Origin of the sequence: Undibacterium sp. Ji42W (assembly GCF_049340405.1) — a bacterium.
Taxonomy (GTDB): Bacteria; Pseudomonadota; Gammaproteobacteria; order Burkholderiales; family Burkholderiaceae_D; genus Undibacterium.
The window spans coordinates 517296-632638 of sequence record NZ_JBMPOV010000002.1 but is presented as its reverse complement, the minus strand read 5'-3'; the positions used below and the strand labels follow the sequence as shown (position 1 = coordinate 632638).

90 protein-coding genes and 1 tRNA gene (2 of these 91 cut by a window edge) are annotated in these 115343 nt (G+C 51.3%); 45 read left to right on the top strand and 46 right to left on the bottom strand.

Annotated elements, in window-relative coordinates:
• The 3 genes from ACO0LG_RS06090 to ACO0LG_RS06080 form a co-directional block, all read left to right on the top strand.
• On the top strand, positions 1-18 hold the end of the coding sequence (locus ACO0LG_RS06090) for an SRPBCC family protein (protein ID WP_423024328.1). It extends 504 nt beyond the left edge of the window; the window shows 18 of its 522 coding nt (coding positions 505-522); its start codon lies off the left edge, out of view; the stop codon is at positions 16-18.
• 41 nt (positions 19-59) lie between these two features.
• Positions 60-350, top strand: a complete 291-nt coding sequence (locus tag ACO0LG_RS06085) for a hypothetical protein (protein ID WP_423024326.1) — start codon at positions 60-62, stop codon at positions 348-350.
• Positions 351-426: 76 nt separating this feature from the next.
• Positions 427-1356, top strand: coding sequence for an AraC family transcriptional regulator (locus ACO0LG_RS06080; protein ID WP_423024324.1), 930 nt, complete (start codon positions 427-429; stop codon positions 1354-1356).
• Between the two features lie 2 nt (positions 1357-1358).
• On the opposite strand, the gene ACO0LG_RS06075 is transcribed toward ACO0LG_RS06080, so the two are convergent.
• Positions 1359-2939, bottom strand: coding sequence for a 2Fe-2S iron-sulfur cluster-binding protein (locus ACO0LG_RS06075; RefSeq protein WP_423024322.1), 1581 nt, complete (start codon positions 2937-2939; stop codon positions 1359-1361).
• A gap of 47 nt (positions 2940-2986) precedes the next feature.
• Entirely contained in the window at positions 2987-3520 is a 534-nt protein-coding gene (locus tag ACO0LG_RS06070; RefSeq protein WP_423024320.1) for a carboxymuconolactone decarboxylase family protein, read from the bottom strand.
• Positions 3521-3827: 307 nt separating this feature from the next.
• On the opposite strand from ACO0LG_RS06070, the gene ACO0LG_RS06065 reads away from it, so the two are divergent.
• Both ACO0LG_RS06065 and ACO0LG_RS06060 read left to right on the top strand, forming a co-directional pair.
• Positions 3828-5963, top strand: a complete 2136-nt coding sequence (locus tag ACO0LG_RS06065) for a S46 family peptidase (RefSeq protein ID WP_423024318.1) — start codon at positions 3828-3830, stop codon at positions 5961-5963.
• 186 nt (positions 5964-6149) lie between these two features.
• Positions 6150-6596 (top strand): hypothetical protein, encoded by a 447-nt coding sequence (locus tag ACO0LG_RS06060; protein ID WP_423024316.1) that lies wholly within the window; start codon positions 6150-6152, stop codon positions 6594-6596.
• A 34-nt stretch (positions 6597-6630) separates the two neighbouring features.
• On the opposite strand, the gene ACO0LG_RS06055 is transcribed toward ACO0LG_RS06060, so the two are convergent.
• Together ACO0LG_RS06055 and ACO0LG_RS06050 are read right to left on the bottom strand one after the other, a co-directional pair.
• Positions 6631-7044: a GFA family protein gene (locus ACO0LG_RS06055; RefSeq protein WP_423024314.1), complete on the bottom strand. Its 414-nt coding sequence runs from the start codon at positions 7042-7044 to the stop codon at positions 6631-6633.
• 29 nt (positions 7045-7073) lie between these two features.
• A complete protein-coding gene (locus ACO0LG_RS06050) occupies positions 7074-9866 on the bottom strand; it encodes an EAL domain-containing protein (RefSeq protein ID WP_423024312.1) in 2793 nt (930 codons plus the stop codon).
• Positions 9867-10131: 265 nt separating this feature from the next.
• On the opposite strand from ACO0LG_RS06050, the gene ACO0LG_RS06045 reads away from it, so the two are divergent.
• The gene (locus tag ACO0LG_RS06045) at positions 10132-10329 is read left to right on the top strand and encodes a DUF1737 domain-containing protein (protein ID WP_423024310.1); all 198 of its coding nucleotides are present in this window, start codon (positions 10132-10134) and stop codon (positions 10327-10329) included.
• Positions 10330-10362: 33 nt separating this feature from the next.
• Positions 10363-11163 (top strand): lysostaphin resistance A-like protein, encoded by an 801-nt coding sequence (locus ACO0LG_RS06040; protein ID WP_423024308.1) that lies wholly within the window; start codon positions 10363-10365, stop codon positions 11161-11163.
• A 70-nt stretch (positions 11164-11233) separates the two neighbouring features.
• Here ACO0LG_RS06040 and ACO0LG_RS06035 read toward each other — a convergent pair whose 3' ends face one another.
• The 7 genes from ACO0LG_RS06035 to ACO0LG_RS06005 form a co-directional block, all read right to left on the bottom strand.
• Complete coding sequence (locus ACO0LG_RS06035; RefSeq protein WP_423024306.1) at positions 11234-11809, bottom strand: outer membrane beta-barrel protein; 576 nt, start codon at positions 11807-11809, stop codon at positions 11234-11236.
• A 231-nt stretch (positions 11810-12040) separates the two neighbouring features.
• Positions 12041-13135 carry a hypothetical protein gene (locus ACO0LG_RS06030; RefSeq protein ID WP_423024304.1) on the bottom strand — a complete coding sequence of 365 codons (1095 nt, stop codon included), beginning with the start codon at positions 13133-13135 and terminating at the stop codon, positions 12041-12043.
• A gap of 110 nt (positions 13136-13245) precedes the next feature.
• On the bottom strand, positions 13246-13728 hold the full coding sequence (locus ACO0LG_RS06025; RefSeq protein WP_423024302.1) for an SRPBCC family protein: 483 nt from the start codon (positions 13726-13728) through the stop codon (positions 13246-13248).
• An 82-nt stretch (positions 13729-13810) separates the two neighbouring features.
• Positions 13811-14176 (bottom strand): response regulator, encoded by a 366-nt coding sequence (locus ACO0LG_RS06020; protein ID WP_423024300.1) that lies wholly within the window; start codon positions 14174-14176, stop codon positions 13811-13813.
• A gap of 1 nt (position 14177) precedes the next feature.
• Positions 14178-17378: a response regulator gene (locus tag ACO0LG_RS06015; protein ID WP_423024298.1), complete on the bottom strand. Its 3201-nt coding sequence runs from the start codon at positions 17376-17378 to the stop codon at positions 14178-14180.
• 64 nt (positions 17379-17442) lie between these two features.
• Positions 17443-18240 (bottom strand): hypothetical protein, encoded by a 798-nt coding sequence (locus ACO0LG_RS06010; protein ID WP_423024296.1) that lies wholly within the window; start codon positions 18238-18240, stop codon positions 17443-17445.
• Positions 18233-19294, bottom strand: coding sequence for a response regulator (locus ACO0LG_RS06005; protein WP_423024294.1), 1062 nt, complete (start codon positions 19292-19294; stop codon positions 18233-18235). The genes ACO0LG_RS06010 and ACO0LG_RS06005 overlap by 8 nt, the downstream gene beginning before the upstream one ends.
• Before the next feature lie 239 nt (positions 19295-19533).
• Here ACO0LG_RS06005 and ACO0LG_RS06000 point away from each other — a divergent pair, with 239 nt between their 5' ends.
• From ACO0LG_RS06000 to ACO0LG_RS05970, 7 genes are all read left to right on the top strand, one after another.
• On the top strand, positions 19534-21564 hold the full coding sequence (locus tag ACO0LG_RS06000) for a UvrD-helicase domain-containing protein (RefSeq protein ID WP_423024292.1): 2031 nt from the start codon (positions 19534-19536) through the stop codon (positions 21562-21564).
• Between the two features lie 188 nt (positions 21565-21752).
• Positions 21753-22022: a substrate-binding periplasmic protein gene (locus tag ACO0LG_RS05995; RefSeq protein WP_423024290.1), complete on the top strand. Its 270-nt coding sequence runs from the start codon at positions 21753-21755 to the stop codon at positions 22020-22022.
• The gene (locus ACO0LG_RS05990) at positions 21955-22491 is read left to right on the top strand and encodes a substrate-binding periplasmic protein (protein ID WP_423024288.1); all 537 of its coding nucleotides are present in this window, start codon (positions 21955-21957) and stop codon (positions 22489-22491) included. The genes ACO0LG_RS05995 and ACO0LG_RS05990 overlap by 68 nt, the downstream gene beginning before the upstream one ends.
• Before the next feature lie 4 nt (positions 22492-22495).
• Positions 22496-23146 carry a pyridoxamine 5'-phosphate oxidase family protein gene (locus ACO0LG_RS05985; protein ID WP_423024286.1) on the top strand — a complete coding sequence of 217 codons (651 nt, stop codon included), beginning with the start codon at positions 22496-22498 and terminating at the stop codon, positions 23144-23146.
• Between the two features lie 326 nt (positions 23147-23472).
• Positions 23473-24378 carry a TraB/GumN family protein gene (locus ACO0LG_RS05980; RefSeq protein WP_423024284.1) on the top strand — a complete coding sequence of 302 codons (906 nt, stop codon included), beginning with the start codon at positions 23473-23475 and terminating at the stop codon, positions 24376-24378.
• A 520-nt stretch (positions 24379-24898) separates the two neighbouring features.
• A complete protein-coding gene (locus ACO0LG_RS05975; protein WP_423024282.1) occupies positions 24899-25237 on the top strand; it encodes a TonB family protein in 339 nt (112 codons plus the stop codon).
• Between the two features lie 139 nt (positions 25238-25376).
• Entirely contained in the window at positions 25377-25790 is a 414-nt protein-coding gene (locus ACO0LG_RS05970) for a hypothetical protein (protein WP_423024280.1), read from the top strand.
• A 43-nt stretch (positions 25791-25833) separates the two neighbouring features.
• On the opposite strand, the gene ACO0LG_RS05965 is transcribed toward ACO0LG_RS05970, so the two are convergent.
• Positions 25834-26619, bottom strand: coding sequence for a substrate-binding periplasmic protein (locus tag ACO0LG_RS05965; RefSeq protein ID WP_423024278.1), 786 nt, complete (start codon positions 26617-26619; stop codon positions 25834-25836).
• A 192-nt stretch (positions 26620-26811) separates the two neighbouring features.
• Complete coding sequence (locus tag ACO0LG_RS05960) at positions 26812-28011, bottom strand: GIN domain-containing protein (RefSeq protein ID WP_423024276.1); 1200 nt, start codon at positions 28009-28011, stop codon at positions 26812-26814.
• Between the two features lie 194 nt (positions 28012-28205).
• On the opposite strand from ACO0LG_RS05960, the gene ACO0LG_RS05955 reads away from it, so the two are divergent.
• Positions 28206-28859 (top strand): YcbK family protein, encoded by a 654-nt coding sequence (locus ACO0LG_RS05955; protein WP_423024275.1) that lies wholly within the window; start codon positions 28206-28208, stop codon positions 28857-28859.
• Between the two features lie 31 nt (positions 28860-28890).
• On the opposite strand, the gene ACO0LG_RS05950 is transcribed toward ACO0LG_RS05955, so the two are convergent.
• The 3 genes from ACO0LG_RS05950 to ACO0LG_RS05940 all read right to left on the bottom strand — a co-directional run bounded on the left by ACO0LG_RS05950 (position 28891) and on the right by ACO0LG_RS05940 (position 35467).
• Complete coding sequence (locus tag ACO0LG_RS05950; protein ID WP_423024273.1) at positions 28891-31608, bottom strand: M16 family metallopeptidase; 2718 nt, start codon at positions 31606-31608, stop codon at positions 28891-28893.
• A 67-nt stretch (positions 31609-31675) separates the two neighbouring features.
• A complete protein-coding gene (locus tag ACO0LG_RS05945; RefSeq protein WP_423024271.1) occupies positions 31676-34432 on the bottom strand; it encodes a M16 family metallopeptidase in 2757 nt (918 codons plus the stop codon).
• A 198-nt stretch (positions 34433-34630) separates the two neighbouring features.
• Entirely contained in the window at positions 34631-35467 is an 837-nt protein-coding gene (locus ACO0LG_RS05940) for a D-hexose-6-phosphate mutarotase (protein WP_423024269.1), read from the bottom strand.
• Between the two features lie 146 nt (positions 35468-35613).
• On the opposite strand from ACO0LG_RS05940, the gene ACO0LG_RS05935 reads away from it, so the two are divergent.
• Together ACO0LG_RS05935 and ACO0LG_RS05930 are read left to right on the top strand one after the other, a co-directional pair.
• On the top strand, positions 35614-35997 hold the full coding sequence (locus tag ACO0LG_RS05935) for a SirB2 family protein (RefSeq protein ID WP_423024267.1): 384 nt from the start codon (positions 35614-35616) through the stop codon (positions 35995-35997).
• 39 nt (positions 35998-36036) lie between these two features.
• Positions 36037-37599, top strand: a complete 1563-nt coding sequence (locus ACO0LG_RS05930; RefSeq protein ID WP_423024265.1) for an amidase — start codon at positions 36037-36039, stop codon at positions 37597-37599.
• A 14-nt stretch (positions 37600-37613) separates the two neighbouring features.
• Here ACO0LG_RS05930 and ACO0LG_RS05925 read toward each other — a convergent pair whose 3' ends face one another.
• Positions 37614-39209 (bottom strand): GMC family oxidoreductase, encoded by a 1596-nt coding sequence (locus ACO0LG_RS05925; protein WP_423024263.1) that lies wholly within the window; start codon positions 39207-39209, stop codon positions 37614-37616.
• Positions 39210-39338: 129 nt separating this feature from the next.
• Here ACO0LG_RS05925 and ACO0LG_RS05920 point away from each other — a divergent pair, with 129 nt between their 5' ends.
• Positions 39339-40358: a helix-turn-helix domain-containing protein gene (locus tag ACO0LG_RS05920; RefSeq protein ID WP_423024261.1), complete on the top strand. Its 1020-nt coding sequence runs from the start codon at positions 39339-39341 to the stop codon at positions 40356-40358.
• Between the two features lie 267 nt (positions 40359-40625).
• On the opposite strand, the gene ACO0LG_RS05915 is transcribed toward ACO0LG_RS05920, so the two are convergent.
• Together ACO0LG_RS05915 and ACO0LG_RS05910 are read right to left on the bottom strand one after the other, a co-directional pair.
• A complete protein-coding gene (locus tag ACO0LG_RS05915) occupies positions 40626-42941 on the bottom strand; it encodes a PAS domain-containing protein (protein WP_423024259.1) in 2316 nt (771 codons plus the stop codon).
• Between the two features lie 51 nt (positions 42942-42992).
• Entirely contained in the window at positions 42993-43460 is a 468-nt protein-coding gene (locus ACO0LG_RS05910; protein ID WP_423024257.1) for a thioredoxin family protein, read from the bottom strand.
• Between the two features lie 311 nt (positions 43461-43771).
• On the opposite strand from ACO0LG_RS05910, the gene ACO0LG_RS05905 reads away from it, so the two are divergent.
• Positions 43772-44929 carry a DNA polymerase Y family protein gene (locus tag ACO0LG_RS05905; protein WP_423024255.1) on the top strand — a complete coding sequence of 386 codons (1158 nt, stop codon included), beginning with the start codon at positions 43772-43774 and terminating at the stop codon, positions 44927-44929.
• A gap of 17 nt (positions 44930-44946) precedes the next feature.
• On the opposite strand, the gene ACO0LG_RS05900 is transcribed toward ACO0LG_RS05905, so the two are convergent.
• The 4 genes from ACO0LG_RS05900 to ACO0LG_RS05885 form a co-directional block, all read right to left on the bottom strand.
• Positions 44947-45720 carry a substrate-binding periplasmic protein gene (locus ACO0LG_RS05900; protein ID WP_423024253.1) on the bottom strand — a complete coding sequence of 258 codons (774 nt, stop codon included), beginning with the start codon at positions 45718-45720 and terminating at the stop codon, positions 44947-44949.
• A 56-nt stretch (positions 45721-45776) separates the two neighbouring features.
• Positions 45777-46310 (bottom strand): HD domain-containing protein, encoded by a 534-nt coding sequence (locus ACO0LG_RS05895; protein WP_423024251.1) that lies wholly within the window; start codon positions 46308-46310, stop codon positions 45777-45779.
• Between the two features lie 81 nt (positions 46311-46391).
• A complete protein-coding gene (locus tag ACO0LG_RS05890; RefSeq protein ID WP_423024249.1) occupies positions 46392-49166 on the bottom strand; it encodes a M16 family metallopeptidase in 2775 nt (924 codons plus the stop codon).
• Between the two features lie 211 nt (positions 49167-49377).
• A tRNA-Arg gene (locus ACO0LG_RS05885) sits at positions 49378-49454 on the bottom strand.
• A gap of 269 nt (positions 49455-49723) precedes the next feature.
• On the opposite strand from ACO0LG_RS05885, the gene ACO0LG_RS05880 reads away from it, so the two are divergent.
• From ACO0LG_RS05880 to ACO0LG_RS05850, 7 genes are all read left to right on the top strand, one after another.
• Positions 49724-50275, top strand: coding sequence for a c-type cytochrome (locus tag ACO0LG_RS05880; RefSeq protein WP_423024247.1), 552 nt, complete (start codon positions 49724-49726; stop codon positions 50273-50275).
• 575 nt (positions 50276-50850) lie between these two features.
• Entirely contained in the window at positions 50851-53631 is a 2781-nt protein-coding gene (locus ACO0LG_RS05875) for a TonB-dependent receptor (protein WP_423024245.1), read from the top strand.
• 321 nt (positions 53632-53952) lie between these two features.
• Positions 53953-55017, top strand: coding sequence for an NAD-dependent epimerase/dehydratase family protein (locus ACO0LG_RS05870; protein WP_423024243.1), 1065 nt, complete (start codon positions 53953-53955; stop codon positions 55015-55017).
• A gap of 31 nt (positions 55018-55048) precedes the next feature.
• Positions 55049-56056 carry an AraC family transcriptional regulator ligand-binding domain-containing protein gene (locus tag ACO0LG_RS05865; protein WP_423024241.1) on the top strand — a complete coding sequence of 336 codons (1008 nt, stop codon included), beginning with the start codon at positions 55049-55051 and terminating at the stop codon, positions 56054-56056.
• An 843-nt stretch (positions 56057-56899) separates the two neighbouring features.
• Positions 56900-59752, top strand: a complete 2853-nt coding sequence (locus ACO0LG_RS05860) for a TonB-dependent receptor domain-containing protein (protein ID WP_423024239.1) — start codon at positions 56900-56902, stop codon at positions 59750-59752.
• Between the two features lie 556 nt (positions 59753-60308).
• Positions 60309-62063: a methyl-accepting chemotaxis protein gene (locus tag ACO0LG_RS05855; protein ID WP_423024237.1), complete on the top strand. Its 1755-nt coding sequence runs from the start codon at positions 60309-60311 to the stop codon at positions 62061-62063.
• A 190-nt stretch (positions 62064-62253) separates the two neighbouring features.
• Positions 62254-62538 carry an energy transducer TonB gene (locus ACO0LG_RS05850; protein ID WP_422952604.1) on the top strand — a complete coding sequence of 95 codons (285 nt, stop codon included), beginning with the start codon at positions 62254-62256 and terminating at the stop codon, positions 62536-62538.
• Positions 62539-62782: 244 nt separating this feature from the next.
• Here the strand turns inward: ACO0LG_RS05850 and ACO0LG_RS05845 are convergent, their stop codons facing one another.
• A complete protein-coding gene (locus ACO0LG_RS05845) occupies positions 62783-64003 on the bottom strand; it encodes an MFS transporter (protein WP_423024235.1) in 1221 nt (406 codons plus the stop codon).
• Between the two features lie 150 nt (positions 64004-64153).
• Here ACO0LG_RS05845 and ACO0LG_RS05840 point away from each other — a divergent pair, with 150 nt between their 5' ends.
• Complete coding sequence (locus tag ACO0LG_RS05840) at positions 64154-64957, top strand: AraC family transcriptional regulator (RefSeq protein WP_423024233.1); 804 nt, start codon at positions 64154-64156, stop codon at positions 64955-64957.
• Between the two features lie 65 nt (positions 64958-65022).
• Here ACO0LG_RS05840 and ACO0LG_RS05835 read toward each other — a convergent pair whose 3' ends face one another.
• The 4 genes from ACO0LG_RS05835 to ACO0LG_RS05820 all read right to left on the bottom strand — a co-directional run bounded on the left by ACO0LG_RS05835 (position 65023) and on the right by ACO0LG_RS05820 (position 71703).
• Positions 65023-67191 carry a M3 family metallopeptidase gene (locus tag ACO0LG_RS05835; RefSeq protein WP_423024231.1) on the bottom strand — a complete coding sequence of 723 codons (2169 nt, stop codon included), beginning with the start codon at positions 67189-67191 and terminating at the stop codon, positions 65023-65025.
• Positions 67192-67319: 128 nt separating this feature from the next.
• Positions 67320-67457, bottom strand: coding sequence for a hypothetical protein (locus ACO0LG_RS05830; RefSeq protein WP_423024229.1), 138 nt, complete (start codon positions 67455-67457; stop codon positions 67320-67322).
• A gap of 17 nt (positions 67458-67474) precedes the next feature.
• Positions 67475-68689 (bottom strand): MFS transporter, encoded by a 1215-nt coding sequence (locus ACO0LG_RS05825; RefSeq protein ID WP_423024227.1) that lies wholly within the window; start codon positions 68687-68689, stop codon positions 67475-67477.
• A gap of 116 nt (positions 68690-68805) precedes the next feature.
• A complete protein-coding gene (locus ACO0LG_RS05820; protein ID WP_423024225.1) occupies positions 68806-71703 on the bottom strand; it encodes an ATP-binding protein in 2898 nt (965 codons plus the stop codon).
• Positions 71704-71869: 166 nt separating this feature from the next.
• On the opposite strand from ACO0LG_RS05820, the gene ACO0LG_RS05815 reads away from it, so the two are divergent.
• The 3 genes from ACO0LG_RS05815 to ACO0LG_RS05805 all read left to right on the top strand — a co-directional run bounded on the left by ACO0LG_RS05815 (position 71870) and on the right by ACO0LG_RS05805 (position 74742).
• Positions 71870-73411 carry a DNA-3-methyladenine glycosylase 2 family protein gene (locus tag ACO0LG_RS05815; RefSeq protein WP_423024223.1) on the top strand — a complete coding sequence of 514 codons (1542 nt, stop codon included), beginning with the start codon at positions 71870-71872 and terminating at the stop codon, positions 73409-73411.
• 31 nt (positions 73412-73442) lie between these two features.
• Complete coding sequence (locus ACO0LG_RS05810) at positions 73443-73925, top strand: methylated-DNA--[protein]-cysteine S-methyltransferase (RefSeq protein WP_423024221.1); 483 nt, start codon at positions 73443-73445, stop codon at positions 73923-73925.
• 253 nt (positions 73926-74178) lie between these two features.
• The gene (locus ACO0LG_RS05805; RefSeq protein ID WP_423024219.1) at positions 74179-74742 is read left to right on the top strand and encodes a phasin family protein; all 564 of its coding nucleotides are present in this window, start codon (positions 74179-74181) and stop codon (positions 74740-74742) included.
• A 186-nt stretch (positions 74743-74928) separates the two neighbouring features.
• On the opposite strand, the gene ACO0LG_RS05800 is transcribed toward ACO0LG_RS05805, so the two are convergent.
• Genes ACO0LG_RS05800 through ACO0LG_RS05790 form a run of 3 tightly spaced genes read right to left on the bottom strand, consistent with a single transcriptional unit; the run spans position 74929 to position 77597 of the window.
• Positions 74929-75372, bottom strand: a complete 444-nt coding sequence (locus tag ACO0LG_RS05800; protein WP_423024217.1) for a hypothetical protein — start codon at positions 75370-75372, stop codon at positions 74929-74931.
• 20 nt (positions 75373-75392) lie between these two features.
• Positions 75393-75776: a hypothetical protein gene (locus tag ACO0LG_RS05795; protein ID WP_423024215.1), complete on the bottom strand. Its 384-nt coding sequence runs from the start codon at positions 75774-75776 to the stop codon at positions 75393-75395.
• An 18-nt stretch (positions 75777-75794) separates the two neighbouring features.
• Positions 75795-77597, bottom strand: a complete 1803-nt coding sequence (locus tag ACO0LG_RS05790) for a sulfatase-like hydrolase/transferase (RefSeq protein WP_423024213.1) — start codon at positions 77595-77597, stop codon at positions 75795-75797.
• Between the two features lie 73 nt (positions 77598-77670).
• Between ACO0LG_RS05790 and ACO0LG_RS05785 the strand changes: the two genes are divergently transcribed.
• Positions 77671-78600 (top strand): LysR family transcriptional regulator, encoded by a 930-nt coding sequence (locus ACO0LG_RS05785; RefSeq protein WP_423024211.1) that lies wholly within the window; start codon positions 77671-77673, stop codon positions 78598-78600.
• A gap of 213 nt (positions 78601-78813) precedes the next feature.
• Entirely contained in the window at positions 78814-79989 is a 1176-nt protein-coding gene (locus tag ACO0LG_RS05780) for an acetyl-CoA C-acetyltransferase (RefSeq protein WP_423024209.1), read from the top strand.
• Between the two features lie 82 nt (positions 79990-80071).
• Here the strand turns inward: ACO0LG_RS05780 and ACO0LG_RS05775 are convergent, their stop codons facing one another.
• The 5 genes from ACO0LG_RS05775 to ACO0LG_RS05755 all read right to left on the bottom strand — a co-directional run bounded on the left by ACO0LG_RS05775 (position 80072) and on the right by ACO0LG_RS05755 (position 86870).
• Complete coding sequence (locus ACO0LG_RS05775) at positions 80072-82483, bottom strand: prolyl oligopeptidase family serine peptidase (protein WP_423024207.1); 2412 nt, start codon at positions 82481-82483, stop codon at positions 80072-80074.
• A gap of 159 nt (positions 82484-82642) precedes the next feature.
• Positions 82643-83788, bottom strand: a complete 1146-nt coding sequence (locus ACO0LG_RS05770; protein ID WP_423024205.1) for a HupE/UreJ family protein — start codon at positions 83786-83788, stop codon at positions 82643-82645.
• Positions 83785-84969 carry a tetratricopeptide repeat protein gene (locus tag ACO0LG_RS05765; protein WP_423024203.1) on the bottom strand — a complete coding sequence of 395 codons (1185 nt, stop codon included), beginning with the start codon at positions 84967-84969 and terminating at the stop codon, positions 83785-83787. Before ACO0LG_RS05765 ends, ACO0LG_RS05770 begins: the two co-directional genes overlap by 4 nt.
• 94 nt (positions 84970-85063) lie before the next feature.
• Entirely contained in the window at positions 85064-85327 is a 264-nt protein-coding gene (locus ACO0LG_RS05760) for a hypothetical protein (protein ID WP_423024201.1), read from the bottom strand.
• Between the two features lie 40 nt (positions 85328-85367).
• Complete coding sequence (locus ACO0LG_RS05755; RefSeq protein WP_423024199.1) at positions 85368-86870, bottom strand: DUF4331 domain-containing protein; 1503 nt, start codon at positions 86868-86870, stop codon at positions 85368-85370.
• 311 nt (positions 86871-87181) lie between these two features.
• On the opposite strand from ACO0LG_RS05755, the gene ACO0LG_RS05750 reads away from it, so the two are divergent.
• Complete coding sequence (locus ACO0LG_RS05750) at positions 87182-88603, top strand: RtcB family protein (protein ID WP_423024197.1); 1422 nt, start codon at positions 87182-87184, stop codon at positions 88601-88603.
• 70 nt (positions 88604-88673) lie between these two features.
• Here ACO0LG_RS05750 and ACO0LG_RS05745 read toward each other — a convergent pair whose 3' ends face one another.
• Positions 88674-90203, bottom strand: a complete 1530-nt coding sequence (locus ACO0LG_RS05745; RefSeq protein WP_423024195.1) for a peptide MFS transporter — start codon at positions 90201-90203, stop codon at positions 88674-88676.
• An 800-nt stretch (positions 90204-91003) separates the two neighbouring features.
• On the opposite strand from ACO0LG_RS05745, the gene ACO0LG_RS05740 reads away from it, so the two are divergent.
• On the top strand, positions 91004-91402 hold the full coding sequence (locus tag ACO0LG_RS05740; RefSeq protein ID WP_423024192.1) for a glutaredoxin family protein: 399 nt from the start codon (positions 91004-91006) through the stop codon (positions 91400-91402).
• Between the two features lie 95 nt (positions 91403-91497).
• On the opposite strand, the gene ACO0LG_RS05735 is transcribed toward ACO0LG_RS05740, so the two are convergent.
• Complete coding sequence (locus ACO0LG_RS05735; protein WP_423024190.1) at positions 91498-93456, bottom strand: methyl-accepting chemotaxis protein; 1959 nt, start codon at positions 93454-93456, stop codon at positions 91498-91500.
• Between the two features lie 273 nt (positions 93457-93729).
• Here ACO0LG_RS05735 and ACO0LG_RS05730 point away from each other — a divergent pair, with 273 nt between their 5' ends.
• The 7 genes from ACO0LG_RS05730 to ACO0LG_RS05700 all read left to right on the top strand — a co-directional run bounded on the left by ACO0LG_RS05730 (position 93730) and on the right by ACO0LG_RS05700 (position 103017).
• On the top strand, positions 93730-95052 hold the full coding sequence (locus ACO0LG_RS05730; RefSeq protein ID WP_423024188.1) for a M16 family metallopeptidase: 1323 nt from the start codon (positions 93730-93732) through the stop codon (positions 95050-95052).
• 22 nt (positions 95053-95074) lie between these two features.
• Positions 95075-96475, top strand: a complete 1401-nt coding sequence (locus tag ACO0LG_RS05725) for a M16 family metallopeptidase (protein ID WP_423024186.1) — start codon at positions 95075-95077, stop codon at positions 96473-96475.
• Positions 96476-96621: 146 nt separating this feature from the next.
• Positions 96622-99084 (top strand): prolyl oligopeptidase family serine peptidase, encoded by a 2463-nt coding sequence (locus ACO0LG_RS05720; RefSeq protein WP_423024184.1) that lies wholly within the window; start codon positions 96622-96624, stop codon positions 99082-99084.
• 112 nt (positions 99085-99196) lie between these two features.
• Positions 99197-99628 carry an ANTAR domain-containing response regulator gene (locus ACO0LG_RS05715; RefSeq protein ID WP_423024182.1) on the top strand — a complete coding sequence of 144 codons (432 nt, stop codon included), beginning with the start codon at positions 99197-99199 and terminating at the stop codon, positions 99626-99628.
• Between the two features lie 108 nt (positions 99629-99736).
• Positions 99737-101077, top strand: coding sequence for a sensor histidine kinase (locus tag ACO0LG_RS05710; RefSeq protein ID WP_423024180.1), 1341 nt, complete (start codon positions 99737-99739; stop codon positions 101075-101077).
• A gap of 22 nt (positions 101078-101099) precedes the next feature.
• Positions 101100-101855, top strand: a complete 756-nt coding sequence (locus tag ACO0LG_RS05705) for a LytR/AlgR family response regulator transcription factor (RefSeq protein ID WP_423024178.1) — start codon at positions 101100-101102, stop codon at positions 101853-101855.
• Between the two features lie 352 nt (positions 101856-102207).
• Positions 102208-103017 carry a TatD family hydrolase gene (locus ACO0LG_RS05700; protein WP_423024176.1) on the top strand — a complete coding sequence of 270 codons (810 nt, stop codon included), beginning with the start codon at positions 102208-102210 and terminating at the stop codon, positions 103015-103017.
• 9 nt (positions 103018-103026) lie between these two features.
• Here ACO0LG_RS05700 and ACO0LG_RS05695 read toward each other — a convergent pair whose 3' ends face one another.
• Positions 103027-103599 (bottom strand): hypothetical protein, encoded by a 573-nt coding sequence (locus ACO0LG_RS05695; RefSeq protein ID WP_423024174.1) that lies wholly within the window; start codon positions 103597-103599, stop codon positions 103027-103029.
• Between the two features lie 199 nt (positions 103600-103798).
• On the opposite strand from ACO0LG_RS05695, the gene ACO0LG_RS05690 reads away from it, so the two are divergent.
• A complete protein-coding gene (locus tag ACO0LG_RS05690; protein WP_423024172.1) occupies positions 103799-104671 on the top strand; it encodes a DMT family transporter in 873 nt (290 codons plus the stop codon).
• A 52-nt stretch (positions 104672-104723) separates the two neighbouring features.
• Here ACO0LG_RS05690 and ACO0LG_RS05685 read toward each other — a convergent pair whose 3' ends face one another.
• Together ACO0LG_RS05685 and ACO0LG_RS05680 are read right to left on the bottom strand one after the other, a co-directional pair.
• The gene (locus ACO0LG_RS05685; protein WP_423024170.1) at positions 104724-106688 is read right to left on the bottom strand and encodes a CocE/NonD family hydrolase; all 1965 of its coding nucleotides are present in this window, start codon (positions 106686-106688) and stop codon (positions 104724-104726) included.
• A gap of 111 nt (positions 106689-106799) precedes the next feature.
• Positions 106800-107462 (bottom strand): GGDEF domain-containing protein, encoded by a 663-nt coding sequence (locus ACO0LG_RS05680; protein WP_423024168.1) that lies wholly within the window; start codon positions 107460-107462, stop codon positions 106800-106802.
• A gap of 20 nt (positions 107463-107482) precedes the next feature.
• On the opposite strand from ACO0LG_RS05680, the gene ACO0LG_RS05675 reads away from it, so the two are divergent.
• From ACO0LG_RS05675 to ACO0LG_RS05665, 3 genes are read left to right on the top strand one after another with little or no spacing between them, the layout of a single operon-like run.
• Positions 107483-108448: a 1-aminocyclopropane-1-carboxylate deaminase/D-cysteine desulfhydrase gene (locus ACO0LG_RS05675; RefSeq protein WP_423024166.1), complete on the top strand. Its 966-nt coding sequence runs from the start codon at positions 107483-107485 to the stop codon at positions 108446-108448.
• A 39-nt stretch (positions 108449-108487) separates the two neighbouring features.
• Positions 108488-109309 (top strand): substrate-binding periplasmic protein, encoded by an 822-nt coding sequence (locus tag ACO0LG_RS05670; protein ID WP_423024164.1) that lies wholly within the window; start codon positions 108488-108490, stop codon positions 109307-109309.
• A 51-nt stretch (positions 109310-109360) separates the two neighbouring features.
• A complete protein-coding gene (locus ACO0LG_RS05665) occupies positions 109361-111130 on the top strand; it encodes an ABC transporter substrate-binding protein (protein ID WP_423024162.1) in 1770 nt (589 codons plus the stop codon).
• A 12-nt stretch (positions 111131-111142) separates the two neighbouring features.
• Here the strand turns inward: ACO0LG_RS05665 and ACO0LG_RS05660 are convergent, their stop codons facing one another.
• The 5 genes from ACO0LG_RS05660 to ACO0LG_RS05640 form a co-directional block, all read right to left on the bottom strand.
• On the bottom strand, positions 111143-111448 hold the full coding sequence (locus ACO0LG_RS05660) for an NIPSNAP family protein (RefSeq protein ID WP_423024160.1): 306 nt from the start codon (positions 111446-111448) through the stop codon (positions 111143-111145).
• A gap of 55 nt (positions 111449-111503) precedes the next feature.
• Complete coding sequence (locus tag ACO0LG_RS05655) at positions 111504-112271, bottom strand: SDR family NAD(P)-dependent oxidoreductase (protein WP_423024158.1); 768 nt, start codon at positions 112269-112271, stop codon at positions 111504-111506.
• Positions 112272-112943: 672 nt separating this feature from the next.
• A complete protein-coding gene (locus ACO0LG_RS05650; RefSeq protein ID WP_423024156.1) occupies positions 112944-114017 on the bottom strand; it encodes a TIGR00266 family protein in 1074 nt (357 codons plus the stop codon).
• 12 nt (positions 114018-114029) lie between these two features.
• Complete coding sequence (locus ACO0LG_RS05645; RefSeq protein WP_423024154.1) at positions 114030-114710, bottom strand: TIGR00266 family protein; 681 nt, start codon at positions 114708-114710, stop codon at positions 114030-114032.
• A gap of 9 nt (positions 114711-114719) precedes the next feature.
• Positions 114720-115343: the 3' portion of a TIGR00266 family protein gene (locus ACO0LG_RS05640; protein ID WP_423024152.1), read on the bottom strand. The gene runs 36 nt beyond the window's last position; 624 of the gene's 660 nt are visible here — the last part of the coding sequence; the start codon falls outside the window, past its right edge; it ends in the stop codon at positions 114720-114722.

The following is a 115343-nucleotide window of genomic DNA, read 5'->3' as shown; positions in this document are numbered from 1 at the left end:
ATCGTCGAGAAGACCTGAACGGGCTTGCTGCACGACCAGAACAACTGAAAGGACAGCATATGCCAAGACAGCGAAAATTCTATACCTGGTTATGCCAGCATAGTCTTGCCAGTTTTTTGTTGCTGACCCTGAGCTTCGTGGTATTCGGCAAGCTGTCTTTCGACATCGTCCACCTGTTCAGTGCCAATGCTGAATATCTGCTCGACAATGGCTGGATAGGCCTGGTCGAAGGTGGTTTGCAACAATTGCTTGAACTTATATTGTCAGCCTGTGCTGCCATGGCTGCCTACATACTGTTCAAACTCTGTGAACAGGCTTTGCTGGAACGCCTGCGTCACCGGCATGACTGACGCAGCAATACAGAACTGAGCAATATAGAGCTGAGCAAAACAGATTTGAGCAAGACAGAACTGAGCAAGAACTATCATGCGGCATCGCTGGAGGCTGGTTATTCTGCAGTCTGTCAGGGAGAAATCATTGAGTGAATCCAATTACCAAGAGCGCATGCTGCGTGTGTTGCAGTACATCGATACCCATCTGGATGAAGACTTGTCGGTGGAGCGTTTAAGTGCAGTCGCGGCTTTCTCAAAATTTCATTTCCACCGGCAGTTTTCTGAATATTTTGGTCTGGCGGCATTTCGTTATGTGCAGCTATTGAGACTTAAAAAGGCCATGTATGAACTGGCCTTTCGCAGCCATAAACAGGTGATCCATATCGCGCTGGATAATGGCTATGAAAGCAGTGAAGCTTTTTCCCGTGCTTTTAAAAAAAGCCTGGGATTGAGCCCTGCGCAATTCAGGAAACAGCCTCGGTGGGACAACTGGCAAGACAGCAATTCAACCTTGATCCAATTGAGAGAACAGCATATGCCCATGACTTATCAACACAGCGATGTACGCATCGTCAGCTTCCCTGAAACCCGTATCGCCGTGCTAGAACACCGCGGCGCGCCCGGCTTGCTGCCCAACAGCATCCAGCGCTTCATTGCGTGGCGCAAGCTCAACAAACTGCCACCCAGCGTCAGCGCGACTTTTAATCTTATCTATGATGATCCTGAGCAAACACCCGCTGCCGATTTTCGCTTTGACCTCGCAGCGGCAGTCACTGCGCCAGTAGCACAGAATGAGCACGGTATCATCGACAAGACTATCCCCGCTGGCGAATGTGCGGTCATAAGGCATACCGGCAGTGATGCTGAACTGGGAAATGTCGTGCGCTTTTTATATAACAGCTGGCTGCCACAAAGCGAGCGCAATTTGCGCGACTTTCCCCTGTTCTTCCAACGCATCAGCTTCTTCCCTGACGTGCCTGAACACCTGATGGTGACGGACATCTTCCTGCCCTTGCAGAAATAGGTTTACAGATCAAGCACCAGTTCACTGGCTTGCGCGCGTGAGACACAGATGCAGATGAGGTCTTTTTGCTCTGCTTCTGTCAACACTGCATCCCTGTGCAGTGCTTGTCCACCCAGCAGTTTCACGGCGCAAGTGCCACAATTGCCGGTTTCGCATTCAGCTTGCGCCTCTACACCATGGGCGCGCACTGCTTGCAGAATCGTCTGGTCAGCGCGGACATGGATGACTTTTTTACTGCGTGCCAGCTCCACCCGTATCTCTTCGTCATGGGTTGATTTTTGTACCGCAAATCTTTCATAGCGTACTCTTTGCGGGTCTATATCCAAAGCTGCTGCTGCACTCAGCGCAGCAGCGATCATGCTGGCTGGGCCGCAAATATAAAACAGGCTGTCCTGACCTGCGTCTTCCATGACGTTGTGTATATCCATGCGCTGCTGCTGATCTGCCGCATACAGATGCAAAGAGGCACCCAGTTGCATTTGCAACTCTGCGCGATAAGTCATCGCATTGAGCGTGCGGCCTGCATAGTGCACAGTGTATGGCCGCCCCTGCGCTGACAACTGTGTCGCCATGGGTTTGATGGCGGTGATACCTATGCCCCCGGCGATCAGCACGGCGGGGCCCGCATGCGCGTGCAGGGCAAAGTCATTACGTGGCAAATCACAACGCAGCTGCATGCCCAGCACATAAAGATCGTGCACTGCCATTGAACCACCACGGCCTTCTGGTTCAGCCAGCACGGCAATTTCATAACAGTCAGTTTGCCCGCCAGCCGAGCTGATGGAGTACTGTCGTGTGGCCGCATGCCCATCTGACAGCAAGACGGGTACTCGCAAATGTGCACCCGCGCTCACTGCAGGCAAGTCCTTGCCTGCAGGGTCACGCAATTCATAAGCGCGTATGCGCGGGCTGAGTTGGCGCACGCCTGTAATGCGCAACTCCAGTGGGCCATGACCAAGGCTGGTGGGTTTTGCCGGTGCAGTCTTTTGTGTTAACTGTTCTTCCAGTTGTTGTTTCTCGGCCAGCAGCTTCGCCAGCATGCCCTGCACTTCCTTTTCGCTAAACCTGGGCGTGATATGTTGCGGGCAATTCCACTCGACGGCTTCCACCGTGATGATAACAGCACGCTCGACACGGGCGCGGTAGCCAGGCATTTCCAGCCTGGCGATCAGGCGTACATCATCCTCTTCATGAACGATTTTGGCATGACCCCATATCTTCATGCGGCGGCGGCGGGCATAGTCCATGAGTATCAAGGATACCCTGTCGCTGGCAAACAGATTGCCTACGCTCAGGTATTGCGCATTACCAGAAAAATCTGCATAAGCGATGGTCTTGTTGTCGAGGATTTTAAGAAAACCGGCTGGGCCGCCACGGTGCTGCACATAGGGCCAGCCGTTTTCTGAAATCGTCGCCTGGTAAAAGCTGTCACGGGCAGCGATAAATTCCATGTCCTGCGCCAGCAGGGAATCGCGTTTTTCTTCCACCAGTTCAAAACCGCGATTGGCTTCGCGGCTGCCATACAGGCTTTGTGCGGCTTTGACGCTGGGGGTAAAACTGATATCGGCAAATGCGCGTGACATGATGGTTTCCTCGCTGTGATGGCTAAGGTGACAGGATTTTTCAGGTTTTACAGGCTGACTTTAGGGAAGTCGATTTCCAGGCGAGTGGCCTTGCCGAGGATATTCGTCAGGATATTCATGCCCACATGGGTGATGACTTCGATAATGTCGGCATCGCTGTATCCTTGGTCGCGCATGTCCAGAATGTCTGTCGTGCTCACTTCACCTGCATGTTCGACCAGCGAGCGGGCAAATTTCACGGCGACGGCAGCTTTTGCGTCCTGGCTGCTGCCCGCACGGTTGGCAGCCATCTCTTCGTTGTTCAAGCCAGTGCCACGGCCTATAGCGGTGTGTGCAGAGACGCAGTATTCACAGGAATTTTTTTGCGCTACTGCGAGGGCAATACGCTCGCGGGTTTGCAGGTCCAGGCTGCCTTCGCCGGCGATGCCATGCAAGCCCAGGAATGCGCGCAGGGCAGCAGGGGAATTGGCAAAGGCTTTCAAAAAATTTGGCACCATGCCCAGTTTTGTTTGTATTGCTTCCAGCAGGGCCAGTTGTTCAGCATTGGCAGTTTCTTTGGTGACGAGATTGATGCGGCTCATGATATTTCCATTCAATAGAGGTTGAAGTGAGGGTATTGATATGCAAATGCATGAACCACAGTTTGTACGTTTCACGAAAATATAGGAATAACCTAAATCCTGAATTCATTATTCCAATAAGTGGAATAATTTAAAGTTTGCGATCTTCCCGCAGAGAAATGCAGGAACTATTTCAACTAAGATATGTCTGTATTTGCGCCCAATTGCTTGTATTTCATGGCAATTAGTCAATTTGCTATAAATCAATTTGCTATCAATCTATTAGCAAATCATGCGCTTGCCCTAAGAATTTAATGTGGAGTGTACTTTGTTTAAAATCCTTGCTCTTCCGCTGGCCCTGGCTAGTGTTGTTTCCTCTGCGTATGCTGACGAAGGTCAGTGGCAACCTTACCAGTTGCCACAACTGAAATCTGAACTGAAGCGCATAGGCATCAATGTGCCTGCAGAAAAACTGGCGGATTTGCAAAAGCACCCGATGTCAGCGATGGTGTCGCTCGGCGGTTGCTCGGCTTCTTTTGTATCGAACACTGGCCTGGTGGTCACCAATCATCATTGTGCATATGGTGCCGTACAAAGAAATTCGACAGCAGAAAAAAATTATATTGCCAATGGTTTCCTGGCCAAGACACTGGCAGATGAATTACCCGCAGGCCCCGACTCGCGCATGTACATCACTGAAAAAGTAGAGAATGTCACTGAGCAGATCAATAAGGGTTTGACTGCCGCCATGTCTGGCCGCGTCAGGGCTGAGCATGTGGAAAACCGTATGAAGGCGCTGATTGCCGAATGTGAGCAAGACAAGGCTTACCGTTGCTCGGTACCGAGCTTCCATCGCGGTCTTGAGTATTACCGCATACGCCAGATCATGATACGTGACGTGCGCCTGGTGTATGCACCTTCAGACAAGATAGGCAATTTTGGTGGTGAAGTCGATAATTTTGAATGGCCGCGTCATACCGGCGACTATGCCTTCCTGCGTGCGTATGTAGGCAAAAATGGCCGCCCTGCTGATCTTTCTGTCGAGAACGTGCCGTATCAGTCAAAAGACTTTCTCGTCGTATCTGCCCAGGGCCTCAAGAATGGCGACCCTATCTTGCTGGCGGGTTATCCGGGCCGTACCAGCCGCTACAAACTGCCAGCAGAAATACGCTTTGCCCGTGATGTCAGTTACCCCGCCAAAGTGACAGAATCCAAAGCAGACCTGGCCGTGATTGCCGCTGCGACCTCTGGCAATGCAGGTGCAGAAGTGCGCTACGCCAGCGTCGTCAAAGGTATCAACAATGGTTTGAAAAAAACTGAGGGTTTGCTGGAAGGCTTTGCCCGCAAGGACATCGCTGCCATCAAGGATGGGCAAGATGCAGAATTCCGCCGCTGGTATGCCCAGCATGGCAGCAACAAGGATTTGTTGAAGGAACTTGATGCCGTCATCGCCGCTGACATGACCATGTCGGACGAAGAATTTGCCTGGAATGTTGCCAGCACCAGTGAAATGCTGAAGAGTGCACGCACCCTGTATCGTCTCGCGGTGGAAAGCACAAAACCGGATGCAGAGCGCCAGCCCGGTTACCAGCAGCGCGACATGAATATCATCGCTGGTAAACTCAGCCGACTGGAACAATCTTATCTGCAAAATGTGGATCAGGCCAGGTTCACTGCTGCGCTGCAAAGATATAGTAAATTGCCAGCTGCATCCCATCCAAAAGGTCTGGATGTATTGTTGCCTACACCGGAGAGTGTCGCCAGCCTGTATCAGCAAAGCGGCCTGGGTGAAACCTCCAAACGCCTGGCCTGGATGGGCAAGGACCGCAAGGCTTTCGAACAATCCGACGATGCTTTCGTACGCCTGGCCGTGAAGCTGCACGACACTGCCATGTCACTCGAAGACCGCCGCAAAGAGCTCGATGGCAATCTGGAACGGGTGATTCCACAATACATGCAAGCCGTCATAGAATGGAAAAAATCCCAGGGCAAGCCAGTCTATCCAGATGCGAATTCCACCTTGCGCGTGACCTATGGCACGGTAGCACCTTATTCACCGCGTGATGGCGTCATCAAGGGCCCGTTCACGACAGTCGAAGGCATAGTAGAAAAACACACGGGTAAAGCACCTTTCAACATGCAGGAAAATTTATTGACTGCCGTGAAGGAAAAACGCTACGGCGTGTACAAGGACAATGTCGTGCAAACCGTGCCTGTCAATTTCCTGTCCAGTGCTGATACGACGGGTGGCAATTCTGGTTCTGCTGTCTTGAATAAAAATGGTGAACTGGTGGGTTTGAATTTTGATTCGACCTATGAATCGATTACCAAAGACTGGTACTTCGACACCGCCATCACCCGCGCCATCCATGTCGATATACGCTATATGTTATGGGTCATGAAAGAAGTTGATCATGCCGATAATCTGTTGAAGGAAATGACGATCAAGTATCCGGCGAAGTAAGCAATGAGTTGCGATTTTTCAAAAAGATAAATTCGCGATTTAACTAAAAAGAGCCCAAAGCTGACTTTCAGCTTTGGGCTTTTCCACAAATAAAGTCAACTATCTTGTTTTCTATAAGTTGCTAAGAGAGCATATTTCCCAATGTGATATATATTCTGGAATACATTTATTTTAAGAATTATCGAGATGATAAACCTTGAACAATATAGAGAAGAATTTTTTGCCAGCATGGATCAAAATCTTTCGTTCCTGGAGATGCACGGCTACGTGTACAAGGGAGTTACGTTTGAATACTCTAATGCACTTGGTTCCCATCTGGCAGGCGCGTACAAAAATGTTTCTGCAAATCGGTTTTTGGAAATTTTGTTCTTCCCTCCTGGATTGGGAATTCGTGAATCTGCAGTCGCCCGAATTGGGCTAGTGAGTCCAGAGGCTTTAGATTCATTTGATTATATGAGCACAGGACACTTAAAAATACGCGGCTCTAATTTCTGTGATTTAAATGGCAGTTTTTCTGAGCGGTTGCTCGTATACTTGGTTGGAATTTCTGCTACTTTAAACAACGAGTATCTGGATGTTCTCAAAGGTGAAAGATGGGAGAGTGATCAATTTGATTGGCAAGATCTTAAGTAGAGATCTTCTATCATTTTCCAATGGTGTTTTTTTCTCAGGGTTTCCTTGGTGTCTGCTCAAAATGCCTGCTACTGTCCGCTGTGCTTAACCAGGACAGTTTATTCTCGCAATAAATATCCATGCGCGGTGCCAGGCTTTCATGTTGATTGACTGTGCCCAGATACAGCATGCTCAAGCCTGCATAGGTTTCCGGATTGGAGTTGTACAGGGGTGTGCCGCAGTCAGTGCAGAAATGGCGTTGGGTACGCGATGTGACGGTATAGCTTTTCAGCAGTTCCTGACCCTTTGTGAATACCAGCTCAGCTTCCTTGACCACGACATAAGATGATAATGCTGCGCCCGTCATGCGGCGGCACAAGCCGCAATGGCAGGCCACGATTTGCAATGCAGGCGCGGGGTAGTGATAGGCAATTTTTCCGCAACTGCATTGACCGCTGATTGTTTGCATAGTGTCTCCGTTATATTGCTAGTCAAAACTCAGGCACCTTCCCATTCCAGGCCTTTGCCACCACCCCACATAACAGGAGCGACGTAGCTGTCAGCCCATGCTTCGACTTGTCCGGCTGGCATGGGGCGGGCGACGCCGTAACCCTGTGCCAGTTCGCAGCCCAGGCGCATGAGGGCGACGCCATGTTCGGCACTTTCCACGCCTTCTGCGATCACGCCACGGTTGAAGGCGCGTGCCAGGCCGATGACGGCGCTGATAACGGCCAGGTCGTCCTTGTCTTCCAGCATATCACGGACAAAGCTCTGGTCGATTTTCAGGGTATCGGCGGGCAGGCGTTTCAAATACGATAGTGAAGAATAGCCAGTACCAAAATCATCAAGTGCAAAGCTGACGCCGATTTGCTGGCAGGCCAGCATGACTTCGCGCACATGCTGTATGTCCTTGATGGCGGCAGATTCGAGTATCTCTATTTCCAGACGTTCAGGGGCGACATCAGGGTAGGCTGCCAGCACGGCACGCAAGCGCTCGACAAAGTCCTTGCACTGGAAATGGCGGGCCGCGATATTCACACTGATAACCCAATCTACATGCACATGCGTCCATATACGCAATTGTTCCATGGCCTGTTGCAAGACAAAGTCACCAACATCGATAATCAGGTCAGTATGCTCTATCAGCGGCAAGAAATTCAGCGGGCCAACGATACCCTGCTCGGGATGTTGCCAGCGCAACAGCGCCTCCATACCGATGATGCGGCCCTGGCGCATATTCACCTTGGGCTGGAAATACAAACGCATCTCGCCCTGCTGCAGGGCCTGGCGCACACGGGCGCGCTGGTTGTGATGGGTGCGCAATTGCTGATCTTGCTCGGCGTCGAATAAATGGAATTGATTGCGGCCATTCAGCTTGGCCTGGTACATGGCCTGGTCGGCACAACGCAGCAGGGTGTCGGCATTGACATCATCGCGCGGATAAATTGCCACCCCTATGCTGGCTGACAGGCTGATACTTTGCTGTTCTATTTCATAGGTTTGCGCCAGTTCTGCCAGCAATAGTGCGAGGTTCAATTCCACACCGGCGATGTCGCGCTGGTTTTGCAACAGCACGACAAATTCATCACCACCCAGGCGTGCTACATGGTGCTCGCTACCTGCATTGTCTTCGAGGCGGCGTGCGACCTGCTGCAATAATTTGTTGGCAAATTCCTGCCCATGGCTTTCATTGATAGCCTGGAAGTGATCAAGGTCGAGCAGACAAACCGCCAGCCAGGTTTCCTGGTCATGGGCAGTTTGTATCGCTGTGCTGAATCGTTCTGCCAGCGCCGCACGGTTCTCCAGACCGGTCAGGATATCGTGCCCTGCCTGCCAGCTCAGTTGTTGCATCAATTGGCGTTTTTCACTGACATCGCGGAACACCAGCACACAGCCTGTGACCGTGCCATCTCTTTGCCTGATCGGCGCTGCCGTGTAATCAACTTCAAACTGTTGACCGCTACGTGCGGTCAATAATTGATTATTCGCTTGCAGGATTTCGCTGCTCTGGCAAATATGCTGCAAAAATTCTCTCAGCTTGTCGCGCTGCTGGACATCGCTTAAAGCAAACACATCGGCCAGCTCATGCGCCTGTGCTTCCTTGCGGCTCCATCCACAAATTTGCTGCGCTACCTTGTTGAGCATCAGTATGCGTCCATTGACATCGGTACTGATGACGGCATCACCGATAGATGCCAGGGTGGTTTCCACTCTTTCATTAGCTGCTGCCAGCGTGGCCTGTGCCTGGTTGCGTTCACTGATGTCGATCAGGGCACCTATGCTTCCTGTGGCTTCGCCATCGACATTGGTGAAACTGGCCTGGTAATAAATCACATCCAGAACCTGTCCGGCAGCCTGTATCTGGATTTCCCTGACCAGCTTGCCATGTTCATTTTGCAGGGATGGTGTGGCATCATTGCCCAGTGCCAGCACAGGCATGGGGCGGCCAACGACATCGGCAGCATTCAGGGCAAACAACTCTTCCCAGGCACGGTTGATGCGCTGGCAGATGCCGCGCTGGTCTTGAAAGAAGATAGGAATAGGCAGAGCGTGCAGTAACTGCCAGGTGAAATGCAATTGCTCGCTATTGGCCCGCTGGCTGCGTTGCAAGGTCATCAGCAGGGTCTGCACTTCATTGGCCATGCCGTTGAAGGTGGTCGCCAGCGCACGCGCTTCTGCGGTGCCAGTGACGGACATGCGTATTGAATGCTGGCCTTTCTTGAATTTGTCCGTAGCATCTGCCAGCCTGCGCAGGGTTTTGACATTCGAGCGCAGGATCAGGCCCAGCAAAAAATAAATGGTGAAAATAATCAGCAGTGAGATCTTGGCCTGACTCATGACTTTTTGCCAGATATGGGTATTTTCGCTGGCGATGCTGGTTTCCAGACTCAGTGTGCCGATGCCGCCATTTGCAAGCTGGATCTGCCTGGCCGTGTTCTCGGCATGCAGTGATAACAAACGGTTAAACCAGGCAGGTGAGCTGGCAGCTGGGGTAATCTGGTCCTGACCCTGAATCTTTCCCTGTATCTGCCCTTGCCTATATTGCCAGGTGATACGCCACAGTACCGGGCTGGCTTCAACTTCTTGTATCAGGAGCTGCTGTATGGCATCAGTATCACGGCGTTCTGACAGGCTGCTCAATGCAGGGATGAGGAAGTGGGCACTATGTCTGAGTTCGGTCGCTATCCTTTGCCTGGCATCGGCGACTTCGCTGTTGATCATCAGGTAGTAGCGCAGGGCGCTGACGGCGATGATCAGGAAAAAAAGGGGCAGGAATAAACGGGTATACACTCCTCGCTGTTGCCATCGCTGTAAAAATTTTTGTAATGTTTGCACAAATTCAACAAATTTCAGTGAAGTAAACCAGTTTGATTGAGGAGGCTTGCAGAAAGCTAATTGTGAGTAATTGTAACCTGAAGATTAATATTGCCGTATTGAAAAAAATTAATACATGGTAAATATGTGTTGCCGCTTTTTTGTGCAGGCCCTGCGAGACTGTCATCATCGAATATAATGTGCCCTCCCCTATGATCCTGCAGTTTGGAGTGCACTCATCATGAAACTCTACCGTTACCTGACTGGCCCCGACGACAAGATTTTTTGCCTGCGCGTCAGCGCCGCCCTGAACCAGGGCTGGACCTTGTATGGCGGGCCTACGCTGAGTTTTAATGGTCAGCAAACCATCGCCGGGCAAGCCATCATCAAGGAAGTCGAAGGTGAATTCTCACAAGACCTGGACTTGTCCAGCCTCTAGGCCCGGTCCAGCGCAGACTTATACGCCACAGCAATGAATCAAAAACATGAGAATTTTCCGACTGCCCTGGAAGCCTTCTTCCTGATCATTTTCCTGCTTGGGGCTGAGGTATTGATGAACATGCTGGTACACGACAGCATGTTCATCACAGGTGTCAGCATGGATGAAGTCGATGGTGTCATCATGGTATTGGCAAATGCCGTATTGTTTACGGCGGTGTTGCATTACAAGGGCATGAGCTACAGAGAGCTATTCCATTCCTCCGCAGCGGTCACGCCTGTCCGTCTCTGCCTGATCATGGTGCCGGTCATGCTACTGATACCGGGGCTGGAATTATCATTGAGTTTCATCGGCGGCGCGTTGGAAGAATGGCAACCTGTGCCTGCCGGCCAGCAAAGAATATTTGATGAGATGATGAGCAATGGTGTGCATTCCATCATCATTGCCTGCCTGGTTGCGCCTGTGCTGGAAGAGATGCTGTTCCGCGGCCTGGTCTTGCGCAGTTTTTTGCAACAATATTCGCGCAAGCTGGCTTTTCTGGCTTCGGCGTTACTGTTTGGCTTGGCCCACTTGAATATCTATCAATTCCTGTGTGCTTCGGTGCTGGGACTGGTTTGTGCCTGGCTATATGATAAAACGCGCTCCTTGTGGCCGGGCATCGCTTTGCATGCAGGTTCGAATGGCGTCGCGCTCTATGCCTACAGATGGACAGCGGCGCGAGGTATCAGCGGCAGTTGGCATCCATCGACAGCGCTTTGTATTACTGCCCTGGTATCCACCAGCATAGGTATTTACCTGTTGCGGCGCATGCTGGTGGTAAAAGACCTGGGCTAGAGCTTGCTACAAATACAGAAGCCATTCCGGCTTCTGTACAGGATTAGCAAAATCAGCAAGATCAACAAAATCAGTAGTAAAAACTACCAATCAGGCCGAAGTGGTTGCCGCTGAATTTTTGTTTGCCATAAGTCGTTTCAAACTCTTCCTTGACGGCGCGGACTTTGACTGACCATTGCGGGTTGAACAGATACTCTGCTTCCAGTATCGCACCGTTGGAATTATTAAAACTACGGTTGTATTGCGAACCAGCGCCGCTGCCGCTGAGTTTGACGTTCCTGTTAAAACGCGCACCTGCGCCTACGCGCCATTGCTCATTGATATGGTAGTAGCCGAGTAATTCGACAGGGATGCGGGAAAAAGTCGCATCGCCATTACTTGCTTCAGGCGTGAAGCGGGCGTGGTAGCCAATATTGGCCTGACCGGAGAAATACTGGTTGAAACGATAATCTGCACCAGCAGACAAAATCAGGCCAGTACCAGCCGAGACGTTAGAACGTGTGCCATCGGTGTAGCTGACGGTCGTGATCGTATCGCCACCAGCACTCAAGCCCATGCTCAGGGCGAGGCGCAATGGTTTTTGGTCAGCTTGGGCGCAAGCGATCATAGGCAGGCTGACTGCACAGGCGAGCAGAATTTTTTTCATAAATATTAGTAATTTGAATAAGAAGAAACTCCTTGCAAGCTGCCAGCATGCTTTTCACAACACACGAATGTGAAAGTTGTACTGCCAGATTGAACGAGGGGCGCAAGTATAGTAGCAAGCGTGAGGACAAGACAAGCCCTGATTGTTGCTCAGGCCTCATGTAGAGGAGTTGCGGGCCGCAGATGAGCCCTGCCTGCCACGGCGAGAATGCCGGGGCAGGTGATATGGAGATCAGACTGGCTGCATTTCACGCTTCAGTCGGCGTGGTACTTCCCAGTCGAGTTCGGTTTCACGCTTTTTTTCCAGCGCATCGATATGCTTGAGTTTTTTGCCTTCGACAAACTGGCCAGACAACAGCAGGCGCGGTTTGCTGGCAGCGGAGACGAAACCATGCGTGGCCCAGCGTGAGCGTGGCAGGCTGGTGGCAGCCAGGATGCCATAATCGGCACCGCAACTGATGCCTTTTTCAGCAACCAGGGATTCGCCAGTCTTGATGTATTTGGCGGCATAGATGTTGCCCTTGGTCGCAATCCAGCGGTCACTGTGGATTTCACCACGCAGGCTGCTGACTTCGCCAGTAGCGCGCAGATAGCCCCAGCAACTGATGTCGCCCTGGCTGTGAATGCTGGCCACATCGAGGTTGCCTTGGCAGATCAGGTTGGCTGCAAACAGCGCACCCTCAACCTGGATATCAGTTTCACTGAATAGCTCACCCTGGCAATTGCAATCACCGGCAACGTGGATGGCTGCTGCCGACAAATGGCCGCCAACAAACTGGATTTCACCAACTTCCAGCACATCATCCAGCTGCACATTGCCGTGGCAATCGAGATCAGCACAAGCGACATAACCAAGCGCCTGGATATCGCCAAAACCGCCAAAGGCATCATGATGATCATACCGTTTCAGGATGGCAGGGTGCACCAGAATATCCATATAGCTGCTGCCATCGGCGGCCGGTTTGCGCTGGTCCAGTTCCAGCATGCGCGCCATCCAGTCGGCACTGCAACCGGTTTTGATGAGGTATTCGACATCGATATTGCCACCGGCGTCCAGCGCATGGCCGACATACAGGGATTGCACGCGTATATCGCCAGTGACGGTGAGTTTGCCCAGGCAAAACACTTCTTCGGCCTCTAAATCGCCATCAATCAGGCAATCGCCTCCGACGATGAACTGCGTGGCAATCACGGCATCACCCTGAATGTGCACGTCGCCGTTGCTGGCAAATTGCTTGCGTTTCAAACGTGAGGTTTGTACCGGAGCAGGTAAGTCCAGAGCGGCCAGGACGGGCTTCTTGGTTGCAGGAGTAGTGCGCTTGATCATGGGAACCTTGGAATAGTTGATAGATGGGCTACATCAGGAATGAGATAAATGAGACTATAGAGCCGCATTATCCCCGAAATGCAAGCGGCTCAGCAATCCATCAAATGTTGTCAGGACGGCAGGGCATCCAGCCGCCCGCTTTCTGCCAGTTCGCGGATGATGCGCACGGTTTCCACATCTGCTTCCTGGTAAGCTGATTTGCGGTATTCGTTATACATTTTAGCTTCAGCATCTTCTGCTTCAGCGTTGCCACTGTCATAGGTGAAACGAACAAACAGCGCGTCTGGTTGTGGCTCTTCTATGCTCATGCGCAATGAAGACGGGGGAATGTCGTTTTGAGCTGCCACGTCGTAATGCACATGTTCGAGATGGACGAAGCTGACGCGGTCAGTGATTTCCAGCGCGCCGTATTTCAAAGTGCGCGTCATGCTGGCTTCATTGCGGTCCATGATGCTGGCGTCGTCAAGGTAAGAGACAAACAGCCTTGGCATTTCTGCCCGCAACACCAGGCCGCGCCATAATTGTTCGCGAGTGATCACCTCTACCGCAGGATTGCCGAGGTCATTGATTTCAACTAAATGTTCGAATTTCATGGAGCACCTTTTTTCTGATGCCGCCAGTTTACTCCAGCTTGCTCTCGCCTGCTCTTGCTTTCCCTGGTCCATGAACGTGGATTCAGGTCTTGAGTATGGAATCAACCAGAGTTAAAAATGCCTGGTAGCGTATCGGTTTTGCCATATAGGCATCACAGCCAGCAGCGCGGAAGCGCTCTTCATCACCACTCATGGCAAAGGCGGTGAGCGCAACAATCTTGATATGGGCAGTGCCAGCGGCAGCTTTTAGCTGCCGGGTGGCTGTCATCCCGTCGATGCCGGGCAATTGCATGTCCATCAGGATGAGGTCGGGTAGTTCCATTCTGGCAATTTGCAAGCCTGCCTCTGCATCGACGGCTTGCAACACTTCGTAGCCGGCATTCTGCAACAGGAATGCCGCCAGCTTCATATTGACCGGGTTGTCTTCAATGATCAGTACACTCGCCATCTTACTTGCCCCTGCCTGCCATAGCCCGCCTTACTTCACCGATGAAACGGCCGTGATTGAAATCAGATTTTTCTATGACTTTTTTAACATCGCCATTCAGGCGCATCCTGTCGTCGGTAGTTACCTGCTTGGCGGTCAGGATAATAATCGGGATACTTGCTGTGACTGTATCACTTTTCAGGGCCTCCACCACATCAAAGCCATTAATTTCAGGCATCATTAAATCCAGCACGATCAGGTCTGGCTTATGCTGATGTGCCATGTCTATACCTTCCTGCCCGCCCAGCGCGGCCAGGGTTTTATAGCCAAAGATATCAAGTTGTGTAGTCACCAGACGCACGGCTTTGGGATCATCATCCACCACCAGGGCAGTTTTTTGTGCAGCCGCAGAGTCTTTACAAAAGCCCATGGCACTCAGGGCGGCAGTCAAGTTTTCACGGGCGATGGGTTTTTGCATGACATGGGCTGCGCCTAAAGACAGGCCGCGGCCACGGTCGGCCACGATGGAGATGATGACTACCGGGGTTGAGGAAAATAAGGGATGCTGTTTGAAATTTTCAAGAAATTCCCAGCCATCCATGTCAGGCAATAAAATATCCAGGGTAATCAGGTCAGGGTGTTCGTGCTCTGCCATGGCCAGCGCTGCTTCTGCCGTGGTGGCGCGGACGATGCGGAAGCCTTCGCTTTCCAGTTGCACGCGCAAGACTTCGGCGGCCTGGTCGTCGTCTTCTATGACCAGTGCGAGCAACTCGCCCTGCGTATGAATCACGCTGTTACTGGCAGCTTTGCTGCTGATGGCATTGTTGGCAGTGCTACCGTCGTCATTGTCAACATTGGCATCGGCAGCGGTAGCTTGCGCTTTGGATTTGAGCGGCAAGTTGGCGGTACGCCATGGCAGCAAGACGGTGAAGGTTGAGCCCTTGTCGGCGATGCTGCTGAGCGTGACACTGCCTTCATGCAGTTCGGCCATGCGTTTTACCATGACCAGGCCCAGGCCGGTACCCTGATGTTTGCGCGACAGGCTATTGTCTATCTGGGTAAAAGGTTTGAACAAGAGTACCTGTGATTCTTCTGGTATGCCTATGCCGCTATCGCTGACCATGATTTCCAGATAATGTTCAAAGCGTCCGCCCGCAACCAGATAACCGTCAATCCGGCGGGCCGAGATATGCACACGGCCACCCTCAGGAGTGAACTTGACGGCATTTGACAAAAGGTTGTAAATGATTTGCTTGACCTTGACTTCATCGAGCCAGATATCGTGCAGGTTGTCCTGGATTTTGGCAGTGACCTGCAGATTCTGCAGACTGGCCTGCTCACGTACCACTTGCAAGCTCGATTGCACCAGGGAACCGATATCCGTAGGTTCCAGATTGATCTGCATCTTGCCGGCTTCTATTTTCGACAAATCGAGAATGTCATTGATCAGCGCCAGCAAGTGTTTACCACTATTGAAGATATCTGCGGAGGCATCTTTTTGCTGGGTGGACAAGCTACCCAGCAAGCCGTCCTTGAGTATTTCAGAAAAACCGACAATAGCATTCAGCGGGGTGCGCAATTCATGTGACATGTTCGCCAGAAATTCAGATTTCATGCGGCTGGCCTGTTCCAGTTGTTGGTTCTTGGCAGCGATTTCTTCACTACTGCTGCGTAACTGTTCTGCCAGTAGCTTGAGGTCATTGTATTGCCGCAGATTATGCAGGGCGACACCTAGCTGACTGGCCAGTCTTTCCAGAAACGCCTGTTCGCCAGCAATGATATCGTTGGTAGTTGCCAGCACCATGACGGCCAGACGATGATCCTGATACACCACAGGGACCATCAACACATGCCTGGGGCTGAAATTTCCCAGCCCGGTTTGCAGGCTCAGGCGACTAGCGTCTAGCGAATTGGTTTTACCGGTCAGGGCAACTTGGCCCAGCATGCCCTCGCCCAGCTCAAATTCACGCGGAATATCGCTGGCCAGGCCATAGCTGGCTTCACAGCGAAAGCGTGCATACCATTCGTCGAAACCATACAGTGCCGACATCAGGTAGCCATGCCTTTCAGCCAGTAGGTTCAACAGGCCATCAAAGATTTTACTTCGCTCAAAGCTGGCGGCAAACAGGTTCTGCGCCTTGACCTGGGTGTCGTCATAATGCGCCGCGGTGCGCAGTTTACGTTCGGTAAGTATGAAATCCGTCACGTCTACATTCACCGACAAACCACCGATCAGCTTGCCAGCATCATCGCGCAAGGGAGCAGTGCTGTTGGAAATGGTTTTACGGGTGCCGTCAAAGCAGCGAATGTCTGCCAGTTCATTGAGTATGGTCTCGCCCGTCCTCAGGGTGCGAGCCATGGCCCATTCATCAGACGCTATGCGCTTGCCCGTATCTGGCCACCAGCCAGCATATTCACCATACTGGTCTGCACTGACGAGGCGGCTGCCACCCCAGATGATCTTGGCGCCTGGATTGATGGTGTTCAGCATGCCTGTACGGTCAGAGATCAGGACACCGACCGGTAAAATATCCAGCACCTGTTTTAACAGAGACTCGCTATCGCGTACCGCTGCTTCTGCCAATACCCGCTGGTTGACATCGCGCTTGAACTGCCACCACAACAAGGCACCACCCGCCAGGGTGATGAGGAGTACCAGTATGCCTATATTGCGGGCCTGCAAATAATTGTTTTCGACTTGAGTCTTGCGTTGTTGCAGCAAGACTCGCTCTTCTTCTTCCATGCTGTTGATCTGCGCCAGCAGGGCTTCCATGATGATACGCGGTGTACCGCTGATCAGTTGCCTGCGCACCGCTGCATAGCCATCTATCTGATATACCTGCAAGGTATTGTCCAGTGCGTTCAGCCTTTCTTCGAGTTTTTGCATCAGATTTTTATACAGCAATTGCTGGCGTGGATTATCCGCAGTCAGGTCGGCGATGTTCTTGGCCGCCTCACGTACCTGCCTGGACTTGCTGTCGCGCTGACCCGTGAAGACATCATCACCAGTGATGAAATACAAGCGTTGTATGCTTTCCAGTTCCAGCACACCTGACCTGACGTCATTCAACTTGTCCAGCACTTGGTAGGTATGCGTAACCCATAAGGAATTTACACGATAGTCTTGCAGTGAGCGGTACATTTGCCAGCCAGCGGACAAAAGTAAGACCAGCCCGAACATAAGCCCTGCGAGCAGTCTGAATTCGGTACTGAGTTTTTTCATGATGCATTTTCCATGGTGAACACAGGTGAACTAGGACTTCATGTAAAACTTCTTGCAAATCATGCTAATGATCTGGCGGTCTGCCCAACCTGGGTTCAGGCGCAAATGCAATCAGGGTACCCACGCTGAGGTCCAGTACAAAATAGTCCAGCCTGTGTTGCCCTTCCAAGCGGGTCTGTACCCGCTGTTTGCGTTCAGCTGCATAGGCGTCTTGCAAGACTGCTGGCCACTCTTCAATCTGCGCGCCTATATTGATCTGTGTCTGATCAAGCTCCTTGAGCACGCGGATGGCAGCACTATTATATTTGCTGACGACGCCATCGACAATCAGGCATGCACCCATGGGCAGATGATCGATGGCATCTGCCGCCATGTCCTTGTGGATGGAGTACATGAGCGCATCCAGGGTACGGAAGGCGTGTGCAGTGCCTGCATTATCGAGAATACCGTTGTATTCTTTCAACAGGCGTTCACGTTCACGGTTTACTGCATATTGTTTCAATGCCAGATTCACCGTTGCCTGCAATTCTTCATCCTGCCAGGGTTTGGTCACCACCATGAATGGATGGGCCTGGTTAACGACTCTCAGCACACTGTCCAGATCGGGATAGGCGGTCAAAATCAAGCGCACGACATCCGGGTGCTTTTCTTTGCAGCAGATTAAAAAATCAGCCGCGGCCTTGTCGCGCGGTTCACAGATCAGTACGCCTACATGGTGTTCTGCCATGATGGCTTGCGCTTCCCGCGCATTGCTGGCGGCGAGCAGGGGATGTTGTAAAGAACTAAGCAATCGTAATAATGCTTGCAGCAAACCGGCATCGTCGTCAATCAGCAGGATAGTGGGAAGTTGGGTTTCAGGCATCGGCATGCAGTTCGTAAATAGCAGCAAAGCGGTCGGCCTCTGCGACAAAACAGGACAATACTGCCTGATCAAAATGCTCGGGTTCGGTACGGCCATCGCCTTCGATAATGATATTCATGCTGCGTTCATGATCCAGCGCAGGTTTGTAGGGGCGGCGGCTGCGCAAGGCATCATACACATCGCAAATCTGCATGACCCTGGCTGCAATCGGGATGGCTTCACCCCTGAGCCCGTTCGGGTAACCACTGCCATCCCAGCGTTCGTGATGGTTCAGGGCGATTTCTGCCCCCATTTCGGTATAGGGCGAAGTGCCTCTGGAGAGTATGCTGGCACCCAGGGCGCAATGGGTGCGCATGATATTCCACTCATCGTGGTTAAAGCTGCCGGGTTTTAACAAGACATGGTCAGGTATGCCTATCTTGCCTATGTCATGCATGGGGCTGGCCTGGAAAATCGCATCATGAAATTCATCAGGTAAATCCATTGCTTCTGACAGCGCACGGCAGTAGTAACTGATGCGGCGTACATGATGGCCGGTTTCTTCGTCCTTGTGCTCAGCCGCACGCACCAGCGTGAACACGGTATCGCGGTAAGCGTCTTGCAACTGGGCGGTGCGCTGTACCACCTGGCTTTCCAGAATACGATTATGGTCATTCAAAAAATCACCATATTCTTTAAGGCGCAAGAGATTGCGTACCCGTACGCTGAGGTCGGCACTGTCTATGGGCTTGGTCAAGAATTCTTCTGCACCAGCCTGCAGGGCGCGCAGTTTGGAGGCACGGTCATCCAGGGCAGTCAGCATGATGACGGGTACCGGCTGGGTCAGTGGATTGGCCTTGAGTTCGGCAACGGTGGCATAACCATCCATGCCCGGCATCATGATGTCAAGCAAGATCAGGTCAGGCTGGGAGAAGGCGGCAATTTTGAGCGCGTCAGCGCCATTGCCCGCACTCAGTGTAGAATAACCTTCAGCACGCAAGAGCACTTCCAGCAAGCGTATATTTCTTGCTTCGTCGTCAACCAAAAGGATACGGGCAGATCTCTGGTCTTTCATAAAAGCCATCCTCCTGAGTAAAAGAATAGTCTTAGCTTAATCAATTGTCTAGCCTTTATTTCTATCTTTTTGGCAACAATTTTCCTATTGTCAGTATGTGATTGTTGCTGGTGGCTTGCTGGTCGGTCTGTGCGCATGTTCACATAGCGCAAGCTAATCGTTCAAGCTCAAGGTTCCCTGGCTATTGCAGGCTACAATAGTGCCTGCAAGTTTTTTCGGATCAGCTCCGCTTTCCCTTTATGTCCCATGGTCTGAATACTCCCCAGCGTGATGCAGTGAATTATATGGAAGGCCCTTGCCTGGTGTTGGCAGGTGCAGGTTCGGGCAAGACGCGCGTGATTACCCAGAAAATCGTCAATCTGATAGAACTGCATGGTTATGATCCAAAACATATTGCTGCCCTGACCTTCACTAACAAGGCCGCGCTGGAAATGCAGGAACGTATCGCCAAACTATTGGCCGAGCCGCGCCAGGCCAGGCAGTTGACGGTTTCCACCTTCCACTCGTTGGGCGTAAAGATACTTAGGCAGGAAGCGCAGGCTTTGGGCTTGAAAGACCGTTTTTCCATCATGGACAGCGATGATTGCTTTTCGCTGGTACAGGATCTGGCGATCACCACCGACAAGCAATTGATACGCCGCATACAGACCGCCATGTCGCTATGGAAAAATGGTCTGGTTGATCCCGAACTGGCACTCAAACAGGCACAGGATGAAGATGAGGCGATTGCCGCCAGGGTCTATCGTAGCTATGTCGCCACCCTGTCTGCTTATCAGGCAGTCGATTTTGATGATTTGATACGTTTGCCGGTAGAACTGTTCCGTAGCAATGAACAGGTGCGCGACAAATGGCAGCGCCGCTTGCGTTACCTGCTCGTTGATGAGTACCAGGACACCAATACCTGCCAGTATGAACTGGTGAAATTATTGGTGAGCGGCATAGGCAAGAAACCCATGTTCACCGCCGTGGGTGATGATGACCAGGCCATCTATGCCTGGCGTGGTGCGACCATAGAAAACCTGAAGACCCTGCAAGTGGATTTCCCCAATCTGGAAATCATCAAGCTGGAACAAAATTACCGTTCGAGTACACGCATCTTGCAGGCGGCCAATTCTGTCATCGGCAATAATCCCAAGCTGTTTGAAAAGTCGCTGTGGTCTGAACATGGCCTGGGTGATCCGGTCAAGGTACTGGGCATGCAGGATGATGAGCAAGAGGCCGAGCAAGTTGCCATCATGATTTCTGCCCACCGCTTCGAGCGCCAGGCAAAATATTCTGATTATGCGATTTTGTATCGCGGCAATCACCAGGCGCGCGTGATAGAACAGGCGCTGCGGCGTGAGCGCATTCCTTACACTATCTCCGGTGGCCAGAGTTTTTTTGACCGTGCCGAGATCAAGGACATCATTGCCTATCTGCGCCTGATCGCCAATGAAGATGATGATCCCGCTTTCATCCGCGCCATCACCACCCCAAAACGTGGTGTAGGCCTGGCCACGCTGGAAGTACTGGGTGAATTTGCCGGACAATGGCAATGCTCACTGTTTGCCGCCGTCTTCAAAGGTGGCATAGAGGCCAAATTGCCTGAGAAGCAGCTAAGGCCTTTACGGAATTTCTGTACCTTCATCAACCAGGTCGAGGCCCATGCCCACAGGGAAAGTCATGCCAGCGAACTGCTGGATGACCTGATGAAGGAAATCAATTACGAAGGCTATCTCTACGACAGCTTTGAAGACCGTGCCGCTCAAAACAAATGGCAGAACGTACTTGACTTTACCCAGTGGCTGAAGACCAAGGGCAGCGGTGGCAAAGACGGTAACGATGATCACCGCAGCCTGCTGGATTTGACCCAGATGGTCGCCTTGATGACCATGATGGAAGGCAAGGATGAAGAACCGGACGCCGTGCGCATGTCCACCCTGCACGCTTCCAAGGGCCTGGAATATCCGCATGTGTTTCTGGTGGGCGTCGAAGAAGGCATTTTGCCGCACAAAGGCGACCCCGATGCGCCGATAGAGACTTATGCCGCACGCATAGAAGAAGAGCGCCGCCTGATGTATGTAGGCATCACCCGCGCCCAACGCAGCCTGCATATCACCTGGTGCAAGAAACGCAAACGTGCAGGTGTGCAGGTACATTGCGATCCTTCCCGCTTTATCAAGGAAATGAAACTTGATGAAGGCAATGCTGTGCCGACAGAAGGTGAAGTCATGACACCGAAGGAAAGGCTGGCTGGTTTAAAAGCCTTATTGAGCAAACCCAGGGAATAATGCGCTAATTTGGTGCGTCTTGAGCTACCGGTCAGGCAAAAATGTTAATATTGCCTAAGGCGTAAGGATAATTAGCTCAGACAGCGTAGGTAAAATAGCTGGCGTCTCAAAAGAGTAGTCATACTTTGCAAAAGGGATTTATGCGCCGTTTGCTCGCCTTGCTTATGATTATGTCCTGCAATTTGCTCATGCAGCCAGCACAGGCACGGGCGGGTTGTGAACGTGTGATCGTCTCGGCAGACCCTGCCTATCCCCCCTTGCACTGGCATGATGGCAAGCAGTTTCGCGGTGCCAGTATCGCTATCATTAGCCGTATCCTTGATGATCTCGGTTTGCCCTATGAACTGCGTTACCTGGGGCCGTGGAAGCGCGTATTGAATGCTGCCCAGAATGGCAACATCGACGTCATCGCCACCCTCAAAAATACCCCGGAGCGCCAGTTTTTTATTGTTCAGTGAGCTGGTGCTGAATAATCCCGTGGCTGCCTTTGTAAAAAAAGACCACCCCATGCCCTATGCAAAATGGGAAGATCTCGCAGGTTTGCGTGGTGGCATCGCGCGCGGCAACCGTTTTGGCTCTGCATTCGACGAGTACATGGACAACCGCCTGCACATCAATGAGACAGATAACCTGGAAACGGCCTTCAATATGTTGCTGGCAAACCGCTTTGATTATGTGATCACTGGTTACCATGTCGGTCAGGCTTATATGGCCTCAGCAAATATCGATGACAAGCTGGTTCCTCTGCAACCGTTTTTGATAGACTCACAAAACCTGTTTGGTTTTGTCGCACAGAGTCCCTGTGCTGTTCATCTGTCCGCTTTCAACAAGCAATTGGAGAAATTGCATAAAGAAGGTTTCATCGAACGTGCTTTGTTGCAAGCCCGTGCCGACTGGCGCAAAGCACCCGTCATAGGAAAAAACTGATTTCATGCCGAACTCAACATCTATACCACCGCTATTACCATCAACTTCTTGCCTGATTACCACAAGCGAACAACTGGAAGCCTTGTTTGATGCAGTTGGTGCAGCGTCCATCAAAAAGGAAGTGCCTTATGTCCATCACCATTACCGGGCCATGATAGAAGCCTCACCCTTTGCGGTGTTAGCGACACGCGGCCCTGATGGACTGGACGCTTCCCCCCGCGGCGATGCCCCTGGCTTCATCGTGGTTGAAGACGAAAAAACTTTGTTGTTGCCTGAGCGTCGCGGCAATAACCGCGTGGATAGCCTGCGCAATATTCTGTTTGACCCGCAGGTTGGGCTATTGTTTTTAATTCCTGGCGTGGGCGAGACTTTGCGGGTGAACGGCAAGGCCAGTATCTCTGTTGAGCCTGCTTTACTGGACAGGTTTGCCGTGGATGGCAAAGCACCTAAATGCATGCTGCGCATCGCAGTTGATACGGTTTATTTTCAATGTGCGCGCGCCATTATCCGTTCGCACTTATGGCAAACTGCTGGAGAAAAAGCGACCGGCTTACCCAGCCCAGGCACGATACTGGCTGCGCTGACCAATGCTGAAGTCGATGGCGACAAATACGATAGTGAGTTACCCGCAAGACAGCGTGCGACTTTGTATTAAGCCGGACTTACGCAAAACCGCCCCCAGCTGCGTTGCAGCTCCTCTCCTAGGAGCCGCGTACTAAAGTATTGTCTTCGTCGCTGACGGTGTAGTCGGGTTTCAGACAACATGGTTGTCTGCCGACGAAACGAACCTCCCCTGCAAGGGAGATTTCCTAAAAGTGACAACCTTGCCGGGACAATTTTGCGTAACTCCTCTCCAGTAATCGATTGAATCTAAAATCGTGTTTATTAGCGGTGCGCGCGCTTTCTGGTATCCTGTGCCGCCTGGTGCGATATCGGAACCAGATCAGGGCCAGACCAAATAATTACATGGAACTTATGATAATGAAATTCAAGCCTACGCTTACTCAGTTAATGCTCAAATGTCTGACCGCATTTGGTCTGGCCATTGCCACCAGCAGTGTTTTTGCCCAGGCAGAGACGCCTGCCAAAGGTGTTTTCTGGGAAGTCAAATCAGACAAAAATACTGCCTATCTGTTTGGTTCCATCCATCTCGCCAAAGCCAGTTTCTATCCCCTGCCTGAGGCCGTCGATGCAGCCTATAAACAGGCTGATACCCTGGTGGTGGAAGTCGATACGACCGATACCAAGGCAGCAGAAAAAGCCATGCCTTTCTTTACTTATGCAGCGCCAGACAAACTGGAAAACCATATCAGGAAGAGCACTTTTGAAAGTCTGCAATCCATGGTCGGCCCGGCGGCTGCCCAATTCCAGAGCCTCAAACCCACGATAGTCGCCACCGCACTCAGCATAGGCGTATTTAGGCAGCAAGGCTATGATGCTTCCAAAGGAGTCGATCTGCATTATGTCTTGCGCGCCAAACAGGACAAGAAAGATATCGTCGAACTCGAAAGCACGGCATTTCAAGCCAGCGTGCTGGGTGGCCTGGCCGACGAAGATGCTGACGCCATGCTGGCACAAACCCTGGATGGTTTAAAAAGTGGCGACACCCTGCGTGAAACCGCTGGCATGATCGCCGCCTGGAAAAGTGGCGATGCAGAAGGCCTCGCAAAAATCCTGCAAGATGCAGCCAGCAAGGATGTGGGGTCGAAAAAGCTCATGAAATTATTACTGGATGACCGTAATCAGGGTATGACAAAAAAAATCCAGGGCTTGCTTGGAGAAGGGAAAAAACTCTTCATCGTGGTTGGTGCAGGACATTTGTCGGGTGTCAATAGCATCATCGATTTGCTGGAAAAACAGGGTCTGGAAGTGAAGCAGATTAAATAAACTGCTATTTACAATTGACATCAAGGCGCAGGGCACGCAGCTCTGCGCCATTTTTTTGCCGCATTAATGCAGTCACAAAGTATATTCCAAGCCGTTTTATATGGAATCCAGCAACGAAGTCTTGTTTTCCACATCTGACCAGGCCCTGAAAAGACAAAGGGGCGTGCAAATGCACATCTGTTACAAAAAATATTTAACCGGTATCCGATAAATTTTTTTGCACCAGCATGAAGAGAGAACGCAATATTGGCGAGCTTTTCAATTGAATTTGCACAAGCGTAGAGAATTTTTCAGATAAATCAAATCAGCTGGCCGCACCAAATACATGCGCCAATAGCATTATGTATTTTGGAAATAATGCCTATATGAATTATTGATTTTTGAGCGAACTGCTGCTCACGTATATTGCATTCATCTGCCCGTGATCAGCTCAATTCAGCGATGCACAAACCCTGACGAATACCGTTGCAAATACCATGGCGCAGTTGCTCATTCATTGATACAACCTGAGGAGTTTATTATGTCCCCACATTTCCGCTTGTACGCCTTTGTCACCACGCTGGCGTTTGCCCTGGCCACCTTGCCTGCCTTTGCCATGGAAGCTGACCAGGCATTTGCTGCATCCGGTTGCGAAGCACCAAGTTATGATCAACGCACATTGAATGATGAAGAGCACGGCCTGGTCAAGCTCAACTACCTGCTCGATGACAAAGGCACGGTAATCGATGTAAAAATTATTGACTCCAGTGGCTCTCGCAAACTCGACAAGGCATCCTTGCGTGCCCTGAAAGCCTGCCGCTTCCAGGTCGGTGCGACGCCTGGCTGGAATACCCTGGCATTTGCCTGGACCTTGAAATAATTGCCGGTGAGCTTGCGCAAGACTTCATTGCTTAATTGCCTTGCGCAAGTGTCCCACTGCTGTTGATGAAATCAGTTGCGGGTATTTGTGTCAGAATGCTGTTTCAGCCTGAAGGCATGGAAACGAATACAGTAAAATGATGTTAAACGACAAGCAGCAATCTGACCTGGCGCAAACTTTGCCAGAGCATCCGTGGATATCTCTTGAAACTGCACTGGATGTTGAAGCCTGGATGGATTTGCAACACCGCGAATTACAACAAGCTCTGGGTGACAAGCCGACTACCGGACAAGGCATCTGCCTGACCTTGCTACATGGCGGCGAGCTTTACCTGCATACCAACTCCGATGGTGATGTCATGCTGGACCTGACAGAAGAAGCACAATGGGTCACACCTGTTCTGACAGCTGTGACCCGCAGTACGCCCCCCAAGGGCCAAGTCTGGGGTTTGCCAGGCCATGTACTGATACAACTGATACTCGGCCTGAATACCCTGATCTCCAGCAACCGGCTGGTATTGCGCCATCAATACAAGGGCGGCCGCATAGCCTGAACCCTCCTCGCCGCCGCACTGACTTCTGTGTTCGTTTCTGTACTCACCTCGGCGCATAGATGCGTGCCAATTCACCACTCTGGTGACCTTGCATGATCGCTTTGTCGATTTTCTGCAGCAGGCCAGGATCGCCATCAGTGCGCATGGCAATATGGATATCCACCGATGACACCGGTCTCGGCAATATGCAAAACAATTTGCTGCTTGCCTGTTGTTTCTCACCGGATTCTGCCGCGTATTGCTGGTTGATGTGGTTTTCCAGTCTGCGTATATTGCCACTTGAGCTATACAGCAAGAAAGCATCCATACGGCGCATGCTTAATTTCCTGAAGCGTCCCAGGTTATTGCCGGTGTCATCTTCGACCTTGAACAGGTCATTGCTGAGGCGGTCAAATTCTTCCCCATAGCTGGTGCCGCGTACTATGCCTATGGTCTTGCCTTTCAGGTCGTTGATAGAATTAAAAGTAAACCTGGCATTGCAGAGTGTCACCAGCACAGCCTGGTCGCTAAAGATGGGGGCGCTAAACTTGAAGCTGCGCAGGCGTTCACGGGTTTTCGACATCCCAAAAATCAGGCCTTCACCCATGGCTGCATTTTCCACTGCTCTTTTCCAGGGATAGCGCCGTACTTCAAACTTGAGTCTGGTATGTTGCTCAAGGTAGCGCAGCAATTCGACGACTTCAGCAGTCAGCGGAATGACATTGCCTTTGCCATCCAGTTCTTCGCTCATCAACAACACCACCCCGGGTTTTGTTTGTGCATGTGCCACACTGACCCAGCCAGCGCAAACCAGCAAGATGCAACACAATAAACGTGTATAACTTGGCATTATCGACAGGGTTTGAAAGCATACGCCTCATCTTATCGCAAATTATCTGCTTTGACTGTTGGCTGCTACCGGCAAAAGCTGGCCGGATGTGTAAAGCTTGTTAAATATGGCAAACCATTGTTGCGCTCCCCCAAAAAAAAGCAAAAAGGGTTCATGCAAGACATGAACCCTTTTGAACTCAGGTGAACTTGTTTAATTTGCTACGCCATTCCTGTCGATCTTGACAATGCGGGAACCACCCGCTTTCTTGACATTAACCTCTGCCTCACCCGGCCCAGTCACCTTGATACTGGCACTGTCGAGCAATAAATCGCGGGCATGCAGGTCACCACTGCCAGTCAGTTTGGCACTCAGGCTTTTGGCTGTGCCTTTCAGGCGGGTTTCACCTGGGCCATGCATCAGGACTTCCAGCGCGGCTTCAGATTGCAATTCCACGTCAAAATCACCAGAGCCAGAATTCTCCAGCTTGAATGCACCTGTAATGCCGCGGTAACTCTGGTTCGACGGGCCATTGTTGACGATCTGTAAATCCCTGATTTTCAAATGATCTGCATTGACATCGCCAGAGCCACTGCTGGTCAGGGTCAGGACAGTAATCTCGCCACTCAGGTCTAGCTCACCTGGGCCATTGCTGCGTATGCTGGCCTGTTCTGCCCTGATGTCCTGGATCTGGATATCGCCGGAGCCAGACATGTCCAGTTCCAGGGCCTTGATCGTTCCTCCCAGTTTTACGTCAGCAGAACCATGCTGCACCAGCTTGACGGGAACAGATTGCAAATTATCAACACTTAAGCCGCCACTGCCGTTGATGCTGGCATCCAGTGACTGGCTCACAATATTCATATGCGTATCACCAGAACCATGGATTTCGACCTCAGCCTTGCCGGTCTGCAGTTGTTGCAAATCCATGTCGCCACTGCCATTAGACATCAACTTCAGGGCATTCACCTTGCCGGTGATCTTTAGGTCACCAGAGCCATTCAGGTTCACCGCCAGGCTGTCTGCCTGGAGCTCACGTACCTCAACATCACCACTGCCATTATTATTGATACGGTTCAGGCCAGTGACCGTGACCCTGATCGTGCCGGGACGGTTATTCCAAGTGAAGCTATAGGATTTACGCTTGCTGCGTATGATCAGAACCTTGTTTTCCACCACGGTTTCAATTTCCGGCACCAGATTGTCGTCGCCACTGATTTCCAGTGCCGGGGCTGAGCCATTCGTGACTATCACATCAAAGAAGCCGGAATTTTCTATGGCACTGAATTCAGTCACCGCACGCTGCTGGGTAAGCAGTTTGCCACTACCCTTGATGGCATCGCCATTGACCCTGACTTCACAGCCACCGAGCAAGACTGCCAACAGCGCCAGACTTCCTAAAGATTTGATCATGATATCGTTTTGTAATAAGAGTTATTGGATGCTTCTAGTGTAATGTTGTTTTGTGCGGGGATGACAAGCCAAAAAGACAGAATGCAAATTCTGTGTGACCAAGCGTAAATTTGCCGGATAAAGCGTAATGCTTTGATTATCATGACGATATACACTAAGCTGGTTTTTATTTCATCTATCCCAAAAATCACAGAATGACATTGACGCGCCGCCAATTACTAAAAAAAGGGCTCTTGCTCGGTACCACTGCATTAGCCGGTCCGCATGCCATTCTGCATGCTGCTGATATTGCCAACGCTGTCACTGAAAAACATGCGCAACCAACTCCACCGCCTGACCTGTTTGACTCTCAGGCGCTGGACATAGAATTCTGGGTCAAACCCCGCACCATAGACCTGATACGCCCTGCCACTGGTGAGCGTAGCAAGATACTGTACTGGAAAGACGGCGAAGTGCTGGAATCCGCCTACCAGCAACTGTGCCACCTCCTGCGCGACGTTAATGGCAAGGAAACCGCAGCCATAGACCCCAAACTGCTGGAAACCCTGTGGGCCACCCAGGCCTATATCGCCCGTTTTGGCATGACCAAGCCGCTGGAAATTCTGTCCGGCTACCGTACCCAGGCTTCCAACACACGCCTGATAGAGCAAGGCGTGCCCGCAGCCCGCAAATCCCTGCATATGGAAGGCAAGGCCGCCGACATCCGTATCCCTCAACTACATGAAGAAATCCTGGGTGAACTGATACAAAGTTTCCGACAGGGCGGCGTCGGCTTTTATTATCGCCAGACTGCCCAGGGTGGCTGGATACATACGGACACTGGTTTGCAAAGAAGCTGGAAAGGCTGAGTCTGCCAGGCAGGCTCAGAATACCGGCTTGTTATAGGTCTTTCGGGATTTTGCTAGCGTCTCCAGTCATAACGATGCTCCATTGCTCAGGTTGCAGATATTTTTTTGCAGCTTTGTTCAATTGCTCCAGACTCAGGTTTTGCACAGATTGTTCTCTCCTGGCATACCAGGAATAGTCTTCATTCGTATGCATGACGCTATTCCATTGCTCGGTCAAAGACTTGTCATTATTGCGGGATTGCTGCCACTGTTGCAGCAATCCTGTTTTTGCCGTGGTTAACTCATCCTGGCTAAAGCCTTGGCTGACGACCCGCCGCAATTCTTCCAGCACGGCCTGTTTGAGTTTGTTTATGTTGGCTGAAGCAGCGCTGGCTTTGATTTCCCAAGTGCTGCAAGAATCAGTCTGAAATGGAGAAATATCTGAATGGATGCCATAACTCCATCCTTCCTTGACGCGCACGCGTTGCCCCAGTCTGGACCCAAAGGTATTACCACCGATCAGGTGATCGATGACTTGCAAGGCGATAAAATCTTCATCCTTGATGCCTACCGGCAAATTTAGCTGGGCAAGGAAAAAACCATTCTCTTTGCCAGGCGTATCGATGAATTTTTGCAAGGACGGACGCCCCACATAAGTTTTGTGGATTTCTGCATAAGGAGACTTACTTTCCCAGCCACTGAATTCCTGGTTGAGTACAGCCTTGACTTCTTCCACATCAAAATCGCCAATGATGGCCAGATGTCCACTGCTGGCACCATAAAAGTTCTTGTGGAAATCAATCAAGTCAGTCGGCTTGATGGCGCCAAGAGCGGCAACCACTTGTTCTGAAGTTTCATGGGCACGCATGTCGCCAGCAGGATAGGCATTAAAGTGCCTGGCCAGTTCATCCTGTATCAATTGCTGGGGATCAGCACGTAATTTCTGCCATTCCTGTTTGAACTCGCCAAGCTGACTGTATGCCTGGGCAAAGCTAGGCTGTTTCAGGTTTTCCACCATCAATTGCAAGGCCTGTTTCAAATGGCTGCGGTCGGTGGTGAATCTGGTCACGCCACCCCGTATTTGTGCGTTTTGACGTTCAGCTTGCAGGGTTTCCTTGCCATAGCGACTTGTGCCATTCAATAAACCCTGCATCGTCATGAATTCTACCCAGCGCTTGTTGAACAGTGTCTTTTCATCGCCCCAGTGCAGCAACAGATCTACCTCGACTGCCTGCCCCCGTGTGGGCTTGCTCAGCAAAGCGGTTTCTATATGTCCTATTTTTAGTCTTTGCGTATTTTTCTCGATGTTGCTGATCGTGCGATCGAATTCAGCAACTGCGGCATATTGATCGACATACGAAAAGTCTTTCATGACCTCTGCAAGCGATGGCGACTGAGGCATCTGGGTGTTCGTACTTTCATCCTCAGACAATAAGATACCAGCCGTCCGGTTTTCTTTGACGAAATAGCGTCTTGCCGCATCCTGTACCTGTGTTGCCGTCAGGCTGGCAACACGTTTTTTTTCCACAAACAGCAAGCGCCAGTCACCCGCGGCAATATAATCAGACAAGCGCAGGCTCAAGGTTTGTGGATTATTCATGGTGCTGACGAAGTTATTCACATACGCATTTTTGAACAAGTCCAGCTCTTGCTGACTCAGAGAATGCTGACCAAAAGTTTCGACTGCCTTGGTCAGCTCTTGCGGCCCTTCTCCCATGTCCTTGGAGGGGAAGCTATTGCTATAAAATACGGCCAGGCCATTTTCTACATTGCCGGCCATATTGAATCCTGGCCTGATATTACTAAGAAAAACGTCACCGGTTTGATTGCGCAGTTCGCGGCCAGAGGACAGGATGGCTCCTGCCATCTTCAAAGCAGCATAGTCAGGGTGCAATAATGAGGGCTTGTGATAAGCCAGCATCATGCGGTTTTCTTTCGATTTTTTTCTGACAAAAACCTGTCGCTCGCCTTGCTGGGCTGGTTCAACCGTGATTATTTTAGGCAGGGCAGATCTGGGTGCTGCGATACTGCCAAACTGGCGGGAAATGACAGGCAAGACTGCATCGGCATCAAATTTTCCGGCGACTACCAGTACCGCATTGTCCGGGCGATAATACGTGTGATAAAACTGCTTGAGCTGGTCAATATTAACGTTTTCTATATCGCTCTTTTCGCCTATCGTGCTATGACCATAGCCGTGCCAGTCAAAGGCAACAGCCTGTACACGCTTGAACAGCATGTCGTAAGAATTGTTTTCCCGCAGTTCCAGTTCATTGCGTACTACCGTCATTTCTGTATCAAGCTCAGACTTTAATACCTGAGCATTTTGCATGCGGTCTGCTTCCATACTCAAGACCCAGTTGAGTTCATTCTCACTGGCTTCGAATGTGGCGTAATACAAGGTGTAGTCCTGAAACGTAAATGCATTCGATTTCATGCCACGGTTGAGCAATTGCTGCAGGATTTGCGGGTAGTTCTTGCTACCCTTGCACATCATATGTTCCAGCAAATGGGCATATCCTGTTTGCCCTGCACTTTCATGCTTTGAACCCACCTGATAAATCATGCTGACTGTTGCCGTGGGTTTGGAGTTATCAGGTATCAACAAGATTTTCAACCCATTTGGCAAACGATATTCACTGATACCTTCGACGGTACTCAATTTCTCTACAGTTGTTGGCAAGGCCGTTGCCGCCTGTGTGTGGCTGTTGGTACACAGCAGGTGCATGGCAATGGCAATCGCTACAACCGGGGTTTTGATGTTGGGCATGATAACTAATAAACGGGCAATAAAAAACCGGAAATCCAGGATTTCCGGTTTGATGACAAACAATAATTTATTTCGCCACAACTGCCTTGGCCTTGGCTTCATCCGCAGCAATAAAGACACTCATTTTGGCTGGATCTATATAACGGCGGAAGGCATCGTTCACCTGCTCTACCGTCAGTGCCTGTATCTTGTCATCCATGGCTTGTGACCATTGCCATGTGCGTTTCAGGTACAGATTACTATTCCAGCCGCTGGCGACCGCACCATCGCTGCTGCGTCCTTGTACTCGCTGTTGCAAGAGCCCGGACTTAGCCTTGGCTAACTCGTCGGCTGTGAAGCCTTCCTTGAGGGCGCGTGTCAGTTCTTCCCTGACGGCGATTTCCAGTTTTTCCAGATTCTGCGGTGCTGCCGTGGCGCTGATGCTGAAACTACCTACCGGGTCGATTTCACCTGCAGTCAGGCTGGAGCCGCCGCCATAAGACAGGCCGTCTTTTTGACGTATGCGCTCCATCACGCGTGAATTCATACCGGCGCCACCACCAAAAATATAATTAGCCACACGCAGCGCAGGGAAGTCCGCATCATCTTCACGCAAGCTCAAATTCATGCGGCTGGAGTAAACGCCGTTTTCCTTGTCTGGTGTGTTGAATGTCTTGCGTACTGCCGGAATGTCTTCGCGTTTGCTGACCAGGCGGGTGTAAGGGGACTTGCTGGTCCAGCCATCAAATACTTTGGCGACGGTCTGTTTGGTGCTATCCACATCAAAGTCACCGACGATGGACAATTCACCTTTGGATACGCCATAGAAATCCTTATGGAAAGCCTTGATATCTTCAAGCTTGGCATTACGTATGGCTTCCAGTGTTTCATCCAGTGTCATGGAGGCACGTACATCGCCTTTTGGATAGGTATTGAAATGCTGTGCCATCGCACGGCTGGCAACGGCAGATGGTTCATTACGTGACGCTTCTGTGTTGACCAAGGCTCTTTCTTTCAATTGCTTGAATTCGCTTTCCGGGAAATTGGCTTCCTTCAAGACATGCGCCACTAGTTCCAGTGCTGCTGGCAAATTGGCTTTAGTGGTCTGGAATGAATACAGGCCGCCGCTCATTTTCAGCTTGGACATTTCATCTGCCAACTGCGCGCGTGAATATTTGCTGGTACCTGTGCTCAGCAAGCCGCCAGTAAAGCCCATGACTGTGGATTTGCCGAACAGGGTTTTTTCATCACCCCAGTGCAAATTCAGTGACACATTCACCGTTTCACCACGCGTTTTTTTAGGCAACAGCGCCACTTGCAGATTGCCGATATTGCTGACTTGTGTGCGCTTGTCGATGTTCGCTGGCGACGGGTCAAACACTTCGCCAGTCAGGGTTGCTGCCTTCGGTTTGAAGTCTTTCATTACTTCAGCAATGCTTGGTGCGGCAGGTATGTCAGCGCGTTGTGGATTGTCTTCTGGAATGAAGGTGCCAACGGTACGGTTGTCACGCACCAGATATTTTTTCACCGCGGCAGTGACTTCTTCAGAGCTGACTTTGTCTGCATCATCCCTGTCCTTGAACAAATAGCGCCAGTCACCCATGGCGATATATTCAGACATGCTGACACCGATGGATTCATGGTTATTCAGCAGCTTTTCATAGTAGTTGGCATTGTCGCGTTTCAGACGTTCCAGTTCTTCCTTGGTGGGTGGATTTTTCTTGAAGTCTTCTATGCCTGCCAGCAGCGCATCTCTCGCTGCATCGACAGATTCACCTTTCTTGACGACCGCACCAATGATGGTGAGACCGGGTTCAACTTGTCCCAGGCTGCTTGAAAACACTTGTACCAGTTTGCCACTTTCCACCAGTTGTTTATGCAAGCGGCCATGCGGTGCACTAGCCAGTATGCTGCCTGCATAGTTCAGTGCATCACGGTCATGGTGCAAGCCAGCCGGTACCTTATAGGCAATCATGACCATCTGCACATCACCCTTGCGGCGCACGACAAAGCTGCGTTCACCATCCTGCGTTGGTTCTGTGGTCCAGAACTGTGGCAGGCTACGTGTTGGTTTTGCGATCTTGCCAAAGGAGGCATTAATCCATTGCAAGGCTTTTTCAGCTTCGAATTTACCGGCTACCAGCAGCACTGCATTGTCTGGCTGGTAATAGTTACGATAAAAACCTTGCAGGTTTTCTATCTTGACGTTTTCTATATCGCTGCGGTTGCCTATGGTTGAATTGCCATAGTTATGCCAGTCAAAGGCCACGCTTTGCAGGCGTTTCATGAGTACTGCGCCGGGTGAGTTTTCACCACGTTCATATTCATTGCGCACCACCGTCATCTCGGTGTCGAGGTCTTTTCTGGCGATATTGGAATTGACCATGCGGTCAGCTTCCATCTCCAGCGCCCATTTCAGGTTTTCATCACTGGCCTGGAACAGTTCAAAATAATTGGTGCGGTCCAGCGAGGTGGTGCCATTGATGCGCATGCCACGTTTATTGAAATCTTCAGTGATTTTAGGATTGGTCGGTGTGCCCTTGAACATCAGATGTTCCAGCAAATGCGCCATGCCGGTTTCGCCATAGTTTTCATGGCGTGAGCCAACCAGGTAAGTGACATTCACCGTGACGGTAGGCTTGGATGCATCTGGCATCAGCAACACGCGCAGGCCATTGGACAGACGGTATTCCGTGATTCCCTCAACGCTGGTCACCTGGCTGACGCCTCTGGGCAGGGTGTCTGCCAGGGTGACGGGTGCGGTAAACAGAATAGCACCGCCCAGTACCAGAGCGCGCAAGACGGGTTTGAGAGTAAGCTGCATGCCAGAGCGTAGTTGTTGCATAAAATCCTTCTATGATGTCAGGGTACAAAAATAATAAATCCGCCGGGCAGATTACACCTGACGGATATGATTTATGAAAATAGTTAAAGTTGCAGCTATTTTGTAATAAAGATAGACGACATTTGCCGAACGGCACTAAATGGCTGTAGGGGCTGTGGGCCATTTCAATTGTAACTATGTGTTAAATATAGTCATTTGTCAATTGTGTGCCGGTTTGTGCGCGGACTTCACTTCCAGCGTTTGGCTGCCACTCCAGCTAGCACCGGGTGCCAGCATGATGGGGCGTAATATCGTCGCTGCCTCCACGCACAGCATATTGTTTTCACCACCAGCATGCAGGTCATTGATCTTGGCCGCGCCTGCACCGGGGTTCCAGATCACGGCATCGGCAAAACCGCTGCTGCGTATGAGAGTGCTTTGTTGTGGCTGGCGCAATTCCAACTGGGCCGGGACCTGGCCATAGATGCGGTCGGTTTCACCACTGATGCGCAGGCTGGGCTCCGCTTCCAGACAATGATCTGCCCCTGTAACGGTATCGAGGTAATGCAGACCCTGCAGGCCATACAGGCTGACATCTGCAATATCCTGCACCGCCAGATAAGTGTGCAGGGCTGTGCTGAAGCTGAAATTGGTGTCGCCAGTATTGAGTATCTCCAGCACGATTTGCAAGCTATTGCCGAGTATGCTGACGCGCAGTTCTGCGCGAAAGACATAAGGCCAGATAGTCAGGCGGGCAATGTTTTCTTTGAGTTCATAGATGGCCTGGGCCGCACCGCTTTCCAGCAAGTCAGACTGCAAGAGCTTCCATTCAGAAGTGCGGGCAAAACCATGCTTGGGTAAAGTACCTTGGTTGGAAAACTGCGGGAACACCACCGGCACACCACCACGGATGGCGATACCATCCTGAAAGGCCGAGGTCTGGCTCATGAATAATTGCTCAACCCCGCCCGCAGGTATCCAGGAACACAGATGCGCGCCCTGGCTGGCAATTTTTGCAGTGGCACCGTCTTGGGATGTGAGATTGAGGAAATTCATGCAGGCTTTCTTTCAGTAAATATTGATATGTATCAGTGTAATGGAAAGTTGCGCAAATGGTATGCGTTCGATCTCATGCACCGCGACAAAAAAAGCTGGCTTTCGGTTAGTATGACAGACACAAAAATGTCACGGAAGTAAAAGCCATGCCCATCAGCTATCTCGCCGTTAAACACCTGCACCTGACTTGTGTGGGTTTGAGTGGCAGCCTGTTCCTGTTACGTGGCATCTGGAAAATGCGTGGTTCTGCGATGCTGGGCCAGCTCTGGGTAAAAGTGTTGCCGCATCTCATAGACACACTCTTACTGGCCAGTGCATTGACACTGGCAGTATTGAGCGGGCAATATCCCTTCCAGCAAAACTGGCTGACCGCGAAATTATTTGCCCTGATACTGTATATCGTCCTTGGCACAGTAGCCTTGAAACGCGGCAAGACGCCAGCCATACGCACTGCTGCTTTCATCGCTGCCATCCTGGTTTTTACGTATATCATCAGTGTTGCCCTGAGCAAGCAAGTCATACCATTCTGATCAAATACAGAGTAGAGATATTTTTAAGAGATATTTTTCATGAACATCTATTTTTGCAAACCAAAGTTCCGTCTCAGCCTGCTTGCTGCCCTGCCCTTGTTATATGGTCAGCAGGTCTTTGCCAGCGAGACCCTGCATGAACTGGCGCAAGATTTGCAGACTGGTAAAACCACGGCACAGCAAATCTTTGATAGCTATGATGCGCGCATACAAATGTATAACCAGGTCATACAGGCGGTGACCACGCGTAATCCTCAAGCCAGGGCTGAAGCTTTGGCAGTGGATCAGCAAAAAACACCGCGTGGCAGACTGGCGGGTTTGCCCTTGCTGTTGAAAGACAATATCGCCGCCCGCGGCATGGTGACCACCGCTGGTTCACTGGCATTGGCAGATAACCTGGCAGTACAGGATGCGCCCGTGGTCGCCCGCTTGCGCGCTGCCGGTGCCATTATCCTCGGCAAGGCCAATCTCAGTGAATGGGCGAACCTGCGCTCATCCCAGTCCACCAGTGGCTGGAGTAGTGCGGGTGGACAAACCCGCAACCCCTATGCACCTGAGCGCAGCCCCTGTGGCTCCAGCTCTGGTTCAGGCGCTGCCGTGGCTGCGCGTTTGATCCCTGCTGCCATAGGTACAGAAACCGATGGTTCCATCGTCTGTCCGGCATCGGTGAATGGGCTAGTAGGTTTGAAGCCCACCGTAGGCCTGGTCAGCCGTACAGGCATCGTCCCGCTTAGCCATAGTCAGGATACGGCTGGCCCCATGACCCTGAATGTACGCGATGCCGCCATGTTATTGAATGTCATGGCTGGCAGCGATGCACAAGACCCGGCTACCCGCACAGCCAACCGCCACCGCAGCAAAGACTATACGGCAGGCTTGCAAACCACCGCCCTGCAAGGCAAGCGGCTGGGCATAGTACGCAAGCTGGTGGATGGTTATGATACAGCGACCAAAATACTGTTCGACCACAGCCTGGCTATCCTGATTGCGCAAGGCGCCACAGTTGTTGACCAGATAGACCTGCCTTATCTGGAAGAGCTGGACAAAGATGAATTGACGGTCTTGTTGTATGAATTCAAGACAGACCTGAATGCTTATCTGGCCAAGACGCCAGCCACAGTCAAAACCCGTACCATGGCAGACGTAATCGCCTTCAACAAGCAACATGCAGACACCGTCATGCCCTACTTTGCGCAGGAATTGATGGAGCAGGCGCAAGCCAAAGGCAAGCTCAGCGATGCCGCCTATCGCCAGGCCAGCGCCCGCATCAAACTGCGGGCAGGCAAGCAGGGTATCGATGCCGTGCTCAAGAAATACAAACTTGATGCCCTGATTACGCCAACGACAGGCACCGCCTGGCTCATCGACTATAAGGCAGGCGATGTGCTCGAAGGCAGTTCCAGCAGCCCGGCAGCAATAGCCGGTTACCCGCACCTGACCGTGCCCATGGGCCAGGTCAGGGGGTTGCCAGTTGGCTTGTCACTGTTTGCCGGTGCCTGGTCAGAGGCAAAATTGCTCAACATGGGTTATGCATTTGAGCAGGCCAGACCAGCCCTGCCTGGACCCAGCCTGGCAACCACAGCAACGGCGGAAGTCAAATAGCCAGCTTGTTTTGACTACAAGGCAGTGCTGATCATGTCCGCCGCCTTTTCCCCTATCATCATGGTAGGCGCATTGGTATTGCCACCGATCAGGGTGGGCATGATGGACGCATCGACGATCCGCAAACCGGTCATGCCATGCACGCGTAATTGCGGGTCAACCACGGCCATCGCATCCACGCCCATCTTGCAGGTACCTATGGGGTGATACACGGTATCGCTGGTCTGGCGCAGGACTGCACGTATCTCATCATCGCTATGTATATTCGCCGTCTGGAAGTCACTGGTGCGGGCTGCCACCAGCGCTGGCGCATCCATCAGTTTGCGCGTGAGTTTGAAACCTTTGACCATGCTTTCTATATCATCCGGGTGCTCCAGAAAGCGCGGGTTGATCAGAGGCGCAGCCATAGGGTCTTTGCTGGCCAGTGTCACTTCACCTATGCTCTTCGGGCGTAGCAAGCACATATGACAGGAATAACCATGACCCAGATGCAATTTGCGTGCATGGTCGTCCAGCATGGCGAGCACAAAATGCAGTTGTATGTCAGGTGCGCTCAGACTGGGATCAGTCTTTAGAAAACCGCCACCTTCAGCCCCGTTTGAAGTCAGCAAGCCGCGCCGCTGGCTTTGATAGCGCCGGAATTCCCTCACCATGCGCAGGCTGCCACCAGCGGATACACCGAGCAAGTCCAGGCTTTTGGCGCGGTATTTGAAGACGAAGTCAGGATGATCCTGCAAATTCTGACCCACGCCGGGCAGGTCATGTACCACCGGTATTCCCAGCGCTTGCAAGGCCTTGCTATCACCTACGCCAGACAGCATCAGCAATTGCGGGGTCTGGAAGGCGCCTGCTGCCAATAAGACTTCCTTACCTGCCTTCAGGGTCTTGGTCTGTCCGCCCTGCCGGTATTCCACACCAACGGCACGCTTGCCTTCAAACAGTATGCGCGTCACATGACAGCCGGTTTCCACTTGCAGATTATTGCGTTTGCCCATATGCGGATGCAGGTAGCCACGGGCTGCTGTCCAGCGTTCACCATTGTGCTGGGTGACCTGGTAGATGCCCACGCCTTCCTGCTCTTCACCATTGAAGTCGGTATTGATACTAAAGCCAGCCTGGCGAGCCGCTTCCAGATAGATTTGCTGATAAGGATTGTCGCTACGCAATTCACTGACATGCAGGGGGCCGGACTGACCATGATAGTGGCCGCCATGAGTTTCATTGTTTTCCGACTTCTTAAAGTAGGGCAAGACTTCATCAAAAGACCAGCCTGTGTTGCCGAGCGCTGCCCAATGATCATAATCCTGCTTATGGCCACGGATATACACCATGGCATTGATGCCCGACGAGCCACCCAGCATCTTGCCACGCGGCTGATAACCACGCCTGCCATTCAGGCCGGGTTGTGGCACGGTTTCAAAAGCCCAGTTATTCAGTTTGGTCGGTAACATGGCTACTACGCCCGCCGGGGTATTGACTACCCAGCTATCCCCCTTGCCACCGGATTCCAGTATGGTCACATGCAGATTCGGGTCTTCCGTCAGGCGGCTAGCCACGACGCAAGCGCCGGAACCGCCGCCGACGACGATGTAGTCGGGTGTAGTTGTCATATTGTCTCTTTAATATTTTTAGTTTTTTACAGTATTGCCGAATTTGATGTTCCGGTGTAGCTTAGGATATTAAATCTTCAGACTCCAGAACGTAAGGACAAATCCTGCCAGTTTGCAGCGAATGCGTAGATGAACAACAAAGTGCTCTCAGTACAGGATGCCGTATTTCCGGCTCACCCGTTTTCGGGTCTGCTGGCGATAGGCCGTGAGCGTGACTGGCATTTGCACGACATGTTCCCGGCACTGGGCCTGAATGCAGAAGGCCGCCCGCTGGTAGATGTACGTATCAGCTATGCACAAGCCAGGGAGAGTTTGTTGCAGGCACGGCATCATGGCGGCGCAGACCTGGGGATATTGTCCGGTGCGCGTAAATCTCTGCCTGCACTTGGTGCGATGGCGAGCGGCATGCTGGCCCAGGCCACATTGGCAGAGGCCATGCATTTTGGTCTGGAGTACCAGTTGATCGCCGGTGCCATGGTGCAATTGCAACTGGAGTCTGGCGAACACACATCGGTATTGACGGCCCGCCCCCTGTTTGATGATGGCGAGTTACAGGATTTCCTGGATGCAGACCACCTGGCAACCGCCATCAATGTTAGCCGTGCTTTGTGCGGTGCTGTCCTGCAAATCGAAAAAGTAGAATTGCGTGGTAATCGGCAAGCCAGCCGTTCTGTTGCCGAAGCTTTTTTTGGATGTCCCGTCGTTTACGGTGCCGATGTCAGCCGCGTCATCGTCAATAACAGCGCACTCAATACCGTATTGATCAATCCCGATCCCGATCTCGCCGCCAACAGTAAAATGCGCTGTGATGCAGAGCTGGCCGCAGTCGGCCTGACAGGCAGGCAAAGCCTCCTGCACAAACTGGTCAGCCTGCAATGTGACTACCGTAGTGTGCCGGAACTGGCGAGTGCACTGGGTATCAGCGAGCGTTCCCTGCATCGCCTGCTGGCGCGTGAAGGCTGCTCTTATTTCCAGATCGCAGAAAGCCTGCGTATGGAAAAAGCCAGGCATTATTTACGTAACACCGACATGAGCCTCGACGACATTGCCGCACAATTACACTATGCAGACAGCCGCAGTTTTCGCCGTGCATTCAAACGGGCTGTGAATCTGACGCCTTCAGAATTCAGGCTGCAAAATTTTTTCTAGAACTCATTGTATAAATAGGATGAGTGCGAACAAGGCGATTTGGGATGCAGTGCAAGGCGTGACCCGCAGCTAAGGCTTATGCCTTGGCAATGGGCGCAACGCTGCAATGCGCCCAAATCCTCAGTTCCCGGAGGGTTTGCCTTATAACGCGTGCTGGACTGCGTTGGACTCGTTATTAATAGGCAAAACTATTGACTGCCTCGTCCGTCTTGCCAACCCACGTTATGAGGCAAACGCATCTCACCCTATTTCTAAAATGAGTTCTAATCAACGATACACATCAAACTCAAACCAGAAAGTCGAACCTTGACCCGCTGTACTGGCAAAGCCGATTTGTCCATGCATTTTTTCCAGCATGGCTTTGGTGATGGACAGACCCAGCCCGGTGCCGCCTTTTTGCCGGGTGTCCGTGCCATCGGCCTGGGTGAAGGGTTCGAACAAGTGTTCTTGGAATTCCACGGCGATGCCTACGCCTCTGTCCCGCACTTCAACACGGTAACGCGGGCCTTTGCCAAACACACGCAATAACACGGTTTCGCCTTCACGCGAAAACTTGGCGGCATTCGAAATCAGGTTAGCCATGACTTGCATGAGCCTGTCATGGTCAGCCAGTATCCAGGCCTGTTGCGGGTGGTGATCAAGTACCAGGTTGACCTTGAGTGAACTGGCATATGATGTATGCAGTTCCAGCGCATTTTGTACCAATGCCACTAGGTCCAGTGCTTCTGAGCGGAAGATCATCTTGCCGCTGGCCAGTTTGTCCATGTCCAGGATGTCATTGACCAGGGTGATCAGGCGCTTGCTGTTATTGTGGGCGATGCGTATCAGGTGTTCGGCCTGTTTGGGCAAGACGCCGCTAACGCCTGACTCCAGCAAACTCAGGGATCCGCGTATTGAGGTGAGTGGTGTGCGCAATTCATGGCTGACGACGGAAATGAATTCTGTTTTCAAACGGTTCATGCGCAGCCTGTCGCTGATATCCATCGCAAAGGCGACCCAGCCGCGTTCAGAATTTTCCAGATGGCTGAGACCGACCAGAATGGGTACTCCTGTATTCCCGCTTTGCAACAGCATGATCTCGAAAGGGGCGGTGGTGCCAGTGTGTATCAGGTCTTTATAGGCTTGCTGGCAAATCTTCAAATCGTGCGGCGACAGCAAGGTTTCCCAGGCACTGTCCTGGGTCAGCAGGTAATCCCTGTCATAGCCGCTGAACTGGGTAAATACATCATTCACCTCCAGTATCTGACCTGCTTCATTGCCCTGGATAATGCCGATCAGGCTGGAATTCATCAACCTTTGCAGGCGCTGTTCGCTAGTGCGCAAGGCGTCCAGGGTTGCCCTTTGCTCGGTGACGTCTTCTATCATCCAGACGGCACCGCGCACATAGCTTTCAGTCGGCAAGGCACGTCCGGCCACGCGGCCAGTGAATGATTCGCCATTGAAGCGGCGCAAATGCCATTCAAGTTCCACCAGTTCATCAGCCAACAGTCCTGGCGTGACCTGGGCACTGAAGGCTTCATAATCCTCTCGCCCCTGATACAGGAAAGTGGTTTTGACTCCTATCATGGCCTGGGCATCAGGGAAGCGGCATAGTTCTGCCAGTGCCTTGTTGGCCCTGACAATCACGCCATCGCTGACAAACATGATGCCCACAGGGGCATTGGTGATGAGGATTTCCAGTTCCCTGGCCAGCTCTTTATAGCGGTTCTTGTTGGACTCGAGCAGCGCCTGGTTTTGCCTCAGCATTTCTTCGGTCTGCTTGCGCTCGGTGATATCGATGTGGGTGCCGACCATGCGCAAGGGCTTGCCCTTGCTGTCCCATTCAACAATGCTGCCTAGCGACATGATCCAGCGCCATTCGCCTGCCTTGTTTTTTTGCCGGAATTCTGCATGGTAATCAGCACCGCCTTGCGCCGCTGCATGGGCTTTATAGGCGCGTTTCAGATTCGCGACATCATCTGGATGGACACCCGTGCCCCAAAAATAATCCCAGAACTGCTGGGGGTGAGCAAAGTCGCCAGGATCGTAACCCAACATCTGCAAGTATTCAGGACTGAAGCTGCCTTCACCGGATTGCAGGTTGATATCATACAAACCCTGGTTTGAAGCTTTCATGACCAGGCTGCGCTGACGCTCTGCTGCCAGCAGTCTTTGCTCGGTCAGCTTGCGTTCGGTATTGTCACTTAAAAAGCCATGCCACAGCACACTTCCATCAGGCAAGCGTTCCGGGGTAGCATCGCCGACTACCCAGCGGTCCGGCTGGCCAGCTGCAACGATGCGGTATTCCTGATGCCACGGGCTGAGTTCGACAAAGGATTTGCGTACAGCCACGATCATTTTTGGCAAATCATCGGGATGCACTTTGGCAAACATGAAGCTGGCATCTTCACGCAATTGCTCTGCTTTGACGCCAAAAAAGGTTTCTACTGCCTCACTGGCATAGGGCAGGCAAAAGCGAGCGTCTGGATAACGGCGAAATTGATAAAACATGCCCGGCAGGCAGCGGGAAAAATGGGATAGCAGGGCGTGGCTGCGTTGCAATGCCGCCAGCTCGGTTTCTTCTGGCACAAGCTTGGCTGACATTGTAGGTAACTCAGACATGCCCGTTGATCTTTTCCATACCTGTCAAGGCTATCAGTGGTAGAGCGCCGTGATTTCGTCAAAAAAATCGTAGACGCCCTGTTCACTCATCTTGCGTGCATTCGACAATTCACCCCCCTTGGAGGCGAACAAGACGCTATTGTCAGGCCGCAGCAAGACAGCTGCAGGAATGCCTTTCTTGGTAGGATTGCCATAGAAATCCACCAGCTCCTTGTTTTTATCAAACTGGCCGACATTGACTTTAACAGTGATGAACTTGGTAGCCAGCAGCGGTTCGTTCTTGCCATGCATGGATTTGTCGAGTTCCAGGCAGTCTTTGCACCAGTTGGCACCAAAGACGACAAGAACTTTTTTATCTACCTTTTTGGCTTCTGCCAGCGCCTTGTTGATTGCTGCCTGCGCATCGGCTGTTTCGTCATAAGCCTGGGGCGGGGCCGCGCTGGCTGGAGTGACAGCTAATACCAGACTGAATGCAAAAATAAGGGAAAGCAATTTTTTCATCATAGCCTCATCTGAAAATTCAGGGGAATGTAACAAACGTGGTGCCAGAAACTAGCAAATATTGAGTGAGTCTATCTTAGCTTAAACAGCATGTTGCTGTAATTCCTTGTTTCAGGTAAATCTTATTTTGCTGTACGTATATTCAGTTATTTGCAGAATTCAGGATAAAATAAGACATTACCGTCTATGTCTGTCAGTCCTGCTTTGAAAAAGATTATTCAATATGTCTATGATTGTTTTTACGCATGGCTAACAATCACCCATGCTACCGCGTTTCAATGTGATGTATTTCAAGTCCATTATTGCTTGTGATGAATAACAAACCACGCCGGATTGCCCATCTGGACATGGATGCATTTTATGCATCTGTTGAATTGCTAAGATATCCAGAGCTCAAAGGGCAGGCCGTACTCATAGGTGGTGGCTCTTCACATCGCCCGATTCCCAAGGGCGATGGTACACATGAATTTTCGCGCATCAAAGATTATGTCGGGCGAGGAGTCGCTACCACCTCGACTTATGCAGCGCGGGCACTCGGCATATTTTCTGCGATGGGCATCATGAAGGCAGCGAAGCTGGCTCCCGATGTTTATTTACTTCCTACCGACTTTGATTCATATCGCCATTATTCCCGGCTTTTTAAAGAAGCGGTCGGCAAGATTGCGCCCAAAATTGAAAACCGCGGCATAGATGAAATCTATATCGACCTGAGCGACCATCCGCAAGAAACGCGCGAACTGGCGAGCAGCCTGAAGCGGGCCGTCTCCGAGGCAACCAGTCTTACCTGCTCAATTTGTGTCGCTCCCAATAAACTGCTGGCAAAAATTGGTTCTGATCTGGATAAACCTGATGGCCTGACCATCTTGAATATGGAGGACGTGCCAACGCGCATATGGCCGCTACCGGTGAAAAAAGTGAATGGGATAGGCCCAAAATCAACTGAGCGCCTGGCAAGCTTGGGCATCAATACCGTGGGCGAGCTATCAAATGCAGATTTGGGCTTGCTGCAAACGACCTTTGGCAGTAATTATGCTGGGTGGCTGTATAACGCCGCGCGCGGGATTGATGACAGGGAGATTTCGACAGAGTCAGAGCCCAAGGTCATCAGCAGGGAAACCACCTTTGACCGCGACTTGCATGCCGTACATGACAGGGCAGTATTGACCGAAATTTTCACTGATCTCTGCACCCGCCTGGCGATGGATTTAACAACAAAGGGTTACCGCTGCAAAACCGTGGGTATCAAGATCCGTTACACGGATTTTCGTATTTCTACACGCGACATCACCATTCCTGTCGCAACGGCTGACCCTGCCGTCATACGCAGGACGGCCGGGGAATGTTTGCGTAGAGTGGCACTGGAAAACCGCTTTCGCCTGTTAGGCGTCAGGGCTAGTGCCCTGGTGAGAGAGGCGGATGTCAGCAATGAGCGGCAAGTCAGCCAGGGCATGCTGTTTGATAATCTTTGATGCCGGGAACACCTGATTTACGGCTGGGCACTTTGCATTTGCTGGAAATACAGGTTTTCAATTTTCCTCAGATTAATTTTTTCCAGGTAAGGATTGATGAGTTGTTGATATTTTAATCCCCGCTCATTACGCTGGAAGCAGATGTGCAGTGAAAAATTGGTGACTTCCCTGGGATGAAAAACAATGCTGTCCTGGCCGTTTTTCAGGCTGGACTCGGTGATCAGCAACTGCCGCAAAACATCCCTGCTGATGACCACAAGATCGACCCGACCTGCCATCAGTTTGCGTAAATTGCTGATGTCTGATGGTGCCACATCAAGTCTTAACTGCTCTTTTTTGACCTGGGCGTCAAATTCTTCACCATTGGCATAGTCTTGCACCACGCCTATGGTCAGGCCTTTCAGGTCAGCATAATTTTTCCAGTCGAAATGCTTGTCTTTTAACGCAGCCAGGCCGACGATACTATTACCTAACGGGGCTGAAAAATAACAGGTCTTTTCTCTCTCCTTCAAATAAAAGGCAGGAAAATAACCAGCGTAAGCAGGATCATTGAGCCCCAGTTGCACAGCACGGCTCCAGGGAGTGTAACTGATATGGGTATCTATCCCCGCTTGCAAGGCGGCTGCCTTGACGATAACCGATGTCAGCCCTTCATCTGGCAGGTGTGAACCTACGTATGGCGCCCACTCCAGCGATGCCAGTTGCATGACAGGTCTGTCGGCAGCCAGAGACAACGCACCTGACAAACCGGCAGCGATGATAAAAAGAAAACGGAACAACCGTACACTCATGGCATAAAGCTAGCGCGGACAAAAACTGAGTGTAGCGCAAGTATGCCTGGACAACTTTAAGAGATAGTTACATACCTGCTGCGTTCCAGCCTGTCACTGCCGCTAGCGGCAATTGTTTCAAATGCATCATCCAGTGAGGTAAAGATATCCCAGTGCACAACTTGCTTTTGCAATACGATGGCCTGGATCAGTTTCATTTCCAGTTCCGCCTCGCGTTTGCCCTTCCATAACTTGTCTGCTGTAGCGACCGTTAACTCTTCCAGGCTCAGGCCATCCTCTTGCCATTGCGCGTGGCTGACACAACAGCGGGCGATGATACTCTGCACGCCTTGTTCCAGTAGCATTTTTTCACCAGCAGGCTCATGCAGGGAACCGGGTCCATCCAGTTCATTGGGATGCAGGATTTTTCCGGCATCGTGGATGGCGGCACCAAGACATATCAGGTTTGCATCGAACACCAAATCCATTTCTCCAAATTGGGCGACCAGCATATCCGCTGCTTCACCGACCAGTTTGACATGGGTGATCAGGCGTTCTGTTGCACCAAGTTGTGACACCAACTGGTAAGCGTCAGTGGTGGTGTTGAGCATAATAAGTAGTTATGTCAAGCAACAAAAAAGGCTTGCACAGAATGACGTGCAAGCCCACTTCTTAAAAATTACTAAAACTAATTACTTGAAATCGCCAGCGAATACGCGCACGGTTTTTTCATATCCCAGATGTCTGGCCATAGCTTCTTTTACCTGTGCCACGGTCAGTGCCTGTATTTTTTTCTCTACTTCGGCGCGGTATTGCATATTGCGGCCCAGGTAGAGATTGTTCGCCAGTGTTGGTGCCAGTGCGGCGTCCTGGCTGCGTTCAAGCTGGTATTGCTGGATCAGGCTCTTCTTGCCATCTTCCAGTTCTGTCTGTGTGAAACCTTCGGTCAGTACACGGTTGATTTCTTCACGTATGCCGGTTTCCAGCTTGGCACGGTTTTGCGGTGCATAAATAGCACCCATGGAAAAACTCGCGACTTCATCCAGGGCAGAGGCATTGAAACCAGAACCACCACCATAACTGACACCATCTTTTTGACGTATGCGATTCAGTATGCGTGAGTTGGCACTGCCACCCAGCAAGTAGTTGCCCAGTACCAGCGCAGGGTAATCAGGGTGCTTGATACCCAGTGGCAGTTGCATGCCGGCATAGAAGAAAGCGTTTGCCTTGTCCGGTGTGATGATTTGTTTATCATCTGCCTTGGTGGCCTGATAAGGTCTGGCGACGCGTGTGAATTTTTTCTGCGTATTCCAGTCGCCAAAGGCAGTTTGCAATTCCGTTTTTACTTTATTGGCATCAAACTCGCCCACTACGGCAATTTGCGCCTGGCCCGGATGATTGGCACCATAAAATTCTTTCCAGAATGCCTTGGCATCGGCCAGTTTGGCCGTTTTCAGGTAAGCAATTTGTTCATCAATGCTGCGGTAGTAGCGCGGGTCATCACTGGCGTAAATGTTTTGGGCTTTTTTGCCTGCATCAACAGCGACGGATTGAGGTTCCTTGCGGGACTCTTCGAGTTGTGCCAGCTGTGAATTCAGCAATTGCGTGAATTCAGCTTCATTGAAAGCCGGCTGGCGCAAGGAATCGCGCACCAGTTCCAAGACGCGTGGCAGATTGTCGCGTATGGTCTCTACCTGGATATTGACCATGGTTGCATTGCCATTGATTTGCAGCTTGGCCTTGAGCTTGTCGAGTTCTTCAGTAAATTGCTGATGACTGAGTTTTTCTGTACCACGGTTGAGCATGGCAGCAGCCAGCTCGGCGGCACCGGCTTTGCCCTTCAAACTGTTTTCATCACCCAGGTTGATATGCATGGACAGCACGACCGTATTGCCGCGTGTGGTCTTGGGCAACAGCGCATACTTCAAGCCATTGCTGAGTGCGCCTGTCACAGTACGTTTGTCGATATTGTCGGCAGAGGCGACAAAGTTTTCTGCCTGGGCGATTGCCACGCCGGGTTTGAATTGCTTGATCTGCTCGTCCACCGCGACCTTGGCAGGTGCTGGAGAGCGGTCAGGTTTTTCGGTAGGGATAAAACTGCCCGAAGTGCGGTTGCTGGATTTTAGCCAGGTGGTGGCGACACGTTGTACATCATCCACCTTGAGTGCCTTGACGCGGTCGCGGAACAGGAAGAACAAGCGCCAGTCGCCAGAGGCGATGTTTTCAGACAGGGACACGGCAAATTTTTCCGGATCATTGAAGATCTGGGCAATGTCTGAATCCAGTTTGGCTTTGGCCCTTGCCAGTTCTGCTTCAGTCACTGGTGACTTGTCAAAGCTTTCTATGGTGTCGAGCAAGATCTTTTTGGCTTCTGGCAGGTTTTGCTCGGTACGCAAGTTTGCACCAAGCATCAAAAAGCCTGGTTCTTCCAGATTCGCGGCCCAGGGGAAGACATCCGCAGTTTTCTTGGTTTCTACCAGCGCTTTATACAGACGGCCATTGGGTGTGTCGCCCAGGATCAGCGCCAGCGCTTCTGTCGCAGCATAATCAGGGTGGGCGGCAGGCACGGTGTGATACAGCGCCGCGATGACTTGTGAATCGCCGACACGGCGCACAATGACATCGCGTTCGCCATCTTGCACAGGGTCTAATGTATACGTAGGTTCCAGTGCACGTTTTGGCTTCGGTATTTTGCCAAACTGGGTGGCAATGAATTGTAGCGCCTGTTTGGCATCAAAGGCACCCGCCACGATCAGTGTGGCATTGTCGGGCTGGTAGTATCTACGCCAGAAAGCCTGCAGGTGCGGGATATTGACATTCTCGACGTCCGTACGCGCGCCTATGGTGTCCTTGCCATAGTTATGCCACTGGTGGGCACTGGACATGATGCGCTGCATGAGAATGCCGACGCCGGAATTCTCATTCTTTTCCATTTCATTGCGCACGACCGAGAATTCAGTTTTCAAGTCTTCGCCTGAAATGCGGGAATTGACCATGCGGTCAGCTTCCATGCTGATCGCCCACGCCAGGGTTTCAGGCTTGGCCGCAAAGGTTTCATAATAATTGGTGCGGTCCAGCCAGGTGGTGCCATTGAATTGCACGCCGCGTTGCGACATTTCTTCCCACAGGCGGGGATGGGCTTTACTGCCCTTGAACATCAAATGTTCGAGCAAATGCGCCATGCCGGTTTCGCCATAATTTTCATGGCGTGAGCCAACGCGGTAAGTAATGTTAACGGTGGTGGTTGGTTTGCTGGCATCTTGTACCAGCAAAACGCGCATGCCATTCGCCAACTGGTATTCATCTATGCCCTCAACCTGACGCACAAATTGCACACCGGCAGGCAGCGCGGCTTTGGCCGTTGCCGCATTTTCTGCCGCAATGGCGGGCGGTATGTGCACCAGGGTAGTAAAAGCCAGTGCCAGGGACAGACTCAAGCTGCTGAGTTGCATGCGCGATGATTTCATGTAGCGACCTTTATGAATATAGTAAATACCAAGCAATGAGGGGCGGCATCTCCATGACCGGGCATGGCAGTAGCCGTGATTCAGACTAGCGAATCGAGTCTGGTTCAAATGTAAAGCAGTCAAGCTTAGTACAAATATATCAAGAAAAGCAACCAGGACATACAAAAATGCCAAGTGCAGCAGGGGAAAGGGTGAAACGGGAAGAAAATAATGGCGCGCCAGACACGAATCGAACGTGCGACCCCAGCCTTCGGAGGGCTGTACTCTATCCAACTGAGCTACTGGCGCGTAGATTATGCAGAGATATGCATAAGTGATACAGGGGTAATGCAAGGGCAACATTCTAACCCAAATTGTGCCTAGCCTTGCGTATGAAAGCAGGGAAATTGTCGTTAAACCAGCCAGATTTTCCGTATTCTTGGCGCGTGCAGCTTGCTTTTCATTCCAAACGCGACGCTTTCGCTCTATAATTCCAAGCTTTGGCGTGCGCGGTTCAATTGCCTGCCAGCATAGACGAACAGATTTTCTGTATCTAATTCATTTGCATTGAGGAAACCATGAGCGACGCGCACGACGAACACGAATCAGCGATCAAGACCCCTAAGCAACTCATCGTTGCTATCCTCGCCGGATTCCTGGTACCCATTATCGTCATTGTCTTGCTGGTACAGTACGTATCGAATGACAAAAAAGTCGGCGCAGGTTCTTCTGCCCTGACACCAGAAGCAGTAGCTACCCGTATCAGTCCGGTGGCTGACCAGGGTTTCAATTTCAAGGACGCCAATGCTCCAAAGACTCTGCAATCTGGCGAAACAGTATACAAAACCATCTGTTCAGCTTGCCATGACACTGGTGCAGCTGGTGCTCCTAAATTTGGCGATGCTGCTGCCTGGGGCCCACGTATTGCCCAGGGTTACGATAAAGTAGTCGCCAATGCTTTGGGTGGTTTGCGTGCCATGCCTGCCAAAGGTGGTAATCCTGACCTCGACGATATCGAAGTTGCCCGTGCAGTTGTTCATCTGGCTAATGCCGGTGGTGCCAAGTTCAAGGAACCTGAAGTAAAGGCAGCCCCTGCTACTGCGGCGTCGGCCGAAGCATCGGCAAAATAAGCTTTTCAGTATTCGCCTTTCACTCAGGCAAACAAAAAACCCCGGTGCGCCGGGGTTTTTTGTTTGTTTTGTCCGTACTTCCAAGCCAATCAAGCTGAAAATTACATTGAATTTCAGTTAAATATAGTCAAAATAAGATATTTACTGGTACAAACTGTTTTATTTTGATACATTTTGGTGCAAAATTCCCGTGAGCTAATTGTCATTCCAAATGACCTCACGAAATGAGAATCATTGCTTCAATAACAATGTTTCCATCGGTCACTATTAACTTAAAAATTTCGCCTTTTTGCGGAACTTCCTTCTGTTTTCATAGTCAAATGCAGACCTTGCTGTATGTCTGTATCTTGCCATAATTCCATCTTGTTGTTTTTTTGCTGCATGCATTCTATCAATATTGACAATGGAATCTCTTAGATGTTCTCATGCTGAGGCAAATTTTTTGAAAGTTATTTCTCAAAATTTCCCACGCGTAAAAAAAAATTTCCATATTGTTTGGTAATTTTGCAATTTGGCAAAGTTTGTTTGGTTTTTGCCGAATTTTGTTTAGAACACATAAAGAACGGAGCGCAATAGTGATAAAAGAAAAAACAATTTCAAGATCAGTAAGACTGATCTGTTCCAGTGGTTTGTTGTTGAGCATGGGTATGATGGCTCAACCGACTTTCGCACAAGAAGGTGTACAGAAAGTTGAAATTACCGGTTCCAGTATTAAGCGTACTGAAACAGAAGGTGTTGCAACGACTCAAATCCTGAGCCGTAAAGACATCGAACAATCAGGAAAAACTTCTATCGCTGATGTGGTCCGCAGTATCTCTGCTGACAATAACGGTAGTGTCAGCGGCTCTTTCACTAACGGCTTCGCTGGTAGTGCTTCCGGCGTTTCCCTGCGTGGTCTGAGCGTTAGCTCCACTTTGGTGCTGATCAACGGCCGCCGCACAGCACCGTATGGTTTCGGTGATGACGGCCAACGCAGCTTCGTCGATCTGAACTCCATCCCGCTGGATGCAGTTGATCGTATCGAGATCCTGAAAGACGGCGCTTCCGCGATTTACGGTTCTGACGCTATCGCCGGCGTGGTCAACATTATTCTGCGTCAAAACTATGTAGGTCAATCTGTTTCCGCCAATATTGGCCAGTCTTCCCGTGGCGATGGCCGCACCACGAGCGCATCCGCTGCGATCGGTTTCGGTAATCTGCAAACAGATAAATACAATCTGTTCATGACGATTGATGCCAAGAAGCAAGAAAAAATCTGGCAAAAAGACCGTAGCGACTACATCGGCCAGGCTGATGCACGTCCATGGGGTGGCCGCGATCAACGTGTTGGTTTCATCACATCCGGTAATGCAGGTGGTTCCAATGCATTGGGTACAGTACGTCCAGTAAGTGCAACGGGTGCTGCTATCCCTGGCCGTGGCGTTCAACAATTGCCAGGTACTTGCTCCGCAGCAAATCTCGACCCAGTTGGCGGCACATCGTTGGATAATGCTGGCGGCGGTTGCTTGTTTGACCCAGTTGCGTACCAAACTGTTCAGCCAGAAACTCAAAACCTGAATCTGTATGCACGCGGTACTTTTGCCATCAATGACAAAACTACGGCGTACACAGAATTGGGTTTGTTCAATAGCAAGGCAAAAACACAGACAACACCATCCGGTTTGACCGGCGCTGGTTTCGATCTGGTGAATGCCCGTGTCAACAACACTGGTACAGGTCCTGACCAGTTGCTGCTGCCTATCGGTCATCCAGACAATCCGTTTGCTGATGCGCGCGCACGTCCACGCTGGATCGATACTACCCGTCCACGTACTGCCGATCTGGAAACCACAGTTACCCGTTTCCTCGCTGGCGTAAAAGGTACAGTTGCTGAGTGGGATTATGATGCTGGCTTCCTGTATGCTGAAAGCAAAACAGACAAGACTCAAAATGGTTACTACCGTCAATCTGCGTTGAAAGCAGCAGTGGCAAATGGTACTTTCCGCATTGGTCAAGGCCGTATCAATACGCCTGACGTACTGGCACTGGTCTCTCCAACTCTGGTGAACTCCGGCGTAACAAAGAGCACATCCGTAGATTTCAAGGCAACGCGTGAACTGACACAATTGCCAGGTGGCCCATTGGCTATCGCGGTAGGTGCTGAGTACCGTAAAGAAGAAACCAACAGCGAAGCAACGCCATTTACGAACATCAATGACATCGCTGGTCTGGGTTATTCTGCTGCAAAAGGCTCACGCAACGTTAGCGCGATCTACACAGAATTGGCTATCCCGGTATTAAAATCCCTGGAATTCCAACTGGCTGCACGTTCAGACAAATACTCTGACTATGGTCGTTCCACTACACCTAAAGCTGGCTTCAAATACACACCAACTAATGCTATCGCATTCCGTGGTACGTATGCTGAAGGTTTCCGTGCCCCTAGCGCGGCAGAGAACGGTGATTCTGCAGTAGCTGCATTTACCAATATCGCCAGCGATCCTATCCGTTGCGCTGTTACCAAATTGCCAGCAGACTGCTCATCACAACAAGTTGGTGCAATCACGGTCGGCAACAAAAACATCAAGCCTGAAACCTCCAAGAGCTACAGCCTTGGTCTGGTTGTAGAACCGATCAAGAACTTCAGTATCTCTCTGGACTGGTGGAAAATTGTCCGTGATGGTGAAATCAGCGGTTCTGATCCAGGTGCGATTGTTGCTAATCCAGCTGGCTACCCAGATGCGCAAATCGTTCGCGGTGAAGCAACAACCAATTTCCCTGGCCTGGCTGGTCCTATCCTGATGGTGAAAGCGCCTTACCTGAATGCTGGTAAGACACAAACTTCCGGTCTGGATCTGGATATGCGTGCCAAGTACGACATGGGCAGCAACGGCAAGTTGAATGCTGGCCTGGTCGTTACTTACATGAACGAGTTCAGAAGGACGGATGCTGACGGTACTGTGCATGAATTTGCTGGTACTCACGGTGACGTGAACCTGTCCGGTGACGGTGGTACACCACGTACTAAAGTCAGCGTAAGCCTGGGCTGGGAACGTGGTCCTTGGACATTGTCTGGTAACGTCAACCATGTATCGAGCATCAGCGACACCAATGAAATCGGTGGCGATTGCCTGGACGTTGATGCCAACGGTAAGCCTTACCTCGGTTGCCGTATAGCGTCATTCACGACAGTAGACGTGTTCGGTAAATGGAAAATGTCCAAAAACCTGGAATTCACAGCATCCATCACTAACTTGTTCGACAAGATGGCACCGTTGGACGTCCAGACTTATGGTCGTATCAACTACAACCCATCCTTGCATCAATCCGGCGCAGTTGGCCGTTACTGGAACATCGGTGGACGTTACACATTCTAATGTTGACGTAATTGACAGCATAGTCTGAGTTTGGGCATCACCAGGTTTGCACCGGTGATGCCAGTACAAATGCAGGTTGAAAAGTAAAAACCCCCACAAGCTTGCTTGTGGGGGTTTTTATTTTATGACGCGCCGCGCGCCTTATCTGTACAAGTGTGCGGCTTGCCCATGGTTTTCATGCCTGTGGCGTGCATTGCATATCATGTGGCGCGTTTTGATGGAGCTTGCCCGCAAGCCACAGGGGAAAATGTCAATCAAAGTTGCTGCCGGAGCTGCTACATGGCAGGCATTCCTATGAACTGAAACCTGTGAGAGCAAAGCATGTTGAACATTGACAAGACCAAACCTGTTTTGGTGACCGGAGCCACCGGCTACGTCGCCGGTTGGATAGTGAAACGCTTGCTGGAAGAAGGTGTCACCGTCCATGCCGCCGTTCGTAACCCCAGCGATGTGGAGAAGCTTGCGCATATTGACCAGATGGCGCTTAAATTGCCGGGCAGCATACGTTATTTCAAGGCCGACTTGCTTGACCAGGGTTCCTATGCTGAGGCCATGCAGGGATGTGCGATCGTTTTCCATACCGCTTCCCCATTCAAGCTGGACGTCAGCGATGCGCAAAAGGATCTTGTCGATCCGGCAAAGCTGGGGACACAAAATGTGCTGGAAACCGCTAGCGAGACCGCATCAGTAACACGCGTGGTACTGACCAGCAGTTGCGCCGCTATTTATGGTGACTGTGCGGATGTTGCCAACACTCCCCGCCAGGTATTGACCGAAGACATCTGGAATACCAGCTCCTCATTGCAACATGTGCCCTATTCCTACTCAAAGACCGTGGCTGAGCAGGCGGCATGGGAAATTGCCAGGCAGCAGACTCGCTGGAGCCTGGTTGTCATTAACCCCAGCTTCATTCTTGGTCCCGGCCTGAGTAGGCAAGGAACTTCCTCGGAAAGTTTTAATGTCGTCCGACAGTTGGGGGATGGGCGTATGAAAGCCGGCATACCTGATATAGGCTGCGGTGCAGTCGATGTGCGCGATGTGGCCGAAGCTCATCTGCGCGCCGCCTATCTGCCAGATGCCAGGGGACGCCATATCGTTTCAGGACATGACAGTTCGCTGCCCATGATAGCCCAGGCCCTGTTGCCAAAATACAATGCCTACCCGGTACCGCGCCGTATCCTGCCAAAATGGCTGGTCTGGCTGGTGGCACCTCTTGCTGATAAAAGCATCACGCGCAAAATGATTTCCAGGAATGTCGCTTATGTCTGGCGGGCCGATAATGGCAAGAGCATACGGGAACTCAGGATGTCCTACCGCCCCTTGCAAGTTACAATTCAGGATATGTTTCAGCAAATGATAGACAGTGGGCAGATTCCCAAGCCTTGAGTTTCAACCTGAGCAGGGTGATCTGAAAAAAATGAAACAAGCGACCCATTTCTCTGTCCAGCCTGGCTGGCGACTGCTGCTTAGCGACATGGGGCTTAATCCAGATCACTTGCTACGTCTGGCGCAGCTGCCAGCAGATCTGTTTACGCGCAAGGACAGTACGATTACGGCGGCCCAGTATTTCGGTTTGTGGCAAGCGATAGAGACCTTGGCGGGAGTTGCATCACTGCCGCTGTTGGTTGGCGCGACCATCTCGGTCGAGGCATTTGACCCGCCGATTTTCGCGAGTTTGTGCAGCCCCAACCTCAATGTCGCTATGCAACGACTATCCGCATTCAAGAAGCTGGTCGGGCCGATGACGCTGAGCTTGCAGGCCGGGCAGGCAAAGACAGTAATAACACTGGAATGCTATGGCAATGTCGGCCATATTCCCAAGAGCCTGGCGATGACGGAGCTGGTCTTTCTCACGCAACTCGTCCGCCTGGGCACACGCTATCGCGTGATTCCATTGGAGGTGATGCTGCCAGAAGTGCCAGCAAGCATGGACGACTATGCCGCATACTTTGGTCGCCCCACAAAAAAGGGTGCGTCTATACGGCTGACCTTTTCCGCTCAGGATGCAGCCAGACCCTTCCTGACTGCCAATGAAGCGATGTGGCAATACTTCGAACCGGGTTTGCGCAAGCGCCTGTCCACCTTGGATGCAACGGCAAAGATCGCTGAGCGTGTCAGGGCAGTATTGCTGGAGGGATTACCGGCAGGCGAGTATTCGATAGAGGCTGTCGCCGGACATCTGGCCCTCAGCAAGCGCAGCTTGCAGCGGCAACTGCGTGAGGAATTCACCAGTTTCAAGCACATACTCAACGACACGCGCCAGCAACTGGCGCAACATTACCTGAGCAGTGCTTCTGTTTCTCAGGGGGAGATTGCTTACTTATTAGGATTTCAGGAAGTGAATTCCTTTATCAGGGCATTCAAGGACTGGACAGGTCATACTCCCGCCGCTTACCGGCACGACTTGGTCAAAACGACACATTGAGATTGCTGTGCTGCTTGGATTGACAAATCTATCCGGAGAATCGAATGCTTCTTTGGGCCTGACGCCGCCACAATTGCTGAAGTCGGCCCTCATTTCTGACTAAGCATAGACGGGATTTGCTGACTTATCGCCAGTTTGAGCATGCGTATTGCCATTTAATGACGGTGATTCGGAATGGAGTATTGTCATTAAAACACATAACATTTTATGCATGAAGCATAACGTGTTGTCATTAAGAGACAGCTCAAGTCATTGAATGAGGCGCTCTATAGTTCTTGTCGGAAAGATTATTCCCTATCTCAAATTGCTGAAATTAGCTGAAATTGTACATACAAATTTCAGATGATGAAAAAAGCAATAGCATTTGCAGTCCAAAATGGTGCAAGGTCTATAAATGCCCATTTTTTATCCTGTCATTTAGGCTTTTAGCCGCGTGCAAATTCTTGGATATGAATAATTGGCTAAATTAAATATAAATATCGCAGGCCGACGTTATTACACAACAGTTGATCTTGCGTAATTTTATCACCTGCACATTTTTAACAATTTAGCTTGATAGCGAGAAAATTTACGTTTTCGAAACGAAATAAGCGGTCTTGACATCAAAGTTTTCAAATGGTTCCATGACAAGGAGATTTTTTTTCGGAAAATGTAACAGTAATTGAAACAGACAAATGATGAACAAATTGCGACGAATTGCTTTTGATCATTTTCCGGCAGAAAAAATCTAAAAAAGATTTGGCTGCTGTGGGCAAATAGGGGGTTCTGGTTACCAACCGGGATCTTGTCCAGGCGGCCTCGCTCATTAGTTACATTTTTGGGGGTTTAGTCATGGTAGAAAAAATGTTGGCCCGATCCGTACGCCTGATGTTCCTGGGTGGTGTCGCGGTCGGTGCAGGTTTGCTGGCACAACCAGCGATGTCGCAAGACGTACAAAAAGTGGAAATCACAGGTTCCTCGATCAAACGTATAGCACAAGAAGGCGCATTGCCTGTGCAAACCCTGAGTCGTAAAGACATCGAACAAAGTGGCGCCAATAATGTGGCCGACCTCGTCGCTGCCCTCCCTGCCATGCAGGGCTTTATCACTGCATCCACTTCAGTCAACGGTGGTGGTGCTGGTCGCCAGTCTGCCTCTATCCACGCGATTGGTACTGACTACACCCTGGTATTGTTGAACGGCCGTCGTATGGCACCGTATGGCACAGGTAGTGCCGTCAATCTGGGCAGTATCCCTTTGTCTGCAGTTGAACGCGTAGAGATTTTGACTGACGGCGCGTCCACGCTGTATGGTTCAGATGCAATTGCCGGTGTCGTCAACTTCATTCTGAAAAAGAACCAGACAGACCTGAATGTAGAAGCAACCTTGACCAGCCCACAACAAAGCGGTGGCCGTAGCGGTAACTTCTCCATTTCCAAAGGCTTTGGCGATCCTGAAAAAGACGGCTTCAATGTCTTGTTTGCCTACAGCCATGACGAACAAAAACCTCTGGAAGCGGCGCAACGCAGCTTCGCGAATTCCGGTGTCCAGAAGTTCATGAAAGATGGCAAGATGTACGCCACTTGGCAGACCAGTATCAATTCCACGCCAGCCAATGCCGACATTTATGATTCCCTGGGCAACAACGCAACATTCTCGCCTGACCTGGTGAATACCAAAAAATGTAATGGTCCCAATACATTTGAGCGTGGTGGCGTTTGCCGCTATGACTACGCCGCGACAGTACAACTTTTGCCAGAACTCAAGCGTGACAGCTTCTTCGCCTCCGGCAATTTGAAATTGGGCAAAGACACAACCGTGTTTGGTGAATTGGTCATGTCCAATTTTTCCAACAAGGCACGCTATGCTGCGCCAGCCCAGCCGCTGACAACTTTTAGCACCGATCCGGTCTCGGGCCAAAAAGTCATCAATCCGAATTACATCGGTGCGTATAACAAGTCTGTTGTGCCACTGCTGGCAGGACAAGGCATCAATCCTAATGATGTGACTGATGCCTTCTTCTACTATCGCGCCAATGATGCAGGTGGCCGTGCAGATAATTACAAGACTGAAGCCCGCCATTTGGTTCTGGGTGTGGACAGCAATTACCTGGGCTGGGATTTGAGTGCCAGCTATACGCATTCTGAAAATACAGAAAAAGATGACGCTGTATCCGGCTACATGAGCGCCAACCGTTTTGATGCTTTGGTCAAATCTGGTGCTTACAATCCTTACATCGTCAATACTAATGCTTCTGCCATCCTGGCACCTGCGGTATTGCAAGAAAATCTCAGTGTCACCAAATCCAAGATTGACGTGCTGAGTGCTCATGCCTCCAAAGAATTGTTTGACATGAGCGGCGGCAAGGCACAATTGGGTCTCGGTGCAGACACAACCAAGCAGTCTTTCAATGACGCGCCTAGCGAAATGGTGCAAGGACCTGGTCCTCAGCATCCTGCCTGGACTGACGTTATTATCGGTGGCTCTACCGGTTCTCAGGGCCTGGTTGCTTCCCGCAAAAGCTGGGGCACTTTCGGCGAATTGCTGATGCCTGTCATCAAGAACATGGATCTGACAGCAGCCGTACGTTATGACAGCTATGACGCCGTCAAGAAAGACAATGTCAGCTATGACGTCAATGGCAATGCTTCACAACCTGGTACTCAGGGTGTGTCGGTTTCCAAGGCAACTTACAAATTGTCAGCACGTTATCAGCCTATCCAGAGCCTGATGCTGCGCGGCTCTTATGGCACAGGCTTCAAGGCACCAACGCTGAATGATATTTCTGATCCATTGAAAAACGATGGTTCTTCGAATTTCTTCCCTTGCCCTATCACTAAAGCAACTGACCCACGTTTCCCATATTGCCGCGGCACGTCTGAATACGGCCTGTTGAAAAAAGGTAATCCAAGCACAGGTGCAGATGCTTTGAAAGCGGAAGAATCCAAGCAGGCAGCATTTGGCTTCCGCCTCGAACCAACCAGCAACCTGTCCCTGGGTCTGGACTGGTGGGATGTGAAACTGAAAAACCAGATCCAGAAATTGTCTCAGGATTTGATTTTCACTACACCTTCACTGGCTGATCAATACATCTCCCTGTACTACGATCCTATCCAGAAGTCCAAAGTTCTGGTGGCTAACCGTAGCCCTGTGAATCTGGCCAGCTCCCGTTATTCCGGCCTGGACTGGGATGCGACGTTCAAATCAGCAACACCTATCGGTAAGCTGAATGTGAACTGGTCTGGTACTTATATGCTGACGGCAGAAAAAGATGTACCGGGCGCGGCTAAAGAAAGCAGCATAGGCCGTTTTGATTCTTATGACGATGTGACTTTCCGTATCATTTCCAGGCTGGTCGCTTCTCTGAAAGTGTCGGATCAGTACACACATAGCCTGACCATGAATTACCGTTCTGGTTACCATGACAAAGTCGCGACTGCAGATGATGCTTATGTCCGTTCCGTTAACGCTGACGGCAGTGTAGGGGGGTATGTAGATATGAACCGCGATGTCAGCAACTACACAACTTTTGATTACCAGTTGCAAGCCAAGGTCATCAAAAACCTGACTATCACTGGCGGTATCCGCAACCTGTTCAATGTTGATCCTCCATTCACTATCCGCAATACGGGTGGTGGTAATCAGGTTGGTTACGATGGTCGCTATACCGACCCTCTGGGCCGTACCTTCTATGTAACAGCTCAATATAAATATTGATCGTATTGATATTTACAGATGAACAAAAAACCCGGATACGTCCGGGTTTTTTTTCAAAAAATTTTCATATTTAAACAAAACTTGAAAATATATTTTCTTGGCGGTCATATAAGGCAACTGGTTATTTTGGCAAGAGAGTCATTTACCAACAAAACGATATTGCCATGGAGAAATCGGGAAAAACGTGAACAAAATTTAGTCAGCCACAGGAGCTGGCAAGTATAGTTAATCTGCGTAAAAAATAAGCAAATTTCTATTGCTGCATAAATGCAAATAAATTTACCTGGATTTGGTTTTCACAGAGGAGGAATACCAGTAAAAAGCCCTTGCTAGTGGGCAAAATTCGAGTATATTTCTAACTTTGTCGCTTGCTTTTCCCTTGATTGACCATCGTTTTTTCAATAAATGCAGGCTTCGTCAGGTATTTGTAAAAAAAAGTGTCCTGACAGCAATTTTGTTAGCAAATGTAAGCATTCAGAGTAGTATTTCATAACACCCGTGTTCCCATCTTCCTCAACCATTTTTCACACCAGCCAAGCAAATGAATTTATCAAAAATGACAGTAAGTAGGCGTCTGGGACTGGGCTTCGCTCTGGTTTTGACGTTTTTAATTGCCGTGACCCTCGTCGGCATTTCAAGAATGTCGCAGATTCAGGGGCGGCTGGAAAAGATAGTGAATGTCAGCAATGCCGAGACCCGTCTGGCATTGGATATGCGCGCCATCGTCTATGATCGCATGGTGTCGCTGCGCAATCTGACCCTGTTGAATGATGCTGGTGATATGGAGCCGGAGCTGAAAAAGATTGCTGAGCAATCCAAACAGTATGCCGCAGCCGACGAAAAGCTCAGCAAGATAGCAACTGAAGAAGGTAATGTCTCGTCAGAGAAAAAAACCTTGCTCGGCAAATTGAAGGAAACAGAAACCGCCGCCGCCGCCTTACCTGCCAAAGCGCAGGAACTGGGTCTGGCAAACAATGCAGAAGCTGCGACCATCACCCTGATCAAGAAACTGCGCCCGGTACAGAAAAAATGGCTGGATACGCTGGATGAACTCGTCGCGCTGGAAGATAAACTCAATACCCAGACTGCAGAAGAGGCAAGTTCAGCCTTCAAGGCGGCGACCAGCATGATGACGATACTGGGTGTACTGGCAGTGGCTGCAGGTATTTTTGCCGCCTTCTTTATCAGCCGAAGTTTGCTCAGGCAACTCGGTGGCGAGCCAGATTATGCTGCCACTATCGCTGGCCAGATTGCAGCTGGTGACTTGACTGCGCCTATCGATTTGAAGCATGGTGACAATGCCAGTCTGTTGTATGAAATGAAAAACATGCGTGACAGCCTGGTGAATATAGTTGCCCAGGTACGCAATGGTACAGATACGATTGCTACTGCATCGAGCGAAATCGCCAGCGGTAATCTTGACTTGTCTTCCCGTACTGAACAGCAAGCCAGCTCACTGGAAAAAACCACATCGTCGATGAAAGAACTGACGACCACGGTAAAACAAAATGCCGATAATGCGCGTGAAGCCAATCAACTGGCAGCTTCTGCATCTGAAGTGGCGCGCCAGGGTGGTGTAGTGGTTGCCCAGGTGGTTGATACCATGGGTTCCATCAATGAATCGTCGAAAAAAATTGTTGATATCATCAGTGTTATCGACGGCATCGCTTTCCAGACCAATATCCTGGCCTTGAATGCGGCAGTAGAAGCTGCGCGTGCCGGTGAACAAGGCCGTGGTTTTGCCGTGGTTGCGGCTGAAGTGCGTAACCTGGCACAACGAAGTGCTGCTGCTGCCAAAGAGATCAAGACGTTGATCGGTACTTCCGTAGAGAAAGTCGAAATCGGTACCAAGCTGGTAGGCCAGGCTGGTGTCACGATAGACCAGGTGGTCTCCAGCGTAAAACATGTGACCGACATCATTGCCGAAATCAGTGCAGCGAGCCAGGAACAAAGCGTAGGTATTGAACATGTCAACCATGCGATTATCGAAATGGATGGCGTTACCCAACAAAATGCTGCACTGGTGGAACAAGCTGCAGCCGCTGCCCAAAGCCTGCAAGATCAGGCTTCTGAACTGGCGAAAGTGGTCAGCGTCTTCAAACTGCATGCAGGTGAACGCAGCCAGTATAATGCGCCGCCGATGGCACATACGCCAGTACGCCGTGCCGAACCTGTGGCCTCGATCAAAACTAAATCCAGGAGCAGCACCGTCAAATCATTGCCTGCCGCTAAAGCGGCAACTAAGACTGCACCCAAGACAACTCCCAAAAAGGCGGCTTCTGCAAGCGCTGATGAATGGGAAGAATTCTGATATCGCTGGTTTTCAGTGCTGAGGAGATCAATCCATATCACTGAAAGCCGCAATTGTTGAGAATAGTGTCTGGCCTTGAAATCTGTTGGAAGTTTTTTATACTGAATAGAAAATGCATAAGAAGAGTCCTATGAAACCACAAATATCCTTACTCATCTCGTCCTTGTTGTTATGTGCCAGTGCCTCCGTCATGGCCGCAGAAACTTCTCCTGTCATGGACAGCAAGTCATGCGAACCACCCAAGTATCCAAAAGCAGCATTGATGAATGAAGAAACCGGCACTGTTACTATGGGTTTCCTGATTGCGGCAGATGGCAAGGTCGTTGAATCCAAAGTCGAAAAATCCAGCGGCTCCAAGAGCCTGGACAAGGCTGCACTGACTGCATTGAGTCAATGCAAATTCAAGCCAGGTACCAAGGATGGCAAAGCTGACCAATTATGGGCCAAGGTCGATTTTGTCTGGAAGCTTGAGTAATCAGCGTTGGAGTTCAGTATCTTGATTAACTGAACAGCAAACCAGAATATACAAACAGGAAGGGGACACATGATCGTGTCCCCTTCCTGTTTTATGAATCAAGTTTCTGAATTAAGATTCTGAATCAGGCTTATGAGCCTGGATTACGAATCAAAATCTGAGAAGTGCTCGGGCTGACAGATATAGCCCGTTCTACGGTCTTGTAAACGGATGGGGTTTTAATCGGCAAATCTGCTCCTGTTCGTCAGGCCCGCCGTACCTCCCTGGGTAACAGCGCAGCTACCACACCCAGTAGCGGCAGGTAGGCGATGGTCTGATAGACAAAGGCAATGCTGGTACGGTCTGCGAAGATGCCCAGGACCGCAGCACCCAGCCCACCCATGCCGAAAGCAAAACCGAAGAACAGGCCAGACACCATGCCCACCTTGCCCGGCATCAGTTCCTGTGCATACACCAGGATAGCCGAGAATGCGGAAGACAACACCAGCCCGATCACGATGGTCAGCGCGGTTGTCCAGAACAGATTGGCATACGGCAGCATCAGGGCAAACGGTGCCACACCCAGAATGGACACCCAGATAACGGGTTTGCGACCTATGCGGTCTCCAACAGGCCCACCCAGTACCGTACCCAAGGCAGAGGCAAACAGGAAGAAAAAAAGATGTAACTGCGCGTTCTGCACCGTCAGGCCAAAACGTTCCATCAGGTAGAAGGTGTAAAAACTGCTGATGCCTGCAACGTAGAAATACTTTGAAAAAATCAATATCAGCAAAATCGCGATAGCACCCATGACCACCTTGCGGGGGTAAGGTGCGACGTTAACAGGTTTCCTGTTGCCAGCTGAGGCAATGTGGTGTGCTGCATACCAGCGACTCACTTGTAGCAGTAGTCCTATGCCTAGTATGGCGGCCAATCCGAACCATGCCACGCTGCGCTGGCCGAAAGGCACGATAACGATGGCCGCCAGCAGTGGGCCTATCGCCGTGCCCATATTACCGCCGACCTGGAACACCGACTGCGCAAACCCATGCCGCCCGCCCGAGGCCAGCCGTGCAATGCGCGAAGATTCGGGATGGAAGATGGATGATCCTATGCCGACAAAGGCTGCTGCGAGTAGCACGAAGCCAAAGCTGGGGGCAAAGGCCAGCAGTATCAGCCCGATCAATGTTGATGTCATGCCGAACGGCAGTGAATAGGGTTGTGGCCGGCGGTCTGTGAAAACACCCACCAGCGGTTGCAGCAACGAGGCAGTCAGTTGATAGGTCAGGGTGATCAGGCCCACCTGGCTGAAGCTCAGCGAGAACTCCCCCTTCAAGATAGGATACATCGCCAGTATCAGTGATTGCATCATGTCGTTGATCATGTGCGCACTGCTGATGGCACCCAGGATGCCGAAAGCAGGTTTGCTCTTCGCAGGGAGCGTGGTGGGCTGGCCGGTGTCAGATGTTGTTGCGGAAATTGTCATGGAGATGGCTTTCACTTTAGAATGGAATCAGGCCGCCGACAGTAAAACGGGCTATCTGCGCTGCTGCCTTGGTATCGCTATGGCAGAATTATCCCCCGTACTGGATAGCCTGTCTCGCGCCAATCCGCCAACAACCCTTGAGAAAAGGACATGGATACATCTCGCAAGCCCAAGTCCCTGGCTCAAGCGCTTAAAGAAATTGATGAGCTGCCTTCACCTGTCAGTGGCAGGGCTACTGACTATCCAGCCAACTGGCACATTGCGCCGCATCTGCACGCCAGGCATCAACTGATTTATGCGGTACGTGGTGTGATGGTGGTGCAGACGGAAGTCGGTCGCTGGGTGGTGCCGCCTACCCGCGCCATCTGGATGGTGGCTGGCATGACGCATGAGATACGCTGTATAGGAGAAGTGCACATGCGCAGCGTAACAGTAGCGACGGATGCGGCCTCCGGTTCACCCGGCTTTACCCAGGTAGTCGGTATCTCGCCTCTATTGCGCGAGCTGATCCGCGCTGCGATGGAATTAAGTCAGCCCTATCTGCCCTATATACCCGATAGCCGCGATGGCCGTGTCATGCGTCTGATCCTCGACGAAATACGTGTCCTGCCCGTGCTGCCCTTGCACCTGCAAATGCCGTCCGACCCGCGTTTGCTGAGAATTTGCGAGCTGCTTCAGCAGCAACTCGATGATTCCTCTACCATGGCAGACTGGGCGCAACGCCTGGCCGTGGATGTGAAGACCATACAGCGTCTGTTCGTAAAGGAAACCGGCATGACCTTTGGTCAATGGCGGCAACAGGCCCGCTTGCTGCGAGCGCTGGAACTGCTGGCAAGCGGTGAGAAAGTCATCGACATCGCCCTGGCACTGGGCTATGACAGCCCCAGTGCCTTCTCTACGATGTTTCGCAAACAGTTTGACCAGACACCCAGCCAGTTCTTTGCTGAAAACTGACCGGACTCGTCAGTGAGAAAAAGCCAGCGCTTATTTCATCATTGAGCGAGCACTGTTTACACTGCTTATTTAGCGCCTGATTGCAAGCCGCGGCGTATTAGCAATGGTTCTATCTTTGGTTCGCGTCCACGGAAATTACGGAAAGACTCGAGCGGGTCCATGCTGCCACCCTTGGACAATAATTGCTGACGGAACCAGTCACCATTCTTGCGGTTCAAACCGCCGTTTTCCTTGAACCATTCCACTGTCTCGGCATCCAGCACTTCACTCCACAGATAAGCGTAGTAACCGGCTGAATAGCCGCCACCAAAGATGTGCGAGAAATACGTGCTGCGGTAACGCGGCGGCACGGGTGCAAAATCGACACCTGCCTGTTTCAATGCGTCAGCTTCAAAGGCCAGCGCATCTTTTGGTATCTGCGCAGGTGTCAATTGATGCCAGCGCTGATCCAGCAGCGATGCTGCCAGGTATTCTGTCGTCGCAAAACCCTGATTGAATTTATTGGCTGCGGTGATTTTATCCACCAGAGTCTGTGGTATCACTTCGCCATTTTGATAATGTCTGGCATAGTTTTTCAATACCTCAGGCCAGGTTGCCCACATCTCGTTAACCTGGGACGGATATTCGACAAAGTCACGCGGTACATTGGTGCCAGAAAAACGCGGGTACTTCACATTCGAGAACAAGCCGTGCAATGCATGGCCAAATTCATGGAAAGCCGTGCGCACTTCATCAAAGGTCAGCAGGGTAGGCTGGCCTGCTGGCGGCTGCGGGATATTGAGATGGTTGGCAAGCACGGGGTGAGTGCCAAACAGGCTGGACTGCTCTACATAGGCATTCATCCAGGCACCGCCGCGCTTGGTGTCGCGCGCATACATGTCGGCGATGAACAAGGCCATGCTCTTGCCATCGGCATCAAATATTTCATACACCTTGACGCTGGGGTGATACACCGGCAAATCAGTGCGCTCTTTGAAAGTGATGCCATACAGTTTGGTGGCTGCAAAGAAGACACCGTTTTCCAGCACATTCTTCAATTCAAAGTAAGGTCGCAACTGGCTGTCGTCAAAACTGTATTTTGCCTTGCGTAATTGCTCGGTATAAAACGCCCAGTCCCAAGCCGCCAGCTTGAAATTACCTTGCTGTGCATCGATGATTTTTTGCAGCTCTGCGCCTTCGGCTTTGGCGTTATTCACTGCAGCCGGTGCCAGCTCGCCCAGCATTTTGTTGACTGCGGTGGTGGTTTTGGCGGTTTCATCTTCCAGGCCATAGGCGGCATGGTTGGCATAACCGAGCAGGGTCGCACGTTCAGCACGCAGGCGTGCCAGATCGATGGCTACCTGGCGGTTGTCAAACTCACCGCCATGGCTGCCACGGTTCACCGAGGCTTCATGCAGACGCTGGCGCAGGGCGCGGTTTGCCAGGCTGGCCTCGAATGGCTGGCCGGTGGTATTCATGAGCGGGATGACGAATTTATCTTTCAGGCCGCGCGTCTTGGCAGCTTCAGCTGCGCTGGCGATTTCTTCTTCCGACAAACCTTGCAGTTCAGTTTTGCTATCAACGATGATGGCCGAGGCATTGGTTTCTTTGAGCACATTCTGGCTGAACTTGGTCGCCAGGCTGGCCAGTTGGGCATTCAGGCTTTTCAATTTTTGCTTGTCTTTGTCGCCCAGCTTGGCACCGGCGCGTACGAAGTCTGTGTAATAGCGTTCCAGCAAGCGTCCGGATTCTGCATCCAGGTTCAATGCCTGGCGTGCTTCATATAATTTACTGATGCGCTGGAACAGGCGCGCATTCAGGAAAATCTGGTCCTGGTGGGCGGCGAGTTTGGGTGCCAGGTCGCGTGACAGGGCTTCCAGCGCAGGATTGGTATTCGCACCAGTCAGGCTGAAAAAGACAATGGAAACCCGGTTCAGCATCTGGCCCGCACGTTCCATGGCGACTATGGTATTGTCAAAAGTAGGGACGGCATGGCTGCCTGCGATGAGGGCGATTTCGGCAGCATGCTGGCGCATGCCCTCGGCGAAGGCCGGGCCGTAGTGCTCATTCTTGATCTGGTCAAAAGCCGGATAGTGGTAAGGCAGTTTACTGGCACTGGCAAAGGGATTGCTCGCCAGTTTACCAGCGGTCTTTTTTGGCGTGACGCTGGCAGAATCAGCTGGCGCGGCTGTGACATAAGTGGCAGGCGTGGCCAGCGCAGTACCCAGCAAAATGAGCAGTAGATGTTTGTTCATGTAGTTTTACCAAAATCTTTGATCAAAAGGAAGCACAGTGTAGCAGACCGTAAAGCTAATATATCGTTCAATCGGGGCAAAAAAATAGCGCCCTGAGGCGCTAAAAAGTGCGTAGCAAAAATGGGCCTTCAACACATGACGAAACGATTCGCCAGGTCAAGCACAAAAGACGGGCGTAGATAGGCGATAAACACCAGAGCCAGCACCACAGCGATGATGCTGCCCCACAGTAGCCGCAATAATCTGCGTGATAATTGTTTAGTCATGCGTTATTCGACTTTGTTCAGGCCGCAGCTTCACTCGCGCGGACTATCGGTTTTTCACTGATAGGCAAATTCACCAGCGCCGCAAAGATACCCAGGCCCAGGACGATGCCCCATACCATGTTGTAGCTGCCTGTCTTGGTGTAGATATAGCCACCCAGCCAGACACCGATAAAGCTGCCGACCTGATGCGAGAAAAACACAAAGCCAGACAGCATCGACAAATACTTGACGCCAAAAATCCCGGCAATGACGCCATTCGTCAGTGGCACGGTAGACAACCATAACAAGCCCAATGCTGCGGCAAACAGGTACACAGAATACGGCGACAGCGGTGCCAGCAAGAACAGGGCAATGACCAGGCTGCGCGCCAGATAGATACCCGACAACAGATAAGGTTTGGGGAACATGCCGCCGAGCTTGCCTGCATAGTAAGAACCAAAGATATTGAACAGACCGATCAGAGCCAGCGCATACACTGCCACACTAGGGTCCATGACACCCTTGTCTTTCAAATAAGCAGGCATGTGTACGCCGATGAAAACCAGCTGGAAACCGCAGACAAAATAGCCTGCCACCAGTAATAAAAACGGTTTATAGGCAAAGGCCTCGCGTATCGCTTCAGTGATACTTTGTTGCGGGCCTGTGACTTGTTGCAGTGCTGGTTCACGTAGCTTCATCGCCATTGGCACCATCAGCAATACAACCAGGGCAGCCAGTACATAGAAGGCATTTTGCCAGCCTGCGCGGTCGATCAATTGCTGTTCTATCGGCATCATGACAAACTGACCAAAGGAGCCTGCGGCAGAAGATATGCCAAAAGCCCAGGAGCGTTTTTCCAGCGGTGCCGTGCGGCCTATGATGCCGCTGACCGCACCAAAGGATGTACAAGCGAGTGCACCACCTATCAGTACCCCGGTGCCTGCAATGAACAGCACAGGCTGGTCTATCAGCGCCATCCATATCAAACCGGCAGCATACAAAAATGCGCCCAGCACCATCATCCTGGTGGTGCCGACCTTGTCTATCACCATGCCAGCCAGTGGGCCAAAGACACCCCACATCAGGTTTTGCATGGCCATCGCCATGGAAAAGGTTTCCCTGGTCCAGCCGTGTTGTTGTGAGATAGGTTGCATCCAGAAGCCAAAGCCATGCCTGACGCCCATGGACAAGGTGATAACGATACCGCTGGCAAGCAGCACGGTTTTCAGGTCGGGAGCGCGTTGTGTAGTCATGATTTTCACTTATAAGCAAACTCGGTAAGTGTATGCCAATCCTGAAAATCATGTGGACTGCTCAAAACACCATGACGGTATGGTGTCTAGTAGCAGCCGGGTTTGCCCGCGCAGTCTCAGGGATTGAGTGGTAGGTCCATGGTAAACCGCGTCCCTGTGCCTGGTGCGCTATCAACGGTGATGTTGCCATGCATGATGGTGGTTACCAGGTTATGGACGATGCTTAGTCCCAGCCCACTGCCACCCTGGCCCAGCTTGGTGGTGAAGAAGGGGTCAAAAATCCTGCGTAGATCCTGTGCCTCTATGCCTTTGCCATTGTCGCTAAAAATGATTTGCACCTGATGGTCTGGCGTCTTGTGCGCGCGCAACAACATCTTGCCATTCTCACGGTTTTCAAATGCGTGCAGCAGGGCGTTGTTGATAAAATTGGTCAACACCTGTCCATAAGGACCAGGAAAGCTGTTCAGCTCTATATCATCGGGAATATCAATTTCCAGCGTATGCCCATGCTTATGAATGAGATTGTGCAGAGTACGTATGACCTCAAGCGTAGTCTTGCGCAAGTTAAACTGGCGGCGCTTCTGGCTGGTCTGGTCTACCGATACTTGTTTGAAACTGCTGACCAGGTCACTGGCACTCATCAGATTACGCAGCAATAATTCATTGGCATTATTGATGGTTGCCGTAAATTGGTTCAGGTCAGAACGCTTGATACTGTTATCTGTCAGCTTGCGTAAAAAGATGAGGGATTGTTCTTGCAAGGTGGTCGCGGTCAGCAGGCTGTTGCCGATAGGCGTGTTCAATTCATGGGCAATACCCGCCACCAGCGAACCCAGCGCTGCCAGCTTTTCTTGCGATACCAGTATTTGCTGGGCTTTTAATAACTGTTGGTAAGTCTCGGCATTTTCCACCGCGATGGCAGTGTAAGCGGCCAGCATCATGGCAATATCCAGATGCATGCGCTGGAAGGCATTTTTTTGCGTACTCTGGATGGCGATCAAGCCTATGGTGCGGCCTTTGATCATCAGCGGTACATAGATGTGAGAAACCGGGATGATCTTTTCCAGACCAGCAAAATAAGCGCTGTCCACAGTCAGTTTGTTCAAACCTGCTTCGCTGATGTAAGACTGGTATTCGGTATAAATGTCGCTGATAAAGATGGGCCGCTGATGGGAGACACACCAGGCCGATAATAAATCCTGGTCTTTGATATCGCGTATATACGGCAGCATGCGCTGGCCACGCAAGAGATTGCAGGGGAATTCTATGGTCTCCTGCTCTGGCCGGTACAGGCCTACCGCAAACACTTCTGCCCCCATCAAGTCATGTACATGACGGTAGACGATTTCCATGATGGTGTCACGGTCCAGGCTGGACGTAATTTCCCTGCCGATCTCGCTGAGCTGGTTGATATGCTTGTGCGCGTGCTGCAATTGTTCTGTCTGTGACTGCAGGCTGGCGGTACGCTCCAGCACCCTGGCTTCAAGTTGCTTCTGGATTTGTGCATGTTCAGCATGGCTGAGCACTTGCTGTATCAGATTGCCCAGATTACGGCCAAACAGCACATCTTCGCGTGACCAGTTCCTGACGCCGCTGGTATGCGCAAAACAAATCAGCCCCACACTCTTGCCGTGCAGGCGCAATGGGATTTCAAGCGCCGAATGCAATTGCTCTTGCCCCAGCAAGGCCTTCATTTCTGTCGCCACTACGTGCAGGCGCATATCATGCCCTACTAGTGGTACCTCATCCTGTCGCAACATATGCATCAGCAGCGGCAGGTTCTGGCAGGGCATTTCTGCCTTGACCTGAACATGATTGCTGCCCGCCCTGGCATGGCAATGTAAGCCTACTTCGTTGGCATCAATTAAAAACACTGCTGCCAGTTCGGTATTCAAGATGGCCAGGGCAGTGTCTGCAATCAATTGCAGTACTTCGCCCGGCAGGCCTTCTTCCAGCACGCGCTTGGATGACAGTTCCAACAGGGTTTCTACCGGTGACTTGTGCGACAGATCATAAGCACGCAATTCATGCAGCTTGTTCATCGTCCCCAGTTCGCTGAGCTCACTGGTGGTTTGCTGATGCAGGCGGGCAAAGTGCAGAGCTTGCTGCCAGTTGCCCTGTTGCTCATGGATTTCTGACAGCGCCGCCAGGCTGCGTACTTTTTGTCGCCGTGAAGCGACTTTCTCTGAATACGTCAGCGCCTGGCCATAGGCATCGAGTGCGTCGGTGAAGTGCCCGGCTGCGCGTAGTATGTCGGCCAGCGAATCCAGCACTGCGCCTTTCAACCAGACATAGTTACAGGCATCCGCCAGATCCAGGGCTTTGCGTATATGGGTTTCAGCAATTTCAAGTTGCCCATTCCTGCTGGCGACCAGACCCAGATACCAGTAAGTCTCTGCCAGGTATTCATGGATGGCATGTTGTTCAGCCAATACCTTGGCCTTGAGAAAGCAATTTTCCGCTACCTGCAATTCACCGGTATGAAGTTCATTGACGCCGAGGTTGATGATTTGCTTGCACAGCAAATAAGGTTCATTCAGTTGTTCCAGCAAGATGCCAGCATCGGTATGAAAGTGTGCCGCAGTCTTGCCATCGCCGAGGGCATCATAAATCTGCCCCAGACCTATATGGGCTTCTACCAGCGTCACCTGGTCACGGTTGAATTTGCTCAGGTCTACGCAGCGCGTCCAGTACATCAGTGCATCGCGGTAAGCGCCCTGGGTATAACAGATACGGCCTAGTGCCAGTAGCATCAGACCGGCGGGGCGTGTCAGTCGCTGTTGCTCGGCAATGTGCAAGCCCTGTTCCAGTTCGTTTTGCATGGAATGCGCCTGCCCCAGTCTTTCCAGGATCAGATAGCGCTGGTAACAGGCGTCAAGTTGCAGGCCAACTTGCCCGGCCGCAACCGCTTGCAGGCTCAATTGCCCGAGTAAACAAGTCGCCAGCCGCGGATGCCTGCGCGCGGTCTTGACGATGCGATGCAAATTGCGATTCAAATTCAGCGCCTGGCGCATGGTTCCCGATTTGTTTGTCCGAAAATGGCTAGAAGAGTGACTGGCACTCGCGTATAACGATTCCTGAAGATAGTAATGCAGATTGTTAAGCCGGTACATAATTTTAACTGTCCCGGATTTGATTCACGATAAGAAAGTGGCGGCTATGGAACAGCAGATAACAACGATGACAAGCAAGCATCAACCGGCAGCGCTGCCAGATGCCACCAAGCTGATGCTGACCGAATCCAGCGATGGTCTGACGCAAAAGCAATGTTATTACCGCGCCCTGGCCGCCAAGGACAGCCGTTTCGACGGTGTCTTTTTTACGGGTGTCAAAACCACGGGTGTGTATTGTCGACCGGTGTGTGGCGTCAAGACGCCGCGCGAATCGTCGTGCGAGTTTTTCAGCAGCGCTGCCGCAGCAGAGGCCGCCGGTTTTCGCCCCTGCCTGCGTTGCCGCCCCGAACTGGCTCCGTATGCCATACAGCAAAATCTGGCGCATGCGATCTGGCAAAGAATCGCTGACGGTGCCCTGAATGAAACCGATATAGAAAGCTTCTCTGAACAGGTTGGCCTGTCTTCACGCCAACTGCGCCGTGTCATGCTGCAAGAGTTTGGTGTGACACCGGTAGAGCTGGCCCAGACCCAGCGTTTGCTATTTGCAAAAAAACTACTGCAAGAGACTCAGCTAGGCATGGCAGAGATTGCTTTTGCTGCCGGTTTTGGTAGTGTCAGGCGCTTTAATGCCCTGTTTTCAGAACGTTACCAGATGGCACCAGGATCAATACGCCGTGCTGCAGACAGCGCAGGCGAAGGTGTCAGCCTGAAGCTGGCGTACCGCCCTCCTTATGCCTGGGGCGCAGTGATTGCTTACCTTGCCGGGCGTGCCATGCCAGGCCTAGAAGCCGTCATCGATGAAAAAGGTGGCAAAGCCTATGTGCGCAGCGTGCAGATGGATGGTCTGGAAGGCTGGCTCAAAGTCGCCCATCTACCCGCCAAACAGCAACTCAGCCTGCAAGTCTCACCTTCCTTGGCACCCGTGCTCATGCCCTTGATGGCCAGGGTCAGGCAGCAATTTGACCTGGAAGCCAACCCGGCTATCATCCAAAGTCATTTGCAGAGTGATGCCTTGCTGGCTGGGCAAATCCTGCGCACGCCCGGCATGCGTGTGCCAGGTGCCTTCAACAGTTTTGAGCTGGCCATCCGTGCCGTGCTGGGCCAGCAAGTCAGTGTGGCCGGTGCTACTACCGTGGCGGGCCGTCTGGTGATCCGCTTTGGTCAGCCAGTGCTTACCCCGTTTGCGGCTGTCACTCACCATTTCCCCAGCCCGCAAACTATTGTTGGCCTGTCGATAGATCAATTGGCGGGCATAGGCATACCCGGTGCCCGTGCTGCCACACTGCAAAACATCGCCCAGTTTGCACTGGATGGTGGCTTGCAAAGGCAGTTGGCGGCCAGCTCGGACGAGATGGTAGCCAGGCTCAAGACCGTCAAAGGCATAGGTGAGTGGACCGCACAATATATTGCCATGCGCGCCCTGCGTTTTTCGGATGCCTTTCCGGCAGGTGACCTGGGTTTGCAAAGAGCTGCCGCATTGCTGACAACCCCGGCGACCCCGGCAAGCGAGCGTCTGACTGAAAAACAATTACTGGCTGTCGCCCAGCCCTGGGCACCGTGGCGCGCTTATGCCGCTTTATTGCTGTGGCAATCATTAAGTAAAGTGTAAAAAAGACTAAATAAGGAATGAGGGAAATATCATGAAATACCTGAACTACAACAGCCCGGTAGGGCAATTACTGTTAGCCGCCAGTGAGCGTGGTCTCAGCGGCGTGTATTTTGAACACCATAAACACTTCAAAGGCAGCGCAGGCTGGCAAGAAGATGAGTCTGATCCCATCCTGAACCAGGCACGCCAGCAACTGCAGGAATACTTCGCCGGGCAGCGCCAGGATTTTGATTTGCCGCTGGACTTATCGGCAGGCACTGACTTCCAGCAAGAAGTATGGGCGGCACTGCGCCGCATCCCGTTTGCCCAGACTAGCAGCTATCTGGCTCTCGCACAGGGTATAGCCAGGCCCAAGGCAGTGCGCGCAGTAGGGGCGGCGAATGGGCGTAATCCTCTATCCATCATCGTTCCTTGCCACAGGGTCATCGCCAGCAATGGCGCACTGACTGGGTATGCAGGCGGTTTGCAGAATAAGGAGGCCTTGCTGATGCTGGAAAGAAAATTTTCTAAATAGCAAGCTTGGTACATCATGGCTATGCCAGACATGTGCTTAAAGAACAGGCAGAGCAGGTAATTTCAGGAAAAGCAGATAGATATCTGAAAATATCATTTAGCTAATTTTGGTGCGATGCACAAAAAGTACTTGACGTTTTAAATTCTACGTGTAGAATCGTATTTGTTGCGGTGCACCATTCAATCATTCGTGGAAAGCGCTGCCGATCATTAACGCTATTAAAGCCAATTAATTCCATCTACCGGAGAATGCCATGACTACCAATACACCAGAACAATTTATCGCTACGACTAAAGCTAACCTGGAAGCCCAATTTGCTTCCCTGACTTCCCTGAACAAAAAAGCATTTGAAGGTCTGGAGCAGTTGTTTGCCCTGAACGTCAATGCTGCCAAGGCAAGTTTTGAAGAAGGTACTGCTGCTGCCAAACAATTGATGGGCGCCAAAGACCCACAAGAATTTTTCGCTTTGTCTGCAGCGCAAGCTCAGCCAAATGCTGAAAAAGCCCTGGCTTATGGCCGTCATCTGGCAACTATCACAACAGCAACCCAGCAAGAATTCACTAAAGCAGTTGAAGCGCACATCGCTGAAACAAACACTAAAGTGATTTCCCTGATCGACGAAGTAACTAAAAATGCACCAGCTGGTTCCGAGCAAGCTGTTACAGCCTTGAAATCTGTTGTTGGCAACATCAACGCAGGTTACGAGCAACTGTCCAAAACAACCAAGCAAGCTGTGCAAACACTGGAAGAAAACCTGACCAAGGCTACCCAGCAGTTCACACAAGCGGCTGAAAAAGCAACTGCTAAAAAGAAGTAATTTAGCAATTGCAGATTCAGACTCAATGTAAATTGAGTTGCAGTAAAAAAATCCCCTGATGTTCGCATGAGGGGATTTTTTCATATGAAGTTAAAAAGTAAGCGTCTTTCAAGAATCATCTGTCATAGTTGCGGTGGCTCCTACTTCATTGAGGCTTGAGGTAAGAAGCCTGTTTGTGCTTGATGTTCACATCATCTCGCAACATGCAACTTGCATTGCATCGTTCATGGTTACTCTAATCATGTGGTCAATGTGAAGGCCAGAAGTATCAATCCATAAATAGATTGCACCGCGATTGAAATTGACGGACACATAACTGAGGTGGTTTTCCAGAAAGCCCTCGTCCGCCTCAACCCAGTCTTTGCCAAGGACAGAATCCCACACGTCATCCCAGATAAGGTCGTACTCCTGAATTTCGTATTCCAGCGTGAGCTTGAAACCCCGATGGTTTACGTTCATCCATGTCAGGAAGGCTTTCATTCGTTTTAGACCCACCTCGAACCCATCCGCAGATATCGAAATTTTTCCCAACCTCATATAAGGTATGTCGATCTCGGTCTCGTAATTCTCAGTCGTATCATTGAGAGTCATCACGCCAAATTCATCAGTTGTCACTTTATGTTTGAACATAGTAGATTCTTACCTTGGCGCTAAGTTTGAGCCGGTGGCTTGTTGAGCAAGTAAATCAAATACAGCAGCACGCAAGCACCATCAAAAAAAGCGGCAGTATGCAGACCCTGCAAGGCTGGCTCACTCCAGTTAATCGCCAGCATCACCACAAGGCCCAGTTTTTCTACTGCCGCTGCCAATAAAATCGCCCTTCTTGCCTGGGTTTGTTTAACCGCATAGATAATCAGTGCACCCACCACAAAAGCCATCAAACCCCAGTGCCGCGCAAAGAACAGGCCAGTCACATCACCGACCTGCATGCCTGATGCCTGCAGGAACAAAGTGGGCGCGATAAACTGCAGGCCCCCCAGCATGGTCACAGTGCCGCTGACATACAGGATCTTGCGTATTATTTTTTCTTGCATGGTCTCCCTCCAGATTTTTTAGCTTTTCTTCTGTTGATATAAAAATGCAGGTCCTGGTAGTTCCCTGCCCAGATCATCGCCCACCTCAGCGCTGATCAATGTATTCAATCTCTGATTCAAGTCCAGCAGCAAATCCTTGTGCTGTTCAGGGTTCGCGGCCAGGTTGGTGATTTCATTCGGGTCGGTTTGCGTATCATAAAGCTCAAGCTGGTTGCGTGTCCTCAGATTTTGCCAGTCGCGTGGCTGGTGATGATCGGCAGGTTTGAAATAACGGGCAAATTTATAACGGCCATCATGGATGCCGCGGAACAGGGCCGGATTTTCCAGACTGGGTAAAAACTGGCCGCTTTCAAAACCGATCAAAAGCGCACTGAGCTGGTTATAAATCTTGCCGGTTTTTGCTCCCTTGCGTGAAAATTCCGGGTCTATATACAGGGGGACGCCGTAGTTGAACAAGATGCCTTTTTTATCGCGCTCTGTGATTGCGCCAGTGGTGCTGATGGCGGCACTGATATCGACACCCTTCAGATAAGGATATTTTTCTGCCACCGCGCGTGCATCTACGCCAGCCATACCAAGGATAGTGGGCACCAGGTCTATCTGTGAACCGAGCGCATTCGTCATCTTGCCACCCACCACGTCAGGGTGGCGCACGATGAAGGGCAGGCGCATGTTTTCCTTATACATGAAGGGCCCCTTCTGGCGCAGCTTGTGGGCACCGGCCATTTCTCCATGGTCTGAGGTATAGATGACAATGGTGTCCTTATCCATGCCCAGCTTTTTCAGTGCCTGCAACACCGTCAGGGCATGGCTGTCTACATCGCGCACGCAATTGAAGTAATAACTTTGATAGGCACGCCAGGCAACTTCATCATTTGGATCTATATGACCATACAGCCAGTTGCACATTTCTATGTAAGAGCTGGTGGCCCAGGGCTTGTCGCTTAATTTATCCTGGTAATAACTGTCCGGCAAAGGCAGGTCCCAGTTCTTGTCGTAAGCGCCGCCGATGGGTGGAGTGGACAAGGGTGACAGCATAGTGCGCTGCTGTCGGCTGGCTACCTGTTTATCGCCAGTGCTGACATACATGACATCATGTGGATTGACAAAATTCACGGCCAGAAACCAGGGCTGCTTGCCGCGCATACCGCGTCCCTTGCTTCCCAGCCATTGCACTGCATTGCTGGCGATCTGGCCGTCATAGCGATAACCGGTCCAGGTAGCGCCGTGCGGGTCTCCATCAAGGTTATAGTCAGAAAAACCGTAAGGCTCCAATGCATTTTCGGTACTGGGATAAGGTCCATAAACCAAGCCAGGGTCGGCACGGAGGTGGCTTAGATGCCATTTGCCCTTATAGGCCGTGTAATAACCTTGAGCCCTTAATAAATGTCCCAGGCTGGGCAAGCCATCTGCCAGTTTTGGGAAAGAGGGCGGCGCATCGACATTTGCTGTCATTAAGGTGTGCTGGGTATGCTGGCCAAAATACATGTTCGAGCGTGAAGGCGAGCAAGGTGTAGTATTCGCATGAAAATTCATCATGCCTGTGCCTTGCTCCAGCAGCATTTCATGGGTGGACAAACCCAGGCCAGGTGGCAAGTCTTGCCAATGGCGTAACTGGTCATTCACGATCAGCAGAATATTGGGCCGCCGTTGGCGCAAGCCTTCGGCTGTCATCGCTCCTGGCACCTTGGGTGTGCTGCGCGGTCTGTGCTGCCGGTCGGCCAGGTCGCCCAAGGATGCCGCCAGGCCTGTGCCTGCCATTGCGGCCAGTACTTTTCTGCGGCTGATATTACCTGACTGATTGCTTGACTGATCTGCCATATCTACCCCCTTAACCAGCTCGTGATCGGCGCGTGATACCAAGCAGTGTCCGGCACTTAAACCAATACGTCCAGTGCATTATGATCATCACGTTGATATCTTAAAGGCATGGTCTGCTGATGAACCTGAAAAAACTCAGATATGTCGTCGTATGGCAGAGCAAGGCAATTTTGCCCGTGCCGCCGACAAGCTCAATCTGAGTCAGCCAGCATTGAGCCGCAGTATTTCCAGCCTTGAAGACGAACTGGGTATGCGCCTGTTTGACCGTGACCAGGCTGTTGCCACGGCCACTGCTGCTGGCAAGCAACTGATCACGCGCGCCGGTGATTTGCTGTATGCGGCAAATCACCTCAAACAGGCAATGGCACAACTGCGCGATGGTGGATGTGGCCAGATCATTTTTGGGACCGGGCCTTTTCCTGCCGCCAGCTTTTTGCCAGCGGTGTTAACGGAATTGGCAACTACCTATCCACGCATGCGTACCGTGCTGGAAGTAAATAATAGCGACACGATGATGGAACACCCGTTGGCAGAAAAGCTGGAATTTTTCATCGCCGATACCCGCAGCCTGACACCGGACAAGCATATACAGCTCAGGCATCTTACCCGGCAAACTGGCGGCTCGTACTGCAGCTGTGAGCACCCACTGACGCTGAAAGTGAAGTTGAGCCTGCAAGACTTGCAAAGTGCCGCTTGTGCCAGCGTGTATCTGGCAGCTATTTATCTGGCAGCTATTTTCATGCCTGCCATACGTAAGGCTTTTGGCCTCGAGCCTGGCCAGGACTTGCCGCTGGTAACGACTTGCGACAATATCTATGTTCTCAAACATGTGGTCATGCACAGTGACACGATACTCTTGTGTACTCATGCAGGAGTAGCAGAAGAACTCAGTTTCGGTGACCTGGTCGAGCTCAAGGCCGATGGTTGGCAACCATGCAGGAATAAATTGGTGTGGTCAGCCTGGCAAGACGCAGCCTGTCGCCTATGGCGGAACTGGTCTTAGCCAAGGTCGCTGCGCATGTACAAAGCGCATGGTTTTGAGCGGATCAAGAAGCAGGCATGGCAAAACACCATCTTTTTTAAAGCCCGGGAATTCAGCCAGGTGCGAGCAGTGGTAAGCTAGAGCATGTATTCTATATGCAGGCGCATTTGCAATAATGTAGCAGCATTTATTTGACCATCCCCTGAGCTCAGGGACAAAACCAGGAGAATTCACATGCAAGACGTGGTAATTGTAGCTGCAGGCCGTACTGCAGTAGGTAAATTTGGTGGCTCTTTGGCAAAAACCGCTGCTTCCGACCTGGGCGCCCATGTCATCAAGGCCTTGCTGGCGAAAACCGGCCTCAGCGGTGACCTGATCAGTGAAGTCATCCTGGGTCAGGTACTGACTGCTGGCGTAGGCCAGAATGCTGCTCGCCAGGCAGTTATCAGAGCCGGTTTGCCAGACATGGTGCCGGCTTTTACCATCAACAAGGTATGCGGCAGTGGTTTGAAAGCTACTCACCTGGCAGCACAAGCCATCAAGGCGGGCGACGCTGACATCATCATCGCCGGTGGTCAGGAAAACATGAGTGCTTCGCCACATGTATTGAATGGTTCACGCGATGGCTTCCGCATGGGCGACGCCAAACTGGTCGATACCATGATTGTTGACGGCCTGTGGGATGTGTATAACCAATACCACATGGGTATCACGGCAGAAAATGTCGCCAAGAAATATGGTGTCACCCGCGAAGAGCAAGACCTGTTTGCCCTGGCATCCCAAAACAAGGCAGAAGCCGCGCAAAAAGCTGGCAAGTTCAAGGATGAAATCATCCCTTTTGAGCTCGTCAGCAAAAAAGGCACGACAGTATTTGACAGTGATGAATTCATCAAGCATGGCACCACACTGGAATCGCTGGCATCCCTGCGTCCGGCTTTCGACAAGAATGGCACGGTCACTGCCGGTAATGCATCCGGCCTCAACGATGGTGCTGCTGCTGTCATCATGATGTCAGCACAAAGAGCCGAGCAACTGGGTTTGCCAGTACTGGCCCGCATCAAGGCTTATTCTTCTGCCGGTGTTGACCCAACCATCATGGGAATGGGCCCGGTACCTGCCGCCCAGCTCTGCCTGAAAAAAGCAGGCTGGACTCATCAGGACCTGGACCTGATGGAAATCAATGAAGCCTTTGCCGCACAGGCAATCGGCGTTAATAAGGAAATGGGCTGGGACACCAGCAAGATCAATGTCAACGGTGGCGCGATTGCGATTGGCCACCCTATCGGCGCATCCGGTGCCCGCATCCTGGTCAGCCTGATCCATGAAATGATACGCCGCGATGCCAAAAAAGGCTTGGCGAGCTTGTGTATCGGTGGTGGTATGGGTGTCGCGCTGGCGATAGAGCGTTAAGTCTGATCAGCATTTGCAAGGCTGGATAGTAAAAAAACCGACAGACTGATCTGGCGGTTTTTTTATTGTTGTAAGCGATTACTTATTTTTTCAGGCATTTCTCCAGGAACTGATCTTGTTCCCACAGCAAATGCATGATGTTTTCTTTGGCAGCATAGCTATGACTTTCCTTCGGTAGTATGACCATGCGTACCGGTGCGCCCAGACCTTTCAATGCCTGGAAGTAGCGTTCAGTTTGCAGGGTAAATGTACCGGGATTATTATCGGCCTCACCATGCACCAGCAAGAGTGGCGTCTTCATTTTGTCTGCATTCATGAAGGGCGACATCTTGTTATACACTTCTGGACTTTCCCAGTAATTGCGTTGCTCACTCTGGAAACCAAATGGCGTCAGCGTGCGGTTATAGGCACCACTGCGTGCGATACCGCAGGCAAACAGTTTTGAATGCGTCAGCAGGTTTGCAGTCATGAAGGCGCCATATGAATGGCCACCGACAGCAACGCGTTTGCGGTCTATATAACCGAGAGCATCAACAGCATCAATCGCCGCTTCAGCATTATCGACCAATTGTGGGATGAAGTTATCATTCGGCTCGGTCTTGCCTTCGCCGATGATGGGGAAGGCTGCATCGTCAAGTACTGCATAGCCGCGTGCTGTCCAATAAATGAATGAGGCAGTGCTGGGAAAGGTGAACTGGTTTTCATTATGCTTGCTTTGTCCGGCAGAATTCTTGTCCTTGAATTCTGCCGGGTAAGCCCAGATCAGCAAAGGTAGTTTCTCTTTTTTATTCTTGTCGTAATTGGCAGGCAAGTAAAGGGTGCCGGATAATTCCACACCATCCTTGCGCTTGTACTTAATGACTTCTTTCGAGACATCCTTCAAGCCCATGAATGGATTCTTGAATTGCGTTACGGGTGTGAGCTGGCTACCACCCTTGATATTACGGAAGTAATAATTCGGGTATTCAGTCTTCGACTGTATCTGCACCAGCACATCGCCTTTTTTGACATCTTCTATAGAGACGATGCTTTCTATCTTGTCTGTGTAAGCCGATTGATAGAGGCGGTTCTTTTTCAGGCTGCCCAGATCCAGTTCATCGATGAAAGGGAACTGGCCTTTTTTGGTGTGACCGGCACCCAGCAAGTAGGCCTTGTTATCTTCTATCGCCAGTACACGGCGATGGTATTGGTTATACTTGGTTTCAAAACGGCCGGGATCAGAATAGATATCCTGCATATTGCGGTCAGAGATCAGGCGTGGTGCTTCTGCCGGATTGGAAGGATTAAATAGATATGCCTTGGTATTGCGTGTGTCATACCAGCCGTCACTGACAACCGCCAGATTGTCATTACCCCAGACGATGCCGTTATAACGCTGGGCGACTTTTACCAGGGAGGTAGCAGGCTTGTCGAAAGGCGCATCCCAGGAAAATACTTCATCACGGAATTCAGCCTTATTGGCCGGGTCGCCACCATCAAGTGCCTGTACATAGCTCAGGCTTGCTGCTTTGTCAGCGCGCCAGTCCAGATAACGTTTGCCAACAGCAACAGCACTAAAACCTTTGGGGATGATTTCATTCAAAGGCGATTCATCGACTACCTTGATCTGCTTGCCAGTCATATCGCTGACGATGGTTTTTGAAGGGAAGCGATCCAGGGGGACAATGTAGGAGAAAGGTTTTTGTAAAGTACTGATTTGCAGGTATTTGCCGTCTGGAGAAAAGCTGACGTCAGCAAACATATCAGCCTTCTTGAATAAACTGTTCTTGCCATTCAGGTTGACTTTATGCAACTCGGACGTTGTCAGGTGAATAAAATTACTTTCATCATTCTGATTTTTCAATAGATCGGCATAAGTGCGGTTCTGCGAAGCTGCGCCACTGGACGTGGAGATAATAGGGCCACTTGGTAAATCCTTGCTGGCATCCAGCAAGGCGGGGCGATCCTTGGGCAAGACCTTGACGAGCAGGCCCTCGCTATCGCGGTACCAGTCAAATGGTGCGCCCAGATTGGCATTCAGGTTTGCTTCTGTCAGTTTTTTCGCCGTTGCTGTTTCGATATCGACAACCCACAACTCCACACCTTTGGCCGCTGTATTGACGAAGGCAATTTTCTTTTCATTCGGCGACCACTTGACGTAACTGATCAGCGGATTTTTTGGCAGGCCTTTAACTTGCACTTCATCCTTGGCATCGACTTTTCGTAAAGTCAGGTTATTGATGTAGGTCAGTGTGCTGGAAATATTCGTCACTGGATTAATGCGCAAACCAGCCAGGCGCATTTCAGTCTGGTTCAAATCATTCAGGGTTTTATAGGTATTGCGGTAACTGAGCAGCAGCGTTTTTCTGTTGCTATCCATGCTCACCGCAGGTGCCCGCTGAAAATCTGCCAGTTCCAAGATCGCTTGAGGTGGTTTTTGATAGCTCATATTTTCTTGCGAACCAGCATTGGCACTCAGGGCAGCGAGCAGTAACAGACTCAGTTTGCTTTTCATCAATATCCTCGGTTGAATTTTTATGAATCAGCTCTGGTAATCGACCAGAGTCAGAAGCTTTATTCTAGCACCGCAATATAGTTGAAATATGCTGTTTTTATCTGCATTCATAACCAAACAGATAAAGTGAAGGGCAGGCAAGAGGCCGATATTCAGTCTCTATGAAATCAGGCGCATATTGAATGCGCGCTCAATAAACCACACCAGCGCAATGACAATGATCAGCCCTGAACCCACCTGCACAATGGCGCGCTGATACAGCCAGTGGCGGCGCAGCAGATAAGCCAGCGGTAAAAAGCCTGCAACGATAGTCAACTGCCCTATTTCCACACCCAGGTTAAAGCCAACCAGTGCCAGCATCAAGGCCGATTGCGGCAAGCCAAGATCGGCCAGTACACTAGCAAAACCAAAGCCGTGGATGAGACCAAACGTAAATGCCACCAGCCAGCGCCTGCCCTGGAAGAGCGGAAGTAGATTATTCAGCGCCGCCAAAATAACAGATGCCGCAATCGCAGACTCTACCAGCCGTGATGGCAACGCCAGTACATTCAACGCAGCCAGTGTCAGGGTAATGGAATGGGCAACAGTAAATGCCGTGACTATTTTCAAGACATCAATGGAGGCTGCTTTAAAGCTGCTGGCAGCTTCCCATTTACCCGCTTTCAGCACCAGTACGGCAGGCAGTAACAAGGACAATAAAAACAGGATGTGATCAAAACCTATCCAGATATGCCAGATACCATGAAAAATATAATCGCTGAATTGCTGCCACTTGTTGACCTCTGCCACGACAAATTCCTGGCTGGCCTGTTCTGGACTGAAGATGGCGGTCGTTGTCGCATCCTTCTTGTTCACCAGGCGCAGCAAGCCCTTATGCTGGGTATCCAGGTCAAAAAATAACTGGTACTGCACGTTGATTTTTTCAGCATTGCAGCTGCTGTCGAACATCAATACGGTATAGGCACCATCGCTATGCTGGTCTATCAATTGCTGCCCTGCAGTCAGCGGGCATGGCTTGTCACCCGCAGTGATCTTCAGTCTGGCCAGTGCATAGGCGGCGATGTCAGCATGCTTGCTGCGTACTTCGTCCCAGGTCAGCTCACCATTGCCGTCTTCATCCAGGCCTATGGCAAAATCCAGGTCACGCAAGGCAATATCCCATTGCCCATGGATGCCAGTCTGGTCGGCACGCAGAGTGAGGTAACTGTCGCTGGGCTTATGGGCATGGGCGGGCAAGTTGACTATGCTGAACAGCAGAGCCAGAATAAAACTGCGTGTAAGCAAGCGTCTGGTGATGAATGTCATGAATTGGCTCCCAGTTTAGCGAGCACAGGTTTGAGCGTCAGGTCTTGCAGTTTATTTTCCTTCAGCCATGTCAGTGCTGGCGCGGCAGCCTGGGGTTCATGTGCAGCGGCGGCTTCCAGCAAGATGCGCAAGTCTGCGGTTTCTTTTTGTATGGCCCAGTTCAGTTGCGCCAGTTTCAGGGCGATGGCCGGGTGGTTTTTCAAATGGAGTTCATAACGTGCCTGCTCGCGCTGGTGCACAGTGTCGCCGCGCAGCATGGCGGCTTCAAAACGCTGATCCAGCAAAACAATTTGTCCGGCAGCAAGCGGTGATTTTTGTGCCTGCAAGGCCAGCGCATAACGCAGCAATAATGGATCGACCCTGGTTTTTTCTTTCAAGAGTTTGACGACTTCAGCAGGTCTTTGCTGATCCAGTAAAAAGTCTGCATAAGAAGCCAGCAGATAACTGTCTGGTGACGCCAGTGTCAGGGCTGTCTGGTACCAGGCTTCTGCTGCCTTCGTGTCGCCCAGTCTGGCAGCCATTTCTGCCAGCAATGTCGTGACCCAGATTTTTGTCCCTGCATCGCTGTCTGCATTTTTCTCGTATTTTGTATAAGCACTGGCAAGCATTGCATAACTGTGAACAGCGTCGCCATTCAGGCTACCAACATTATGCAAACAGGTCAGGGTGACCAGTTCAGGTGCGAGGGGGTACAGGTGCATGCAACTGGCTTTGGCCTGGGCAAACTGGCCCTGTACTTGGAAGACCGTGGCGCGGGTCAGCCAGGCCTGGGCATTGTCCCTGTCCTGCTTCAATACACTGTTCAGGTCGAGCAAGGCTTCAGGAAATTGATGTGTGCTTTGCAGTATGGTGGCACGCAACACCAGTACGCTGATGGGTGGATTTGGCAAACTCCACCAGGGTTTCAATACTGCCTGTGCATAGCCCAGATAACGTGGGTCACCGTCATTGCGGGCAGCATTGATATAGGCTTGTGCCAGTTCGCTGGCAATTGCGGCGTCACTGGGCTTTGCTGCCAGACGTTTGCGCAATTCGGCAAAGGCACGCTGCGCCGGGTCTGTGCGCGATGGTAATTGTTCCAGCACCTGTTTGCCATTGCTCGGAATAAACGGCGTTGCTTGCGCATCAAAGGCAAGGCTGAACATGATCAACAGCACAGATAAAAAACGAGGCAGGTGCATATTTTTTTGCATCTCAAAATTCATGGGCGGGTTCAGGACATGCAGAAAATAACATGTCCTGAGCCCGCAACTTCAGTTGGCTACAATAATCTGTCTAGTTGACACTGACAGGTTCAGTTGCTTCCGGCGCTGTGACTACAGCTGCATCGATGGATTGCGGTTCTGCCGTATCTGCTGCACCGAACAGGTTCAGCACATATTGCGTGAAGGTATCGATGACCGTGGGTGTAGTCGTCCCCGTTCCGGTGCCAGTACCGGGAGTGGTGGTACTGGTTGCGGGGCTGGAACTGCCGCCACAGCCTGCCAGCATGAGCGTCAGCAATGCGCCGGCGATCAGATAAGTATGTCTAGCTTTCATGATTACTCCTTAGTATGGTGTGCAAAATGAACCTAGACGCTTAACGTTTCAGTGCGCCAGCCACAGGGGTTTTCAGGTAAGGGAAGGCATTGTCGATGAAGCTGCTGTCCAGATAAGCGCCATCAGTAAAGTCTATGCTGCCAGCCGGTGCATCAGTTGGTACACAGCCTATGCTGAGTATGCACAAACGTCCCATGACCACACGCAAGGCGATATCCACCACGTCATCACCAGGACGGCGGCCGTTAGGGAAACCAGCGCTGTCGCCACCAATAACACCAAGGCGGTTTTGCGTTGCACTGACCGGCGTTGTCGTATTCAGACGCAGCATTTCAGATGGCGTCACTACGGCTGGTTGATTGACGCCCTTGATACCGGTCAGGAAAGCTGCCACCAGATCATTACGCGGGAAGTTGGTCGGTGCCTTGACGCCAGCACTGCCAAACAAGACCTCTACCAGTGCGGGCAGGGTAGGGTTGGTCACATAGTTGATGAATTGTGCATCGCCACTAGGTTTGCTGTGGTTGAACTGATCCTTGTCCTTGAGGCCAATCACGACTTCATTCACCAGTGGCATACCCAGGCGTGATACCTGTGTCCATGCGCCGCCTTCTTTGGATGCCGCACCTGTGCTGCTTGGTGTCGGGTTGATCGCACGGCCCTGGCGCAAGCTGGCTGTCGTCCAGCCACCAATGACGGCTTCCTTGCCATTGGTCAGGCAACTGGTCGGTACTTCCATTTCTATTGCTGTGATGTTCTTCATGGCCAGGTCATCATGACCGGCTTTTTCTGCATTCGGATCAAATGCGGTGGCAGGTGCCTTGATGTTGATCAAGTCAAAAGTTTCACCCAGGTTGACCACGAAGGGGTCTTTACGCTGGCCGACAAAAACTTTACCGGGTGTTGTGCAACCAGGAATATTGACGGCAAACACATGCTTGGCTGCATAGCCGGCATAGTCAGGTATCGACTTATTACCGATATAGTCAACCGGTTTGTCAAAAGTGCTGGAACCGGTAGTTGCGTTGGTCACGGCCTGGCGTGTGCCAGTGCGGCGGTCGCCTGTCACCATGGTGACAGTATAGGTTTCACGCACATTCAAACCAGCCGGGTTGACGCCATCGATGGCACCGCCATTAATGACGAGAGGAATAGAAACTTTCTTGCCGCCAACAGTAAACTGCGCATCATTATTGGTATTGGTGAAGCGGAACTGGAAAGTCAGATGTTCTTTGCCATCGCCGACATTGTCGATATGGATTTCGTACAGCGCATCCGGGTCCATGGAGAAATAGTTCGGGCCACCGTAGGCATCTTGCAGTGGGGAATAATTGGCGATCAGGGTAGTAAAGGCTGCACGGTTGGCTTCATAGCTGCGGAACATGTAAAAGTCAGCAGCATCGACTTTGGGGTGGCGGGTAATAAACGGTGCTTCGCGGTGGCTGGAAGCCTGTGCTGGCAGCGAGGCGATGCCACTGAGGCTGCCTGCGGTGACCAGGGCGAGCAGGATTTTTTGATTGAACCTGGATGTTACTTGTCTCATGACCAACTCCCTAATTTAAAATAAGTGAAGTAAAAATGACCGTCGTTATTGTCAAAAAATGCAACGGGTATTCTTGATACGCTGGCCTTCTGATTTTGGATGCAAGTTTTTTAAAGAAATTACACAATTTGTTTTTGAAAGATTTTTGACCAGACACTTATTTGGACAACCTAAATTAGACTTCAGCAAAAAATTTGCACATTTTGTAAACATCGCTATACTTAATGCTCTTCCTCTTGGCGCTGCTGCTAGAGGTACAAATGCCCCGAATCGCCGGAGGCGCACCTGTACTTCAAATTTTGGTAGCAGCTATGACTTCTGAATCCCGTATTTCTCGTCCCCGTATGTCCATTTCCCGTTTGCAATCTGCTTTGCAAAGACAGGGCATCCATGTTGAACATGCCAATGGCATCTTCCAGCTTCGTCATGACCATGCTCAGGCGACGGTCTTGTTGCCTGACACTCTTCCGCTGGAAGAAAAAGCAGTAAAGCAATTAATGGCGTTTGCTGCCGTCAAATCAGCCGATGGCCATCAAGCAGTCTGCAAGGCTTGCGCCACGCCTGACTTTCATCCCGGGAGTATTGCACCGGTAGGTTCCATCGTTGCCACCGATGCTGGCTTTGTGATTCCGGCGGCGATAGGCACCGACATCAATTGCGGCATGCGCTTGTTGACCACGGGTTTTAATTTGTCCCAGGCCAATCAGCACAAGCCTGCATTGATACGTCAGTTGCAACGCGTCTTGCTGGAAAATGGCCGGGATGTGCCTGCCCATGCCAAGGCCTTTGCCGCACTCAGTGATGTGGGCCCATCGGCTTTTCTGGACAGCTTGCCGGACAGCGGTATCTGGGCTACAGCCGACCGCGACCGTCTGCAACAAGAGCTTGCTGCCTGCATAGGTTTGCAGGAATTTGGTGGAGCCAGCCGCTATGCGCCGCAAGCCTGGTTCAATCGCGATGGCATCGTGCGCGACCCCAGCCTGGGTACGCCGGGCGGTGGTAATCACTTTGTCGAGTTGCAGATCGTCGATGCCGTTTTTGACCGCCACCTCGCTTATCGCGCCGGCCTGGCCAAGGACGATATCGTCGTCATGATACATAGCGGCTCACGTGACGTTGGTTTCTACGTAGGCCAGCGCTGGATGGACAGGGCCAGGGCAGAATGGCCTGCCAGTATCAAACATCCTGAAACTGCCTTGTATGGACTCAGTGGTGACCTGGCGGAGGAATACCTGCAAGCCATGGGGGTGGCAGCCCGCTATGCCTGGGCCAACCGCATGGTGCTGGCAGAACTGGTCAGGCAGCAATTGCAAGCGGTATTGGGTGATGCTAAATCTTCCCTGGTTGTCGATGTACCGCACAATGTCATCTTGCGTGAGCATGGCATGAACATGCACAGGAAGGGCGCTACCCCGGCAAGGAATGGTGACCTGGCCCTGATCCCCGGTTCCATGGGTGATGCCAGTTATCTGGTAGAAGGACTGGGCAATCCAGACTGGTTATGGTCATGCAGCCATGGTGCGGGTCGTCGTGTGCGCAGGCAGGATGTGCGACGCCTGCGTCATGACAATGCCGATGCCAGCTGGCAATGTGTGACCCTGCGCGAAGAACGCAAGGTAGAAGAAGCGCCGCAAGCCTATAAACCCATAGGCCCGGTCATAGAAGCGCAAGAAACAGCGGGCCTGATCAAGGCAGCAGTCAGGCTCAAGCCCTGGGTGACATTCAAGGCATAAATGTAATCTGCCATAAAAAATCCCCGCGCAATGTCTAATTGAACGGGGAATTTTTTATACAGCAAAAAACTTAGTGAATGCCGTGCATTTTTCTTGCCATCCATTTATCCAGCAACATCAGGACGCCACCAGCCGTGATAGGGATAATCGTGAATATCAGGAAGAACACTGACAATGAATATTCTTTCGAGATTGCTCCGATGTAACTACCACTGTAACCAGCCAGTGTATTGGCAATGGCGGTATTCAGAAACCAGACGCCAAACATCAGACCCAGCAAACGCGGTGGAGCCAGTTTACTGATGTATGACAGACCAACCGGGGAAATGCACAGCTCGCCCATGGTATGGAAAAAGTAAGCAGCGATCAGGAAAATCATGCTGACGCCTGCGGTTTTTGCACCTGCGGGGATGCTCGCAGCACCGTAGGACAGCGCAGCAAAACCCAGACCCAGCAAGATCAGTCCAACGCCGAACTTGATAGGGCCGCTAGGGTTCCAGTGTTTTTCCCACATCTTGGAAAACATCGGTGCCAGGATCACCAGGAAGAAAGAATTCAATACACCAAACCAACTGGCGGGAACATCAGACTGCTCAAGCGAAAATTCACGTCGCAACATCCAGATCACCAGGACCCAGATTGCGCCTATACAGGTGATCAGCAACGCATTCGACAGCAGGTAGCGTTTGGCCGTGCCAGCGAATAATTTGATCAACAGCCATGACAGAATGACGGTGGGGATAACAGTCATCAGACTATTGATGATCTTGAACACCATGCCACTGGTACCGACCAGGGTACGGTCAGTAAATTTATCCGCAAAAATTGTCATGGAACCACCCGCCTGTTCAAATGCGAACCAGAAAAAGATGGTAAAGAAAGAAAATACACAAATCGCCAGCAAACGGTCGGCTACGATATGTGGCTCTGCTTCTTCAGCAGCAACCACTTCGTCGCTTTGCTGTGACTTGGCCAGACCTATTTCACCAAAAATGCCCTGGCCAAAATAAAATTGTATTGCACCCAATAACATGAAAGCACCGGCCAGGCCAAAGCCCATAGGCCATGAGATCTTTTCACCAATATAACCGCACAGCAAAATACCGAAGAAAGCGCCAGAGTTGACACCCATGTAGAACAGGGTATAGCCGCCGTCACGGCCAGCTTCATTTTCTTTGGTGTACAACTGGCCTACGATGGCTGAGATATTTGGTTTAAACAAACCTGTACCGGCAACTACCAGGCCCAGGCCTATGTAGAAAGTGGTTGGAGTATCAAACAGCAAACATGCATGACCAGCTGCGATGATGAAACCTCCAAGTACAACAGAGCGTCTGCTGCCCAGTATCTTGTCGGCAATATAGCCACCCAGGATAGGGGTTAGATATACCAGGCCCGTATACCAGCCATATAAGGAAAGAGCTTCTTCGTCACTCCATCCCCAACCGCCATCAACCAGCTTGCTGGTCAGGAACAGTACGATCAAGGCGCGCATGCCGTAATAAGAAAACCGTTCCCACATCTCTGTAAAGAACAGGACGAACAAGCTATCCGGGTGTCCCAGAATAGTGTGCGCACCTGGCGTTTGAATTTGGTTCAAAGTGCTCTCCAATAATTATTTTGTATAAAAGTCGCAGCTGGCCGCAAAATTTTTTTCAATGCGTACCTTGAAAATGATGTGAATTGAGTCAATTCGGCGCGTAGCTTACCACGACAAAAACCTCATATAAAAAGACATATGCTGCATTGCAGCAAAAGCTGCTGTGTCTATTTCCCGTGAGTGCTTAACAGGCACTTTAGTGCAGTTGCAGATATTTCACCTATGAAGCAGGCGCTTTTTTAACAAAATAAGTAATAAAAAAGCAAATTTTCTGTGCAGGTGCAATAGTTAAATACTGTTAATCCAAATATATTTGATGATATTATTTTGTCGAATTAGTAATTTACAAAAAAGCATGAGCCAGCTACGGAAGACAAAATCTGTGAAGTTGCTGGCAGACGGGATTTGTTCAGGTTTAAAAAACCGGCATTTGATCTGGGGGCGAATGTTACGGGGTTGTTCTGTTTCCCCATCACTCAATAAATCAGGAGAATTCGATGTTCAAATCAACAACGAAAAAATTAATTGCACTTGCATTGGCAATTGGCTGCAGCGCTGCGTTTGCTTACCCTCCTCCGTTCTATTTCTGCAATAAAGAATGCATACAGCAAGCCCCGCGTGGCTCTGCTGAATACAATGAATGCATGGCAGATTGCCTGGCTGGTTATCCAGATTAATTTGCGATAAAAAGCGGTGGCAATAAGTGCCGCCCGCTGATACTGCTGAGATGGTGATCAGCTTTTCAAGCCGTTCACCATCTCTTGCAAAAATCTTTTTAACTGGTTGTTGAGGGATGCAGCATGAAAGTAGCGAAGACGATATTGACCTATGCAGTAATCATCGCCATGGGCCTGCTCATCGGATATGTAGTGCCACGCCTGCCCATGTTGCTGAAACCTGCGTATCAAGAGGCGGATTATTCAGCCCACTTTCAAAATACCAACAGCAAAGTTCTCATGTACGGCACTGCCAGTTGCAGCTTCTGCAAAAAGACGCGGGCCTATTTTGATAAAAACAAAGTGACATTCACGGACCTGGATGTAGAAAAATCCCCTGCTGCGGCAGCCAGGCATGCAGAGCTCGGTGGCGAAGGTGTGCCCGTCATCATCATCGGCAAGCGCATGATACGGGGTTACCAGCCCGAAGTATTTGCAGAGGCTTTGCAGGCCATGGAAAAGACGCAGACTGCTGCAAAGTGATGCAATTCAAAACTTAAGCTGGCTGTAAGCAAAAAAATGGACATCAAACAGGGGTTTGATGTCCATTTGAATTTCCCGCAACGCGTGCGAAGCGTTTAGCTGACCTTGAACACCAGCAATGCCTGCCATAATTTCTGCGCTTCTTCTTTCAGCGAAGCAGCTGCTGCCGCAGACTCTTCTACCAGTGCTGCATTCTGCTGAGTAGTCTGGTCCATCAAGCCTATCTCATTGGTGATCTGCGCAATGCCGTGACTTTGCTCGGCAGACGCACTGGAGATTTCATTGAGTATGGTTGACAAACCTTCTACCGATGCCAGTATCTCGGTCATGGTTTTACCTGCATGGCCCACCACTTCCGAGCCCACATCCACTTTGGCGATCGAGGTTTCTATCAATGACTTGATTTCTTTCGAAGCCACGGCGCTGCGCTGTGCGAGGTTGCGCACTTCTGAAGCCACCACGGCAAAGCCTCGCCCTTGCTCCCCTGCCCTGGCTGCTTCGACGGCAGCATTCAGTGCCAGGATATTGGTCTGGAAAGCGATGCCTTCTATGGCAGCAATGATGTCAAACATCTTCTTGGATTCTGCCGAGATGTCTGCCATGGTATTGACCACCTTGTCCACCTGGGTGCTGCCGCGGTGTGCTGTTTGTGCGGCAGAGACTGCGAGTTGCCGCGCTTGCTCGGCATTGCCGGCATTTTGCTTGACGGTCTGGTTCAGGCTTTCCACACTGTTGGCAGTTTGCGCGAGGGATGAAGCCTGGTTCTCTGTCCTTTCAGACAGGTCAATATTACCCATGGCAATCTCGCCAGACGCATTCGAGACAAATTCGCTGCTGTCACGTATATGCGTGACCATGCCAGTCAATTGCTGCTGCATGCCTTGCAGGGCATACAACATGCTGTTGCGGTCACCGGGTTTGAGTACTACCACTGTAGTCAGGTCACCCTCTGCCACACTCCTGGCTATATTCACGGCGACATCCGGCTCGCCGCCGAGCGGCGCGATCACCAGCTTGTTAATAACAAAGCTCAGTATCGCTGACACCACCAGCACACTGAAGATACCGATCAGGATGGCGGTATTGCGCAGGTATTGCACATCGGCCAAAATTTTGTTTTCTGGCACGCTGATGACAAATGACCATGGCGTTGTAGTGGCACCGATCTGTACAGGCACGTAAATACGTTTTACCGTGGTCTGCATTTCACTGTGTTCCAGCGTATCACTATAAGTCTGGCCGGCCTTGATCGCTGCCTTGGCTGCTTTTGCAGCAGCACTATCACCGATGTTCTGCCCTACGTTTTTTGCATCAACATCGCCGATATAGATACCGCTGTTAGAAATCAGGCTAGCATAACCAGTTTCATAAGGGTGGATTTTGCTGACATCCTCCTGGAAGCTGGCGACTGGCAAATCCACTGTGACCGCGCCTACCACCTGGCCCTTGGCCTTGACCGGGACGGTGACCGTAGTCATGAACACATCCTTGCCAGCGATCTTGTACATATATGGCTCAAGCAAGACTTCATTGCCACTTTTTTTGGACAGCAGGTAATAGTCTCCCGCGCCTTCTTTTTCATAATCAGTCAATGCTTCGACCTGGGTCTTGCCGCTGCCACGGTTCCAGTAAGGCAGGTAGCGGCCAGTGGCATCATGACCTTCCTTGCCAGCGTATTCGCTGTCCTTGCCATCAAAGGCATTGGCTTCCCATATCGTGCCTACACCAGTAAATTCTGGATGACCTTCCAGTACGCTTTTCAGTAACAGGTCGGCACTGGCGCGGTCTGCCTTGCCACTGGCTTGCATGGCCGCCAGTTCAAACGCCAGGCTGCGTGCGGCATGCAGGGCCAGGTTGATGCGTTCTGCCACCTTGCCTGCATTATTGATGGCCAGTTGCTTCGCGTATTGCTGAGCGGATTCCTGCTGCATGCTGCCAGCCTGTTTCGTCAGCAGGCTGATGGTGACGGCAAAACCAGCCAGCACCATGGCCAGCACAGCGAAGAGCATTTTTGCCCGCAAACCAAAGCGGGCCGGGGATGTCGTTAATGTCATGATTCTTAGCCTTGCGTGTATTTTCGGCGCAGAAATGTCTGCAATGTTGTGAATGATATGACGGATTAAGGCATTCTTGCCGCAGTGAATAAATTACAGAGTGTAAGCGTGATTATTTGCAACGATTTTGCTTGCCTTGAAGACAAGTTAAGGTATAGATTCATCTGTCTTTATATATCCATCATATTTTTGACCAGAACTAGAGATGGCATTCTCTGTCCTAGCTGCTGGATCAGCACCCGCAATCAATCAGCATACAAGGGAGAAAATGCAATGAAGTGGAAAACCATGGCTGCCGTCGGCGGCCTTTATTTAGGTATGTTGGCGGGGGCGGCGCAGGCTGTCACAGTTGAGCAGGTGAAAACCTTTACGCTGCCAAATGGCATGAAATTCCTGGTGCTGGAGAACAGCACGATACCCAATGCGAATATGTACACCTTCTGGAAAGTCGGTTCGCGCAATGAAGTGCCAGGTATCACCGGTCTCTCGCATTTCTTTGAACACATGATGTTCAATGGCTCAAAAAAATTCGGCCCCAAGCAATTTGACCGCACCATGGAAGCCAACGGCGGCGCGAATAATGCTTATACCAGCAATGACCTGACGGTGTACCAGGACTGGTTCCCGGCCACTGCCCTGCCTACCATTTTTGATTTGGAAAGCGACCGTATTGCCAATCTCAGTATAGACCCAAAAATGGTAGAGAGCGAGCGTGGCGTGGTCTTGTCAGAGCGCAGCACTGGCCTGGAGAACTCGAATCTGCGTGCCCTGTGGGGTGAAGTCTATGCCGCTGCATTCCGCGCCCATCCTTATTCGATTCCGACTATCGGCCATGAATCCGACATCAAGGCCTGGACACAAGATGACTTGCAGCGCTATTTCAATGTCTATTATTCACCAAATAATGCGGTGGCTGTCATCGTTGGAGATGTCAAGGCAACAGAAGTGAAACGCCTGGCCGAGCAGTATTTTGCGACTGTGCCGCAACGTGCCCTGCCACCTGTCGTGCGTACGGTAGAGCCAGAGCAAAAAGGCGAGCGCCGTGTATTCGTGCGCAAGGAATCTGCCACCGCAGCAAATCTCATGGTCTCGTACAAGATGCCAGCGACCAGCAACCCTGATTACTATGCCTTGAGCGTCATTGCCAGCATACTCACTGACGGCAAGACTTCGCGTATGTATCAGGCTTTGGTGGATCAGCGCCTGGCAACCCAGGTTGGTGCCGATCATGGCAAGAACTTTGACCCCGGTCTGTTCAATTTCTTTGCGGTTGCTGCCAACAAGGTGCCTGCTGCCAAAGTCGAAGCCGCATTGCTGGCCGAGATAGACAAGCTGGTCAAGGATGGTGTCACTGCAGATGAATTGCAAAAAGTGAAAAACCAGAAGCTCTTGAATTTCTACCGCGCCCAGGAAACCATCAATGGCAAAGCCGCCCAGTTGGGTGAATATGAAATGTTCTTTGGCGATTACAAGAAACTGTTCGATGCACCTGATGCCTATCGCAAACTGACTCCCGCCGATATCCAGAGCGTTGCTGCCAAATACTTTAAAAAATCACAAAGAACAGTCGGCGTACTTGCCGCTGTGGAGGAATAAGAAGATGCGCCGTATAAAAATAATGAATAAAAAGATAATCAGTCTCAGCCTCGCCAGCCTGAGTCTGCTGGCAGCAAGTAGCCAGGCCGCAGAATTCCGCCTGCCTGCCTTTGAAACCACCAAGCTACCTAACGGCCTGACCGTGTATTTGATGGAGCGCCATGACGTGCCCCTGATTGCCGTGCGCGCCGTTGTCAAGGCTGGTGCAGTCAGCGATGCTGGCAATGCAGGACTGTCCAACCTGACCGGTGATGCCTTATTACTAGGTAGTAGCAAGTTTGATAAAAAGACCCTGGACCAGACTTTTGATTTCCGTGGTGGGCGCATAGGCAGTGCCACCTCAACAGAGGCCACTTCCCTGAATGCGGATTTTGCCAGTGCCGATGTAGATGTACTCTTGCCCATTTTTGCTGATGCCATCTTGCACCCTACATTTGAAGCAGAAGAATTTGGCAAGCTGCGTTCACGCACCGTTGATGGTTTGAAGCAAGCCAAAGAAAGCCCACGCAATGTCGTGCAAACCTACTACCGCAGCATGTTGTTCGGTAATGGCGCTTATGCCAATCCCGTCACCGGCACGGTCAACAGCGTGACAGCGCTGCAGGTTCAGGATGCCAAAAAATTCCATGCAAATTATTACAGGCCAGAAAATGCCGCCCTGGTAATCGTCGGTGATTTCAAGCCCAGCGTCATGCGCGCCCAGTTGGCCAGCTTGTTCGGTGCATGGAAAGCCACTACTGCCGTACCTGCAACTGCCGCCAACGGCAAGGTAGAGGCAGACAAGGCCCGCGTCTGGCTGGTCAACAAGTCAGACGCGGTCGAAACCACCTTCCTGTTCGGTGGCAAAGGCATTGCGCGCAATGATCCTGACTATGTACCGCTGCAAGTCATCAATACCATACTTGGCGGGCGTTTTACTTCCTGGCTCAATGATGAATTGCGTGTCAACTCTGGTCTGACTTATGGTGCCAACAGCAGTTTCAGCCCTCTTGCTGAAACGGGCAGCTTTGCTGTTTCCAGTTTTACTGCCACGCCCAAGACAGAAGCAGCGCTGGCATTGGCTGCCAAGACTTATCAGCGTCTGTGGGACAAGGGCATCGATGCTGCCACACTGGAATCGGCCAAGGCCTATGTCAAAGGACAATTCCCGCCACGTTTTGAAACCAACCAGCAACTCGCAGGTTTATTGGGTGACATGTTTGTTGCCAAAGTAGGGCGTGAGCAAATTGATCATTTCATGCGCGATGTTGATGGCCTTAATGTGGAGAAAGCCAAACAACTGGTGGATAAGCATTTCCCACGCGATAAACTGCAAATGGTCTTGATAGGCAAGGCAGAAAGCATACGTGGCATTGCTGCCAATTATGGTGAAGTCACTGAGCTGGATATTACCGCCAACGGATTTGCACCCGGCGCAAAATAAGCGATTACACATAGCAGCCTGTATTGCGCTTACAATGTAATAAAAAACGCCGCCCCAACATGGGGCGGTAGTCTTTTATAGGGTATAAAAAATTATCAAAATAGCCCTGAAATTATTGTCAAGCTGTACATCAGGATGCTCTGTTAATGATACGTATCAAACCTTTGTTCTTCGTCGCTGCACTCGCTCTGTCAGCGTCGGCAAGTTACCAGATCCAGGCTGGCAATGTAGCAGAATCCGGCTACCAGTTGCCACCGGCAGAATTACAGGCTGTCGTCGATGCCCCCAGAGGCCCGCTGTTCCGCCTGGGGCCACAACGCAAGACAGCATTGCTGCTGACCCTGCCTGGCCTGCCCGGTATTGCCGATGTCTCCCAGCCAGAATTGCGCCTCGCGGGTTTGCGCATCAATCCACGCACCCGCGCTGCCAGCCATTTTGATTTTGGCAATGGCATGAGTTTGCTGGATGTCGCCACTGGCAAAGCGCGTGAAGTCAAAGGTTTGCCAGCCAGACTCAAGATCGCAGAGACCGCCTGGTCACCCGATGAACAATGGTTGGCCTTCAGCCTGTGGGTAGAAGGTGGCGTCGAACTATGGTTGCTGGATATCAAAAAAGGCACGGCCCGTCGCCTGATGGCCGATAAACTCAATGCCGTAACCGGTCCCGGTTTTTCCTGGATAGAAGGCTCAGAGAAAATACTGGTCAGGCTGACGCCCCAGCATCAAAAGGAATTGCCACCATTGCCTGCGGTACCGGCAGGCCCCAATATGCAAGAGACCAAGGGTGGCAAGGCGCTGCAAAACCGCATTTATCCCGACATGCTGAGGACAGCGCGGGATAGCGATACCCTGGACTGGTATTTGCAGACCCAGCTCGGTATCGTCAACCTGAACGGCGAGGTGCGCCGCATCACCCGCCCCATGACCCTGATCAGATCCCTCGCTTCACCAGATGGCAAGCTGATCCTGACGACACAATTGCGCCGCCCGTATTCCACCATGTTGCCAGTCGACCGCTTTGGCCAGTTGATAGAACTCTGGGATATCCAGGGCAAGAAGGTCAAGACCGTGGCTGAGCGCCCGCTGCGTGAACGCATCCCTACGGGCAATGATGCAGTACAAGCCGGCCCGCGTGACTTTGGCTGGCGCTCCGACAAACCAGCCACTCTGTACTGGCTGGAAGCACAGGCTGGTGGCGACCCTGAAGTGAATAGCAAAATCCATGATGCGCTGTTCCAGCAGGCCGCTCCGTTTGATACTCCTGCGCAAAAAATCATGGACCTGGGCTGGCGTTTTGGCAATGTGCAGTGGGGTAATGATTACCTTGCTGTGGTCACCGAGAACTGGCTAAAAACCCGTGATACCCGTACCTGGCGCATACAGCCTGGTGTGCCAGACAGCAAGCCAGAACTCATGTTTGCCCGCAAGTCAGAAGACCAATACAGCAACCCCGGCACTCCGGTCATGACCCAGAACGCCCAGGGCCGCCTGGTCTTGCGCATCAGCCCAGATGGCAAGGCCATCTTCTTTACCGGCACCGGTGCCAGTGCCGAGGGTGACCGCCCCTTTCTTGATAAATTCGACCTGACCAATAAACAGATCACCCGCCTGTGGCGCTCACAAGCGCCATACTATGAAGAAATACAGGCGCTGCTCAATGACAAGGGCAACAGCTTTATCACCAGCCGTGAGTCAGTCGAAGAAAGACCCAACTTCTATTTCTATGATTTGCAGGCCAGTGCGGCACCGCGCGCCCTGACGCAATTCCCGCACCCCATGCCGCAGTTCAAGGGCATCAAGAAACAACAAATCCGGTATGAACGTGAAGATGGTGTTGACTTGACCGCTACCCTGTACCTGCCACCCGGCTATGACCCCAAGCGTGATGGCCCGCGTCCCTTGCTGATGTGGGCGTACCCGCGTGAATTCAAATCTGCGGAAGCCGCAGGGCAGGTCATAGGTTCGCAATACAAGTTCAACCGTATTTCTTATAACGGCCCCCTGCCCATGCTGGCCCGTGGCTATGTCGTGCTGGATGGCCCTACCATGCCCATCATCGGCGAAGGCAAGAAAGAACCAAACGACACCTATCTCGAACAACTGAAGATGGATGCCGAAGCAGCCGTCGATGAAGTCGTGCGCCTCGGTGTCGCAGACCGTAACCGTATCGCCATCGGTGGCCACAGTTATGGTGCTTTCATGACTGCGAACTTGCTGGCGCATACCCGTCTCTTCCGCGCCGGGATCGCCCGTTCCGGTGCCTATAACCGCAGCCTGACGCCTTTTGGCTTCCAGTCTGAAGACCGGAATTACTGGAAAGCCAATAAGGTCTACCAGGAAATGTCGCCCTTCAATTTTGCCAACCAGTTCAAGGATCCCATCCTGTTCATCCATGGTGAGCAAGACAATAATTCCGGCACTTTCCCCATGCAGAGCGAACGCATGTACCAGGCCATACAAGGCCTCGGTGGGGCCACCAGACTGTCCATGTTGCCGAATGAAAGCCATAGCTACCGCGCCCGCGAATCCATCCTGCACATGCTGTGGGAGCAAGACCGCTGGTTGGAGATGTATGTAAAGAATGCCAAGCCCGATAGCACGAGAGAGTAAGACGGCAAAAAAATAATGTGAAAAGCGGCAGATGCGACAGATATGCCGCTTTTTTACATGAACTTAAAGTTTTGCATTAATATGCAAATTGAATCTTTTTCTACATCTAGCCATGCTAAAAGCCGTCATCCTGGATGCGAATGCTGTTGCCCGCAATTTGTTGTCTTCCGTTCTGCTGAATGGGGGGCACGATGTGGTGGGGGATGCCAATCTGACGCCAGCCAGCCTGGCTCGCGTGATCAAGCTCAAGCCCCAGATCGTCTGTGTTGACATAGGCGAAACCGATGAAGAAGGCCTGGCCTTGCTCGACAAGATCAGGGCAGACTTGCCCAAGGCATTGTTATTCCTGGTGTCATCAAAAATCGATGCGACCGTATTGCAGACAGCCCAGGAGCGCGGTGTCCATGGCTTCATCGTCAAGCCTTTCAATTCTGTCGCCGTGCTGACTTCCATACGCAATACCATCATACGCATTGCCAAACAGCAAAGAGCAGGTACGGCTGAAGCGACCCCAGAAGCTGGTGGCGAAACTGCGGCGGAATAATTCATCGCTGCAAAATCGCGTTTCATCGACTAGCAGACAGTTTTATCACATTCTTCCTTTCTTTTTACGATTTTCCTTAGACTAGCCACAACTAAATAAGGAATCGCCATGTCAGCCACTAATCCTCTACGCACAAGCATGCATACTTCAGAACAGTTACTGCCATCCGAAGTCACCGCAAGAAGTGAAACCTGGCTGACCCGTGCCCGTAACTACCCCGTGTTTTCACGTACCTGGTTCCGTTACCGGGCGCAGGCATGGATAGGTATGTTCATCATCGTCGATTTGCTGGTCATCGCAACTGGGCTGGTGGCAGATACAGATCTGCGCAAGCTGGCGGTGGCTTTTGTTCCCCTCACCATAGGCGGTACGGCCCTGCACCTGATCGGCCCTGCAATGGCAGTATGGGTAAGAAACCACGCTTACGCCAGCAAGAAAGAAGCAATATCGCTGACCTTGGCATTGCTGGTTGGTGCAGGTATCAGTTATGGCATCATTCTGGGCACCACTTATGTCACCAAATACCTGGCTTATGGTGACGATGAAATGCAGTTCGCGGTAGGCGGCAGCATTACTGCTACCAGCGTGCAATCACCATCAACTGCCAAACCAACTGTCGGGGCGACTGTCCGCCCGGTCGAAGAAAGTGACAAGGAAAAGAGCGTCAGCAAGATTGAGCAGGCACCTGCCTTGAAAATGCTGGTACAGGGATTTTCCTTCGTGATGGGGTTTGGCCTCGTCATCTATATTGCAGGCGCGATTGATCTCTGGTATTTCTTTCGCCAGAAAAAACGCTTGCTGGAAGTCATGCGCCAGCGTGAACTGAGCCTGGCACAAGAAGCCCGTCGAGAAGCTGAATTGCGTTTGTCAGTACTGGCCGCCCAGGTAGAACCGCATTTCCTGTTCAATACCCTGGCGGGTGTGCGTTCTGCAATCCTCACGGAACCTGAAAGAGCCACTGCCATTGTTGATCACCTGGTTGATTACCTGCGCGCCACCATACCGCAAATGCGTAACGATGGCAGCTCTGCCCAGGCCAGGCTCAAGCAACAACTGGAAGCTGCCAGCGCTTACCTGGGTTTGATGCAGGCACGCATACCGCGCCTGAGCTATAGCGTTGATAGTGAAGTGACAGATGCCGCATTGCCACCACTGATGCTGATTTCGCTGGTAGAGAATGCCGTCAAACATGGCGTGGAACCCAAGATAGGTGCAGTGCATATTGCAGTCCACGCGAAGAAGATCAATCGTGATGGCGAAGACATGCTGGAACTGACCGTTGCCGACAATGGCGTTGGCTTTGCAGGCAGCAGTTCGGGCACAGGCATAGGCTTGGCAAATATCCATGAAAGGCTGGAATCCACGTATGGAGTACGCGCCAGCCTGGTATTGAAAGCAAGAGCAGAAGGCGGAGTTGCCGCGACCATATTGCTACCTCTGGAAGCGTGATAAAAATGAAGAAAGTAAAGACATGACCACAGCCATCATCGCCGATGACGAAGATTTACCGCGTAGAGAATTACGCCGCATGCTCAATAAAGTCTGGCCAGAACTGGAGATACTGGCTGAATGTGAGCACGGTGCCGAAGCGCTGGAAGCCATACACCAGGAAGAACCAGACATCGCTTTTCTGGACATACGCATGCCAGGCATGACCGGTCTCGATGTGGCCCATGCCGTAAAAGGGCGCTGCCATGCCGTCTTCACCACTGCTTACGACAGCCACGCACTGGATGCCTTTGCCGCCGGTGCCGTTGATTATCTGCTCAAACCTGTCTCTGAAATCAGGTTGCAGGAAGCCGTCACCAGATTGAAAGAGCGCATCGCCAGCAAACAACCAGTGACCGACGTCAGCCAGCTCATGTCCGAACTCGACAAACGCCTGAAAAATACGACCGCAGAACGCATACGCTGGATCAGCGCCAGTGTCGGCGATACTATCAAGATGTTCCCGGTAGAAAAAATCCTCTTCTTCAGTTCTGACGAAAAATATACACGCGTGGTCTGCGCCGATGATGAAGCCCATGTACGCAAGCCATTGAAAGAAATCATGGATGGCCTGGACCCAGACATCTTTTGGCAAGTGCATCGAGGTACCGTCGTCCGCGCAGATGCGATTACCCGTGCACACAGGGATGAATTGGGTAAATACACAGTTGAGCTGCGGGGCTTGCAAGAAAAACTGAAGGTGAGTCAGGCATATGCCTGGCGCTTCAAACCCATGTAAGTGCGGGGCGGCTCTTAAAAAGCGAACCTGGTGTTGTTGCGTTGCCTTGCCGCACTAAAGCACTGTCTGTGGCGCCGCGCCTAGCCGGGGGCGCCTAGCCGGGGGCGCCTAGCCAGCTTCACTTTGTAAGAGCCTTCTGATTTATAAAAAACTACAATCAAAAAACGAAGGCTTGATATTTTTTGTCATCTCGCATTAAGATGATGCTGACGTTAAAAAAACAGCGTCATTTTTTAATAATAAGATTTGAATCTATCCAGACTATCCTTTGCAGTTTCTGCTTCTGTATACCCACAAGGATACCTTTGTGCGGCCGGTAGTCCAAATAATAAAAACAACAGGAATGTATACCATGTTACAAAAACCTACACTGATAGATATCGGTGCGAACCTCAGCAACCATCGCTTTCACAATGACCTTGATGCCGTAATTTCACGCGCAAAGCAGGCAGGTGTTGAACACATTATTGTCACCGGCACGTCTGAGCGTGCCAGCCATGATGCGCATGCGCTGACACAAACTTATCCTGGCTATTTAAGCAGCACCGCAGGCGTGCATCCGCATGAAGCGAAGAACTGGAATGCGCAGTGTGCAAAATCCATAGAAAAACTTGCGGCCAGTGACACTGTGGTGGCGGTTGGTGAATGCGGTCTCGACTATAACCGTATGTTCTCGACTGAAGTACAACAACGCGCCTGCTTTGAAGCGCAATTGCAATTGGCCGTACATTTGCAAAAACCGGTGTTCCTGCATGAACGTGATGCGCATGAGGATTTCTTTGCCCTGTTGAGGCAATACCGGCCACAACTCAAAGGCGCAGTGGTGCACTGCTTTACTGCCAATGCTGAAGAATTGCGGGCCTATCTTGACCTCGATTGCCACATCGGTATTACCGGCTGGATCTGTGATGAAAGACGTGGCGATGATTTGCGCAAGGCAGTCAAATTTTTGCCCAAAGACAAACTCATGATAGAAACAGACGCGCCGTTTTTATTGCCGCGCAATCTGCCAGTACGCCCGCAAGATAACCGCAATGAGCCCATGCACTTGCCAGTTGTGCTGGAAGCAGTCGCTACTATTTTGCGGATATCGCCCGTGACACTGGCACAGCAAATTCGAAAAAATACTGTGCAGTTTTTTGGCTTGCCCTTGGCTGGCTAATACCCGCGCTCATACTGTTTGATCAGTGCTTTCAATGACATCGGCAGCTATCGGTGTTGCCACTGCCGCTGGTTTTTGCAAGCCGCGCGACCAGCGTAACAGGCCCACTGCATAACTGATGTAATAAGCGGCTAGCATACCAAACAGGAACAGAGTCAGCGGGCTGCTGGAAAAATCACCAGGTGGCGCAGCGAAGGATTGCGTAGTGAAATAAATGCTGCCCATACGCCAGGCGATGCGGCTTATCATCAACAATGACAGTGCTATGCCCAGGTGGGCATTAGGCGTATAGAATTTCCCGGCAGGGCTGTTATCAAACTTGGTCAGGCGCAAACCATACATGCCCAGGCCACTGCCAACGATCAAGCCTGCCAGCATGAATAGCAGATTACCCTCATGTTTCATGGCACCCAAAGCCACCAGCGCTATCAGGACAGGGAAAATACCTACTGTCATCATGGCACGTACGCCAGAGTATTTCTGCCTGCCCACCATGCGCCGTATGCGCGAAATGACACGCCAGACGATGAAGGCACCAACAGCGGCACCGATCATCAGGGAAGTGGGGTTTGCAGTTGCCATGAAAAACTTTCCATATAGCCTGTAGAGAGGTTTTCAAAGTTTATCATGTGCAAAATTTGCGTTAGTACCGGAATGTATCAGGTATGCGCGTTACCAAAACAGTGTCAAACCCGCAGCGGTAATTTGCCATGTCCGAAAGCTGCCAGCAGCTTTTCTCGTAGTTTGTTAAGCTGCACCCCTGATTTTGATTGGAGTGCATATGCGCGGTGCTGATTTATTACGTTTGATTTCCCTGGCAGCGATATGGGGTGCATCCTTCCTGTTCATGCGGGTACTCGCACCCGTGGTTGGGGTATTGTGGAGTGCTGAGGTCAGGGTGGGGTTGGCAGGCATCGCTTTGTTGACCATGATGTATGTGACTAATCGGGCGATGAACTTCCGTACAAATTGGAAATCCTTCTTAATTCTGGGCACGATTAATTCAGCCCTGCCGTTTGCCCTGTATTCCTATGCAGCACTGAGCATACCCGCCGGTTACTCGGCTATCGTGAATGCGACCAGTCCACTCTGGGGTGCAGTGATGGGTGCGGCATTCCTTGGTGAGCGGCTGACCTTGCGCAAGATGGCGGGCATGGCGATAGGCGTGCTTGGTGTTGCCTTCCTGGTGCGTCTGGGACCGGTGGAATTCAACAGCAAGCTGGTGCTCGCAGTGCTGGCCTGCGTGGGTGCAACCTTGTGTTATGCGATAGTCGGTATTTATACCAAGAAAAAACTCACAGGCATCACCCCCATGCAAATGGCAACAGGATCACAAGTAGGTGCCGCATTGGTATTGATGCCTTTCCTGCCGCTGGCACCAGTACAGGGTGAAATCACCGCAACTATTGCGATGGTGGCCGTGGCACTTGCTTTGTTATGCAGTGCGGTGGCTTACCTGATTTACTTCCGCCTGATGGCAGACCTGGGGCCAACCAAGGCTTTGACGGTGACTTTTCTTATCCCGCTGTTTGCCTTGCTGTGGGGCTATCTGTTCCTCAATGAACATATCACCATGAATACCGTCATAGGCTGCGCAGGTGTGGTAGTGGCGACCTGGCTGGTGGTGTTCCAGCCAACTCAAAAACCAGCTTAAAGATTGACCTTAAAAAATGCCGCTGACTCTATACGGGTCAGCGGCATTTCTTTTATTCATCCAATGCTGGCAAAACTTTGACATGCAAGGCACTTGGTTGCTGGCTACCGAAATACACCTTATGCGTGGCCTTGATGAAATCACTGTCCTTGGCTTCATAGATGTTAGACACAAAGGATTGTGGGTTACGGTCTATGAAGGGGAACCAGCTGGACTGTACCTGTACCATGATGCGGTGGCCGCGCTGGAAGGTGTGGAAGACATCATTGATGGCAAATTTCACCTTGGTCATCTGATTCGGCACCATGGGCTTGGCAGTTTCAAACCCATCGCGGAAACGGGCACGGAAAGGTTCGCCGCGTACCAGGGTTTGCTGGTTGCCACGGTTTATTTGCGCATCAATTTCCAGATTGGCGGGATTGACATCAATGAGCTTGACGACAAAGTCAGCATCGCTGCCGGTAACGCTGACAAACAAGTCTGCACTCAGCGGGCCAGCCAGTGTCACATCTTTTTCCAACACTTCACTTTGCCAGCTCAGCACATCCGGGCGGCTGGTGGCAAAGCGCTGGTCAGCGGCTATGTATTGTTTGCTCCAGCGCGTTTCTATCTCGGTCGTGTAGGGCACTGGTTTGGCCGGGTCGCTGATGTATTCTGCAAACTGCGCATCCTGATTTACCGGTGCGCTAAAGCTTAGCTTGCCGTTGGCCTGGAAGTATAGGGCTTTGTCCTTGCTCTCTTTCGGTGGCCAACTGTCAAAACCGCGCCAGCGGTTGGCGCCGGTTTCAAACATCCAGGCTTCGGCCAGCGTTGGCTTGTCGCCGTTTTTCAGATAATGTTTGAAGAAGGCGAACTCCACAGGCTGATAAGTCTGCACCGTCTTGTAGCCAAAGTTGGCATCGCCTACTTTGTCACCATCAGTACGGAACCAGCCGCCATGCGTCCATGGACCGATGACCAGGGTATTTTGTATGCCGGGGTTTTGTTTTTCTATGGCCTTATAAGTATTGAGCGGGCCATATAAATCTTCTGTGTCATACCAGCCGCCCACGGTCAGGACAGCAGCCTTGATGTTTTTCAGATGCGGCAGGATATTGCGGCTTTGCCAGAAGTTGTCGTAATTCGGATGCGCCGTGATATCGTTCCAGAAAGGGATGCCGTTCTTGAAATAACGGGCATTCGCATTCGCCACCGAACCCAGGTCCAGGAAGAACTGGTAACCATCTGGTGTGCCAAAATTAAAATTCTTCCAGCCTGCACCTGTGGTGGGTTGTGGACGTGGCTGACCAAAACTGTGGAAGAAGCCAAAGGCCATTTGCAGATTGAAAGCACCATTCCTGTGCATGTCGTCACCACGGAACCAGTCAGCAATTGGTGCCTGCGGTGACACTGCTTTTAATGCCGGGTGGCTGTCGATGGCACCAGCCGAAGTATAAAAGCCGGGGTAAGAATTACCCCACTGGCCAACCTTGCCGTTATTGTGTGGCAGGTGCTTGATCATCCATTCTATGCTGTCATAGGTATCGCTGCTTTCATCAACATCGGTCTTGGATTTTTTCTCGTCTATATGCGGGCGCATGTTGACGAATTCGCCTTCCGACATATAGGTGCCACGCACATCCTGGTAGACAAAGATAAAGCCATCTTTTTCATACTCGGCAGTTGGCCCCAGCATGGTTTTATATTGATCGCTGCCATAAGGCCCGACAGAATAAGGCGTGCGGCTCATCAGGATGGGGTAGCGCTTGCTGGCGCTGGCATCATTCGGTACATACACAGTAGTGAACAAGAGCTTGCCATCACGCATGGGGATGCGGTATTCAAACTTGGCATAGTTTTTACGGATGTACTCGGCACGCAACCTGGCAGCATCAGCCTTGTCGTCGACAGCAACGCTATTGCCCGTGCTGACAATATTGCTGCTCAGGGCCAGCGTTGGCGTGGCGATGCTGGTCAATATTGCGCCCAGCATGATGGATAGCGCAGGCAGGGCCTGTCGCAACTGTGGTGTTCTCATGATGTTCCCCGAATATTTTTTTGTGTGCTTAGGGCCAGCCAAGCTCAGACAGATACATCAGCTTGGTGCCTGCTGGCACTACTTGGTCTGCAAATATCTCAACAAGTTCCCTTAATCTTCAGTATTCGGGTCGTAATCAGGCAAAGGAGGCTCAATTTCCACGATGCTGTCTGCGCCCTTGCTGCGGGCTGTCTGCAGGGCGCTATTGACGCGCTTGAGCATGCTGTCGGCACTGTCCTTGTGGGCATTCGTTGTCAGGCCAGTGGCAAAAGTCACTTTCAGGCCGGGTGAGATGGACTCCCAATCGACTTCAGCGATGCGCAACTTCAGGCGGGCGATGGCCTTGAGACTGGCTTCCAGCCAGGTAGTGGGCATGACGATCGCAAATTCATTGGCGGCGACACGGCCAAATGAATCCAGTGTGCGCAGCATGGTCAGGGCTTCTTTGGCGACTTGCTGCAAGACTTGGCGTGCCGCGGCCTGGCCATGTTGCTCGAGTATCTGTTCCAGATTATCAATAGCGATGGCCGCCAGAGTAAATGTGTGACCAGTACGGAAGGAGCGCGCCAGTTCACCATCCAGCTTGACCATCAGGGCACGGCGGTTCAGGGCACCGGTCAGATGATCGGTCCTGGTCATGCTGTCGAGCTGAGTCAACACGGTTTCCAGCGTCGGCAAGAGGTTTTCCTGCTGGCCTTCGTTTTTGATTTGCTTGATCAACTGATCAATTTGTTGCCTTGCCTCTAACAAGGGCTGATTAAAATCTGGTGGCATGTACTCTCCGGCTATGCACTATGTCTGCGTCCAGCGAATGGCACCAGGCGCTACAATGGCACTTTACCATTGCCAGCCGCATTTCTGCCACGATGTTATTCATGAACCAGACTTCCCCTTGTCAACAAGTTATCAGCCAGCTTTTTCCTGGCATGGATTTGTGGATGAAACGCGACGACATGCTGCACCCTCAGGTATCCGGCAACAAGTTTCGTAAATTGAAATATCCGCTGCTAGTGTTACAGGGGCAGGCCACTCATGTGGTTTCCATGGGTGGCATCTGGTCCAACCATATCCATGCACTGGCTCATGCGTCAAAGATTCTCGGCTTGCCAGCTACTGCGCTGATACGTGGCGCAGAGAGTATGCACAGCGCCATGCTGGAGGATGTCAGGAATTTGGGCATGCGGACACAGTTCGTGAATCGTGGGGCTTACCGTGAATTAAGGGACGACGATTCTGCCTGGCGCAAACATGTAGATCCAGGTGCCGCAGAAGTGCTTTGGTTGCCTGAAGGCGGGAGTACACCCCTGGCTTTACGCGGTGTAGCGGAGCTAATCGCTGAATTACCCTTTATCCCCGATTACCTGATGGTTGCCTGCGGTACCGGGGCAACGCTGGCAGGTTTGCTGGCCGGTTTGGCTGGGCGTTCAAAGGTGATCGCTATTGCCGCTATCAGCAAGGGCGACTACTTGCGCACAGAAATCAGCCGTTTGCTGATGCAGGCAGGATATCCCGACTACCAGAATTATGAATTATTAACTGAATATCATCACGGTGGTTATGGCAAGACAAACCCTGCGCTGGCTGGCTTTTGTCATGAATTCCAACTTGAGACTGGTATTGCGCTGGAACCGGTATATACAGGCAAAATGATGTTTGCTTTGCGCGAGTTGTGGCATCATGGATATCTCGCAAAAAATGCCAGTGTAGTTGCTGTTCATACCGGCGGTTTGCAGGGAGCGCGTGGGTTTGTGCCCATGTAGTCATGTGATGTGGCCGTACTCATCGGGCTGGATACCAATATGAAAAGACAGCGCGCAAGTTGTAGCACCGCTTCCAGTGGATTGGCTGGCCTGGTCTTGTGCTGCATCTGTACTTCAGCGACCCTGTCAGCCGAACCACAGCTATTACAGCAGCCACTGCCGCAATTGCCACAACTGCGCGTGGCAGTCTATGAAAACCTCGATTACCCCCTCAATATTTTTGACAAGAATCACCAACTGGTTGGCGGCTTGCAAAAAGACTTTACTGACCAGTTGGCAAAAAAACTTTCTACACAGCCCAGCTATGTTCCCTACTCACGCAGGCGCATAGAGAGCGTAGTAATACAGGGCGATGCCGACATCATGTGCTATTCCAGCCCAGGCTGGTTTGATTTGCCCAAGGAAGTCAGCTGGACGGTAGCCACCTTTCCGCAGGTAGAAAGAGTGGTCGTCATGGCAGACAAGGCCAGCCTGGAAATGCTGCCACAGCAACTCGAAGGCAAAAAGCTTGTCTTGCAACTTGGCTACCATTATCCGCAAATCGCCAGCCAGCTGACAGAAGGCAAAATCAAGCGGGTTGATCTGACTGATGTACCCGGCATGTTTCGCCTGCTGGCCCTTGGTGGTGCCGATGCCTTCGTCAGTTCAGATGGTGAGATAGAGGGTTATTTTAAAAACTTCCCGGAAAAACGCAGTCTCTATAAAGTATCCAAAACCCCCTTCTCAGTGGTGCAGACACAATGTGCCCTGTCGCATAAATCACCGTGGAAGCTGGACCATATCAATAGTGCAATACAGTTTTTGCAAGAAACTGGCGAGATGGACAGGATCATGCGCAAATATGGTTTGTCCATGCGTTAGACAGCGCTGTTAACTGCTATCCTGCTGGCTTTATTCTTTCCCTTTCCTGAGATGAAATCTTCCCTGACTGCTGTGCTGACGGCACTGCTCTGCGGCTTTAGCCTGCCTGCAATGGCGGCGGCTGATCCGAACAAGGTCTTGCATCTGTCCTTTGAAGCTGCCGATGATGGCTTTGATGCCATGCGCACCAATAGCGCCTATTCCAACTGGGTCTCGGATGCGATTTTTGAAGGCCTGGTCACTTACGATTACCTGGCCCGTCCAGCGAAACTGGTGCCGAATACCATAGAAGCCATGCCCGTCATCAGTGATGATGGCAGGACCATGACCTTCCGTCTGAAAAAGGGAATTTATTTTTCCCCTGACCCGGCATTCAAGGGGCAGCGTCGCGAATTGCAGTCCAGTGATTACGCCTACACCTTCAAACGCCTGGTCGATCCGAACAACCGTTCTGTGCAGGCCAGCATATTGGAAGGCAAGATCGTCGGTCTCGATGAACTGATTGCTGCCGCCAAAAAAACCGGCAAGTTTGACTACGACAAAGCAATTGCCGGACTGGAAACACCAGACCCCTATACCCTTATCCTGCGCATGAAGGCACAACACCCCGGCCTGATTTACTATCTCGCCAAACCCCTGGGTGGCGCGGTAGCGCGTGAAGTGGTTGAGCACTATGGCGAAGCAGTCAACCAGCACCCGGTAGGCACCGGTGCCTATATGCTCAAGCAATATGTACCACGCAGTAAAATCATTCTCGAAGCCAATCCTGAATACCGTGGTTTTGTCTGGGACTTTCAAGGCACAGGCACGGACTGGGACAAGCAGATCATCAAGGACATGAAGGGTAAGCAAATGCCCCAGGTTGGGCGGGTCGAGATTGCCATCATAGAAGAAGAACAGTCACGCTGGCTGGCCTTTGATTCCGGCCAGTTGGATTTTGAAATGCTGGTACCAGCAGCTTCCGTCAAATTGCTGGATCAGGGCAAGCTCAAGCCAGAATTTGCAGCCAAGGGTTTACGACTGTACCGCACCGTTGACCCTGGTGTTACCCGTACCTTTTTCAATTTCCAGGACCCAACAGTTGGCGGTTACAGCAAGGATAAAATTGCCCTGCGCCGCGCGATTGCCCTGTCCTTTAATCATCAGGAAGAGATAGACCAGGTTTGGTTCGGGCAAGCTATCAAGGCCCAGTCCATGGTACCGCCAGATGTGGCAGGACATGATGCCAGCTACCGCAACAGCAATGCCTACGACCCCAAACTCGCCAACAAGCTGCTGGACAAGTTTGGCTACAAACGCGGTGAAGATGGTTTCCGTACCATGCCAGATGGTTCACCACTGAAACTGCGCATCCATTCTGCCCCCAAGACCAAGGACTATGCCCGCATGGAAGTCTGGAAGCGTTCTCTCGACAAGATAGGCATACGGGCGGAATTTCCGGTTGCTGGTTTTGCTGACAACCTGAAGTCGGCTTACCAGTGCAAGCTGATGATGTTTGGCATGGGCTATATCGCCGACATCCCGGATGGCATGGATTTCATGGAACTGTATTACGGCAAGAACGCTTACCGCGGCAATCATGGCTGCTACAAGTCTGAGGCTTTCGATTCAGTCTATGACAAGGCGCGCCTGATGCCCAACGGGCCAGAACGCCTCAAGTTATTCAATACCATGGAAAGAATTCTTGAGGCCGACACCGTGCACAGCATGGAACTCTGGCGTGTACGCAACTGGCTCATACAACCCTGGGTCAAGGGCTATAAAACACATCCCATCTTGCGCGGCGACTGGCGCTTTCTGGATATGGAAAAAAACAAGTAAGCCTGCACCCGCTCATTCAAACACAGGTTTGAAAAAGCTGCGTTCATAACTGACGATGCATTTTGTTTCTTCTGAAAATTTGAACGCAGCCTGGCATTCTGCATCATCCATCATCTGTACGCGGTATTGCTCATACGCCGCCAGACTGGGGAAACTGAACAATGCCAGCGCCACATTATTTGCGCCTTCAGAAGGCAGGAAATAACCGTGGTGCTGGCCGCCAAACTTGTTCACCAAGGGAATCCAGAGTTTGCCGTAATGTTCAAACTCTTTCAGTTTGGCGGGATCGATGATGTAGCGCAGATAGCAGGTAACCATGATGTTGATCTGGAAGTTTAACAGCAGCTATCTTACCTGCATATCAGCGCAGGCATCAAACCTGTATCAGACCGCCATCTGCCACCAGTTCCACGCCATTCACATAGCTGGCGCTCGCTGATGCAAGAAACAAGACGGCGGCAGCGATTTCTTCCGGCCTGGCCATGCGACCTGCCGGTGCGGCATCGACCAGATAGGCAGAGAAGTTAGCGATATCTTCTTCTTTCATGTCCAAACCATTTTCCATGATCGGCGTCCTGGTGACGCCAGGGCTGATGACATTCACGCGTATTTTCTTGTCCTTGAGATCGTTCGCCCAGCTACGTGCAAACGAGCGCACGGCGGCCTTTGAGGCATTGTAGAGACTCAGCTTGGGCATGCCCTTGCTGGCAGCGATAGAGGCATTCAAGACGATAGAAGAAGCTGGCTTCATCAAGGGCAGCAAGCTTTGCACGGTGAAGAACAGGCCTTTGACATTGGTGTCGAAGGTCGTGGCAAATTGAGCCTCTGTCGTACTGCCAAACTGGTTGTGGATGGCGATGCCTGCATTGGCAAACAGTACATCAATCTGCTCACCGCTGGCGGCAATCTTGTCATGCAGGGCTTGCAGGTCACTGGCATTGGCGGCATCTGCAGTTACCGGGATTGCCTTGCTGCCGAGCATTTCACTGGCTTGTTCGAGTTTTGCTGCCGAGCGGCCAGTGATATACACGCGTTTAGCACCTGCGTTGATAAAGGACTGGGCGCTGGCCAGGCCTATGCCTGATGAGCCGCCAGTGATGACGATGACCCGGTCTTTGAATTCGTTTGTAGTTGCTGACATTTCGGTTTTCCTGTAAAGGTGTTGGAAATGGCAGTATGGTGGACAGAGATTGGTGAAACAATCCATGTTTTTCTCATGACATTGATGATTTAATTTCAGTAATTGGAGGCGGCGTTCTGTGTGCCAAGCATCTTATCCCAGAACCTGGCCCGGCTGATTGCGCAATAAACTAGAGATGATTTTATTAACGTCATTCCTGCATGCTTTTGGCTGAAATCAAGTGGTTTTCATATTAAACCGATCGCCCCTCGTAGAACCAGGCTGGGTCTCGGCTCAGCGGCAGAAATTCTTTCTTTGCATCGTCAAAGAAAGAATTCAAAGAAAACCGATCCAGGCATCACCGCTCCCAAAAGAGGGTTCCCGATTTTGCCATACAAAAAAATGGGAAGATCCGAAACTTGCTTCCCTTGCAGGTCGCACAATCGCTTGCAGGCGATTGCCGTTACGCTGGCGAGATGCATGCATCCTACGCGGCGGGCCGCTCGAAACCTCAACTACACCTCAAACATCGGCCTTTCTTTTTCCATTTTCTGTACCGTACAAACGGCGTCGATACATGGGAACAGCGTAGCGTCAAAAGCAACACCAAATCCACAATAATCCCACCGTTAATCCGAGCCCTGGTCAAATTGTTTACATCCCGATGATCAATGATCGACTTCTCATAAGGGCTTAATCCTTCGTCGGACGATACTGCCCAGCCCAACCTGCAAATGCGCCAACGCTGCGTGTCTGTATCCACAATTTACCTTCACCCTTGAAGCGGCAGACGAAGCCTTCACCGGAGAAGAATAAAGACTTGTAACCGCCGACTTTGCTGATGCTGTATTCCAGGCCTTCGGTAAAGGCGACGATGTTGCCGGTGTCGACGACGTAGCCGTCCTTGACGTCGATTTCTATGATGGCACCATAGCTGTTGAGCCACAAATCACCTTCACCTGAGGCGCGGATCAGGAACAGGCTTTCGCCAGAAAAGAAGCCTTTTGTCAAGCCCTGCCATTTGGTTTCTATGTTGATGCCGGGGGTGCTGGCGACAAAGGCGCCGCTTTGCAGGTACAGGGTTTCACCACGCATGTAGCGGTGGATCAGGTCGCCGGGTGTGGCGGGGGCGATGCCGATTTCGCCGGGGCCGTTTTCAGCGGTGAATTCATTAAGGAAGAGGTTTTCACCTGACAGCATGCGTGAGATGCCGCCTTTCATCTTGGTCTTCATGACCAGATTGGTGTCCATGGTGGCCATGGCGCTGACTTCCACTTTCAACATTTGTCCGCGCGGTAGCTGGACCGTGACAAAGCCAAAATCCGGGCTGCCATCGATCTTGAATTTCAGGCCGGCGAAATCGGTTGTTGCAACTGGCTGCGCCGGAGCAAGCGATGTAGTGGTTGTGCTGATAGCAGACGCTTGCCTGGTGACTGCTGGCGATACTGCTTCAACAGCGGCTTGTGTTACAACTACTGGCGTGACTTCAGTTATAGTTTCAGGCGCAGCAACTTCGCTTTTCACCGCAACATCTGCATCACTTTGCAAGCGCACCTTCAGGCCATTTTTTTCTATGGTCAGGCGATATTTTTCTGCAGTCTCGCTATCGAGCCCACGCTTGATGACGCGTGGTGCAGTTTCCAGCAATTGCCTGGCTTGTTCTGCCGGGAGCTTGAACAGTTTTTCCACCGTAGCGCAAGCCTGTTCAAAACTGATGCCTTCAGCCAGTTCACCGGTGAGGACGATATCTATCATCGTGTTATTCATTTCTTTTTGTCCTTATCCGCGGGCTTTGAGTTCAGGGCCGAGCAGGCTGCCGAAGCTGTGTTCATTATGCGACTGGCACCAGACTGTGCCGCGGCCAGAAAATTTACAGACCAGGCCTTCACCACCGAGTATGGATTGCAGCCAGCTCTTGCCAGCCTTGGTGATAGAGAATTGCAGGGTTTCGCTAAAGGCGACGATGTGACCGGTATCGACGATGTAATCACCATCGACTTCTATGGGATAAATGGCACCAAATGAAGAGATCACTGCCGTGCCTTTGCCCTTGAGCTTGAGCCAGAAAATGCGTTCGCCAGACAAAAGCGATTTAAAACCCTGCCAGCCCAGATCGACTTCTATGCCTTCATCGCATGCCAGGAAAGAACCGCCTTGTACGATAAGGTTGTCGTTGTTCAGTGGCAGCACCAGCATGTCACCGGCCAGATCAGTACCCAGCCAGACTTCGCCTGGCGTGTTCTGTGGTTCAAAGTGATTCAGGAATAATGATTCACCACCGAGTAAACGTTTGGCTGCCTTCAACAATGAGCCGCCCTGTTTTTTATGGGTGGTCGTGGTGATCTGCATATTGCTACTCATGGCCAGCATGGCACCAGATTCGGCAGTGCAAACTTCACCAGGACGCAAGCTGACTTTGGCAGCGGTATTGCCAGGCTGATTGACTAATTCTACGTGCATGATGCGTCCTTACAATTTTGGATTGAGCCAGCCAGCCAGGCTGGAAATACTGCGTGTCTGTATGATGATCCTGCCTTTACCGCTGACGCGCGTGACCAGGCCTTCGCCACCAAAAAAGCTGGAAAACAAACCCCCTGCCAGTTGCAGGTTCAGACGCAGTGATGGGTCGTAAGCCACCAGGTGGCTGGTATCGACAATGTATTCACCATTCACTTCTTTTTCCAGCAATGCACCATAGGCACCAAACCAGACCTTGCCATGACCGCTGACCTTGATGCGGAACAGGCCTTCACGCGCAATCCAGGAGGCAAAACCGGCAAAGCCCAGGCCTATCTTGACGCTTTCTTCACACGCGAGAAAAGCACCGGGCTGCATGAAATACACTTCATCATTAAGTTCCTTACACAGGATTTCACCAGGCGTAGGCTGCACAATGGTCATGCTGCGCGGTGCAGAAGTGGCATTGTGAAAGCGGCTGATGAACAGTGATTCGCCACCCAGGTATTTGCGCAGCAAACCCTTGATCAGGCCACCATTGAAATGTGCCGTCAGGTCAAGGCTGGCATCCATGCTGGACATGGCATCTGGCTCAGTCATGATACTTTCACCGGGAGCGAGTTCTACCTCGACGTA

Excerpts from the sequence above, each read along its gene's own strand:
- ACO0LG_RS06085 (WP_423024326.1), top strand. The coding sequence starts at position 60 with ATGCCAAGACAGCGAAAATTCTATACCTGGTTATGCCAGCATAGTCTT.
- ACO0LG_RS06080 (WP_423024324.1), top strand. The coding sequence starts at position 427 with ATGCGGCATCGCTGGAGGCTGGTTATTCTGCAGTCTGTCAGGGAGAAA.
- ACO0LG_RS06075 (WP_423024322.1), bottom strand. The coding sequence starts at position 2,939 with ATGTCACGCGCATTTGCCGATATCAGTTTTACCCCCAGCGTCAAAGCC.
- ACO0LG_RS06070 (WP_423024320.1), bottom strand. The coding sequence starts at position 3,520 with ATGAGCCGCATCAATCTCGTCACCAAAGAAACTGCCAATGCTGAACAA.
- ACO0LG_RS06060 (WP_423024316.1), top strand. The coding sequence starts at position 6,150 with ATGATAAACCTTGAACAATATAGAGAAGAATTTTTTGCCAGCATGGAT.
- ACO0LG_RS06055 (WP_423024314.1), bottom strand. The coding sequence starts at position 7,044 with ATGCAAACAATCAGCGGTCAATGCAGTTGCGGAAAAATTGCCTATCAC.
- ACO0LG_RS06045 (WP_423024310.1), top strand. The coding sequence starts at position 10,132 with ATGAAACTCTACCGTTACCTGACTGGCCCCGACGACAAGATTTTTTGC.
- ACO0LG_RS06040 (WP_423024308.1), top strand. The coding sequence starts at position 10,363 with ATGAATCAAAAACATGAGAATTTTCCGACTGCCCTGGAAGCCTTCTTC.
- ACO0LG_RS06035 (WP_423024306.1), bottom strand. The coding sequence starts at position 11,809 with ATGAAAAAAATTCTGCTCGCCTGTGCAGTCAGCCTGCCTATGATCGCT.
- ACO0LG_RS06030 (WP_423024304.1), bottom strand. The coding sequence starts at position 13,135 with ATGATCAAGCGCACTACTCCTGCAACCAAGAAGCCCGTCCTGGCCGCT.
- ACO0LG_RS06025 (WP_423024302.1), bottom strand. The coding sequence starts at position 13,728 with ATGAAATTCGAACATTTAGTTGAAATCAATGACCTCGGCAATCCTGCG.
- ACO0LG_RS06020 (WP_423024300.1), bottom strand. The coding sequence starts at position 14,176 with ATGGCGAGTGTACTGATCATTGAAGACAACCCGGTCAATATGAAGCTG.
- ACO0LG_RS06015 (WP_423024298.1), bottom strand. The coding sequence starts at position 17,378 with ATGAAAAAACTCAGTACCGAATTCAGACTGCTCGCAGGGCTTATGTTC.
- ACO0LG_RS06010 (WP_423024296.1), bottom strand. The coding sequence starts at position 18,240 with ATGCCTGAAACCCAACTTCCCACTATCCTGCTGATTGACGACGATGCC.
- ACO0LG_RS06005 (WP_423024294.1), bottom strand. The coding sequence starts at position 19,294 with ATGAAAGACCAGAGATCTGCCCGTATCCTTTTGGTTGACGACGAAGCA.
- ACO0LG_RS06000 (WP_423024292.1), top strand. The coding sequence starts at position 19,534 with ATGTCCCATGGTCTGAATACTCCCCAGCGTGATGCAGTGAATTATATG.
- ACO0LG_RS05995 (WP_423024290.1), top strand. The coding sequence starts at position 21,753 with ATGCAGCCAGCACAGGCACGGGCGGGTTGTGAACGTGTGATCGTCTCG.
- ACO0LG_RS05990 (WP_423024288.1), top strand. The coding sequence starts at position 21,955 with ATGGCAACATCGACGTCATCGCCACCCTCAAAAATACCCCGGAGCGCC.
- ACO0LG_RS05985 (WP_423024286.1), top strand. The coding sequence starts at position 22,496 with ATGCCGAACTCAACATCTATACCACCGCTATTACCATCAACTTCTTGC.
- ACO0LG_RS05980 (WP_423024284.1), top strand. The coding sequence starts at position 23,473 with ATGAAATTCAAGCCTACGCTTACTCAGTTAATGCTCAAATGTCTGACC.
- ACO0LG_RS05975 (WP_423024282.1), top strand. The coding sequence starts at position 24,899 with ATGTCCCCACATTTCCGCTTGTACGCCTTTGTCACCACGCTGGCGTTT.
- ACO0LG_RS05970 (WP_423024280.1), top strand. The coding sequence starts at position 25,377 with ATGTTAAACGACAAGCAGCAATCTGACCTGGCGCAAACTTTGCCAGAG.
- ACO0LG_RS05965 (WP_423024278.1), bottom strand. The coding sequence starts at position 26,619 with ATGCCAAGTTATACACGTTTATTGTGTTGCATCTTGCTGGTTTGCGCT.
- ACO0LG_RS05960 (WP_423024276.1), bottom strand. The coding sequence starts at position 28,011 with ATGATCAAATCTTTAGGAAGTCTGGCGCTGTTGGCAGTCTTGCTCGGT.
- ACO0LG_RS05955 (WP_423024275.1), top strand. The coding sequence starts at position 28,206 with ATGACATTGACGCGCCGCCAATTACTAAAAAAAGGGCTCTTGCTCGGT.
- ACO0LG_RS05950 (WP_423024273.1), bottom strand. The coding sequence starts at position 31,608 with ATGCCCAACATCAAAACCCCGGTTGTAGCGATTGCCATTGCCATGCAC.
- ACO0LG_RS05945 (WP_423024271.1), bottom strand. The coding sequence starts at position 34,432 with ATGCAACAACTACGCTCTGGCATGCAGCTTACTCTCAAACCCGTCTTG.
- ACO0LG_RS05940 (WP_423024269.1), bottom strand. The coding sequence starts at position 35,467 with ATGAATTTCCTCAATCTCACATCCCAAGACGGTGCCACTGCAAAAATT.
- ACO0LG_RS05935 (WP_423024267.1), top strand. The coding sequence starts at position 35,614 with ATGCCCATCAGCTATCTCGCCGTTAAACACCTGCACCTGACTTGTGTG.
- ACO0LG_RS05930 (WP_423024265.1), top strand. The coding sequence starts at position 36,037 with ATGAACATCTATTTTTGCAAACCAAAGTTCCGTCTCAGCCTGCTTGCT.
- ACO0LG_RS05925 (WP_423024263.1), bottom strand. The coding sequence starts at position 39,209 with ATGACAACTACACCCGACTACATCGTCGTCGGCGGCGGTTCCGGCGCT.
- ACO0LG_RS05920 (WP_423024261.1), top strand. The coding sequence starts at position 39,339 with ATGAACAACAAAGTGCTCTCAGTACAGGATGCCGTATTTCCGGCTCAC.
- ACO0LG_RS05915 (WP_423024259.1), bottom strand. The coding sequence starts at position 42,941 with ATGTCAGCCAAGCTTGTGCCAGAAGAAACCGAGCTGGCGGCATTGCAA.
- ACO0LG_RS05910 (WP_423024257.1), bottom strand. The coding sequence starts at position 43,460 with ATGAAAAAATTGCTTTCCCTTATTTTTGCATTCAGTCTGGTATTAGCT.
- ACO0LG_RS05905 (WP_423024255.1), top strand. The coding sequence starts at position 43,772 with ATGAATAACAAACCACGCCGGATTGCCCATCTGGACATGGATGCATTT.
- ACO0LG_RS05900 (WP_423024253.1), bottom strand. The coding sequence starts at position 45,720 with ATGAGTGTACGGTTGTTCCGTTTTCTTTTTATCATCGCTGCCGGTTTG.
- ACO0LG_RS05895 (WP_423024251.1), bottom strand. The coding sequence starts at position 46,310 with ATGCTCAACACCACCACTGACGCTTACCAGTTGGTGTCACAACTTGGT.
- ACO0LG_RS05890 (WP_423024249.1), bottom strand. The coding sequence starts at position 49,166 with ATGAAATCATCGCGCATGCAACTCAGCAGCTTGAGTCTGTCCCTGGCA.
- ACO0LG_RS05880 (WP_423024247.1), top strand. The coding sequence starts at position 49,724 with ATGAGCGACGCGCACGACGAACACGAATCAGCGATCAAGACCCCTAAG.
- ACO0LG_RS05870 (WP_423024243.1), top strand. The coding sequence starts at position 53,953 with ATGTTGAACATTGACAAGACCAAACCTGTTTTGGTGACCGGAGCCACC.
- ACO0LG_RS05865 (WP_423024241.1), top strand. The coding sequence starts at position 55,049 with ATGAAACAAGCGACCCATTTCTCTGTCCAGCCTGGCTGGCGACTGCTG.
- ACO0LG_RS05860 (WP_423024239.1), top strand. The coding sequence starts at position 56,900 with ATGTTGGCCCGATCCGTACGCCTGATGTTCCTGGGTGGTGTCGCGGTC.
- ACO0LG_RS05855 (WP_423024237.1), top strand. The coding sequence starts at position 60,309 with ATGACAGTAAGTAGGCGTCTGGGACTGGGCTTCGCTCTGGTTTTGACG.
- ACO0LG_RS05850 (WP_422952604.1), top strand. The coding sequence starts at position 62,254 with ATGGCCGCAGAAACTTCTCCTGTCATGGACAGCAAGTCATGCGAACCA.
- ACO0LG_RS05845 (WP_423024235.1), bottom strand. The coding sequence starts at position 64,003 with ATGACAATTTCCGCAACAACATCTGACACCGGCCAGCCCACCACGCTC.
- ACO0LG_RS05840 (WP_423024233.1), top strand. The coding sequence starts at position 64,154 with ATGGATACATCTCGCAAGCCCAAGTCCCTGGCTCAAGCGCTTAAAGAA.
- ACO0LG_RS05835 (WP_423024231.1), bottom strand. The coding sequence starts at position 67,191 with ATGAACAAACATCTACTGCTCATTTTGCTGGGTACTGCGCTGGCCACG.
- ACO0LG_RS05830 (WP_423024229.1), bottom strand. The coding sequence starts at position 67,457 with ATGACTAAACAATTATCACGCAGATTATTGCGGCTACTGTGGGGCAGC.
- ACO0LG_RS05825 (WP_423024227.1), bottom strand. The coding sequence starts at position 68,689 with ATGACTACACAACGCGCTCCCGACCTGAAAACCGTGCTGCTTGCCAGC.
- ACO0LG_RS05820 (WP_423024225.1), bottom strand. The coding sequence starts at position 71,703 with ATGCGCCAGGCGCTGAATTTGAATCGCAATTTGCATCGCATCGTCAAG.
- ACO0LG_RS05815 (WP_423024223.1), top strand. The coding sequence starts at position 71,870 with ATGACAAGCAAGCATCAACCGGCAGCGCTGCCAGATGCCACCAAGCTG.
- ACO0LG_RS05810 (WP_423024221.1), top strand. The coding sequence starts at position 73,443 with ATGAAATACCTGAACTACAACAGCCCGGTAGGGCAATTACTGTTAGCC.
- ACO0LG_RS05805 (WP_423024219.1), top strand. The coding sequence starts at position 74,179 with ATGACTACCAATACACCAGAACAATTTATCGCTACGACTAAAGCTAAC.
- ACO0LG_RS05800 (WP_423024217.1), bottom strand. The coding sequence starts at position 75,372 with ATGTTCAAACATAAAGTGACAACTGATGAATTTGGCGTGATGACTCTC.
- ACO0LG_RS05795 (WP_423024215.1), bottom strand. The coding sequence starts at position 75,776 with ATGCAAGAAAAAATAATACGCAAGATCCTGTATGTCAGCGGCACTGTG.
- ACO0LG_RS05790 (WP_423024213.1), bottom strand. The coding sequence starts at position 77,597 with ATGGCAGATCAGTCAAGCAATCAGTCAGGTAATATCAGCCGCAGAAAA.
- ACO0LG_RS05780 (WP_423024209.1), top strand. The coding sequence starts at position 78,814 with ATGCAAGACGTGGTAATTGTAGCTGCAGGCCGTACTGCAGTAGGTAAA.
- ACO0LG_RS05775 (WP_423024207.1), bottom strand. The coding sequence starts at position 82,483 with ATGAAAAGCAAACTGAGTCTGTTACTGCTCGCTGCCCTGAGTGCCAAT.
- ACO0LG_RS05770 (WP_423024205.1), bottom strand. The coding sequence starts at position 83,788 with ATGACATTCATCACCAGACGCTTGCTTACACGCAGTTTTATTCTGGCT.
- ACO0LG_RS05765 (WP_423024203.1), bottom strand. The coding sequence starts at position 84,969 with ATGCACCTGCCTCGTTTTTTATCTGTGCTGTTGATCATGTTCAGCCTT.
- ACO0LG_RS05760 (WP_423024201.1), bottom strand. The coding sequence starts at position 85,327 with ATGAAAGCTAGACATACTTATCTGATCGCCGGCGCATTGCTGACGCTC.
- ACO0LG_RS05755 (WP_423024199.1), bottom strand. The coding sequence starts at position 86,870 with ATGAGACAAGTAACATCCAGGTTCAATCAAAAAATCCTGCTCGCCCTG.
- ACO0LG_RS05750 (WP_423024197.1), top strand. The coding sequence starts at position 87,182 with ATGACTTCTGAATCCCGTATTTCTCGTCCCCGTATGTCCATTTCCCGT.
- ACO0LG_RS05740 (WP_423024192.1), top strand. The coding sequence starts at position 91,004 with ATGAAAGTAGCGAAGACGATATTGACCTATGCAGTAATCATCGCCATG.
- ACO0LG_RS05735 (WP_423024190.1), bottom strand. The coding sequence starts at position 93,456 with ATGACATTAACGACATCCCCGGCCCGCTTTGGTTTGCGGGCAAAAATG.
- ACO0LG_RS05730 (WP_423024188.1), top strand. The coding sequence starts at position 93,730 with ATGAAGTGGAAAACCATGGCTGCCGTCGGCGGCCTTTATTTAGGTATG.
- ACO0LG_RS05725 (WP_423024186.1), top strand. The coding sequence starts at position 95,075 with ATGAATAAAAAGATAATCAGTCTCAGCCTCGCCAGCCTGAGTCTGCTG.
- ACO0LG_RS05720 (WP_423024184.1), top strand. The coding sequence starts at position 96,622 with ATGATACGTATCAAACCTTTGTTCTTCGTCGCTGCACTCGCTCTGTCA.
- ACO0LG_RS05715 (WP_423024182.1), top strand. The coding sequence starts at position 99,197 with ATGCTAAAAGCCGTCATCCTGGATGCGAATGCTGTTGCCCGCAATTTG.
- ACO0LG_RS05710 (WP_423024180.1), top strand. The coding sequence starts at position 99,737 with ATGTCAGCCACTAATCCTCTACGCACAAGCATGCATACTTCAGAACAG.
- ACO0LG_RS05705 (WP_423024178.1), top strand. The coding sequence starts at position 101,100 with ATGACCACAGCCATCATCGCCGATGACGAAGATTTACCGCGTAGAGAA.
- ACO0LG_RS05700 (WP_423024176.1), top strand. The coding sequence starts at position 102,208 with ATGTTACAAAAACCTACACTGATAGATATCGGTGCGAACCTCAGCAAC.
- ACO0LG_RS05695 (WP_423024174.1), bottom strand. The coding sequence starts at position 103,599 with ATGGCAACTGCAAACCCCACTTCCCTGATGATCGGTGCCGCTGTTGGT.
- ACO0LG_RS05690 (WP_423024172.1), top strand. The coding sequence starts at position 103,799 with ATGCGCGGTGCTGATTTATTACGTTTGATTTCCCTGGCAGCGATATGG.
- ACO0LG_RS05685 (WP_423024170.1), bottom strand. The coding sequence starts at position 106,688 with ATGAGAACACCACAGTTGCGACAGGCCCTGCCTGCGCTATCCATCATG.
- ACO0LG_RS05680 (WP_423024168.1), bottom strand. The coding sequence starts at position 107,462 with ATGCCACCAGATTTTAATCAGCCCTTGTTAGAGGCAAGGCAACAAATT.
- ACO0LG_RS05675 (WP_423024166.1), top strand. The coding sequence starts at position 107,483 with ATGTCTGCGTCCAGCGAATGGCACCAGGCGCTACAATGGCACTTTACC.
- ACO0LG_RS05670 (WP_423024164.1), top strand. The coding sequence starts at position 108,488 with ATGAAAAGACAGCGCGCAAGTTGTAGCACCGCTTCCAGTGGATTGGCT.
- ACO0LG_RS05665 (WP_423024162.1), top strand. The coding sequence starts at position 109,361 with ATGAAATCTTCCCTGACTGCTGTGCTGACGGCACTGCTCTGCGGCTTT.
- ACO0LG_RS05660 (WP_423024160.1), bottom strand. The coding sequence starts at position 111,448 with ATGGTTACCTGCTATCTGCGCTACATCATCGATCCCGCCAAACTGAAA.
- ACO0LG_RS05655 (WP_423024158.1), bottom strand. The coding sequence starts at position 112,271 with ATGTCAGCAACTACAAACGAATTCAAAGACCGGGTCATCGTCATCACT.
- ACO0LG_RS05650 (WP_423024156.1), bottom strand. The coding sequence starts at position 114,017 with ATGAATAACACGATGATAGATATCGTCCTCACCGGTGAACTGGCTGAA.
- ACO0LG_RS05645 (WP_423024154.1), bottom strand. The coding sequence starts at position 114,710 with ATGCACGTAGAATTAGTCAATCAGCCTGGCAATACCGCTGCCAAAGTC.